The sequence below is a fragment of the Saccharopolyspora hattusasensis genome (assembly GCF_050972075.1).
Lineage (GTDB): Bacteria > Actinomycetota > Actinomycetes > Mycobacteriales > Pseudonocardiaceae > Saccharopolyspora > Saccharopolyspora hattusasensis.
The window spans coordinates 6,495,644-6,606,137 of record NZ_JBPCDC010000001.1; the positions used below are offsets into that span (position 1 = coordinate 6,495,644).

Here is a 110,494-nt window from a genome sequence, read left to right on the forward strand (position 1 = left end):
GCGGTCGCGGATCACCTCGCCCTGCGTGAGAAGAGTCTTGTAGGGAAAGAACATGTTGCCAGCCCAGCCGGGCTGGGTCAGCGCCCGTAGCGCTGCGGCCGCGTTGACGAATGCGTCCCGGGGGTCGATGAGGATGACGTCGGCCCCGGATTCCAACGCCTTGGCGACCGCGACGCCTCCGTAGCCCCCGCCGATGACCGCGACTGTACGACTCATGATTTCAGGCTCCCGCAGGCGAAAAGTTGAGTTCGTGGTACGAACTATATTAGTTCGTGTTACGAACTCAACTATGTTGTGTCGTGGGACACATGGTCGGGTCCTGGTGCTTGCGGGCGACGGGGTCCGCTGGGAAACGCCATTATAATTCGTTTAGCGAACTATGTTGCGACGGTGTCGGCCGCGAGGGGCCCTGGCTCGACTACCGGGCGCGTGCTGCCGCAAGAAGTACGAGTGCGACGTCGGCAGGAACATCAGCGCGACGGCGCCGGCGTGCGTCGTACCGTCCGCGATTCTGGCCTCGGCGCGACGCACTGGTTCGCCGACGGCGCGGCTCGATGCCTGAAGGAGCAAGGAGTCTGTCCCCGTGGGAAACCGGCCGGCTACTGGGGTGGGCGTCGGGTGGCCAGTTCCAGGATTCGGTGGGCTGCTGCGGCGTCGGTGATGAGGGTGGTGACGATGCCGGAGCGCAGGACCGCGTCGATCGCTTCGGCTTTCGGTTCCGTGTAGCCCAGTGCGATCACTTCCGGGACTCGGCGGAGTTGGTCGTGGGTGATCGCCAGCACGTGGTGGGCGAGGCCCGTTGACAGGGCGTTGCCGTCCTCGTCGAACAGGCGGGCCGCGATCTCCGCCGTTGCTCCTCGTCGGTCGATCGAGTCTCGTTCGCTCGGGGTCAGCGCGTCGTAGACCGTTGATTCGCCCGGTTGCCACGCGCCGATGCTCACCACCGCTTTGGTCAGTTGCTGGAACTGCTCGAAGGTTTCCGCGATGCCCGGCTGCTTTCGCAGGATGTCGGTGGTGCGGCGGTCCGGCAGCACCAGCGGGCCGTAGATCGGGTAGGCGTCGCCGCCGCCGACCTGCGCGACCCGGCCCACCGTCTCCACCGACCGGTCGCGCATGTCCATGCCCGCCTGCACCCCGCACAGTTGCACGATCGGGCACTTCGGGAGCGACTTGACCGCTTCGGCCATGGCGTTCACCGAACGCGCCCAGGCCAGGCCGATAACGTCGTCCGGGGTGGCCAGCTCGGTCAGCAGTTGCGCCGCCAGCGTGCCGATCCGGCGGCGCAGTTCCGGCCGGTCGCCCTTGCTATGTGCTCGATTGAGCACCAGGACGCGGCGGAGCCCGTAGGCGGCGCGGACCTCGTCCGACAGCGGCAGGTCCACCGGCGCCGGAAGGTCGAACTCGATGCGCACGAGGCCGGTTTCCTGCGCTGAGCTCAGAATCCTCGCCACCTTGAAGCGGCTGATGCCGAACTCATCCGCGATCTCCATCTTCGAGCGGCCCTGGGTGTAGAACCGGTGTGCGATTGAGGCCGCGGTGAAGGTGTCGGTCAGGCGGAATCTCTGCCCTTTGGTGCTCATGTGAGCACGATAGCGCGAAATCTGGGCGAAAGGTTGACGTAACTCGACATGAAGTCTTTGAATGCACCGCATGTTGCGGGATGACCGCAACGAGACGCGCTCATTAGAGCAGAATGAAATGGAGTGTCATGCGCGCCGCGATCATCGATCAGCCCGGTTCGATCAGGGTGGGCGACGTGCCGGATCCGAGGGCGGGAGACCGGCGGTTGGTGCTCAAGGTCGGTGCAACCGGGATCTGCGGCACCGATCTGCACATCGCCGACGGCCACTTCCCGCCCACGCCTTACCCGATCGTGCCGGGGCACGAGTTCGCCGGCGAGGTCGTCGAGATCGGCGCGGAAACACCGGGGGATTGGAAGATCGGTGACCGCGTCGCGGTGGACCCCTCGCTGTTCTGTGGCTACTGCACCCCCTGCCGGTCGGGCCACGGCAACCTCTGCGCGAACTGGAACGCCACCGGCGACACCGTGGACGGCGCCTTCGCCGAGTACGTCGCCGTCCCGGCGTCCACCTGCTACCGGATGCCCGACGAGATGACCTGGCAGCAGGGCGCGCTGGTCGAACCGGTGTCGTGCGCGGTGCACGGTGTCCGGCAGATCGGCGTCGAGGCGGGCGAACGGTTCCTCGTGGTGGGAGCGGGCACCATGGGGCTGCTGATGCAGCAGCTGCTCCAGCGCGGCGGCGCGCACGTGACGGTGGTCGACCGCAACGAGGCGCGGCTGGGCCGGGCAACCCAGCTCGGCGCGGTCCGGGTGGGCACCGACGTCGCCGCACTCGACGAGCGGTTCGACGCCGCGGTCGATTGCACCGGTGCCGCGCCCGCGATCGAGGCGGCCTTCGACTCGCTGCGACGCGGTGGCCGGCTGCTGGTGTTCGGCGTCGCCCCTGCCGAGGCCCGGGTGTCGCTGTCGCCGTTCCGCATCTACAACGACGAGATCAAGATCGTCGGCTCGATGGCCGTGCTGAACAGCTACGGCGCGGCGCTCGGCCTGGTGGCCTCGGGCGCGATCGACACCGATGCGCTGCTCACCGACACCCTGCCGTTGGAGGAGTTCCCCGCGGCGCTGGACCTGATGCGCAGCGGCGCCGGGCTGAAGGTCCAGGTGCTGCCGGGAGGCGTTGATGCATAGCCGAATAAAGAGGCTCACGCTGCTCGCGTGCGCCGCACTGCTCACCCTCACCGGCTGCGCCGGGGCCGGTGCGCTGGGGTCCGGCGGACGCACGCTGGTCATCGCGATCGTGTCGAACCCGCAGATGGAAGACGCGATCGCGCTGTCGGACCAGTTCGAGCGCGACAACCCCGGCATCAAGCTGAAGTTCGTGCAGCTGCCCGAGAACCAGGCGCGCGCCAAGATCACCGCGTCCACCGCTACCGAGGGCGGCGAGTTCGACGTGGTGATGATCAGCAACTACGAAACCCCGCAGTGGGCGGCCAACGGCTGGCTGGAGAACCTGCAGCCCTACATCGAGAAGAGCGAGGGCTACGACCCTGGCGACTTCATCCCGAGCATCCGGGACTCGCTGTCGTACCAGGGGTCGATGTACGCGGTGCCGTTCTACGGCGAGTCGTCGTTCCTGGCCTACCGCAAGGACTTGTTCGAGCAGGCCGGGCTGACCATGCCGGAACGCCCGACCTGGCAGCAGATCGCGGACTTCGCGGCGAAGCTCGACAACAAGGCCGCGGGCGTGTCCGGCATCTGCCTGCGCGGCAAGCCCGGCTGGGGCGAGAGCCTGGCGCCGTTCAGCACGGTCGCCAACACCTTCGGCGCGCGCTGGTTCGACGAGAACTGGAACGCGCAGCTGACCTCGCCGGAATTCCGGTCCGCCGCCGAGTTCTACGTGAACCTGGTGCGGCAGCACGGCGAGGTCGGCGCGTCCAGCGCGGGCTTCTCCGAGTGCGGCACGCGGTACGGCCAGGGGCAGGCGGCGATGTGGTACGACGCCACGGTCATGGCCGGTACCAACGAGGACCCGGAGAGCAGCAAGATCGTCGGCAAGTCCGGCTACGTCGCGGCCCCGGTCGAGCACACCGGCAGCAGCGGCTGGCTCTACACCTGGTCGCTGGCCATGCCGAAGGTCGCCGAGGACAAGGACGCGGCCTGGCGGTTCATGCGCTGGATGACAGACAAGGAGTTCGTGCGCAACGTCGGCAACACCTTCGGCTGGAACCGGGTTCCGCCCGGCTGCCGGCTGTCGACGTACCAGATCCCGGAGTACCAGCAGGCCGCCAAGGCCTACGCGCAGCCGACCCTGGACGGGATCGACCGCGCCCAGCAGGGCAACACCATGCTTCGGCCGGTGCCCTATCCGGGGATTCAGTTCGTCGGCATCCCGGAGTTCCAGGACCTCGGTACGCGGGTCAGCCAACAGCTTTCCGCTGCCATCGCGGGGCAGATCACGGTCGACGAGGCGCTCCAGCAGTCGCAGGAGTACGCCGAATCTGTCGGCGCGGCATACCGGGAGAACCGATGACCCAGACCGCCACGACACCCGCCACGACGCCAGCCACGGCATCCGTCCCGATCCGCAAGCCGGTCGGCAAGTGGTCCGGCGCGGCGTGGTTGCGGCGGGCGCCGCTGCTGCCCGCCCTGCTGTTCACGATCCTGGTCACGCAGATCCCGTTCCTGCTCACCGTCTTCTACTCGCTCCAGTCCTGGAACCTGGTGCGCCCCGGTTCCCGCCACTTCGTCGGCCTGCGCAACTACGTGGACGTGTTCGCCGACAGCCAGTTCCGGGGCGCGATGCTGAACACCGTGCTGCTGACCGTGGTCTGCGTGCTGGTGGCGCTGCTGCTCGGCCTCGGGCTGGCGTTGCTGCTGGACCGGAAGTTCCTCGGCCGCGGCGTGGTCCGCACGCTGCTCATCACGCCGTTCCTGATCCTCCCGGCGGCCGGGGCGCTGCTGTGGAAGACGACGATGTTCGACCCGACCTACGGCCTGCTGAACTTCGTCTTCGGCGGCGACATCGACTGGCTGTCGGAGTTCCCGCTGGCCTCGGTCATGGCGCAGATCGTCTGGCAGTGGACGCCGTTCATGATGCTGCTGATCCTCGCGGGCCTGCAGGCGCAGTCCAAGGAGGTGCTCGAAGCCGCCGCGGTCGACGGAGCGGGCCGGTGGCGCACCTTCGCGTCGATCACCCTGCCGCAGCTGAGCCGGTACCTGCAGCTGGCGGTCCTGCTGGGCGCGATCTACATCGTCAACAGCTTCGACGCGATCTTCCTGATGACGCAGGGCGGTCCGGGCACCGCCAGCACGACCCTGCCCTACTACATCTACCAGCGGGCCTTCGAGGGCTTCGACATCGGGCAGTCCTCGGCGATGGGCGTCATCGTCGTGGTGCTGACCCTGATCGTGGCGACCTTCGCGCTGCGGCTGATGTTCCGGACCTTCGGCGTGAGCGAGGTGCGATGATGCGTACCGGAAACCCCGTCGGCCGGTGGGCGCTGACCGCGTTCACCTGGCTGGTCGCGATCCTGTTCGTTCTCCCGCTGCTGTGGATGGTGCTCACGGCGTTCAAGCAGGAAGCCGACGCCTACACCGACCCGCCGCGCCTGGTGTTCACCCCGACGCTGGACCAGTTCGCGGGAATCCTGGAGCGCGGTTTCCTGCCGTACCTGGGCAATTCCGCGTTCGTCACGGTGGTGTCGACGCTGCTCGTGCTGCTGATGGCGGTCCCGGCGGCGTACGCGCTGTCGATCTCGGCGGTGCCGGGCACCCGCGACGCGCTCGGGTTCTTCCTGTCCACCAAGATGTTGCCGATCGTCGCGGCGATCATCCCGCTGTACGTGATCTCGCAGAACCTGAAGCTGCTGGACAACGTCTGGGCGCTGGTGATCCTCTACACGGCGATGAACCTGCCGCTGGCGATCTGGATGATGCGCTCGTTCTTCCTGGAAGTGCCCAGGGAGATGGTGGAAGCCGGCCGGGTCGACGGCGCGAAACTGCCGACCCTGCTGTTCAAGGTCATCCTGCCGGTGGTGGCCCCGGGAATCGCGGCCACGGCGCTGATCTGCGTCATCTTCTCCTGGACGGAGTTCTTCTACGCGGTGAACCTGACGGCGGCGCAGGCGGGCACGGTCCCGGTGTTCCTGGTCGGCTTCATCACCAGCGAGGGCCTGTACTGGGCGCAGCTCTCGGCGGCGGCCCTGCTGGCCTCGCTACCGGTGATGATCATCGGCTGGTTTGCCCAGAACCACCTGGTCCGAGGCCTGTCCATGGGCGCGGTGAAGTAGCCCGGCCGGTAGCGGCCCGGATTCATCCCGAACCGGGATGAATCCGGGCCGTTGTCCGTTCGGCGACCCGCCTTGTGGCATATTCCCAACGGTGCTGCGGGGGAAATTTCCGGTTTTCTCGAATTGGTTTCGGAATTATCGCATTTGCGATTCATTGATCGAGTGCAAAAATGCACCCGATCGTTGGATTGAACTCTTTGGATTGGTAGCGTTCGCCGGAGTCCCGCTGCCTGCATTGGCGGATCGCCAACGGTGACTGGTGCTTCGATTGGGAATGTCGAATTAATCCGACCGTGTGACGGGGTTGCACCGGGTGTGTCATCCGGCTATTCCATCGAGGGTAGTTTTCAGTTGATCGGGCTGAACTGTTCGAGTGAAATACGGACCGAGTTCTTGGGGGGTGGTCCGCCCGATGGCCAAACGTCGATAGCCTCCAGAATGAGTTCACCGCAAATCCATCGGGAATTCTGGGGGCGCTTGTGGAGACGCATCGAGTCGACTTCGAGGCACTACGCCGAGCAGCGGACGACCTGGACCGTCGGGCCAAGGAGATCCGCCGAGCGCGGGGCGAGCACGAAAGGCATAACTTCAGCGGGCGGTCCGGTTCGGGTCGGGTGGTCGCGACATGTCTGGGCAACGGGACCGTAACGGAAATCGCGATCCGGGGTGGGGTTCTCAGCAGCATCTATCCTGAGACGGTCGCTGCGGAAATCAAAGATGCCATTGGCAATGCTCGTTCGCGGGCATCCGAAGCCGCCTCGCGGGCGTTCAAGAAGGTGGCGCCCGACTTGGCGGGCGGGCAGTGATGGCTTCGATGCACGAAATCGAGAACCTGCTCGCGGAAATCCAGCAGCGGACCGCGGCCGTGCAAGCGGCAAACCGGCGCCTGGCGGCCGAGACGGTGGTGGAAGCGATTGGTGGCGACCTTGGTGAGCTAGCCCTTAACGGGTACGGAGAACTCGTCGACATCAGCTTGGAACACGACAAACTCCGCTATACCACGGAGAAAGCTCTCGGAAACCAGGTGGTCGAGGCATTGGGGCGCGCGGAGCGGCGGGCCGCGGCCGTCCGGCAGCAGGCATTGAAGGCGCGGCGGTGAGGGGTGTCCGGATTCGACGTCATCATCGAAGCGTTGCGCGCGAACGTGATTCTCCTGTCGGAGGCCGAAAGCCGTTGGCGAAACGCCCTCCACGCGGTCAACGGAAACTTGCTCGCTCCGGACGACCTCGGCCTGCTCGGCAAGCAGGACGGGATCGTGCTCAGCTGCAACGAGGCGGCGGCGGACCTGGAGCTGGGATTGCGCAAGGGAGCGGACAACCTCCACAGCGCCGCCGAGGCCCTGCGCGCGGTCGCCGACGATCAGGAACGCCGGCAACAGGAGATCGTCGCCCAGTTCGGACATCTTCGGTAGCGCCCGCGTCGGAAGGAATCCGCATGACCGCCGCCAACCCGCCCTTTCCAGAGGAACAGGCAGCCAAGATCATCGAATATGCCGAGAAGACCGGTCAGGACGTGATCGTCCGCATCGTCAACGAAGTCCGCGACTGGCTCGGACACCCCGAAGCTGTTCTGGGCATCGCCAGACTCTGGTCGCCGGCAGCCAAGGCCGAACTGCTCCAAGCCGACGAGACGGTCACCAATGCCCGCACGGCGATTGCGGCCAGCTGGACGGGCTCTGCCTCCGAGGCGTACATCGCCTACCTGGACCACGTGACGAAGGTGATGCAGGACACCGCGGACCTCTTCGACCGGTTCAGCAAGAAGCTGTTGGACATGCGGGACCACATAACGGAGGCATACAAGATAGCCATCGGCTTGATCGGGAACACGGCGGCCGAGGTCATCAGTCTGACCGGTGGGCTCATCGCCAGGATCCACGAAACCATCTTCGACGTCGCCGACGAGGTGCTCCAGGCGCTCGCGAACTTCGTCCGGCAGATGACGTCGACGGCCGAACGTGTTGTTCAGGTTATGGCCGATTTCCGGCGCTCCGGGGTGGAAATAGCGCAAGTCGCCGCGGATTTGAAGATTCCGGAGCCACTACCCGCCGCTGCCGCGGAACCCAGTGATTGGAAGGTCCGACCGAAATGAAGATCTCGACCCTGCTGCGGTCGGTTGCGGTGACGACGGTGGTGGGCCTGCTCGCGGCGGGCTGCGCCGGAAACCCGGGCTTCGATCCGGACGATGACCGGTTCAAGGTGCTACCGCAGATTTGCGATCTGGTCTCGCCGGTGACGGCAGGCCAACTGATTGGAACGCCGTACGAGACCGACACGATCGCGGTTGAAACCACCGGATACTGCTCGTGGACCTACCGGGATCTGGGTTCCGAAGGCGCTCATCCGCTCGAACGGAAGCTGTCCCTGCACGTAAGCCTGCACCGGAGCAACGACGCGAGGTCCGGAGCCAACGGGGCGCTGGAAGAACTGGACCGGCTGAGCGGGGACTCGCCGAACCACTTTGAGCGGGTGCTGGGCTTCGGCGAGTACGCGGTGCGAAGCAGCACGAGCGAGGGCATCGACTACATCATCGTCGTCGGCAACCTGAACCTCAAAATGTCCTTCGCCGGAGTAAATGTGGACGCGACAGGCAACACGACCCCGATCCCACCCGGTCAAGCCGTTGAACCGGCCGCCGTCCTCGCGCGCGAAATAGCCGCGAACGCGGCGAAACCCTGACAACCCGCAGCGGCCTGCGGAATCGGTCGCTGGTCAGCAGCCGAGATCGGCCAGCAGCTCTGCGGGGTCGGAGAGGCAGCGCCAGACCGGGACCGGGACGACCTTTCCATCGGTCGCGGCACGCATCAGCTCCTGGACGGTGCAGAGTTGGCGGAGCCGGGTCGCACTCGATCCCGGCCACGACGAGGCGTTGGTGCAACCTGGCGAGCGGCTCGTCGATGCCGGGATCGTTGGCGTTCGGGGGACCCGCGTTCTCTGCCAGCAGTGTCCTGAGCAGTCCCTTGGTGCCATGCCACGGATTCGCGTTACCGACGACGACCAGTCGTGAGGTCGCGCGGGTGAACGCCACGTTCCAGAGGTTGAGAGTTAGGTAACCTCCTCGGGCATCGCGACTTTGGTTCTGTAGCCCAGCATGCGCGTTGAGGACTTGCTGGTCGTGCTTGTCGCGGAACGGCACGCTGGGGTCGGTCGTTGTGCGGATTCAGAGGGTCACGGGCAGGGTTGTCAGGCGCCGGGTGCCTGGGTCGGGGAGGTGTCGTGCGCCCTCGGGCGTTGGCTCCAGGTTCGGGAATCGGCTCAGCAGGGCGGAAAGCGCTACCTCGGTTTGGGTTCGGGCCAGTGCGGCCCCGAGGCAGAAGTGCGCGCCGTGCGCGAAGCCCAGGTGTGGGGGCCCGGCGGAGCGGTTGACGTCGAGCCGGTCGGCTTCGGGGAACACCCGCGGGTCGTGGTTGGCCGACGCGATCACGACCGTCACCGGCTGGCCCTTGCCGATCCGTGCGCCGGAGATCTCGACGTCCTCGCGCGGGAAGCGCGGGATCGTCAGCAGTTGCGGGCCGCACCAGCGCATCAGCTCTTCCACCGCGCGCGGCATGAGGTCGGGTTTCGCGCGCAGGGCGGCGAGCTGGTCGGGGTGGGAGAGCAGGGCGTGGACGCCGTTGGCGATGAGGTTCGTCGGTGTCTGGCCCGCCAGGACGACGTTCCAGATCAGGGTGACCAGTTCTGCGTCGCTGAGCCGGTCGCCGTCTTCGTCCTGGACTCGGATCAGTTGCGAGACCAGGTCGTCGCCGGGCTCGGCCCGTCGCGCCGCGACCGCCGCCTTCGCACCCGCGATGATGCCGGGGATCGACTCGGCGAGCCCCGGACCGTAACCGGCGGCGACGTGGACGCCGTACTCCCGCCACTTCGGCCAGTCCGATTCGGGGATGCCGACCAGTTCGCAGATCACGGCCATCGGCAGCGGTCGGGCGAAGTGCCGAAGCAGGTCCACTTCGCCGTCGTCGGGCAGGTCGTCCAGCAGGGCCTTGGCGATCGTTTCGATGCGCGGCCGGAACTCGGCGGCTCGGCGGGCGGTGAACGCGGGCGCGACCAGCCTGCGCAGCCGGGTGTGCTCCGGCCCCTCCATCTCCTGCATGGTCCGCATGTAGGGCAGGCAGTCCTCGGGCACGTCGGGCCGCATGGCGAAGCTGTCGCCGGTGAGCTCCAAACGGGCATCGGTCAGCGCTGCCCTGGCGTCGTGATAGCGGAGAACGGCCCACATCGGGTTGAGACCGGGGACCAGCAGCCGTGCCAGCGGCGAACGTTCCCGGGCGCGCCCATAGGCCGCGAACGGGTCGTTTAGCACCTCGGGCGTCGTCAGGTCGATCTCGGGAACCGTCACATCTTGGCTGGTCACGTTGCCTCCGAAAGTCAGATGTTCATTTCAGATGTTCTCATCATCCGAGTGCTGACGGTATCTTGGATCGAGTTGGACGGCAACCGGCGCAGGTCCGCTTCGGGGGGAGAACGATGGCTCGGCTCAGCAGGGCGGAAACCCAGGAACGCAACCGCGGCAAGGTGCTTGCCGCGGCCCGGGACGAGTTCGCCGAGCTCGGCTTCCGCGACGCCAAGATCGACGCCATCGCCGAGCGCGCCGAGCTCACCCGCGGCGCGGTCTACTCCAACTTCCCCGGCAAGCGGGCCCTCTACTTCGCGGTCCTGGCCGACCTGGCCGAGCGTGCGCCCGCGCCGCTGCACCCGTCGTCGGGCCGCAACGCCCATGACGCGCTCGGCGGGCTCGCCCGTGCATGGGTCGCGCGCCTGCCCGACGAGCGGCCCCTCGGCGCGGAGTTGATGCCGGAGATCCTGGCCGATGAGCGGGTGCAGCGCCCCTTCGCGCAGCTGATGAAGCTGGATGCGCTCCTGCTCGCGCTCGCGTTGGAACGGTTGCAGCCCCCGGAAGTCCCGCCGGGAGCGCCACCCGCCCGCCTGGTGCGGCTAGCGGAGACCGTGCTCACGACGCTGCACGGCGCGAGCCAACTGGCAGCCGCCGCACCGGGTTTCGTCGAACCCTTCGACATCATCAGCGCCTGCGAGCGCCTGTCCGGGTTGGCGCTCAACGACTTCTGGGCGCCGCCACCGATCGTCCCGCCGACGCAACCGACCGACGAGCCGTGGTCCCCACCGGAAGCGATCGACCTCGTGCGCGGCGAATCCGCGCGGTTGACCGGTGACGGCGTGGTGGCGGTGCTCGGGCTGCACCGGCTTTCCGCCGCCGAGGAAGCGGTTCGCGCCGGGGCCGCGGCCACCATCGCCCTGGTCACCAGCGATCCCGGCGAGTTCGCGCCGCTGGCGCGGCTGGCCATCGCCGAACTGTGCGGCTGCCTGCGCCAGGCATTCCCGGCTTCGTCGTGGCCCCGCCTGCAGGTCGTGTGCGACGCGTCTGGCGCCCTCGCCGCGGCTGCAGGGGTGTCAGCGGTCAGCGACGCCACCGAAACCGCGGTGCGCATCGAGGCGAACCGGATCGTCGCCCGCGCCGACGGCCGGGGCGCCTGCCACGCCGCGGCCCACGCACTCGTGCACCACGAGTGATTCCGCCCGAGGACGCCGAAAAGTAAGGACCAAGGTCCTGGCCGTTCGCGTCCGGGTTTCGGCATTCTGGGTTACAGCCGCCGCATTTGGACAGCGCAGCCCGCAGCGGCGTTTTTGTTTGTTGGTAGGGAGAACGATGATGAACCAGACCCGGATCGACGCGTCCGCACCGAGCGGAACCCAGTGGTTGGACGAGCCGGCCCGGTCCTGGACGGTGCCCGCCGCAGCGGCGCAGCCGGTTCCGGCGCCGCGCGTGCCCGGGGAGCCGAGCGGCCGTGCGAGGCTCGTGATCAACCGCGGGCCCGACGCCGGCACCGGGTTCGCGATCAGCACCCCGCGCACCACGATCGGGCGCGGCCGCGAATGCGACATCGTCGTGGACGACATCACCGTCTCGCGCGAGCACGCCGAGCTGCGCCGCCGGGACGGCCGGTTCGTCCTCGTGGACGGGGGCTCGCTCAACGGCACCTACCTGAACCGGATGCCGGTGGAGTGCGCCGAGCTGACCGACGGCGACGAGATCTGGGTCGGCAAGGCTCGCTTCACCTTCCGCACCGACGCCTGAGCCGCCGCGCAGAGCCGGGCGATTTCGCGCGAAATCGACGCCTGCCAGGCGTGGGGAACGGCGATTTCGCGCGAAATCGACGCCTGCCAGGCGTGGCGAACGGCGATTTCGCGCGAAATCGGCTATGAAGCTTCAGGCCCTTCTCGCGGGACCTGCCACCTGATAGCCGTGATCAAAATGATCCCTAATCGGCCTGTACGCACTTTAACGGCTGATGTGAATAAGCGTCGTGATGCGGCCAAGCCGCACAATGCGGCGATGCCCGCACCTGTGGTGCGGGGCGGTGCGGGGCAGACTAAGATCGGCTTCTCGTTTGTTCCCATTGTCGGCTCATGGTCTCAGTGGCGAGATATTTTTTCATGTGTCTGGCAAGAAGATCCGCCAAAGCTTGGCGAAATCGTTCAGCGTCCGCGAACAGCGCTACACGACCTGGCGGGCCCGATCGAGGATCATCGCAGACAGAACGGCCGGACCTGATACTCTGATCGCGTCAGAGGGACGGTAAGTCAATCCGGTACATTCTAAGCCCCAGACGCGACGGCGCCCCCGGTGAAACCGCCGGGGGCGCCTTGTCATGCGGCGACGCCTACAAAATCGGAAAGCTCCCGTAGATCAGTCTTAATAGAGCTCCTCTCCCGGTGAAGCATTCCACGCAACATGTTGTGAACGCGACTGGTGAAGATCAATTGTTCGGGGGCTGCTTCTTTTGCTTCCTTGAGCAGGTCTAGCGCTTCGCGGTATTTCCTGCGGAGGTAGAAAGACCACGCCACGGTAATCAAATGCGACGTGCGTCGTTCTGCTAGTTCAGGTGGTAGGCGGTCAATTGGGGGCTCTTCGCAGTGGAGCGGATCCTGTATCCGAGTGATCACTTGTGGTGATAGCTGATTGTTGCGTTCTGTAGCCGCGCCCGCGGCTTGTGTAGGGCGGGGACGAGGTGCGCCCACCGAACCTGTGATGATCTTTGTCGACCAAGAGCAAGGATCATCGGTAGAGGCGGGTGGGCGCGTGTCACAGACTACGGTGCCGGCGCAGTTGCTGGGACTGGACGGGGTCGAGATCGATGTGATCGAGCGGGAGGCGGATGGTTCCTGGACGGTGCATGTGACGACCGCGGCCCCGCGGGCGGCGTGCTGTCCGGGCTGTGGGCACGCCGCGGAGCGGGTCAGAGAGTCCACGGTGCATACCGTCAAGCACGTGACGATGGTCGCGATGCGGGTGAGCTGGCACAAGTCTCGATTCTGGTGTGGGAACGCCGAGTGCGGTAACGCGAGCTTCGTCGAGACGGGGCCGCTGGCCGATCGGCGAGCCGGGATCTCGTCGCACGCCAGGACGGTGACGGGGCATCTGGTCGGGGACTGGCTGGTGCCGGTGTCCCGGGTGGCCGCCGGGGTCGGGATGGCCTGGCACACCGTGCATGACGCGTTCGTCGGGGTGGCCGCCCAGGCGGGGATCGTGGTCACCGACACCACCACGACCACCGACCGTGGGGCCGGTGTGGCCTGCGACGCCGGGCCCGATCGTCAGGACGGGGAGACCGCCGGCGGCGGTGACCCGAGGGTGGCCGACGCGGATCCCGGTGCTGTCGGCACCGATCTGGCCGCCCGCCCCCAGAGGTCGGTGGGCGGCGGGGTGTTGCCGCCGGTGGCGGTGCTGGGCATCGACGATCATCGCCGTGGCAAGCCCCTGTATCACCGTGACCGGTCCACCGGGGAGTGGGTGGCCGATGCCGACCGCTGGCAGACGGTGTTCGTGGACTCCGCCGGGGGACACGGGCTGCTGGGGCAGGTCGAAGGTCGGGCCGGGGTGGACGCCGCGGCGTGGCTGGCCGCCCAGGATCCGGCCTGGCGGGCGGGTATCACCCACGTCACCATCGATATGTCCACTGTGTACAAGTCGGTGGTCACCACCAGCGGGCTGCTACCACACGCGGCCTTGATCGTGGATGCCTTCCACGCGGTGCAGCTGGCCAACACGATGGTCGGTGACGTGCGGCGCCGGGTCACCTTCGAGCACTACGGGCGTCGTGGCCGCGCCACCGATCCCGAATACACGATCAAGAACCAGTTGGTGCGCGGCAAGGAGAAGCTCTCCGAGCGGGCACGGAACAAGCTGTTGTGTGTCCTGGCCGATCTGGGCGGGTACGGCCGGCAGATCGGTGCGGCGTGGCGGGCCAAGGAACTGCTCCGCGCGGTGATCGGCCTCTCGCCCAACCAGACCGGCGTGGCAACCACCGGCCACCGGCTACGCCGGGCATTCCACGCGTTTTTCACCTTCTGCGGCACGATCGGCGCCAGCGTCCCGGAGATCGTGACCCTAGCCCAGACCATCTCCACCTGGCGTACCGAGATCGCCCGGGGCGTGCTCACCGGCCACAGCAACGCCGCCGCCGAGGGCGTCAACCGTCTGGTCAAGCTCGTCTACCGGGGTGCGTTCGGGTTCACCAACGTCACCCATCAACAACGCCGCTCCCGCTACACCGCGTCCCGGTCCACCCGCCCCGAATGGCTACACACCGTCAACACCTCTGCTGCACCATGCGTAGTCACATGATTACAAGATCCCGCCAGATGCGAAGAGCCCAATTGGGACCGAATCCGATAGATTGATCGCATGGGAAGGGTCGCCCATTTCCAAGGCTAGCCATACTCGATGAATCGCGACGTTCGTCGGCCCAAATGCTAGCCAGAAATCGTTTCGATCCTGCCCAATGCGTTCTGCGGTACGTTCAATCTCGCGAAGGTAGTCCCGTGTCGCTGAATGGTCGTTTATGGTCGCTGCCCCAACCGCACCCTTTAGCATCAAAGAACCGTACACGCTGAGGTGCTCAGGGCTGGCATTTTTGTCATTTCTGCGGAGCGCGTCTGCTGCGGAAATGGGCACATCAGTGGATTCGGTGAGACGTCCAGCGTGGCGCAGAACAACGGCTAATCTCCATGCTCCGCCCGCGATCAACAGTGGATCTCCCGCTTGTTCCGCTGCTGCCATAGATCGTTCTGCGGCAACCCACGGCAAGCGTGTTTCTCCGAGTCGATCCAGCATTCCGCTCGTTACGCGATAGACGAGAGCTTCCAAAGTCTTCGCCTCGCGTTTACTCGCTTCGCTGTCGGCTTGGCGAACCGCGTGATAGCTATCTGCGATCATCTCGGGCACTAGAGGTGCCATGCGTGACCACTGCTCAGTCTGAGAACAGACAAAAGCGAAAGAGATACACCCTTTTAGCTCGTCTGTGTTTATCGGACCACGATCGGGAACCCCAATAAGTGGCGCGATTCCGTCGTACCTGAGCATCGCAGTTTCAATCGCTGGCACCACTTCGGGCGCGGTGCCCAATGTTGCGCCATTAGTACCCAGGCGCGGCGTAGAATGGAATGGTCCAGGAAGAAGTTTAGTTGGCTCTAATTTTAGTGCTTCCGCGACTCGCAGAATCGTTGATAGCTTGTCTAGATCACGAGCACCACGCTCGATCTGCGACAACCATTCTTCGGAACGCCCAAGCAAACCGGACAACCGCCTGACTGTACCCGGGTCGCCGCCGGTAGTAGGCGATGCGTTCGCCGACCGTCGCTTCATCATCCAACCGCATACCTACCAGGGTACGGTGCGTCCGATCGGGTGCCCCAACGAAACGTTGGGGTTCATCGAGCATTCGCCCCCTAACTTCGTGGCCAGGGCGGTCCCCGTCGTTGGAAGGCCCCCGACATCGGCGGGGACTGCTCCACCAAGACCAAGCTGTGCGGAAGGAAAACGGACGTGGAAGCGAGAAGTTCAGCAGGCAGTACGCAACTGTTTGCGGACCAAGCGGAACCGTCTGGTGTCGTCCGAGACGTATGGACTGATCACCTTGGGACCGTCCACGAGCGGAAGCCTGGTACGAACCAAACGGGGTGTGGGCTCGTTATGGGCGTCGTTTCCAACCGGCTGCTCTCCGCCCGTCCCTGCGAGGTATGCGTAAGCGAGGCGCTCGCGGAATATGCCCGCACGCACGACTGTCGAGCGAGCGGTTGCGGCCCCTTGTGCGCACCGGAGTTCGTCGGGGGCGTTCACCACCTGTCCGGTTGATCTCAGACGCGGCCCGGTTCGTATGTGTGCTGTGCCTCGACACGCGGCGCACTCCTCCCCTTTCGGAACCGGCCGTCGCGGCCGGTTGGCAAGTTGCTTGGTGTCCTTCCTGGCTTGCCAACCGGCCGCACCCGCCACACCGGCAGACCCCGAGACGGTCGATTGACCTTTTACGGCCTGTCCGGACGATCGATCACGTAAAGTGAGGGGAGGTGTTCAACCATCGCGCCGAGCCGAGGAGTAACCCAGTATGGCAACCGTCCGTGTGCACCCGATCCAGCTTGAGTACAGCGTTGCGAAAGACGACACACAGACATGCAACCTGTGCGGCGCTGATGAACGCTGGACGTCGAAGCAACAGCCGACGGTGTTCGGGGACGCACTGAAGCGTTCACTGCACCTGGTGCACCTGGTGAAGACGCACCTGCCTGACGTCCAAAACACCTTCACGCCCGCTGAGCGGAAGAAGGAGAAGGACATTGATGCTGGGCAGACGACAGCCACTGTCGGGCAAGCCGAAGGATGAGTTCGATCGGGACATCGATCACTGGTCGCAGGGTGACGACAAGGTAGAGGACCTGGTCAACACTGACAACGACGACTGATTAAGCCCTGACAGCAGCGATGCCCCGCACCCACGGTGCGGGGCATCGCCGCATCAGCACCCTTGTCAGCATCAGCGGTTACAGGCAGTATCGATGGTCCAGGGGCGATTTTTTGATCATGGACAATCTGCGGCAGATCTCGCGAGAAGGCCTGAAGCTTCATAGCCCACTTCCCGCGAAATCGGCGTCCAGGACGCCTGAGCCCGAACCCCATGCGCCACTCGGCGGAACAGGGGTTCAGTATCGACTCGAACCGGTGGGAAGCGGCTCGTAGCCTGGGGTTCGTGGAAGGCACTCGGTCCGAAGTGACGAAGGTGTTCCTGGTCGACGACCACGAGGTGGTGCGGGTCGGGCTGGCTGACCTGCTCGGCGCCGAGCCCGACCTCGAAGTGATCGGCCAGGCCGCCACGGCCCGCGAGGCGGAGGCCCGCATCCCCGCCCTGCGGCCGGACGTGGTCGTGCTGGACGTGCGGCTGCCCGACGGCAACGGCATCGAGCTCTGCCGCGAGCTGCGTTCCCGGCTGCCCGGGCTGAACTGCCTGATGCTCACGTCGTTCCCGGACGAGCAAGCCATGCTGGACGCGATGCTGGCCGGTGCGGCGGGATACGTGATCAAGAACATCAAAGGGATGGAGCTGGCGTCGGCGGTGCGCACCGTCGGATCGGGCAAGGCGCTGCTCGGCGAACAGGCCACCGCGGATCTGATGAACCGGCTGCGGGCGAAGCTGGACAAGTCCATGGAGCTGCCCGAGCTGACAGCCCAGGAAAGAGTCCTGCTGGACCTCATCCGCCAAGGCCTGACCAACCGGCAGATCGCCGACCGCATGTACCTGGCGGAGAAGACGGTCAAGAACTACGTGTCCCGCCTGCTGTCGAAGCTCGGGCTGCAACGCCGAACGCAGGCGGCGGTCCTGGCCACCCAGCTGAACCACCGGCCGAAGGGCACGTGACCACGCTCAGGTGCGGGGGACGGGCTCGCCGCTGACCACCTCGTGCAAGGGGCGGCGCGGCGTCGCCGGTACCGGCGATCCGTAGCCGATGCGCAACACCGCTTGCGGCCACAACCCGCCGCCGATGAGCGAGCGAAGTTCCTTGCGGGTGCCGGGAACCTCGACCACCTGGGAGAGGAACGAGCTCGACAGCCCGGCGGCGGTGGCGGCCAGCAGCACGCGTTGCATCGCCATCCCGGCGTGCAGCTGCGCCAGCACGCCGTCCTGGAACGAGCCGAGGACGCAGATCAGCGGCTCGGGCTCGAAGTCCTTACCCACGACCCGGGCCTTCGCCTGACCGCTGCTGTAGTCGCGCAGCACCCATTCGTCCTGCGGTTCCGGCCGCGGACCGCTGCTGCGCGCGGGCACCCCATCGGGTGAACTGGAGTCGCGGCCCGTCCAATGTTGCAGTTCCGCCGTGAACTTCGCGTCGGAGATCTGCGCCTCGTGCGCCTGCTGGGTGAGCGCTTGCACCTTCGGCAGCTGTTCCCGCTCGGGGATGGCGAGCCACGCCCGCTCCGCTTCCGCCGCTTGCCGCAGCTGGCCGTGCAGCGACGGCGGGACCGAGTTGGGCAGGAACGGCTTGCGGTTTGTTCGACGCCGGGGGATCGCCGCCGCCAGTTCGACATCGGTGGGCGTCGGCGGGCGCCGCCGGACGGGGCGGACGACCGCGAGCAGATCCGGCGAGGAGTGCCCGGGCAGCACGCGCACGTCCGGCTGCACGCCGAGCACCCGTATCGCCAGCCGCAGGTTCAACAGCGCCGCACCGCAGGCGAGCACGAGCTCGCGGTGCTCCGGATCCGCCACCGGCACGGCGTGAGACCGGTCCGCGTACAACGCGATGGCATCTGGTGTGCAGTGGAACCGCCAGGGCTGACTGTTGTACAGCGACGGCGCGGCGGTGGCCTTGAGTAGTGCAGCCCGGGTCTGGTCAGCCGTCAGGTACCCCACTGCGCCGATGAGCGTGTTCATCGGTATCCCCTCCGGTCGCCGTTGTTGCCAGGGTGCCGGTGAGGCGGTCCGGTGAACCAGAGCCGATCGTCACCACTGGACCACGCCGAGCCCCGGTGCGAATCGTTAGTACGTGTCACAGTGGAGGTGTGAGCAGGGCGGACGTGCCGAGTTCCGGGGAGCTGCCGCAGGTCCCGCCGCGGTCGGTCGAGGATGCGTTCTCCCGGCTGCGGCTCAGGGAGCTGCTAACCCAGGTACAGGTGCGCATCGAGGAGATCATCGGGCTGCGCGACCGGATGGACGGGCTGCTGTCAGCCGTGCTCGCGATCTCGTCGGAGCTTGAACTCGACGCGACGCTGCGGCGCATCGTGCACACCGCGATGGACCTCGTCGACGCCCGCTACTGCGCCATCGGCGTGCTGGGCTCCAACGGCGAGCTCAGCCAGTTCGTGTACGAGGGCATCGACGAGCCGACGCGCGAGCTCATCGGGGCGCTGCCCACCGGGCACGGCGTCCTCGGCGTGGTCATCGAGGAAGACAAGCCGCTGCGCCTGGACGACATCGCCTCCCACCCGGCCTCGGTGGGGTTCCCGCCCCACCACCCGCCGATGCGCGGCTTCCTCGGGGTGCCGATCCGCGCCCGGCAGGAGACCTTCGGGCGGCTGTACCTGACCGAGAAGCGCGGCGGCGGGAGGTTCACCGAGGACGACGAGGTCGTCATGCAGGCGTTGGCGGGTGCGGCGGGCATCGCGGTGGACAACGCCCGCTTGTTCGAGGAAGTCCGCCGCCGCGAGCGCTGGTTGGACGGCACCAGCGAGATCACGGCGACGCTGCTGGCGGGCACCGACCCCATCGACGCCTTGCAGCTGATCGCCGAGCGCGCCGCGGAGCTCACCGCCGCCGACTACGCGCTGATCGCCGTGCCGGTGCGTGGCGAGGACACGGCAGACGAGCGCGTCAGCGAGCTCATCATCAACGTGTCCGTCGGGGTAGACGTCGACGACCTGACGCACCGGACGATTCCGGTCAGCGACTCGACCACCGGGCAGGTGTTCCGGGAGCGGATCCCGCGCAACGTCTCGAACCTGGCCTTCGACCTGACCGAAGGTCAGGTCGTGCAGTTCGGGCCCGCGCTCGCGGTTCCGATGCGGGCCGACGAGATGACGTCCGGGGTGCTGCTCGCGGCGCGCACGGCTGGCTCGGCCGACTTCGACGAGGACCAGCAGCAGGTGGTGTCCTCGTTCGCCGACCAGGCGGCGCTGGCGTTGCAGCGGGCCGAGGCGCAGGCCGCGCGCCGGGAGCTCGACGTGCTTGCCGACCGCGACCGGATCGCCCGAGACCTGCACGACCATGTCATCCAGCGGCTGTTCGCCATCGGCATGGCCATGCAGGGCACGCAGCGCCGGGCGAAGTCGCCCATCGTGGCCGACCGGTTGACCGAGCACATCGACCAGCTGCACGAGGTGATCCAGGACCTGCGGGCCAGCATCTTCGACCTGCAGGCCACCGCCGAGACGGCGGTGCGGTTCCGGGCGCGGGTGCAGCGCGTGATCACCGACGTGGTCGGTGACAGCCCGATCCGGATCACCGTGCGGATGGCGGGCCCGCTCGACGTGCTGCCGCCGAAGCTGGCCGAGCACGCCGAGGCAGTCGTCCTGGAAGCGGTGAGCAACGTCGTCCGGCATGCGCGGGCGACGGAGCTGTCAGTCACGATCTCCCTGGACGGGAACCTGGCGATCGACGTGACGGACAACGGTGTCGGAATCCCGGAAACCGTGGCGCACAGCGGCTTGCACAACCTCGCCGAGCGCGCCACTGAGCTCGGCGGGCAGTGCATGGTGGATCAGCTGCCGTCGGGCGGAACCAGCCTGCGCTGGAGCGCGCCGGTCCGCTGACCATCCACTGTGGTCCAAGATGTAACCGCGTGCCGGAGGGTCCCGGCCGCACAGAAATCGCGGAAAGTCCTCCCGGCGCCCTGGGATTTCCGCAATTTCAATGGAAATCAGATCTTCGATTTCCATTGAAATTGGGCTCTTCTGCCTGAAATTGCGGCCGCATGGTGGAGATCGTTCTCGTCGGCGGTGGCGCCGATGGGGAGTGGTCTCTGTCGCAGCTTCGGCTCTCAGACGTCGCCTGGCCGGTCCGAAGCCGCGCGGTCGTGCACGGATCGGGGAGCCGGTGTCCAGGCGGCGTCCGAGTCCCGGTACCCGCACCGCTTCACGAGATCGCTTCGGTCAGGCGGCCACCAGGCCGCGGGCCTCGGAGAGCAGTTCGAGCGAGCGGCGCCAGGCGGCGCGGTCCGGCGCGGCGGACACGACGATCAGCTCGTCGGCCTGCGCCCGTTCGACGAACCCGTCCAGGTAGTCGTCCACTTCGCTCGGGGTGCCGACCGCGGTGTACTTGGTCATCTGCAGAACCTGTTGCCCGGCGGGGGAAGCGAGGATGGCGTCCGCCTCCTCCGGGGTGAATTCCCTTCCCTGCCCCAGCATCCGGGCCACCCGGTAGCGTTTCGCCGCCTGGAAGTGCTGCTCGGCCTCGTCGGTGGTGCCGGCCGCGATCACGTTGACCCCGGCGATCACGTACGGCTCCGCGAGCTGGGCGGACGGCTGGAACTCCCGCCGGTAGATCGAAACGGCGGCCTCCAGCGCATCCGGCGCGAAGTGTGAGGCGAACGAGTACGGCAGGCCGAGCACGGCGGCGAGCCTGGCGCCGAACAGCGACGAACCGAGGATGTACAGCGGCACGTTGGTGCCCGCGCCGGGCGTCGCGTTGACCCCGGGGATGCGGGTCTCGCCCGACAGGTAGCCCTGCAGCTCCAACACGTCCTGGGGGAAGGTGTCGGCCGCGGTCGGGTCGCGGCGCAGCGCCCGCATGGTCTTCTGGTCGCTGCCCGGGGCCCGGCCTAGACCGAGGTCGATGCGTCCTGGGAACAGCGTTTCGAGGGTGCCGAACTGCTCGGCGATGGTCAGCGGCGAGTGGTTGGGCAGCATCACGCCACCGGCGCCGAGCCGGATGGTCTTGGTGTGCGCGGCCACGTGCCCGATCAGCACGCTGGTCGCCGACGACGCGATCGACGACATGTTGTGGTGCTCGGCGTACCAGATCCGCCGGTAGCCCAGGGCTTCGGCGCGCTGTGCCAGGTCGACGCTGGCGGCGAAGCTGTCGCCGGCCGTCTCTCCCGGGCCGATGTGTGCCAGATCGAGAATGGAGAGGGCAACAGCCACGGCAGCATCAGCCTTTCATCGCGTGCGACAAGCGCGCGGCCCATGCCCCGCGCAGCAGCGATAACGGAACAACCGCCCCGCTTATTCCGCGCCCCGCGGCGCGGTGGGCCCCGTCACGCTCCACCTGCGGATGAGCGTTGCACGTGGGTGATCGCCCGTGCGTACTTCGCGGTGCCGCAGCCCCGGGAAGTGCGCACGGGCGGGAACCGGTCATTTGCGGAGTCCGGCCTTCTTCGAGCACACCGGCCAGGCCTTGGGCCCCTGGGCCTTGAGGACCTTCTCCGCGACCGCGACCTGCTGCTCGCGTGTCGCCTGGTGCGCCTTGGGGGCGTAGGCGGTGCCGCCGAACGCGGCCCAGGTGGACGGGGTGAACTGCAGGCCGCCGGAGAAACCGTTGCCGGTGTTGGCCTTCCAGTTTCCGGAACTCTCGCACTTCGCGACGGCGTCCCAAGTGGACGCCGAGGCGGCGCTGGCAGGGAGGGCGGTCGCCAGGGGAGCGGCGGCGATCAGGCCGGCGAGGATTGCTCCGGAGGCGATTCGGCTGGTGGGGAACATGCGGTTGTGCGACATGGATGATCTCCTGCTGCGCCTGCGACCCGCGCACGATCGACCGCCCGGCGTGCTGGGGTGCCGCCGGAACGTGGTTCGAGGTGGGTCGCCCCTGCCCAGTCGTTTCTTCGGGGGTGGGAGCCCGCAAGGCAGGGTCTGGCGCTACGGGCTCCCAGGCGGACGGCTCGGGGGTGGCCGACCGTCGGACACGCTACGTAGTCAACGTTGGAAGGCCAACCCTCATGGGGCAGTCAATTCTGATCTCGAAACCTCTGCAAGATCCCATGATTCAGGTGTTGTTCCTGGTAGCAGTGGCTCTGGAGGGCGAGCATTAGTCGATTACACAATGTATTGATCGAGTCAGTCTTCACTCGTGTGGGTTACATTCGAGACCGTTCTCGGCCCTGCCGAACCGTTGGTCTGGTCGCGTCGCCAAGCGGCGGCTCGCCTGCGCGTCAGCACCCCAGCCGCAGAACACACAGCCATGACCTGCAACACCGGCTTCGACCCGCGTGCGCTGGCCGCGCCGAACCGCTGGTTAGTCTGGCGTCTCGGCCAGGCGCCGGATGGCCCAGCGGCGCTGCGGGCCGAAACGGCGTGGATGCCTTGCGCCACCCCCGGCTGGTACCACCGAGCAGGTGGAAAGCGGGCCGTCGCCGCGACCGCGCCGCGGCGAAGGGGACCAGACGGCGCGGCGAAGGGGACCAGACGTACTGCCCGGAACTGCTCGGATCGAGCCAGGCGACGCCGACGGAGGCCGCGGAGGCGGGTCCGCCAACAGATGGAGACACGATGAGCATGGCCACGAGGACGGACGCGCAGCCGCCTGAGCCGCACGTCGCGGACAGCCACGATCTGATCCGCGTGCACGGCGCGCGCGTGAACAATCTCAAGGACGTCAGCATCGAGATCCCGAAGCGCCGGCTGACGGTTTTCACCGGCGTCTCCGGCTCGGGCAAGAGCTCGCTGGTGTTCGGCACCATCGCCGCGGAGTCGCAGCGGCTGCTCAACGAGACCTACAGCGCCTTCGTGCAGGGCTTCATGCCGACGCTGGCACGGCCCGAGGTCGACGTCCTGGACGGGCTGACCACCGCGATCATCGTCGACCAGGAGCGGATGGGTGCCGACCCCCGCTCGACGGTCGGCACCGCCACCGACGCCAACGCGATGCTGCGCATCCTGTTCAGCCGCCTCGGGGAGCCGCACATCGGCTCGCCGCAGGCGTTCTCCTTCAACGTCGCCTCCATCAGCGGAGCGGGCGCGGTCACGCTCGAACGCGGCGGGAAGACCGTGAAGGAGCGTCGCAGCTTCAGCATCACCGGCGGCATGTGCCCGCGCTGCGAGGGCCGGGGTTCGGTCAACGACATCGACCTGACCCAGCTGTACGACGACAGCAAGTCGCTCAACGAGGGCGCGCTCACGATCCCCGGCTACACCATGGACGGCTGGTACGGCCGCATCTTCAAGGGCTGCGGCTTCTTCGACCCGGACAAGCCGGTCCACAAGTTCACCAAGAAGCAGCTGCACGACCTGCTCCACAAGGAGCCGACCAAGATCAAGGTCGACGGCATCAACCTGACCTACGAAGGCCTGATCCCGAGGATCCAGAAGTCGATGCTGTCCAAGGACGTCGACTCGCTGCAGCCGCACATCCGGGCCTTCGTGGAGCGGGCGGTCACCTTCGCCACCTGCCCCGAGTGCGACGGCACCCGGCTCAGCGAGGAGGCCCGGTCGTCGAAGATCGACGGCATCAACATCGCCGACGCCTGCGCGATGCAGATCACCGACCTCGCCGAGTGGGCGGGGGGCCTGAACGAACCGTCCGTCGCGCCGCTGCTGACCGCGTTGCGGCACACCCTCGACTCGTTCGTCGAGATCGGGCTGGGCTACCTCTCGCTAGACCGGCCGTCGGGCACGCTGTCGGGCGGCGAGGCGCAGCGCACCAAGATGATCCGCCACCTCGGGTCGTCGCTCACGGACGTCACCTACGTCTTCGACGAGCCGACGATCGGGCTGCACCCCCACGACATCCAGCGGATGAACGGCCTGCTGCTGCAGCTGCGCAACAAGGGCAACACCGTGCTGGTCGTGGAGCACAAGCCGGAGGCGATCGCGATCGCCGACCACGTCGTAGACCTCGGCCCGGGCGCCGGCACCGAGGGCGGCGAGGTGGTGTTCGAGGGCACCATCGAGGCGCTGCGGGCCAGCGACACGCTCACCGGGCGGCACCTGGACGACCGCGCCTCCCTGAAGCCGTCGGTGCGGACGCCGTCGGGGATGTTGGAAGTGCGCGGCGCCGGCACCCACAACCTCCGGGATGTCGACGTCGACATCCCGCTCGGCGTCTTGGTCGTCGTCACCGGGGTGGCGGGCTCGGGCAAGAGCTCGCTGATCCACGGCTCGGTGTCCGGGCGGGACGGAGTGGTGGCGGTCGACCAGACCGCGATCCGCGGCTCGCGGCGGAGCAACCCGGCGACCTACACCGGACTGCTCGACCCGATCCGCAAGGCCTTCGCGAAGGCCAACGGCGTGAAGCCGGGACTGTTCAGCGCCAACTCGGAAGGCGCCTGCCCCAACTGCAACGGTGCCGGTGTCATCTACACCGACCTGGGGATGATGGCTGGCGTCGCCACCACCTGCGAGGAGTGCGAGGGGAAGCGGTTCCAGGCAGCGGTGCTGGACTACCGCTTCGGCGGTCGCGACATCAGCGAGGTGCTCGCGATGTCGGTGGCCGAGGCCGAGGAGTTCTTCGGCTCCGGGGACGCGAAGGTCCCGGCCGCGCACAAGATCCTCGAGCGCCTCGCCGACGTCGGGCTCGGCTACCTCCGCCTCGGCCAGCCGCTCACCACGCTGTCCGGCGGCGAGCGGCAGCGGCTCAAGCTGGCCACCCACATGGCCGCCAACGGCGGCGTCTACGTCCTCGATGAGCCGACCACCGGACTCCACCTCGTCGACGTCGAGCAGCTGCTCGGCCTGCTGGACCGGCTCGTCGACGCCGGCAAGTCGGTCATCGTCATCGAGCACCACCAGGCGGTCATGGCGCACGCCGACTGGATCATCGACCTCGGCCCCGGTGCCGGCCACGATGGCGGCCGGGTTGTCTTCGAGGGCACGCCCGCCGACCTAGTCGCCGCCCGCCCCACCCTCACCGGCGAGCACCTCGCGGCCTACGTCGGAGCCTGACCGGGGATCTCGCGGACACCGTTGGATTTCGTCCCGCTCGGGTTCTCTCGACCGCGGTCAGGAGAACTCGAGTTCTGGATCACGACGAGAACCGGCTCACTGCTTGCGGGGCTGGGTGAAGCGCAGAATGTTGCTCGCGGGGTCGCGGAAGGCGCAGTCGCGGACGCCGTACGGCTGATCGGCGGGCTCCTGCAGCACCGCGCCGCCGCGGCACGGATGCGCTCAGATGGGCCTTACGGCTCAGATGGCCGACCAGCCGGTCCAGAAACGGGATGACACGAACGGGATGACACGCCTGCTTCATGGACGAGTTCGGCTCGCGTTGTCCCCTGGTTCTGGATTTGACCGGGCCTTCCGGGTCTGGAAAAGATATGCGTCGTGCCCAGTGCTTATCTGTTGCCGATCAAGACGGCATTGATCGTCTTCCCGTTGCTCGCCATGCTGTTGTTCGTGCCCGCCGCGGTGGTGACCTACCGCAGGCACGGGATCATGACCAGTTGGCGGACGCTGTCCTTCTACAGCTTCCTGTTCTACTGCCTGACCGCGTTCTTCATGACGGTCGTGCCGCTGCCCGGCCCGTCGGTCGATGTTTGCGCGAAATACCCCCGGGTCGCGCATCCGCAACTGGTGCCCGGCAACACCTTCGCCGACATCTGGAAGGAAGCGGAGGGGCAGATCAGCCTGGGCGCGCTGATGATCCACAACCCGGCGGTGCTGGAAACCCTGCTGAACCTGGCTTTGCTGCTGCCGCTTGGCGTCTACCTGCGCTTCCATTTCCGGCTGAACTTCCTCGCGGCCTCGGCGATCGGGCTGGGCGCATCGCTGTTCTTCGAGTTCACGCAGCTGACCGGGCTGTGGGGCGTCTACGAGTGCCCGTACCGGCTGTTCGATGTGGACGATCTCATCGTCAACACCGGCGGCGCCATGGTGGGCTGGGCCATCGCCGGGCCGCTGACCCGCTGGCTGCCCACTTTGGACACCCTGGACGACGCGGCGCTGGAGCGGCGCCCGGTGCCGCTGGGCAGGCGGCTGCTGGCGCTGCTGATCGACCTTTGCGCGCTGCCGTTCGTGATGCTGTTCACGACGCTGCTCTGCGTGCTGGTCTTCGGCTCATCCCGCTGGCTGCTCGGCCTGGTGCTCGCCGTGTTCCTCTGGTTCGTGCTGCTGCCCTGGTGGCTCGGGGCCACCCCGGGCAAGAAGATCTTGCTGCTGAAGCTCGTCGGCTCGGACGGGAAACGTCCCGAGCTGTGGCGGCTGATGCTGCGGGCAACGGTGCTCGCCGTGCCGCTAATGCCGATCGCCTTGGGCATGATGGCGCTCGTTGCCGCGGGGATGTCGAGCGTGCTCCGGGCCGGTCTGGCTGGCGTGTCCGAGGTGCTCTCGTTGGTGCTGAGCGTGCTCAACGGCGAATACCTGCCGGAACTGCTGTTGGGCCTCGGGCTGTTGGGGGTGGTCTGCCTGCTGCCCGTCGCGTTCTTCGTGGCCCTGTGGCGGAATCCCAAGCACCACGGCGTGCACGAGTTGCTCTCCGGGGTCGGCAACGTCGCGCTGCCGCACAAACGCGCACGTCGACAGCAACCCGCCGAGCCCGATGCCGAGCCCGAGGCCGAGGACGCCACGATGATCCATCGCTGACCGCACGGGTTGGTTTCCCCCGCGGAAAGTCGGTGGGGGAGCCGCTTTCAGACTCTCTCGCAACGCCACGCGCAAGCGGCGGAAATCCGCCGAGGCGGTTTGGTGCGGCTGCGGCAACGGGTACGTACCGAGTCGGAACGCCTGTGTTGTGGGGAGGGATCAGGATGGCTGAGCGGATGCCCGCCCGACGCGGCGAACGTCGGGAGTGGGCGGGGCGCCCGGATATGTGGCAGGAGCCGTTCCGCGAGTTGGAGGAGATCTGGGATCGCATGGGGCAGCTTTTCGACCCTGGGTGGGCCACGACGCGGACCGGCGTCGCGTGGCAGCCGATGGTCGACGTGGAGGAGACCGAGAACACCTACCTGTTCGAGGTCGACCTGCCCGGTGTGCGCAGGGACGACATCACCGTCGAAGTCCGCGGCCAGGAACTGTGGATCATGGGTGAGGTGAAGGAGAAGGAGCGAACCGGTGTGCTGCGGCGCAAGATGCGACGCACCGGCAGCTTCTCCTTCCGCGGAGCCCTGCCGGGAGAGGTCGACGCGGACAAGATCGAGGCGAACCTCGCGGACGGCGTGCTCTCGGTGAAGGTGCCCAAGGCCGAAGTGAGCAAGTCGCGCCGTATCGAGATCAAGTGACGAGGAGCGGGGGCCGGCTGGCCCGGCTCCTCGTTCCTCCGCGCGGTGGGGATCGGCAGCGGCGAGCAAACGTTTTACTGGTCGCGCAGATCGGACACATGGCGCGGGACGGCGATTTCGCGCAGTGAGCCCCACAGGGATACAGCCAGTCCGTGCGGCTGCTTGGTCGTCTCCAACCTCAGGCGGGGCGATTCACATTGCCGAGAGCCCTTTTTCGGGCAGTCGGGCGTGCTGAGATCTGGGACTCGTCGATCGCCAGGCAGGTCAGTCGGCTTTGCCGTGCACCGCTGTGCCGCTGATGTAGAAGGACAGCGGGGTGCGGACTTCCGGGAACAGGAAGCGGTCCAGGCGGTCGAGCGTGAAGCCGGTGCGCTCGATTGCCGCTGCGGTGTCGCGGCCGGCGTGGCAGCCCCCGGACAGGTGGGGCCAGACGGTCGCGTCGAGAGCGCGTTGGACGCGCGCCAAGCCGGGGGAGTCGGCTCGGACGTGTTCGAGGAAGCGCAGTTGTCCGCCCGGTTTGAGCACCCGCTGGATCTCCCGCAGGACCGCCGCCTGATCCCGCACCGAGCAGAGCACGAGCGACGCGACCGCCGCATCGGCGCTGCTGTCCTCGGTCGGCAGCCGTTCGGCGAGGCCGTCGACGACTTCGACCGGTACCGGGGCCGACGCGGCAGCGCGCTGAGCGACCTGGCGCAGGTGCGGTTCGGGCTCCACGGCCAGGACGCGGGTCACGGTCGATGGGTAATGCGCGAAGTTGAGCCCGTTGCCCGCGCCGATGTCGATCACGGTCCCGGTGAGGCCGGCGAGCAGCGTCTTGCGGTGCGCGGCCATGCCGCGGCGCTCCATGGCCTGGCTCAGCCGGCCGTACAAGCGTGCGAAGACGGGGTGGTGGACGGGCATGCGATCACCATGCCACCTGCCGCCCTGCCGGTCCACCAGAGTCACACGGTCCCCCTATCGGCTGTTCAAGCCGCTTGGGCGGCCGTCCTCCCGCATCGGGGCGCGGCGGATGGGTGGGTGGATACCCTGCAGCCATGTTTCGGCTGTTGGTGGTGGAGGACGATCACACGATCGGCCAGGCCCTGGAGTCGAGTTCGGTTCGACCCGTCAAAGTGCAACAACGCACCTCCGGCGGCGCCTGGCGCACTCTGCGAGGACTCACCGACTTCGCCGTCGTGCACTCCTACCTCGACACCGCCACCAAATGGGGCCACGACAAACTCACCGTCCTGCAACAACTCTTCACCACCGGCGCCTGGCTCCCACCAGCACTCACCCCGGCCCTCGAAGCGCAGCTCGCTGGTAACCCTCAACCACCACGTCCAGCATGATCAACTACAGCTGAATAGGTACCGGAAGACGGCGAACTGCGCAGAGAGCGCAAACCCTAGGCCACGGCTCAACCGACCGCACACGGTCCGACACGCCTCTCCTATAGCCTGGGAGTCATCCTCTTCGCCGAGAGGAAGGCCCCGGTCGACGGGCCGGGGGCCGGGCGGAGGGGGCAGCAGCACCCCACTCGGCGAACTGAGGACGACATGCACGCTGACGACGTTGGCCGCCGCATCCGCGAGATTCGATCGTGGCGCCGACTCAACCTGCGAGCTGCCGCCGAGCTGTCCGGCCTCTCGCACGGGTATCTCGGGCAGATCGAGCGCGGCGAGAAACCGATCAAGAACCGGCACGTACTCGAAGCCATCGCCAACACCTTGCGCGTGTCACCTGGCGAGCTGATCGGTAAGCCCTACGCCCCGATCGACCCGGTATCGGAGGAGATCCGGGCGGGCGTTCCCGCCATCGAGGACGCGTTGACCGGCTGGTGGCTCGGCGACGCGCCGGGTACGCCGCTTCGGCCGTGGCAGCAGGTCCGCGCCGACGCCCACCACCTCAACACCGTGCTGCGGCCAAACGCCGATTTCGCCCGGCAGGTTGAGGTGCTGCCGGACTTGATTCGTGACCTGCTCGCGGAGGCCACGCGGGGCGGCGAGAATCGTGCCGCCGCGCTGCGCGGGCTGATCGGCGCTTACAAGTCGGCGGCCTACCTCGCTCACGATTTGGGCCTCATGGGGCTCCCGGCGCTGGCCGCGGAGCGGATGCGGCAGTCAGCGGCCGAGCTGGACGACCCGACGTGGACAACCTACGCGGAGTACCAGCGGGCGCAGCTCATCTCCGGGCGGAACCGACCCCGGCAGTACCAGCTAGCGGTTGAGGTGGCGGACATGCCCGGTGGGCGCGTCGAGACGCGGGGAATGGCGCACCTGACGGCCGCTCTCGCCAAGGCTGCGCAGGGCGACGCGGACACAGCGCAGATGCACCTCACGGAAGCACGCGAGCTGGCCGAGCTGATCGAGGCGGATGTGAGCCCGTGGATGCAGACGAACTTTGGCCGCACGAACGTCGGTATCTGGCGCGTGTCGATCGGGCTGGAACTCGGCGACGGCGGCAAGGCGATGGAGATCGCGCAGACGGTGCACCCAGAGGGGGTGTCTCAGTCGCGCCGGGCGGCCTACTGGATCGACTACGGACGTGCACTCCTGGCCGAGCGCAACACACGTCACCAGGGCGTTGCGGCGCTGCTCCGCGCGGAAACGTTGGCTCCACAGAAAGTGCGCACCAATGTGTTCGTACGCGAGGCAGTGTCCGGGCCGCTGGCGAGCGCTCCCCGCGACGCGTGGGGACGGGATTTGCGTGGCCTGGCCTGGCGTCTCGGCCTTGCCCCAACCGGGTGAAAGACGCCTCTGTGTACTGTTAGTACACAAGCGCGCGCCCGTGGTGCATAGCTTCTCCTCCACGAACAGGAACAAGCGGTGGAGGACAGCAACATGGGCATTGGCAGCGTGCTCGTCGCTCCGTCCGGCGCGATCCTCGGGACAGCACCCGACAGGGATACGCTGGCCGACGCGGTGGAGCTGGTCGACCTCTCGCGGCTGGGATTCCGCTACGTCGGTCAGGCGCGCGACAAGCGCGAGCTGTACTTGCAACGGAACTGCGGCGACTGCATTCGATGTGGTCGTGTTCAACACGATCCACGGCGCCTCGGCCGGCCTGCGCTACGACCGGCGCGACTTTCCGCCGACCGAGCACTCCAACCCGCAGCTCTGGACCACGCTCGGCGAGATCGCCGACATAGTGAGACAGGTACGCGAATGGCCGTCCGCTTGAACCTGTTCCCCCCAACGCCCAGCCGGGGAGCGGGATGCACGCAGATCCCCCCGACAGCCCCGTCCCTCGGCTGGGTTCCCAGATTCCGCGCTCACCGCAGCGCGGGAGCACGAGGAAACCCGCACCAGGAAAGGAAACCGACACGCATGGGTGGCAACAAGCACGACGGCGAAGACGACTCGCAGACCGATCACCTCGGCGACGGCTCGGACGGCCATACCGTTGAAAGTGGCGACGACAAGTGACATCCCCACGACTCGTTGAGGAGCTGGACTCGGCCGGATTGCTTCCGGCCGGGCTCGGCCCCGTTTTCCGCTCAGTGGAGCGGGAAATGTTCATCCCAGACCGCATATGGGTCAAGATCAACGGCGAGTACGCGCCCATCGACCGGGCCGCGCAGCCAGAGCCGTGGCTGTCCTATGTGTACTCGAACAGGTCGATCGTGACGCAGTTCGACGACGGACACACCAAGTGGCCGCAGGTGGGCACGCTGCCGACCAGCTCAGCGTCAATGCCGTCCGTGGTCGCCGCGATGCTGTCCTACTCCGGCCTCGACACCGGACAGGATGTCTGCGAGGTCGGCACCGGCACCGGTTACAACGCCGCATTGACGGCCAGCCTGGTCGGCAACCTGGGTCACGTGAGCACGATCGAGGTCGATCCCGAACTCGCCGAGGCAGCCCGCGAGCGGCTGGACAACCTCGCCTACGACAACGTGCGGACAGTCCTGGGGGACGGCGCACACGGCGATCCCGACGCCGCGCCATTCGACAGGATCATTGTCACTGCCGGAGTGCAGCTCGGCCGCGTGCCCTACGCGTGGATCGAGCAGACCCGGCGGGGAGGCAAGATCCTGGCGCCTGTCCGCACAGACCTGACTTCGGGGCCGCTCGTGCTCTGGACCGTCGACGAAGACGGGCGGGCCGTCGGCAAGGCGATGCCGATGGGCGTCGGCTTCATGGAACTGCGGGCACAGCGGACACCGACCACGACCGACACGGACCTTGCGGCGTGGCTGGACAACCCCGGCGACGAGAGCACCACCGACCTCGACGCCAAGGACATGCTGTCCAACCCGCACTCGCGGTGGGCGCTGGCGGTCGCGATGCCGTCCTGCCGGTACGACCTCGACCACGACGACGACGGCGAGAACGTGTGGTGGCTGCGCGACCCGATGAGCGGGTCGTGGGCGCGGATCGCCTCCGGGGCAGTCCACCAGTCCGGGCCGCGTCGACTATGGGATGAGGCCGAGGCCGCGTACGCGTGGTGGCTGGGTGCGGGCGAACCGTCCGTTGTGGACTGGACCTGGACCATTACGCCCACCCGGCAGTCGGTCACGCTCAACTCGTGAAAGGTCCGAGCCCGCACGCTCGGTTGATTCGGCAGGCTCGCCGTGAGCGTGGCCTGTGCCAATACAAGCTTGCCGACGCGCTGTCGTCGGTGGCGGGCCAGGACATCAGCCGAGAGGACGTTTCCCGCTGGGAACGCGGCAAGCGGCTGCCCGGGCCGTACTGGCGCGGCTGGCTGTCGATGGTGCTAAAGATCCCGCTTGACCAATTGACGGCGGCGACGCGGACGGCTCGGCGGGAGAGGCCTGGGAAAGCGTGAGAGAGGAGCCGGCCGGTGACGCCGCTCGACCACTACGGGCAACCCCCGGTCGAGTTCGCCTTTCCGCGGCCCCGCCTGCTGCATCAGTGGATCATGTCGCAGAGACGGGTTCACGGTGGCCCGGGATTGCCGGTCCGCGCTCGTGGATGCAGGGCTCGTGCTCTGCGCGACCGGCCGGTTGTCGCTGCGCGGCGAAGACTTCCCGCAGCTCAGGAACGGTGCGTACGTCGCCACCGTCACGAGCAGCGAGGACGAACTGGAACTGGACGGGCTCACGGAGGTGTATGACCGGACCCCGATCACGGATGACATCACCCGGTACATGACGACCGGCCACTACTTCTATCTCCTGAACAGGGGAAACGCGGTGAACTTCCTCCACGGTGCGAGCGTGGGGCCGTTCGTCTTCCTGGTCCAGGCCGAGATCCTTGCCGCCGTTGCCAGGCTCTCACAGCGCACCCTGGAGCCCGGTATGCACGAGGTGGCCGACTACCGACCCTTGATCGCCGCAACGTGGCTCAACTACTTCAACAGGTGAACAGATGCCGATCACAAGCAAACACATCTCCCAAACGGTCAAGACCTACCTGACGGTCCGACCCGAGTACGTTGACGAACTCAAGTTGGTCACGGACCTGCTCGACGCAGGCGTGGACATCACGCCTCGCACGGAATTCCGTGGGCACGCCACGGCTGGGGCTGTCCTGGTCAACGATGACAGTCTGGTCCTGCACATCCGTCACAAGGGGCTCGGCCGCTGGCTCTTGCCTGGTGGCCACCTCGAATCCGGTGACGAGTCGCTGCGCGGCGCGGCCCTGCGAGAACTGAGCGAGGAGACCGGCTTCAACCTGGAGCTGGTGTCGGAGCATGCAGAAGATCCGATCCACGTCGACGTTCATCCGATCCCCGCCAACCCGGGGAAGGGCGAACCCGACCACCACCACTTCGACTTCCGGTTCCTGTTCCGCACCAGCGGCGACGTGGGTGCGTTGCAGGCCGAGGAAGTGACCGCAGCCGACTGGCTCAGCGTCGATGCCCTGCCGAGCCCGCTTCGCGCCCACGTGCGTGCGGCCATCGCCTAGGGCAAGACACGAAGAGAGCCCCCGCACCGACCGGGAGTACCCGTATCGGTGCGGGGGCTCTTCATGTCCGGCTGGCAGCCCTTCCCGCCGGGAATCCCCTTGCGGGGTCTAGGAAGTCCGGTCGCCCAGGTTTGCTTCTGCCCGGGCAGCGAAGACTACGGTGCAAGCCACGAAGTGCAAGGCGCGCGTCGAGTGTCGGCGCACCGGTGGTGTCCCACAATCCCCACGCGGGGAATGACGCCGCAACTGCCATCGTCCACGGTGGACGTTGTTCGACATGAACGAGCGCTACCGGCCGCAGTGGGCCGGTAGCGCTGGCGGCAGGTCACGCCTCCAAGCGATCCGGTGTGGACGGCGAGCCGGAAGAAGCCGGAACCGTGCGGCGGGGCATCAGCGCCAGGGCGATCAGCGAGATCACCGAGCACAGCACGATGTACCAGCTGATTCCCGCACTGGAGCCGGTGGATTGCAGCAGGGCTGCGGCGATCAGCGGTGCGGGGCCGCCGGCGATGACCGAGGCGAGCTGGTAGCCGAGTCCGGCGCCGCTGTAGCGGATGTTGGTGCCGAAGCTCTCCGCGATCAGCGCCGCCTGCGGGCCGTACATGATGTCGTGCACGATCAGCGACACGACGATGGCCAGCAGCACCAGGCCCGAAGACCGGGTTTCCAGCAGGGCGAAGTACGGGAAGGCGTACATGCCGGTGCAGACGATGCCGATGCCGTAGATGAGCCGCCGGCCGAAGCGGTCCGACAGGTGTCCGAACAGCGGCACGCTGATCAGGCCGACCGCGGCGGCGACCAGCGTGGCGTTGAGTAGTTCGCTGCGTGGCATCTCCAGGTGCTTCGTGCCATAGGTCAGCACGAACGTGATGAAGAGGTAGAACGGCGCCTGCTCGGCCAGCCGCACGAAGGCGGAGGTGAGGATTTCCTTCGGGTGGTTGCGGATGGCCGCCCACACCGGCTGCTTCTCGACGGCCTGCTGCTTCTTGACCTCGGCGAAGTCGGGGCTCTCCAGCACCCGCATCCGCACCCACAGCCCGACCCCGATCAAGACCACGCTGAGCAGGAACGGCACCCGCCATCCCCATGACTCGAACGCGTCGCCGCTGGCCGCGCTGGACACCCCCACCGCGGCGGTGGACAGCAGCAGGCCGAGCGGTACGCCGAGTTGCGGCATGCTCGCCATCAGGCCGCGGCGGGACGCTGATCCCCATTCCATGGCCATCAGCACCGAGCCGCCCCACTCGCCGCCGACGCCGATGCCCTGCATGATCCGCAGCACGACCAGCAGCAACGGCGCGGCCACGCCCAGCGTGGCGTACCCGGGCAGCAGGCCGATCAGCACCGTGGCGATGCCCATCAGCAGCAGCGTGGTGACCAGGGTGGCCTTGCGCCCGATCCGGTCGCCGTAGTGGCCGAAGATCGCGGCACCGACCGGCCGCGCGGCGAAACCGACGAACAGGGTGCTGAAGGATTCCAGCACGCCGGCGCTCGCCGAGGAGCCGGGGAAGAAGATCTTCGGGAACACCAGCGCGGCCACGGTCCCGTAGAGGAAGAAGTCGTACCACTCGATGGTCGTGCCGACCGTGCTGGCGATCACGGCGCGGCGGCGGTGGGTCCGATGGGAATCGGTGCCGTTCGGCATGGCAGCCTCCATTGGCTAAGCCACTGAACCAACTGGTCCGACAGCCTGCAATCCCGCGCGCAGGCTGTCAAGGGGACCGAGCGCCCGTGTCCGACTCGTTGCCTTCCGCCCCATCGGTCACTCGAATTCCCGAGGACCCGCCCATGCGCCGCTGATGGACACTGTGGACAGTCAATGCCTCATTCGCGGTCATCGGCGGCGGCCAGGCGCTTGCGCAGCACGTCGAGCTGGTTGCGGAGTTCGGCGGGCAGCTTTTCCCCGATGCCGGCGAACCATTCCTCGATCATCGGGATCTCGGCACGCCATTCGTCGGTGTCGACCGCGAGTGCCGCGTCGACGTCGGCGGGGTCGCAGTCGAGACCCGCCAGGTCGAGGTCGGCCGCGGTGGGGACGAGCCCGATGGGCGTGTCGGCGGCGTCGGCGGTGCCCTCGATGCGGTCGACGATCCACTTGAGCACGCGGGAGTTTTCGCGGAACCCGGGCCACAGGAATCGCCGGTCCTTGCCGCGGCGGAACCAGTTGACGTGGAAGATCTTCGGCAGCTTGGCGGCGTCGGTGTGCGCGGCGATGTGCAGCCAGTGCCCGAAGTAGTCGCCGGCGTGGTAGCCGATGAACGGCAGCATGGCCATCGGGTCGCGGCGGACGACGCCGACCTTGCCGGTGGCCGCGGCGGTGGTCTCCGAGGACAGCGTGGCGCCCATGAACACGCCGTGGGCCCAGTCGCGGGACTCGGTGACCAGCGGGACGGTGGTGGCTCGCCGGCCGCCGAAGAGGATCGCCGAGATCGGCACTCCCCTCGGATCGTCCCACTCCGGTGCGACGATCGGGCACTGCTCGATGGGAGTGCAGAACCGGGAGTTCGGGTGGGCGGCAGGTTCGCCGGTTCCGGGCGTCCAGTCGCGGCCCTTCCAGTCGGTCAGGTGCTCCGGCGGTTGCTCGGTCATGCCTTCCCACCAGACGTCGCCGCCGTCGGCGAGGGCCACGTTGGTGAAGATGGTGTTGCCCTGCTCGATGGTGCGTATGGCAACGGGATTGGTGTGGTAGCCGGTGCCCGGCGCGACGCCGAAGAACCCGAACTCGGGGTTGACGGCGTGTAGGCGCCCGTCGTCGCCGAAGCGCATCCAGGCGATGTCGTCGCCGAGCGTCTCGGTCTTCCAACCGGGCACCGTAGGCTGCAGCATCGCCAGGTTCGTCTTGCCGCAGGCGCTGGGGAAAGCGGCGGCGATGTAGTGGACGGTGCCGTGTGGCGAGGTGAGCTTGAGGATCAGCATGTGCTCGGCGAGCCAGCCCTCATCGCGGGCCATGGCCGAGGCGATCCGCAGCGAGTAGCACTTCTTGCCCAGCAGTGAGTTGCCGCCGTAGCCGGAGCCGAAGCTCCAGATCGCGCGTTCTTCGGGGAAGTGGCTGATGTACTTCGTCGGGTTGCACGGCCACGGCACGTCGGCCCGGCCAGGTTCCAGCGGCGATCCGACGGAGTGCAGGGCCTTGACGAACTTGCGCTCGCGGCCGTCGGCGCCGATGAACTTCCCCAGCGCCCCGGCGCCCATCCGGGTCATCACGCGCATGGAGAGCACCACGTAGGCGGAATCGGTGATCTCCACGCCCAGTTTCGGGTTGTCGTCGTCCAGGGGGCCCATGCAGAACGGGATGACGTACATGGTCCGGCCGGCCATGCTGCCCCGGTAGAGCCCGGTCATGACGGCCTTCATGTCCACCGGGTCCATCCAGTTGTTCGTGGGCCCGGCGTCCTCCTCGCGGCGGGAGCAGATGAAGGTGCGGTCCTCGACGCGCGCGACGTCGGAGGGATCGGACGCGGCCCAGAACGAGTTCGGCTTCGCCGACAGCCGGACGAGAGTGCCCGCGGCGACGAGCTCGGTGGTCAGCCGCCGCCACTCCTCGTCGGAGCCATCGCACCACACCACCCGCTGCGGGGTGGTCAGCTCGGCGACTTCCCGAACCCACTCCAGCAGCGGCCCGTGGGTGGTCGGCGCCTGGTCCAGGCCTGGGATCGCGGTGGTGGTCATCGTGGTTCTCCTCGCGGCGGTGCGTCGAACGGGAGTGAGCGGCGCGTGCATGCGGCCCCTGCAGGAGCCTCAACGCGTCGTGCACGACGACCACCGGTGCGCACTTCAGGAACGCGGGACGGCTCGACCTTCGTCCGGTTCAGAGGCGACCTCATGTTCGATCCTCGTGCGTCGGGCCCACCCTGCGGGTGGCGTCGATGTGCTGCGCGGTCAGATCCAGGAGATTGCGCAACCGCCCGTCGTGCAACCGGACCGCACGGCCGTGCCCGGACCATCTTCCCCGCAACAGCTGCGGCGTTCACCGGCCTAAGGTCCCCTAAAAGGCGAATCCGCTATCGCGTTCGAACCCCGTCGACCTCGATTCGCAGGTCCAGCACTTGGGCCAGTGGGCTTGAGTCACCTCGACGACTCGGCCGGAGATGCGGGTGCTTCCGCGAGCCGTGCGCGGCGTTGCCGCAGCCGCACCAGACGGCGATGAGGCAATCGACCTAGGAGGCCGCTGAATTAGGCGGTTCTGGGGACAGTCGCCGCAGGGACGGAGGCGAGAAAATTGACGAGCAGTCCCGCAGAAAGCCCCTATCCGCGCGTGGCAGTGCGGTCGGGGCGGGCGAGAGAGCACATAGACGGGCCGGTGAGGGCCCGGTCCGGCCGGTCGGCCGCTGGTCAGGCGGCCGAGCCCGCCAGAACCCAGACTCCTGCCGTGCGAGATAGCCCGCGGCCCACGAGATTGCGCAGGTTGAGCCCGGCGGTGCGACGAGTGAGCCAGGCATGGTTCTTGGTGGCGCCGCGATAACGGAGTTTGAGACGACGGCCGCCGATGCTGGCGATCTGGGAGATGACCCGTTCCACGTTGGGCCGGAACTTCCGGTACTTCTCTCGCAGTTCGGGCTTGTCTGCCCAGTCACGGCGGGCTTGGCGCAGCAGATCATCTCGTTGGTGCAGAACGATTTTACGGCCGGTCTTGGACTTGGTGCAGCGCGCACGCAGCGGGCAGTCGCGGCACAGCGCGCCGAAGGTCGCCACCCGGTTTTTCTGACTGATCGGGCGGGTGTTACCGGCCGGGCAGCTCACCGTGCCCGCGTGCTCGTCGACGGTGAAGTCGTCGACGGTGAACCCGCCCTCCACCGGCGCTTGCACCGGTTTCGGCTTGATCACAGCCTCGTCGGCGTCGGTGTCGTCGATCGCGCCACGCAGATCCCCTGTGCCGTAGGCGGAATCTCCGTACCACTCGCAGGGATCGTCCTCGGCGTCGAGGAACTCCTCGGCCACCGCCGGATCGGAGTTCTTGGTCCCAGCGGCCTTGGTCAGCTTCTCGTCGGTGATGATCCCGGTCTCGGGCTCGGCCGCCACGTGCGCCCGATACCCGTCGCGGCGGTTCTCCGGCGACTTGCGGGTATGCCGCGCATCCGGGTCCACAGTGGATATCACTCGATCCGGGGCGACCCGCCGCGCAATCCGCCACCGCCCATCAGTGCCATCCGATCCTTCCGCCGGTTCGACATCCTGACCGGCGACCAGCGCCAGCAACGCCACCGCGACCTCCGCATCGCCCTCCAACTCGGCCTCCGTCAACACCGCCACCAGCGCGCCTGCGTCGTTGACCAAGGCCGACACCAGTGCGTCCTTGGCCTGCGGGTCATCCCAGTCAATCCTCGGTTTGCCCGGCTGGCTGTAGTCATGGCCGGTGCACACCTGTGCGATCCGCTCGGCTGCGCCAGGAACCTGCCGGGCCACCCGCCGGATCGCCGCAATCAGCTGGGTGACGGTGTCCTGAGTGGCCACCGCATCAGCCAGGATCGTGGAATCCACCGCCCGTTTACGCCGGCCGCGCAGGATCCCGGTCTGCTCGATGACGTCCTTGACCGCGTCATTGATCCGGTGGGGCCGATCCGACGCCGCCAGCCGTTTGCGCCAGTACACCAGGGTCGAGGCATCAAATCCCTTGTGGTCCAACGACATTCCGGTCGCGACCTTCCACCGCAGATCACACCGCGCGGCGTCGGCGGTCTCCCGATCCGAGTAGTCATGCAGCGTCTGCAACACCAGGACCGAGGCCATCACCGACGCCGGGATCGACGGACGTCCCCTCCCCGAGGGGAACAGGTCCTCGAACTCCCCATCGGGGAACACATCCTGACGATGCTCGGCCAGGAACGCGAACACACTGCCCGCCGGCACCAGATGACCGACCAGCGCGTGAGCGTCCAGCAGTTCCCGGTCGGCACGTTCCACACCCTGCATAAACCGATTCTCCCAGCTCAAGCCCAGATTCCTGGGAGACACGCCGATTATTCAGCGGCCTCCTAGCACCCGTGTCCATCGTGGGCTGTCCACCGTGGGCTGTCGACCGGTTGCGCCGCCGCATGGGCCTCAAGTTGGAAGATGGCGTTGTTCCGCTTGATGAAGATGGGGCAGTAGTGGCGAAGCGGCCGCAGCGGCGGAGAGGCGATAAGACGCGGGAATGCGGGTACGCCCGAAGCGATGGGTTGTCGAGCGCAGGGAGCACCCGATGGGCACCACAGGCAGCATCCCCGGTTACACCTACGGCGAGCCGCAGGTCCAGCACTCGCCCGTCACGGCGGCCGAGCTGGACGCGCTGAAGGAAACGCTGTTGTGGACGGACGGTGACGACCAGGCGCTGCTCCTGGCCGGAGACGTTCTGGAGGACCAGGTCGGCGACGTCGTAGCCACTTGGTACGACTACGTCGCCGCGCACCCGCACCTGGTCGCGTACTTCGCCCCTGCCGGTGGCGCGCCGGACCCGGAGTACCTGGAGCGGGTACGGGCACGGTTCGAGCAGTGGATCCTCGATACGTGCAGGCGTCCGTACGACGACGTCTGGCTCGACTACCAGCACGAAATCGCGCTGCGCCACACGCAGGCGAAGAAGGACCAGACCGACCACGTCAACGCGGTCGATCGCGTACCGCTGCGCCACATCATCGCGTTCATCTACCCGATCACGGTGACGATCCGCCCGTTCCTGAGCGCGAAAGGACACGACCGGGACGATGTCGACCGCATGTACCAGGCCTGGTTCAAGGCGGTAACGCTACAGGTTGCGCTCTGGAGCCGCCCGTACGCACGCGAAGGCGACTGGTAGAGGCCCGGCGCATGGTCGATACACGATCCAGAGTTGTGGCTCCGGAAGGCAGAAGGCACCAGACGAAGATCGGAAAGGTACTGCTCTCGAAGATCCGGAGACCTGTGCTCCTGCGCATCCTCGGCAAGATCGCATTCACCACCGTGCCCGCTGCGGCGTGCTGCCCGCGCGCCGCGGCCTGCCGAGGCCGCCCCGTGTTGAGGTGAGCGAAATCGATGGCAGGTGACATCGCGGGACCTGGCCCGTGATCTCGCCCGGGACCTGGCGAGGGACCTGGCCGTGATCTCGCCCGGACCTGGCCGCGATCATCAATTGGCACACGACCTCGCCCGGCGAGTGGCCGGAAGGGTGTCGGGAGCCGTCTCGTGACCGCGCCCGCCGCCATCGGCTCGTGGTTCGGCGTCCATCTGCTGTCGAACATGCTCGTGCCGCCCGGCTGCTCGCTCGCCTTGAGCGCGAGGCGGCCGTAGGCTGGCGGTTGGAGTTTTGGCGTTGTTTTCTCGTTCTGGGGCCGTGGTGGCCGGTCGTACACATAAGCGGGTGGGCAACCTTCCCGCTGAGCGGACGAGTTTCGTTGGGCGTCGGCAGGAAATTGCCGATGTCCGGGAAATGCTGTCCCGTTCCCGGATGGTGACCTTGCACGGGGTCGGGGGTGTCGGCAAGACCCGGCTGGCGCTGCGCGCGGCGGCCCAACTGGGCCGGGCCTACCGGGACGGCGTTTGGCTGGTCGAGTTGGCCGAGGTGCACGAGGACGAACTGGTCGTGCACACGGTCGCCCAGGCGTTGGGCATCCAGGACTGGTCCTCCCGCGGCGTGGAGGCCGTGCTCGCAGATTACGTCCGGGACAAGGACATCCTGATCGTGCTGGACAATTGCGAGCAGGTGCTGGGCGGGTGCGTAAAGGCGTGCACCGTGCTGCTCGACGTCGCCCCTGGGTTGAGCGTGCTGGCCACCAGCCGGCAGCCCCTCGGCGTGTACGGCGAGCACGTGCTCGTGGTGTCCACCCTGCCGGTGCCCGAACCATCCGAGGTGGACCGGCTCGCGGGCGCGGAGATGCCCAACTCGGTTCGGCTGTTCGTCGAGCGCGCCTCGGCTGTGGGCTTCCAGTGCGCGCGGGGCCATGCGGTCGCCGTCGCGAAGTTGTGCCGGGAGCTGGACGGGATCCCCTTGGCGATCGAGCTGGCGGCTGCCCGCACGCGGTTCTTCTCGGTGGAAGAGATCCTGGCCCGAATCGGGGACCGCTTCCGGTTGCTCGCCGGCGGCTCCCGCACGTCGGCGCGGCATCAAACGCTGAAGGCGACGATGGACTGGAGCTACGAGCTGTGCTCGGAAGAGGAGCGCATGCTCTGGGCCCGGATGTCGGTCTTCGCCGGTGGGATGGATCTCAAGGCCGCGGAGGACATCTGCAGTAGTGCCGATCTCACACCGGAGCGGGTTCTGGATCTGACGGCGTCGCTGGTCGACAAGTCGATCCTGATCCGCACGGAGGTGCCTGCCGGCAACGGCACCGCTACCCGCACGCGCTACCAAATGCTGGCGACTGTCCGCGAGTACGGACTGAGCTTGCTGGGCGAGAACGAGAAGCAGCAACTCCGCCAACGGCATCGGGACTGGTACCTGAGCCTGGCGGAACGATGCGCTCGCGAATGGTTCGGTCCGGATCAGCTCGAGTGGCGTGCGCGCATCACTGCCGAGCACGACAACGTGAGGGCAGCACTGGAGTTCTGCGCAACGCAGCCCGGGCAGGTGCAGGCGGGGCTGCGCCTGGCGGGAGCGCTGTGGTTCTACTGGACGGCTTGCGGGTTCATCGCGGAGGGGCGGAAGTGGCTCGACCGCCTGCTGGCGCTGGATTCGCGGCCGACCGAAGCCCGGGCGACGGACCTGTGGGTCTGCAGCTGGCTGGCCTCCCACCAGGGCGACCTGGCGTGGGGGCGGGCTACGGCTGAACGGTGCAGTGCCCTTGCCGAAGAACTGCGGGATCAGGGCCTGGCCGCCTTCGGCATGCACCTGAGGGGCGTCGCCGCGATGGCCGAGGGGGACCTGGCGGAGGCACGCGAGCTGTGCCTGCAGGCGTGGTCGCGGCACCGCACGCACGACACGATGACCAGCCCGATGATGATGTCGCTGTTCCAAGCGGGGCTGGTGGCGTGCTTGCAGGGCGAGCCGGACCAGGCGACGGCGGATGTCGGGGAAGTCCTGCGGATCACGGCCGAGGTCGGCGAATCGTGGACCCGTTCGTGGGCGCTCGTGGTTCGAGGCTTCGCGTGCTGGATGCGGGGAGATCCCAACGCCGCCGTCGCGGATCTGCGGGAGAGCATCGGCTTCAAAGCAGGCCTCAACGATCTCTTCGGCCTCGGGGTTGCGGTGGAGGTCCTGGCGTGGTCGTACGTTTCCCTGGGCGAACACGCTCAGGCCGCGAGGCTGTTCGGCGTCCTGGAACGCATCTGGCCGCTCGTCGGGATTCCGCTGCTGGGTTCGCAGCAGCTGCTCGACTACCGGAAGAAGGCCGAACGCGAGGCCCGTGCGGCGCTGGGAGAGAGCGCGTTCGGCGAGATCTTCGCGGAAACCGCGAAGCTGCCGCTGGAGCAGGGACTCGCGATGACCATGCGGGGCAAGACCCGATCGGCTCCCGCGGCGAGCCCGGAAGCCCGCGGGCAACGGTCGGGCTGGCCGCTGACGCGCCGGGAGCTCCAGGTCGCCGAAGCCGTCGCCGAGGGGATGTCGAACAAGGAGATCGCGGCGCAACTGGTGATCAGCCAACGCACCGCGGAGACGCACGTCGAGCACATCCTCACCAAGCTCGACTTCGGCTCGCGCACCCAGATCGCGACCTGGGTGGCGGCGCAACGAAACTCGGAGGGCACGACCTAGACGAGTAAGTCTGAATGATCGTAGGCGGTGAGCGAGCGAGTGACTGGATGGCCGGTGCGACGGCCGCAGCAACGTGCTGCACAGCGCGGGTGCGGTCTGGGACCCGTGAGCGTTTTTGGGTGCCATAGCACCCAGAAACACTCACGGGTGTTCTCTGCTTACCGAAACGCTCGTCGCGATCCGCATAGCCGCGAACACGCGCTCGGTCAGGCGGACGCCAGTCCGATCCCGGTGGGCGCGTTCTCCTCGCCACGCATCTGGCGCAGCACGGTCTCATTGTCGAAGTAGATGCGCTCCGCGAACAGCTTCTCCGGGGCGTCCGCGTGGAAGAGGTAGAACGCGGCCAGCTCGAACAAGACCGGCCGCCCCGCTGGTGGGATACCGCAGTAGTCACCTTGGTGCGTCCCGCTGATCGTCACCTCGCGGACCGAGGAGCCGGGCGTGTCGTACTCGGCGTTCACGGTGATCCGGAAATCCGGAACGGCTGTTTCCAGCACCTGGTAGAAGTCCTGAACGCCCTGAAACCCTTCGTACCTCGTGCTCAGCGGCACGACGTCGTAGAAGGCGTGTTCGTCCTGGACGAAAGTGCCGTACACGCGCGGCCAGTCGTGGGAGTTCTCCGCATCGATGTGCTCGGCGATCGTGCGGCGCTGCAATTCGATCCGCTGTCCATCGCTAATCGTCATGTCGGCCCCCCGGGTTGCTCGGCCACGGCTCGACCTCTGCAGCCGAGGCTACCTGCCGGGCACCCGTTTCCGCAGGTGACCGGCCACGCTATGGTGGCTGCGCCCGGCACCACGAGGCGCGCCCGGTGCAGAGGAAAAGTCCCGAAATAGGTAGGCGCTACGTAGTCCTCCCGTGGTTGCCAGGGCCTCGCCGGGCGAAGCTGGTGCAGTACCGACCGAACTGCAACCCAGGAACCGCCCCGATGTACGCAACCCGAACCACCGCCGCGAAGCCCACCGGGGCTCCGGCGATGCTCGCCTTCCGACCGCCCGAGCCACGCTCCTCCTCCCACGAACCCCAACGGCCACACGTGTACCGCAACCTGTTCATGGGCACTTGGATCTGCGACCAGGAAGGCACCCGAGCCAACCCTGGTCCGGACAAGGCCCGGACGGTGCACCGGACGCACCACGAAGCGCTTCGCGCCGCGATCGGCGTGGAAGTCCCGCAACATCGACTGAGTGCGTGACCCCGAAAACGGCCGCACGCAGACCCCGACAACAGGTAGCCCCAGCCATGTTCTTGAACCAGTGCACCGAAGAAGACCTCGACAACCGCGCCCGACGCGCCGAGCACCACATGAACCTCGCCCTCGAAGCACGGCGGTGGAACCTAGCCCAGCGCTACCGCTTCGAGATGCTGGCAGTGGCGGCGGAATGCGACCGCCGGGTCCCGAAACCCGACTGGCAGTCCTGAGATCAGGGCGCGAGCCGGGGCCGTTCCATCTCGAACAGCCCCTGCGTCCGCGTCGTGCAGGCCGGTCGAAGCCCAGGCCACGACGAGCGGTCGTGCAGAACGGACCTTGGCCCCTGTGAGGGCGCGGCAGTCCGCCGGATGGTTGTGGCGTTCGCGCCCGGCGGAAACGGGCAGTGCGTCCGCGCCCGAGGATCGAGGACCAGCCATGGCAAGCTCACCGACCGCCCAGCCGAAAGCGTCGACACCGGCGTCGAAGAGAGCCAGCGAAACCGGTGCTGCCCCGCACGATGACGCACGTAGCGCGGGTGAAGGCCCGCTCGCCGTGGAGAGGCACGTCGTGCGGGTGGAAGTACCGGGAATGGGGACGATCCCGCTTCCCCCGTTGAACGAGCTCGCCTACCTGACCGGGGTAGTCGTCCTGGCCAGTACCGGGCTGATGTCGTGGCCGGTGGCGTTGACCATCGGAGCGGGCCATCTGCTGGCGCACAACCGGCACATCCAGCTGCTTCGGGCCTTCGGCGAGGCCCTGGAGGAGGCTTGACCGCATCCCCAGCCATCGGCAGGCGCTGCGCTTCGGTGGGGGCCACCGAGCAATCGCGCGAGCGCGGGTGTCAGGAGTTGCGCGGGTTACCAGGCCTGATTCGTAGGCGAGGACTACGAGTTGGGCGCGGTCGTGGGCGTGGAGCTTGACCATGGCCCGGTTGATGTGGGTTTTCGCGGTCAGCGGGCTGATTACCATGCGGTCGGCGATCTGGTCGTTGGACAGGCCCTGCGCGACCAGGGCGACGGCCTCGCGTTCGCGGTTGGTCAGTTCTTCCAACCCCGTGCCGGTGACGGTGGTGAGCGGCTGGGTGACGTACCGGTTGATCAGCCGGCGGGTGATCGACGGTGCGAGCAGGGCGTCGCCGCGTGCGGCGACGCGCACGGCATGGAGGAAGTCTTCCGGCTTGATGTCCTTGACGAGGAATCCGGCCGCGCCGGCGCGCAGCGCGTCGAAGACGTATTCGTCCAAGCCGTAGTTGGTCAGGATGACGACGTGCACCCCGGCCAGGGCCGGGTCCGCGGCGATGCGCCGGGTCGCCTCGATGCCGGTGACGACCGGCATCTGGATGTCGATGAGCGCGATGTCGGGCAGGTGTTCCCGGGCCAGCGCCAGGCCTTCGCTGCCGTCGGCGGCCTCGGCCACCACCTCGATGTCGTCCTCGATGTCGAGGAGCGCGCGGAATCCGCTGAGGATGAGCGGCTGGTCGTCGACCAGCAGGACGCGGATCATGACGTTCGGTCCACGGGAAGTTCGGCCTGCACGGAGAAGCCGCCCTCGTCGCGAGGTGCCGCTCGCAGGCGGCCTCCGAGGGCGGTGACTCGTTCGCGCATGCCGAGCAGTGTGACGCCGGGCACCGGCGTGGCCCTGCCGTCGTCGTCGACCCGTATGACCAGGGCGTCGGGTCGGTAGTCGTGATTCAGGCCGCAGCGGGAGTGTGACCGTGGTGCGGAAATCGGGCCCGCACCACGGTCGGTCGTCACCACGGTCGGTCGTCACCGCGGTCGGTCGTCATCGCGGTAGGTCGTCGCCCTTGTAGGTGGCTGCCTTGAAGGCCACCTTCAGTGGGGACCAGCCGTTCTCGGTGGTGTGGGGGCCGCCGTCCGCCCCGTGGTGCCAGTAGCGGAGGCAGTAACCGCCCGCACCGGTCAGCTGCCGGAGGTTGGCGTGGCTGACGTTCGGGTCCGAGCATTCGTCGACGCCGTTGTCGTTCAGATCCTCGTCGTAACCGTACTTCTGGTGCGCGAAGTAGCCCTTGTCGATGCCGGAGTAGTACGACACGGTTTCGTCTTCCAGAGAGCTGACGAGGCTCCAGTCGATCCCGGCGGCCCACGGATCGTCCAAGCCGCGGTCGTTGCGGCCGGGCGCGGACTCGTGCAGCTTGTCGATGAAACCCGACCCGCCTTCGCCCGCCGGGGTCATTTGGTTCCACTGCCGGGTGCACTTGTCGTCGGGATCCGCATCGGGATTGCGGCACCCGTTGATCAGCCCCTGGTGCGGGGTGCCGAGCGTGACTATGTCCTCCACCGCCACTCTGGGTGGGAAGCCGCTCCAGCCCTCGCGGGTGCCGAGCACCGCGACGCGGGTGATCAGGCCGCCCATCGAGTGCGCGACGATGTCGACCTCCTCACCCTTGCTGGTGTACTCCGCGTAGATGTAGTTGGCGAAGTCCTTGGCGATTTCCTGGATGGGCCGCTCGCGGTCGGCCTGACCGTCGCCGATCACGTCATCGCAGAATGCCCGGTCGCCCTCGTAGTAGCCGATCGTCCGCATCGAGGAACGATCCCGGCCGCCCGCTTCCTGGTAGTACTCGAGGGCTGCGTCCCAGGTCGACCCGTTGCAGTTGGTGGGGGGATCCGGGTTGTAGCCGTGTACCAGCAGCATCGTCTTCTGCTCCGCGGCCGGCCCGATCTCACGACCGTCCAGTCCGGACGCCTGCACCGTCGCCGGTGCGCTGAGGGCGAGCCCCGCGGCAGCGATCGTGGCGACCGCCCCGCGCCATCGTCGGTTGATCATCAAGCACACTCCCGTCGGTCGGGTTTCGACGCGGGTCCCCTGGCAGCACCCCGCGTCCGGCCGACATCGCGAGCCGCTCGCACCGCACAGCGCCAGAGGGCTGGACACCCTCGGCATCGACACCCCCGGCCAGCGGACGCCCGATGTCGGTCCCGCCGACACTAGGCAAACCGCCTCGACATTCGTGGGAGAACGCGAAGGGTTAGCTCCCCTGGAGCAGCCGGTTGGCCCGCTCGGCGGACATGACGCTGGAGCAGCAACCCGCACCCTGCTGCGGCTGGCAATGCACGCCGCGGACACCGGCTTGGCCACCATCGCCGAGCGCGGCAGCGCGATCTGGTCGACCGGATGCAGCACCTTCCCACTCCAGCACCCTTTTCCCGGATAAAGCCCGAATTATTCGGCCATTCCGAATTCCGCAGCGGGGACAATCATGCCCACCAGCAGCAAGAAGGTCCACAAGGGACTGTCCGGGGTCGTCGCCGACATTACATCTCCATGGTCAACCCGGACAGCAACTGGCTGACCTACGGCGGCTACCCGGTCGATGACCTGGCCACCCGATGCTCGTTCGAGGAGATCGCCCAGCTGCTCTGGCGCGGGGAACTGCCCACCGTCGCGGAACTCGCCGGGCAGAACGCGCTCGCGGGCGGCGCCACCATGTGGATGGAGATACATCCGATCGCCCGGGAAACACGCCCGACGCTCCGCACCACGGCAGCCGCACGCGGCGCGACCGTGCGAGATCTCTCACATCGGTCGCGCAACGCCGGGCGGTTAGGGTGTGAGCGAATCAGTCGTACCCGGTGTACGGGTCAGGGAATCCGGTCGGAATCCGGAGCTGACGCGCAGCGGTAGGGGTGATGGACGGGGCGGCCCACGAGCGGGCCGGACCACTGGGCACGCGCCTGGGAAGGTTCTCCGTCCAGCAGAACCCGAGCCCGAAGACCTGCTGGTTCCCGGTCGGTGCAGGTCCAGTGCGCCAACCGGTCGGCGAATTGGCGGCTCCGCGTACGAGCCCGAGCTAAGGATGCGGACGATGCTATTCCCCGCGCGGTTTCGCGCGTCTCGGCCAGGGCACCAGACCCTGTTCGCAGGCGTGCTGGCCATTGCCCTCTGCGGCTGTTCGGCGCCCCCGGCCGACGAGCACGCTGGTGGCGAACCCGTCTCGATGCGCAACTGCGGTCAGGACGTCGTCGTCGAAGCGCCGCCGCAACGCGCTGTCAGCCTCAACCAGAGCACGACCGAGATCATGCTCTCCCTGGGGTTGCAGGACCGGATGGTCGGCACCGCGACCTGGACCGACCCAGTCGCACCGCGCCTCGCCGCCGCGAACGAGCAGGTGCCCCGGCTGGCGGAGAACGCCCCCTCGTTCGAGAGCGTACTCGCGACTGAGCCGGACATCGTCCTCGGCGCCTACCAAGCGGTCTTCACCGACTCGATGGTCGCCTCCCGCGAACGCTTCGAAGAGCTGGGCGTACCAACCTACCTCTCGCCCAGCAACTGCCTCCCGGAGGAAGCGCCGCTGGGCGAGCCGACCGAACTGGCGGACATCTACCGCGAGGTCCAGGAGATCGCCACGATCTTCGGGGTGCAGGACCGCGGTGCGGCGCTGGTCGCCGACATGTGCGCACGGGTCGCTGCTGCGCAGGCGCGTGTCGCGGATCTGCCCTCCCGGCAAAAGCAGTCGGTGCTGTTCTGGTTCGCGCGAACCGAAGCGCCTTACGTGGCAGGTAGAACCGGATCCCCGGGGATCATGACGCGCGCGCTGGGAGTGCGCAATGCCTACGACGACGTCGCGTCGATGTGGCCGCAGGTCGGTTGGGAGGACGTACTCAGCCGCGACCCGACGCTGCTCGTGCTGGGCGACCTCACCCGGGATCAGGAAGGCGACAGCCTCCAGTACAAGATCGACTTTCTGCGCACCGATCCCGCAGTGTCCCAATTGGACGCCGTGCGCGGCGAGAACTGGATCCCCATGTCCGGCACCGCGTTGAACACCAGCATGCGAACCGTGGACGGGATCGAGGCGCTCGCCGACAAGCTCGTCGCCGTGGAGCGGTAGTGGTGCGTCAGGTCCGCGCCGCCTGGCTGGTCGGCGGCGCCCTGCCGGTGCTCGTGGTGTCGATCGCCTTCGTGATCACCATCGGGCCGGCCGACATCTCGGTCGCAGAGGTCGCCGAAGTGGTCCGCGCCAAGCTGGGACTGGGCACCACCGGCGTTTCCCGGATCACGCAGGGAATCGTGTGGGAGTTGCGCCTGCCGCGGGCGCTGCTGGCCGCGATCTGTGGCGCGGGGCTGGGCGTGTGCGGGGCGGTCCTGCAGTCGATGTTGCGGAATCCGCTGGCGGATCCCTTCCTGCTGGGGATTTCGGCGGGGGCGTCCACCGGCGCGGTGGCGATCGCGGTGCTCGGGGTCGGTGCCGGGACGATCGGGCTGGCTGCCGGGGCGTTCGGCGGTGCCATGGTCGCGTTCGCGCTCGTGATGGGGCTGTCGGCGTTGGCAGGCGGCGGGACCAGCCGGGTGATCCTCGCCGGTGTCGCCGGCAGCCAGCTGTTCTCGGCGCTGACCTCCTACATCGTGATGACCTCCGCCGACGCCCAGCAGACCCAGGGTGTGCTGTTCTGGCTCCTCGGTTCGCTCGCCGGAGCGCGGTGGGACGACGTCGCGCTGGCCGGCATCGTTTGCGCGGTGGGGCTGTTGCTCTGCCAGTCGCAGGCCGGCTCGCTCGACGCGTTCGCCTTCGGTCGCGATTCCGCCGCTTCCCTGGGCATCTCGGTGGCGCGAGTTCGCGGGCTGCTGCTGGTGGGAACCGCGCTGCTGACCGCGACGCTGGTGGCCACCTCGGGTGCTATCGGTTTCGTCGGGCTCGTGCTCCCGCAAGCCGCCCGGTTCCTGGTGGGTACCCGACACCGCGCCCTGCTGCCGACCACCGCAATGCTCGGCGCGGTCCTGCTGGTCTGGGTCGATGCACTGGCCGGAACCGTGGCCGCGCCGCAGGAAGTGCCCGTCGGTGTCGTCACGGCGCTGGTCGGAGTGCCCGCCTTCGCGTTCCTGTTGATCCGGAGGAGAGGCATGCCATGAGCCTGCGCGCCCTGGACGTGTCGTGGTCACGCGGTGGCGCGGCAATCGTGAACGGGATACGCATTGAGGTCGAACCCGGCTCGACCCTTGGATTGCTGGGCCCCAACGGATCTGGGAAGTCCTCGCTGCTGCGGTTGCTCGCCGGTCTGCGCCAACCGTCCTCGGGGAGGGTCCTCGTCGACGACGTGGACATCACGGGCATCGGCCGCCGCGCCCTCGCCCGCCGGATCGCCCTGGTCGAGCAGGAATCCACCACCGAGCTCGACATCACCGTCACCGAAGTGGTTTCCCTCGGTCGCACGCCGCACCGCAGTTCGTGGGGCACCGCACAAGACACCGACGCGGAGGCAGTGCGTCGGGCACTCATGCACGCTGACCTCGAAGCGCTGGCCGACCGGCGTTGGCACACCCTTTCCGGCGGCGAACGCCAACGCGTCCAGATCGCCCGCGCGCTCGCGCAGCAGCCAACGGAACTGCTGTTGGACGAGCCGACCAACCATCTCGACATCGCCCACCAGTTCGCGCTCCTGGAATTGGTCCGCCGACTGCCGGTGACAGCGGTAGTGGCGCTGCACGACCTGAACCTGGCCGCAACCTTCTGCGACGGGCTGGTCGTCCTCCAGCGCGGTGCGGTCGTAGCGGCGGGCAGCCCCGCCGAAGTCCTCACCGAGGACCTGGTCCGAACGGTCTACGGCGTGGAATGCGCCATCACCAAGCCGAATCCGGAAGGCCCACCGCACATCCGATTCACCGGCACGGCCACACACGCGTGATCCCGCTGGCCCCGGAAGCCGTCGCCACGGACGAGAGCGACAGCTATCGCCGAACTTTGCGGTGCACGCAGGCCGCACGTCCTGCAGGGCCGCGATGATGACCGCAATGTGTGCTGGACCGGGTCGCTACGACCGGTGGCCTGCCAGGGAAGCCATTTCTGTCGCCATTTCAGGCGCCGTGATTCATCAGCCATGTGGCTTCTCGCGTGGGGCACCGTGGTGGAAAGCGGTAAGCTTCCATCGCCGCCAGTTCTGCGTCCGATCCTGTACCGCGCCCCGTATTCCCGCTGACTCGGCAATCGAGGTTCCCGGCCAGCCGGTGCTGCCGACCGGGAGCACCGCATGCCCGACGAACCTGCCGCCGATGCCAGGTCGGTGTCGGCGTTGGAGCGCCGCCGCCTGGAATCGGTGGCGCACCAGCAGCGGGCGGAGTCACTCATACCGAACCGGACCCGGCCAGCTGAGGCGTTGGGCTCACCCCAGGTGCTACGGGCGGGTGAAGGCCTTGCGGATGGGGCCGCCGCGAACGTGCTGTTGAGCACCTGCTGCTGTTGGCTTGCTGGTTCGCCTGCGCTGGTCGTGGGCCCGGATGGCTTTGCGCAGCACCCGCCACAGGTCTGAGACTTCTTGGCTGGCTTCGAGGTCGGCGCCGCTGGCCACGTACTGCGCCATGGCCAATGTGGTGCCGCTGAACTCGTGTCCGCCGACGCCGCCGTAGTGCTTCAGGGCGGCCAGCGCTGCCATCGTCCGCGAGTCCCGCAGCCGGGCCCGGGTCACCTGCGCCGCTTCGGGCCCGATGTCCTCGGGCTCCATCTCCACCAGCGACCGCAGCCACTGGATCAACCCGGCGTCGGTGGCGGTCAGGAACTCGACACCCTCGATCAACCGCTCGTGCAGAGTGGCCTTTTGGGCGGCGCGCACGGGGCCGTCCTCGCCGCGGAGCCGTGGTGCCGCCGGCCCGATCTCGTACAGCGCGTCCAAGGACTGCTCGGCTTTGGACTCGGCCCGGATCTCGTTCAACCGTTCCAGCGCTCGATGAGCGCGCCGTCGCGCGTCGGCGGCACGGGCCTGCTGCAGGGCTTCCAGCTGCACCTGTGATGCCGACTTGCGTTTTTCCCGCACGTCGTAGGCACCGAGCGCGGCTTGCCGTGCGTCCCATTCCTCATAGGACAGAACCGGGATGGGTGGGCGTTTCGGCAGGTGGTTGCTGGTGTAGGTCCAGGTCGCCAGCCGGGCCTGCAGTGCCTCGCCGAGAGCTTTCCGGGGATCCAGCTCGAATGGGGCCGCCCGGTGCGTTCTGCCCGAGACTTTCAGCGCGTGCAGCAGACAGTTCACGCTCCAGCCGGCCCGGAAGAACGGTGCGGTCAGCTCCCGCAGTTCGGTGTCGCTGATCTGCTCGTCGAGCCACCGCATCGCCGCGCGGAGCCGTTTGACCGCTGCGGCCACCTGGTCCCAGGTCTCCGGCGGGACCGTTCGCGGCCACTGGTGGTGTACCCGGGACCGGGTTTCGTCCCGCTGCTGTTCGCTCGAGGTCGTCGCTACCGCGCTGGTGCCTTCGCCGGCCTCCACCGGCGGCGCCACCGGTATGCCCTGGCTGTCGCGCCACTGGTTGAGCAGGTACCGCACCAGGTCGGTGCGCTTGGCGGTGCTGATCTGCTTCTGTGGTGACCCGTCGGGGCGATCGTGCAGTGCCTGGACCAGCGCATCGACACACCAGCCCGCTGAGAAGAAGACTTCAAGCTCGGGGACCAGGCGCTCGGGTGCGACGTTGCGCCACCGTTCCATGCTGATGAGCGTCTGCGTGGCTTGCAGCTGGGCGTGCGGGCTTTGCGGGACGATCCGCGTGTGCCAGGCCTCCTGCTCGGACATGCAGCCAACGTACCGAATAGGAACGGGTGAGCACCCAACGACGGCAGAGCCAGACAGCTCCGATCGCCGTTCAGTGAGCCGTCGGCCAACGCTGGCAACGCCATCATCAGCAACCAACGGACTCGTCTACGCCCGAGTCCTCACCGCACTGCGCCTGACACCACTGCATACCGGCGTCGCGTCCTGCACAGCACCCTCGAACGCCACCGTCACTCACTCGCCGTCAACCTCGCCGAACTGTTCAAACCCTCTTCGCCGAACGCATCCTCCTGCGCCTGGCCGGGCGTAACCAACTCAAACCCACCACTTTGACACCGACACCGAACACGCCATGCTCAGCGACGCCGGTCGCAAACTCCTCATCACCACCATCCGAGACGACCTCGCCACCACCGTGAAACACCGCGAACTCGGCCGGAACGTCACCTACGACGAACTCATCTACCTCGACGCACTCGCCCTCACCCGACACTGCCTGGAAGATCAGCCCTACAAGCCCTTCCGCGTCTGGTGGTGACAGAGATATACACGATCCTCGTCTACGACAACACCGCAGAATGCAACGCCACGGAGAATTCCGCCTCGATCAGGCGCTGCTTGCGTTCGTCGGCGCGCTCGGCTTGGAGCTGTTCGTCCGGGTCGGGACGGTTGGTGCGAATCGGGTTCTCTCGGCGGTACGGGTTGTCCGGAGGAAGCCCACCCGACACACGACCGTAGAGGCCGAGTAGGAGCAGCAGCATTCCGGCGATGATGCAGAACAAGGCGGTCGAGAGCGCGAAGTCGAAGACATTCCACGATGTGTCCAGCAAAGCCAGGTGAACCAGACCGGCGAGGAGGTAGAGGGCGCCGAGCGCGGTGCCGACCGATGAGGCGGTCCTGCTGCCCCACGGGGCCGAACAAATCAGCAGCAGGCCGGTGACACCCATGGCCGCAGCGACGGCGACGCTCATCGCCAACCATGGGATCAGCTGGTGGGACGTCCACGGCAGCTCCACAACGGCAAGGGCCACCAGTACCGTACCCAGCATCGCCGTGCCGAGTCGGTGCGTCACCTGAACCCGGTTCGAAACAGTTGTCACAACCCGTCTCCTCGAGAGTGGGAGAGATGTGCTCTTGGCTTTCCCTGCTGAGTACGGCCGAAACACTCCCGCACGAGTACGTAGCGACGTCCACTGCCAGCTGCTTCGCCGCGTGAGGTAGCGGGTTAGCCCAGGGTTAGCCCCAGCCGACCCGTCGTGATCCGTCGGTGGTTTCTTGTTGCTCGGCTTCGATCAGCCATGCAGTACGTCGGGCTACGACGACGATGCCGACTGCGGTGGCCACCGCGCCCAGCGACTCCAGCGCGAGGGCTACGGGGGTGGTCGCCATCTGTTCCCCGAGCAGTGCCAAGCCAGCGGCCCGCGGCGATGGCATGCCGATGCCCGAGCTTGCCCCGGTTACCACGATTCGCTTCCGCATGGATCTTGCAGTCATGGGCCGCCTCCGCTGCGTATTTCGCGCATCACAGTGACATTATTAATGCGTGAAACGCGCAGGTGCTTCGCGCGGAACACGTATGTGCGCGATGCGGGGTTGCGCCCGGATTCTCCCCGGCGATGCCCTGCCCCTTGACCGCGCTGCCAGCGGTAGCTCCGTCCGATGCGGTGGCCAAGCCGACCGGGGCGAGGCTGCGGGCTTGTCGGTGGCCTTCTCGCCGACAAGCCCGCAGCCGACGTTGCTCAGGAGAACTGGATGCCGCCGTCGATCATCACCGACTGCCCGGTCATGTAGTCGGAATCCGGCGAAGCCAGGTAGGACACGAAGCCCGCCACGTCCTCCGGTACCGACACCCGACCGAGGTGGATCAGCTCCGAGTACTTCTCGATGGCCGCGCCCTTGCGCAAGCCCTCGTTCTCGGCGAGCTTCTCGTCGATGTAGTCCCACATCGCGGTGCCGACGATGCCAGGGCAGTAGGCGTTCACGGTGATGCCGTGCTGCGCCCATTCCATCGCGGCGGCCTGGGTCAGCCCGCGAACCGCCCACTTGGAGGCCGAGTACGGGCCGAGCAGCGGGAACGGCCGGTACGCCACGATCGAGGCAGCTCCGATGATCTTTCCGCCACCACCTTGCTTGATCATCTGCTTGGCCGCCGCCGTGTAGCAGAGGTACACGCCGCGGAGGTTGATCGACATCAGGTGGTCGAACTCCTCGGGCGTGCTTTCCAGCAGCGGCTTCACGTTCGCGATCCCGGCGTTGGCGACCATGACGTTGAGCTGCCCGAGCTCAGCCGCCACCGTCTCCACCATGGACCGCACCGCGTCCGGGTCGGACACGTCGGCCACGACCGTCGTCGCCCGCCGGCCCATCGCCGCGATCTCGTCGGCGACGCCTTTGAGTTGATCGGTGTTGGCTTCGATGTCGTTGACCGCTACGTCCAGGCCGTCAGCGGCCAGCCGCAACGCGATGCCCTTGCCGATGCCTCGCGCGGCACCCGTGACCAGTGCGACGCGCGGCGATTCACCTTGTGCGGACATTGTTTTCTCCTACCGGTTGTGGATTGCGGGATTCAGGACTCCTTGGGCACGGCCATCTCGCCGAGCCAGGACCAGTCGTGCTGCGGCAACGTCGTCTTGACGACCGGCGGGCCCGCCTTTTCGGGCCTCTGGTGGTGACCAGTGGACTCGGCCGAGGGGAGGAGGATCGCGCGACCGCAGTTCCGGCTCGCATCCGAGATCACTCAGCGAACGGGTCAGGTGAGCGGCAGCATCCGGGCGAAACCACCCGCGAGGACGGCCCCGAAGATGGGACCGGCTACCGGAATCCAAGAGTAGCTCCAATCCGCCGAGCCCTTTATGGGCAACAGAGCGTAGGCGATGCGTGGGCCGAAGTCGCGGGCCGGGTTGATCGCGTATCCGGTTGGACCACCGAGGGAGTTGCCGATACCGATGACAACGAACATCACGGCCGCGTAGCCGAGAGCGGAGTTGCCGAACTGCGGTATCCCCTCGGTCCCGGCGTGCGCCGACGGGCTGAGGATGATCCACAGTACGAGCACGAAAGTGCCAATGATCTCAGTGACAAGGTTCCACGGCGTGTTGCGTACGGTCGGTGCGGTGCAGAAGATGCCGCGGGTGTTCTCGGGGTTGTCGTGCGTGTCGAACTGCGCCTTGTACGTGGCCCAGCACGCGAAGGCGCCCAGCGTGGCACCGATCATCTGACCGGCGAGGTAAGCCGGCACCTGGCTCCACGGGACCTGGCCGTTTATCGCCAGGCCGATGGTGACGGCCGGGTTGATGTGCGCGCCGGAGGGGGCCGCGACGCTGGCCGCGATGAAAACCGCGGCACCCCAGCCGAAGTTGATCAATAACCAGCCACCGTTGTGGCCGAGGGAGTGGCGCAGAGTCACGTTCGCTACGACCCCGCACCCTAGAAGGGTCAGCATCCCTGTGCCCAGCAACTCCCAAACGAAGATCTGACCGGCACTCATCTCGATGTCACCTCAGTGGCGTGCCGCGTAGGGCACTGGGCTTGGCAGCTTCGCTGCTTCACGGACCCGCACGGAGAACCGGTCGAGGGACGCCAGCGCACTGGCGACATCGTCGCTGGTGACGTCGAAGGGCATCGAGTGGATGGTCTCGCCGTCCGCCGTCGACGCGTCTGCGACGGTGCGTAGCGACTCCGTGTCATCGGAGCTGAGGCCGACCTCGATGAGTGTCGTCGGAAGCCCGACTTGCGTTGTGAACTCGATGAATTCACGGATGTCACTGGTCTGAGCGCCCTCAAGAACCAGCTGCGTCAACGACCCGATGTTCACTTTCTGGCCATGGGCGAGTCCGTGCGTCGCACCGACCGCCGTGAGGCCATTGTGGATCGCGTGGGCCGCGGCAAGACCTCCCGACTCGAAGCCGAGCCCGGAAAGCAGCGTGTTGGCCTCGATTACCTTTTCGACCGCCGGCGTCACTTGGTTGTCCATGACAGCGTCGATCGCGGGAAGCGCGTTCTCCCAGAGAACATCCCAGCTCAATTTCGCCAATGCGGTGCCGGTGACGGTGGGCAGACCGCCGGCCATCGTCTTCGAGTTGGATTGCGCGGTCGCCCGGGCTTCGAGCCAGGTGGCCAATGCATCGCCCACCCCGGCGACGAGGAAGGACGCGGGTGCGTTCGCGACCACTTGCGAGTCGATCAACACGAGGTCCGGGTTGCGGGGGAAGAACCGGTATTCCTCGAATTCACCGTTCTCGGTGTAAATGACGGACAGCGCGCTGCAGGGTGCATCCGTCGACGCGACCGTCGGACAGTTGGCCCAGCGAATACCGGCCAGGAAGCCCGCGGCCTTGACCGCGTCAATGGTGCTCCCGCCGCCCACCGCCACGACGATGTCAGCGCCGGCCCGCTTGATTAAATCGACGAGGCGGTCCGTCTCACGAGCGCTGGGAATGCCGTTGAACTTCTCGCGCACCAGCGGCAGGTTCGCTTTCCGAAGCGATGATTCGATGTCGTGTCCGACGAATCCCCAAACCAGGTCATCGGCCACGAAAAGTGGTGACGAGCCAAGCTGCTTGAGGTATTCCCCGACTTGATGGAGTGCGCCTTTGCCCTGCACATAACGGCCTGGGCTGATCATTGTTCGCATCGTGCGTTCCATTGCGGTTCCTTATGCGTGTGGTTTTCCTGTCGTTTCTGCCGGGTCAGGGGGTGAGGATGGCGCGGCCGCGGATGCGTCCGGCGTCGAGATCGTCCAGGGCGTCCTGGAAGCGGTCGAGCGGGTATTTGCTGGTGTGCAGCCGGACACGGCCTTGTGCGGCGAGGACCATCAGCTCGCACAGGTCGTTGTAGGAGCCGACGAGGTTGCCGATGAAGTTGATCTCGGTGGAGATGATGTCGATGGTGGGGACGTCGATGTTCTCGCCGTAGCCGACCACGTGGTAGTCGCCGGCGCGGCGGAGCATGCGGACGCCGTCGCGGGTGGCGCCGCCTTCGCCGACGAAGTCGATGACGGCTTCCGCACCGTGCCCGCCGGTCAGGTCGAGCACGTCCTGGACGTGGTCGCCGTCGGCGACGACGCCGTGGTCGGCACCGATGGACACGGCGAGCTGCACCGCGTCCGGGTTGCGGTCGACGACGACGAGTTCGGCCGGGGTTAGGGCTTTCAGCACCTGGATCCCGATGTGCCCGAGCCCGCCGGCGCCGATCACCACGCACCGGTCGCCGGGCCGCAGGGTGCGGGCGGCTTTGGCCGCGGCGTGGTAGGCGGTCAGGCCCGCGTCGGCCAGCGCCGCGACGTCGGCGGGTTCGAGGGAGTCGTCGATGCGGACGACGCTGCGCGCCGAGGTCCTGAGGTACTCGGCGTATCCGCCGGCGGTGTCGATGCCGGGGAACAGCGACTGCTCGCAGTGCACGTCGTCGCCGAACCGGCACGGGCGGCAGAGACCGCAGGTGATCAGCGGGTGCACGATGACCTTGTCGCCCTCGGCGACGTTGGTGACGGCGCTGCCGACCGCGTGCACCCAGCCCGCGTTCTCGTGCCCGATCGTGTAGGGGAGCTCCACGCCGGTCTTCTCGGCCCACTGGCCTTCGAGGATGTGGATGTCGGTCCGGCACACACCGGCGCCACCGATCTTGACGACCACGTCGTGGGGGCCGGTGACCTCCGGGGTGGGAACTTCGGTCAGGCGGAGCGGCTGATCGTAGCCGACGACCTGGACTGCCTTCATGATGCGTTCTCCTTCAGCTGGTCGGCGGCCGATTCCGGGTAGCGGGTGCGCAGCAGGCCGCGGCAGAAGTGCGCGTTGCCCTCCATCGAGATCCGGATCGCGCGGGCGAAGCGCAGGCGCAGCGGCACTTCCTCGCGCGAGCACGGGTGCCCGTGGTCGTTGACGAGCACGGGAGCCGACGGGGCGATGGTGAGGCCGAGGGCGCGCCGCCGCAGCAGCAGGGAACTCGTCGTGGGTGCGTCGGGCAGATCAGCGATCGCGACCTCGTGCAGGTCTTCCTCGGTGAGCTCGGGATTCTCCTTGAGCAGAAGGCCCAGCGAGCGTTCCATCGCCGCGGCGTGCGCCTTGCGGCGGAACGTCAGGCGCAGCTGTTCAAGGTCTTCCTCGGCCTCGTGCGGGAACGTGCCGCGGTAGCCCGCGTCCGCGGCGAGACCGTGGTTGATCAGCTCCGAGTCGTGGTGGTCGTCGAGCACCACCACGACGTCGGTGACATCCGGCAGCCCCCGGAGCACGTCCTTGGCGTCGGATGCCATCAGGTAGGCGAAGTTCGGTGCGCAGAACGACGTCGGCAGCCGCAGGTGCGCGGTGACCACCCCGCCGTCCGTCGCCTCCAGCGACCGCACGAAACCGAGATCGGTGATCGGTTCGTCCAGCTCGGGATCGAGAACCGTGTCCAGCGCCGCCCGCGCCGCCCGCTCCAGCAGTTCCGGGCCCATCTCAGGCCACCGCCTTCTCGGCGAGGCCGAGCCCTTCCGGAACCTCGATGCCGTACATCGCCGCGGCGTTGTGCCCGAGGATCTTCTTCTTCTGCGCCACAGTGATCGGCGCGTACTCGGTCATGTCCTCGGGGATCTGGAAGTCCACGAACCGCTCGACCAGCCAGCGCGGCGTCCACAGGGCGTAGTCGCTGGAGAACTGGATCCGGTCCTCGTCGAGCCAGTAGAGGAGTTCGCCGATGATCTGCGCGAAGTACCGCGGCCGGGTGTGGATGAACGGCATCGCCACGGCCAGGCCGGCGTGCACGTTCGGCTCCTGGGTCGCGATCCAGCAGAAGTCCTCCAGGCGGGGCAGCCCGCAGTGCTCGACGACGAAGTTCAACTCCGGGAAGTCCGTGGCCGCCTTGTCGACGTCGGCGACGTCGAAGGCATCGCGGTCCAACGGCCGGATCGTCGGTCCCTTGTGGATGTGGATGTTGGTGATCCCGAGTTCCTGGCAGGCTTCCAGGTAGCGGTAGCTCCAGGACTCATCCAATTTGTAGCCGCGCGAATCCCCCTGCCACTCGGCCGTGTAGAGCTTCACGCCCTTGAGCTGGAACCGCTCCGCGTCGCGCCGGAGCTGGTCCAGACCCGCTTGTTCGAACCGGGGATCCCAGCAGTGGTTGTAGGTCAGCTTGTCCGGATGCTGCTGGGCGAGCGCGAAGGCTTCCTCGGTCTGGCCGAAGCCGTTGCGGTAGAAGGCCCCGAGGTGGGCGGGCTGGAAGATGGCGTGGTCGACGTACCCGTCGGTGAACAGATCTTTCATCAGGCGCGCACCGCCGTAGTAGAGGTATTCCTCGTACGACCACAGCTCCGCCTCCGGACTGAGGTTGCGGTGGTAGTCGTAGAAGCAGTCGATGAACTGCTTGCCGTGGATGTTGAGCTGGTTTTCGGGACGTGCGTCCCAAAGCGCGATGTGGGCGTCGACGATGAAGTAGTTCTCGCCGTCCTTGCGATACATGTGCACCCTCCCCGTACGTGGCGGCTGTGGTACGTCGGGTGGGAACGCTAGGCACGTCGGCAGGCGCCGGGGAGCCCTCCGGTGTCTCAGTTTGAGACACCGGACTTAGGAGGATCGGCGTATCCGGCGTTACTGTTGCCGAGGTCGGCGCAACGATGCGTCACGTGGAGGTCGGAAATGGACGAGCCCCAGCGCGCACCCCACACGGACCTGGCAGAGTGTCTCTCCCGGCCCGGCCGGGCGGCCGGAATCTCCCCGCGGCTGCGCGCGTCCTGGCGGCGCAGCGAGCGCTACGGGTTGTCGGTGGACGAGATGCGCCCGGCGTTCACGGGATCGGTGGACACCGACTCGTTGCTGTACGAATGCGGCCAGGAAGTGCTTCGCGGCCTGCAGACGACGCTGGCCAACGAGCCGGTGAGCATGATGGTCACCGACAGCGACGGCCTCGTGCTGAGCAGGATGTGCGAGGACACTTCGATCAACCGTTCACTCGACCGTGTGTACCTCGCCCCGGGGTTCTACTTCGCCGAACGAAACGCCGGCACGAACGGGCTGGGTCTCGCCCTGGCCGATCGCACTCCCTCGCTGGTGCGGGCGAACGAGCACTACTGCACCGGCCTGCGCGGCTACACCTGCGCCGCCGCGCCCGTCCTGGACCCGATCAACGGTGGGATCGTCGGAAGCATCAACCTCACCACCTGGTCGGACTCGTCGTCCGAACTCCTGCTGGCGCTCGCCCAGGCCGCGGCCGGTAACACCACCGCGCTGATGTTGGCACGCGGCGCGGGGCGCAAGATCCGGCCGATGCCGCGCGGCGAGGTGTTCCGGGTCTACGCCGACCGCTTCCAGCAGGCGAGCCCCGCCTGCTCCGCGCTGTCGCCCGCGTGGACCAATGCCGTCGCGCAGGCACGCACGGCGTTCCAGCAGGGACTGCGCGTAGCGGTCGTGGGCGAACCGGGCGCGGGCAAGACGGCTCTGGTGTCCCTGGCCCGCCGGGAGCTGGCGCGGGAACGCGTGCTCCGCGCCCGGCCGCCGGCACCGGAGGACATCGACGCGTGGCTGACGCTGTGGACTCCCGAACTGGGCAAGGACAACACCTGCATCATCGTCTCCAGCGTGGACGCTCTCCCGGCCTGGGCCACGACAGAACTGGCCCGGCTGTTCGGCGCGGTGCGCCACCGGGCCGGCGGGCTGCAGCCGTTCGTCATCACCGCCCGGACGGACCTCGCGATGCCGGAGGAGCTGCGCCCGCTGGTCGACACCGTGGTGGCGGCACCCGCCCTGCGCTCCCGCCCGGACGACATCCTGCCCCTGGCCCGCCACTTCGTCCGCCAGGACCGGGGCCGCGCCGCGACCTTCACCTCGGCCGCGGAGCGCGCGCTGAACTCCTACGACTGGCCGGGAAACGTCCGCCAGCTGCGGAAGGCGATGCGCGACGCGGGGGCGAGCGCCACGACGATCGACCTGCACCACCTCCCGGCCGAGGTCTTCACCAGCCCGGGCCGTCCGCTCACCCGGCTCCAGACGGTCGAACGCGACGAGATCATCCGATGCCTGACCGAGCCGGGGACGACCGTGGCGCAGGCGGCGACCGAACTCGGCGTCGGCCGGGCGACGATCTACCGCAAGATGGCGCAGTACCGCATCCGGATCCCCGAGCAGGCCGCGAACCGTTGAGGCGCGGCCTGGCGCGAACCGGGGCTGCAACTCCTTGCAACGCCCTGGGAGATCGAAGCGCGGCTGCTTGCGATATCCGCGATGCGACGTGGGTTCCACGTTGAGACTGTCACCGTCAAAGCTGCTTCTTGCAACGGTGCTACTGGAAGTTCGGCCCATGCCCGCATGAGCTCGCCGTAGTGCGGCGACCGGACGAGCAGATCGTCGTGGTTCCCGAGCAGGGCCTGTCTGCCGTCCATGACCAGCACCTGGCCCGCGCGCCGCGGAGGCGAGCCGATGGTTGATGATCACGAGGATTCCGCCGCGGTCGGCGAAAGCCCGCTCGGCGCGTGCCTCCGCAGCGCCGTCGAGATGTGTGGTGGCTTCGTCCAGGATGACGATCTGGGCCGGGCTCGCGTAAACCCTTGCGAGAGCCAGCAATTGGCGTTCCCCTGAGGACAGTCCGGCGCCCGCATTCGAGAGCGTGCCGGACAGTCCCCCGAGCTTCTCGACGAGTCCGGCCGCGCCGATGGCGTTGGCCGCGGCCAGCAGGTGGTCGTCGTCGGCGCCGGGTGCCAGCAACGCGAGATTCTCCCGGACGCTGCCGGCGAATACGTAGGTCTCCTGGGGAGTGAACGCGATGATCCGGGCGCGGTGCACGGGATCGACCGCGTTGATCGGCACCCCGCCGAGCAGGACCTCGCCCCTGGACGGTGTGACAGTGCCGGTGAGCAGCCCGGCGAGGCTCGATTTGCCGATCCCGCTGGGCCCGACCACGGCTAGGTGGTCGCCCGGCCGCAGCTGGAGTTCGAAGTCACGCAGCACGGGTTCGGCGTGGTCGCCCCAGCGATGCGTCAACCAGCGGACCGTGATCGTGCTATCGCGCGGTTCGGCCCCATCGCTTCGCCGCGCAGGCGGCTGAACCTCCCCGAGCCGGTTGAGCGTGACAAGCATCCGCAGCACCACAGTGCTGGTGGCGCGGCGAATCCGTGCAGGGCGGGCTGCAGCGTGCTGGTCAAATACACCAACACTCCGACTGTTGCCCCGGCGCTGAGCCGCCCGTCCGCGTTCAACCCGGGGGCCGCTGCGAGTACGAGGACAATCGGCAGAAAACCGCCCACCGCGACTACGGCAGTGCGCAGGGCGGCCGCGTTGGACATGCGCACGGTGGCGTCGGCTTGGGCGTTGATCTCCGCTGCGACCGCCGCTTCGGCGATGTCCTGGGCCCCGCAGGCGACCACGTCTCGCGTGCCGGCGAGCACCGCGCCTGCGGTCGTGGCAGTGCGCTCGTCGGCCACGGCCAGCCGTCGTTGTCTGCGGGCGAGGGCGGGCAGCAGGCAGCCGAACGCCGCCAATGCGGCCGCGACCGGCGGGCCGATGAGCCAGATCAAGGGTCCCGACACGGCCGCTACTCCGGCGAGGGCACCGATCACCATCACCACGAGTCCCCTGGCTTGCACAAGCAATCCGGCCGTCGCATCCCGGACGATCTCCACGTGTTGGGTGATGCGCGCGATGCCTGGCGGCATCCGGTCCGCCACGCGGCGGCGCGGTCTCGTGCAGGACGTCTCGCACCACCGCGCGCACCAGGGTGTCGCGAAGCGGCTCGACGATCGTGCCGAGCCGTTGCCAGACCAGCCGCACCCCGACCGCGCCGGCCACCGCGGCAGCGGCGAACGCGGCCAGCCAGGCAAGTCCTACCGCGAGTCGACCGGCTGCGAACCCCTCATCGACAGCTCGTTGCACGAGCCCACCCCATAGAAAGGCCGGAAGTGCCTCCAGGGCCGAACAAGCCAGCAGCACCGACCAGTTCCGCCAGTGCCCGGCAAGAGCGCGCCAGTATCCAGTCGTGATCTTCACGGCCGGCCCTCCTCCGTGAACACCGCGCGGTAGGCACGAGGTTTTTCGTCGGCAAAGAGCTGGTTTGCGGATAGCACCGGTGCGACGGCCGCCGAACCTAGTAAGTGGTCTGGCAAGACGTTGTCGATCGCCGCACGGCCGAACATGCCGAGTGATCTCCCGTGCTCGCGCGGCCCACGGTGCCTACGTTGGCCTGCTCGGCCGCGCCCATCCCCGAGCGCGATCCCGGCACGCGGCTCGAAGACCAGGCCACCGCCGCCGCGCAGCGAAGCTTCGGCGGCGCGCTGTGCAACGCGGATCGAGGAATCCCCGGCTGAGGCGGGGATTCCTCGTTGAGCACGGCGGTGGCGTGCTCGCGTGGGAGCGGTACCCGGCGCGCTGGCGGTGTCGGTGACGATCATTTGTGGTTTCTGGCCGCCGTCGCGGTCGTAGAGCACGTCCAGGACGTGCAGGGAGTCGCGCGGAGTGCCGGCCACGACCTTCCCCGCGAGCCCGGAGGCCTGGTCATTGATCATGTTCAGCCACGTCGCACCGCGCCGTTGGCCCCAGTAGTGCGGGTTGTGGCGGGCGTTGATGGTCTGCACCGGCACGACGAACCGCATCCCGTCGACGCTGGCCACGTGCCCGCCACTCCAGACCTGGGCGAGGCCGATGCGGGCCTGGTGCTCGATCAGGGCGGCGTTGGCGGCCTTGAGGGTGTCCATCCGCAGGTAGGTGGCGTCGACGTGCGCGAGCCGGTCGCGGGTCAGCGCCGGGACGCTGTGCTTGATGACCGGGGTCCAGCCGATGTTGCACGACTCGCTCACCAGCAGCCCGGCGATCGAGATGTGCAGGTCGCACGATCCGACACGATGTTCCTCAAGCCCCGGAACACTCTTCCGGAACAGTCCCACCAGGGCGCGTGATCATCCACGCCAGTGTTCCGTTAGACGATCGGCTTGCGGAACAGCGCTGGCCGCGCGGATTGGTCTGCTCGCCGGTTGCCGATGCGCTGCTTGGCTACCTTCAACAACCGCTCGAACATGACCACCGGTTTCCGGGTCCGAACGCCCCCGACCGACCAATCGCCGATGTGCCGCGGGCGACTGGCGCCGAGCCGCCCATGGCACATCACACGTCGCCCCTGGTCAGGCGCAGCACCCGTCTGGTTGGTTCGCCGGGTCGGCCTCGCCGGTGGTGGTGTCGGGCTGGCAGCAGGTGGCCGGCGTGGCCAGGGCGGCGCTGTCGGTCCCGAAGGTGGCCGAGTCGCCGATGACGGTGTAGACCTCCCATGGTTCCTTGCCCGGACCGTGCACCCACACCTTGTCCTGCTGGGCGTAGCAGCAGGTGGTGCCGTTTTCGGTCAGTGTTTCCAGGCCCTCGCCGGTCAGGCGCTTGGTGGCCTGGTCGACCTGCTCGGTGGAGTCCACCTCCACGCCCAGGTGGTCCATCACCGTTTTCTGGCCCGGCTCGCCTTCGAGCAAAACCAGTTTCAGCGGCGGCTCGGCGATCGCGAAGTTGGCGTAGCCCGTCCTCAGCTTCGCCGGCTCGGTGTTGAACAGCTTCGAGTAGAACTTGATCGACTCCGCCAGGTCCGCCACACGCAGCGCGAGCTGAACTCGGGACACCCCATCCTCCTTGAATAGACATTCATCAAAATAGGGCATAACCTAGATTGCTCTCTAGATAGAAGCCTGTCAAGATAGAGGCATGTCGAAACAACTGCCGCTGGCGGCGATGGACGCCTGCTGTTCACCCCTGGCTCGCGACCCCTTGACCGCCGAGCAGGCGGTCGAACTGTCCCGGCTGTTCAAGGCGATGGCCGACCCGGTGCGGCTGCGGCTGCTGTCGCTGATCGCCTCCCACGCCGGGGGCGAAGCGTGCGTGTGCGACCTGACCGACACGTTCGACCTGACGGGCCCGACGATCTCCCACCACCTGAAGGTGCTCCGCGAATCCGGGCTGATCACCGGGGAACGGCGGGGTACCTGGGTCTATTACCGCGTGCATCCCGAGGTGCTTGCCCGCCTGTCAGCGGTGCTGGTGCCCGGCGAGTCGGCGGTGGTGACCGCGTGACCACCACTGACACCCCGCCCGCCAGCGGAGTGGTCGCGAAGCTGTCCACGCTGGACCGTTTCCTGCCGGTGTGGATCGGCGCCGCGATGGTGGCCGGCCTGCTCGCCGGACGCTGGATCCCCGGCCTCGAGGGCGTGCTCAATGCCGTGGCGGTCGACGGGATCTCGCTGCCGATCGCGCTCGGGCTGCTGGTGATGATGTACCCGGTGCTCGCGAAGGTCCGCTACGACCGGTTCGACACCGTCACCCGCGACCGTAAACTCCTGATCCCCTCGCTGATCCTCAACTGGCTCATCGGGCCCGCGCTGATGTTCGCCCTCGCGTGGCTGCTGCTGCCCGACCTGCCCGAATACCGCACCGGGCTGATCATCGTCGGGCTCGCCCGCTGCATCGCCATGGTCATCATCTGGAACGATCTCGCCTGCGGCGACCGGGAAGCCGCCGCCGTGCTGGTGGCACTCAACTCCGTGTTCCAAGTGTGCGCCTTCGGGGTGCTCGGCTGGTTCTACCTGTCCGTGTTGCCGGGCTGGCTCGGCCTGGACACCACCACCCTGGCTGTGTCCGGGTGGCAGATCGCCAAGAGCGTGCTGATCTTCCTGGGCATCCCGCTGGTCGCCGGCTACCTTTCCCGTCGCCTCGGCGAACGTGGCAAGAGCCGTGCCTGGTACGAAACGAAGTTCCTGCCCCGGGTCGGTCCGGTCGCGCTGTATGGGCTGCTGTTCACCATCGTCATCCTCTTCGCCCTGCAAGGTCACCAGGTCACCAGCCGCCCGCTGGACGTGGCCCGCATCGCGCTGCCCCTGCTGGTCTACTTCGCCCTGATGTGGGCCGGGTCCTACGCCTTCGGCAAGGCCATCGGGCTGACTTACGAGCGCACCACCACGCTGGCTTTTACCGCCGCGGGCAACAACTTCGAACTCGCCATCGCCGTCGCGATCGCGACCTTCGGCGCCACCAGCGGCCAGGCCCTCGCCGGTGTCGTCGGCCCGCTCATCGAGGTGCCCGTGCTGGTTGCCCTCGTCTATGTCTCCCTGGCCCTGCGCCGCCGATCCACACCCTCCACCGTGGAGTCGCCATGACCGAGTCCGAAGGCCCCGCCTGCCACGACCTCGAAGACTGCCGCCTGTCCAGCACCCGCGTGCACACCCTGCTCGGACGCGAAGCCGACCACATCACCCGGCACTACCACGGCGTGTTCTCCGCCGAGACCATCGAGGCATGCGTGGAGGACTCCTACCAGCAGCTCGCCGCCCACGCCCGCATCCACACCCACCTACCCGTCCTGGCCGCGCGCTTCGCCCGCCAACGCCTCGACGCCATCGCCAAAACCCAAGGAGCCCCCGTGTCCAGCAAGCCCGAAGTCCTGTTCGTCTGCGTGCACAACGCCGGCCGTTCCCAGATGGCCGCCGCCTTGCTCGACCACCACGCGAAGGGCCGGGTCGTAGTCCGCTCCGCAGGGTCCGCCCCCGCCGACACCATCAACCCCGCCGTCGCCCAGGCCATGGACGAGATCGGGCTGGACCTATCCAAGGAATTCCCCAAGCCCCTGACCACCGAAGCCGTCCAGGCCGCCGACGTCGTCATCACCATGGGCTGCGGCGACGCCTGCCCGGTCTTCCCCGGCAAGCGCTACCTCGACTGGCAACTCGACGACCCCGCCGGCAAACCCGTCGACGACGTCCGCCCCATCCGCGACGACATCGACCGCCGAGTCCAGGCCCTCCTCACCGAACTCGTCCCGGCCTCCGCCTGACAGCACGCCGGTCGCGGCATCGGCCGTTCGTCCCCGTACTCGTCGCCGGTCTCCACCATCCACCCGCAGCGGCATGGTGGAGACCGCTCACCACGTTCGTTTCGCCACGAACCGGGAAGCCACCCGCGTGCGCCCGGCGAGTCAGAACAGGGTGTCGCGCACGCGCAGCGGCCGGTAGCCAGTCGGGCCGAGCTGGGCCAACTCGCCTTCGATGTCCACCTCGATGGCGCCGAAGACGTTGTTATCTGGACGTTTTGATCTTGACCTGGTCATTCACACCCTTCCTCCGTCCCACCGCAGGGCTCGCCGAGTTCGGCGAGGAGTTCCTGGATCCGGCGGGTGATGGCCTCGTGGCGTTCGATCTCGCGGGGCCAGGCCATCTCGCCCTCGACCATCCCGACCTCATCGACGCCGCAACATATCCCGAAACAATCACCAACGCAGCCAACGTTCTGCGTCGCTTCGATGAAGCCACCGCTGGGCCGGATTAGCTGGTACGATCCTGTTTGGACAGACTCACGGGCCACCTTCGATGACAACCAACAGCTCGATCATCTGCCAACCATTCAGGCCCACCCAGGTCAGTACTCAACGTCGGGCCGATCTATCTGTCACCGGACAGCGACGAGTGCGGGGGGACGCGCCATGTCCTTCGCGTAATGAGTCGAATCCTTCCTCGGGTCAGCTTGCGAGTTCGGCGAGAATCTCCATCAGTTCGGGCCGGTGGAACGGGCCGACGTGGGGCGCGGAGTCGATCGGTGAAGTGGGTTCTACGCCGATTCTGGCCGACAGAATTCGATAAATAAGAGCGTTATTCAGGCAGCGGGTGATCACCTCAAAATAGAGCAACGACCCCACCCGGGTAAGATCGTTTTCTCCCAAAGAAGACGACTTAAAGGTAGGGCCGTTGCATTATCAGTGGCGGAATCAAGTGATCACGGCGACACATGGCTCGCCACCAGATCGTTGAAAACTTCGATCGGCTTACGCCAGTTCAACGTCTTGCGCGGCCTGCCATTCAACTGTGCCGCTACTTTATCAAGCTCCTCCTGGGTGTGCAAGGACAGGTCCGTGCCTTTCGGGAAGTACTGGCGGAGCAGTCCGTTCGTGTTCTCGTTGCTGCCGCGTTGCCACGGCGAGTGGGGGTCACAGAAATAGATCGGTATCCCGGTCCGGATTGTGAACTCCGCGTGGCGAGCCATTTCTTTCCCTTGGTCCCAGGTCACGCTCTTCCGCATAAATTCCGGCAGCGTCTCCATTTTCTTGGCCAACAGGTAGGCGACCCGTTCCGCGGTGCGGTCGTAGGGAATCCGCACCAGCATCACGAACCTCGTGGTACGCTCGACGAGCGTGGCGATCTGAGACTTGTTGCCCTTGCCGATAATGAGGTCGCCCTCCCAGAATCCAGGCACCGCACGGTCGTCCGCCTCTTTCGGGCGTTCGCTGATGTTCACCATGTCCAGGATCTTCCCCTGGTCGAGGTTGCGCGGGAGCGGTTGACCCGGCGGGCCCGGCCCTGACGCAGGGCTATCTTGAGGCAGCCGCCGCTTGTCTGGTGACCCACTCTTCGTAGGTGGCCACGTTTGGCTCCGCATGTTCCCGGTTCCCGGCCGTCGTTGGTCAACCCGGTTGAGCATGACGGGCGTCCGGATGTGCGGTTACCGATGGGGGTGAGCGAGCTGGATGCGCGCCGTCTGGTCAATGCCGGGTTGCATCGGCTGCATCTCGGGTGCGGCACGGTCTGTGTTCATGCCGTCGGCGCCGAGATGGAGGGTGCCGGGGTAGTCCTGCTGGGAGGGCATGGCGCGGGTAAGAGCCTGGTCGGTCTGGCGCTGCAAGAACGGGCCTGGCGGATCACGGCCGGTGATGTCGCCCTGGTTCAAGTGCCTTCGGTGGATCACGGCCCGCGGCTGCTGGGCGGCACAGCCGCCTACGTGGTCCGGGTGAGGCCGGTTGCCCGGTGGTTTCCCGCACTGGCGGGGGAAACCGGATCTGGCGCGGACAAGATCGATCTCGGGCTGGCGCCGTCCGCAACACCGGTTCCTCTGCGTCTGGCGGTCGCGGTGGATGTGGACGGAGATCCGCGCCGGGCCCAGGGAGAAGTCGATTCGGTGGCAAGGCACACTGCGGTGACGGTGTGGCTGCGGGCGTCGGCCCATCTACTCGATCGTGTTCTCGACGACGACCGCATGGTGTTGCGGGAGTTCGAAAACCCTCGGGCGCTACGGCGCCGGGTGAGTATGGTGCGCGATCTGGCGTGGCAGGTTCCGATGGTGTCGGTGTGCGGGCCGCCGCAGGTCATCGCGGCACACGTGCACGCGTTGATGTCGCGAGTGCCTTCGATGACGGGAACCGGAGGTGGCGGATGAGCCGACTGCGTTGTCTGGCGGTGGATTTCGGTGGGACGCTGGCGCGTCCCGGCCCGGACCCCGACGGGGCGGCGGTGGCCGCAGTGCTCGCCGCCGGTGCTCACATCGCTGATGCCGGGAGTTTCGCGGCGGCATTCGCCTCCGGCCGCTGGGTGTTGCAGGCCAGCACGCATCGCCACCCGTCGCGGTGCAGCCGCCGAAGCGTCTGAGCGCGCAGGGCCGGTCGTGCCGCTGGTTTCCTCCGCGATGGTGGTGTGCTGGGACTGCTGGGCACGCCGGACGAACAGGACACCGTTGCGGCGGCGACCGTGCACCGTCGTGGCTGGACAGTCGTGGGCATGCACGAACTCACCGGCCATACCCCGTCGCGGTACCGCGAGGCGTACGAGCGCGTGGCCGGATGGCTGATCACGGACCTGGGCCAGGATCAGGTCGCCGCGTGGTGCCGCAGAGTCCCCAGAGAACAGGCACCCCGGCTGTTCACGCTGATCGATCAGGGCGACCGGCCACCGGAGCCGGTCTTGATGCTGGAGTGGTCATGACGATCCAGCCGATACCGTCGGTGCCCCGGGTCGGGCTCTACAGCATCGGGGTTCGGGGCCTGAGCGTGCCGGAGCTGCTGAGGTGGGCTCAGGCGGAAGGAATCCCGTTTGTCCACCTGCGCGCGGGGCCACGGGGTTACGACGCGGCCCGCCAGGACGACGCCACGCTGAGCCGGTGGGCGCGGACAGCAGAGCAGACGATTCCGATCAGCGGGCTGACCGCCGATGTCGACCTCGCCGACGTGCTGCACGCGGCACCCGCCGCGATGGACGAAATCGCCGCGCTGGCACGCGTGGCGCGGTTCCTCCGCGCACGGTGGGTGCGGGTGCTCGCCCGTACCCCGCTGGTGGACTGGCCGGATCGATCGCCCGCCCTTGCGGAACCAGACGGCGAGGTCGTGCCCTTGCTGATCGAGTTGCACCATCCCGGCTGGCTGCACGGGGAGCCACTGGCGGCGCTGGAAAGCCTTCTGGCCCGATCACCGCATGTCCGGTTGCTGGTCGATACGGCACAGGTCCACCAGGCGCTGACCGAACAGGACACCGGCCTCGTCGGGCCAGTGCTAGCGAGGATCATGCACCACGCCGCGGTCCTGCATCTGTCCGACGATGGCCACGGCCTCGACGGCATCGGGCACCGGCTGGCCGCCGGCCATGCCGCCAAGCACATCACCAGCGGCCATCCGCTCGAAGTGGCGTTCGAATGGACCGGCGCCTGTCGTACTCCCACGACCTGCCTGTCCCGCTTCCGGTCCGCCGTGACCTGGTGGACCCGCACACTCGTCTCCCCGGAGGAATCACTATGAGCAGCAGCACCGCACCGCCCTGGGTGGTGATCTCCCGTTACCCGGCCAGTTCAAGCCCCTATTTCTCCCAGCTGGACGAGCACGCACCCGCCTCACTGAATCTCCGGTTCGCCACGAATCTCCACGATCTCCACGAGGAGCCGGTACCGGGCGTGATCAATCTGCACCGGCTCAAACGTCTCTACCGGGACACCGCCGGACGGCGCACCGCCGCGAAGGCACGGGAGTTTCTGGCCGAGCTGACCACACTGCGCGATCAGGGCTGGCGTGTGGTGTGGACGGTGCAGGATCGCCGGGTCGTCGATGTGGGCAGCCACGGAAGTTGCTTCGCGGTAGCACTCCACGGAGCGGTCCCTGTCACCTCGGACGGCCGCTGCGTATCCGGCCACGCACCACAGTTCGACCGCGTGCCGTCCCGTAGCCGGACAAGCCTGCCGGGCAAGTGGGAGGTCCTCGATCGCGCGGATACCGACCCGTTCGGCCTGCTCGTAGTCACCGATCCGGCGGGCTGCGGTGGAGAGCACTCGCCGGGCCTGCGCTAGCACCAGGGGATCGCCGGCCTGCTGTGCGCGGGTAACGGCGCGGTCGGCTGCCATCGGCTGCACCCCGGAGACCAGGAGTTTCGCCAGCGCGTGCGCGGTGAGCTGGTAGCTGGCTGAGGCCAGCGCCGCAGCTTCGGTTGTCGGTGCCTCAGTCATGGTCGCTTCAGCGGCGGAGATCAGCCGCGGGAGTTCGTCGGCCAGCCACACGTAGCGGCACGCGTCGTATCCGGCCCGCGCGCGGTCCAGGCGCGCTCGCAACTCGTCCACCTGCATTGGCGCGGCACTGGCGCCGGTGGTGGTGAACAGGCAGGTCGAGATCCGTTTTTCCAGCAGTACCGCCAGATCCGGCTCGGCAGCCGAAGCAGGTCGGGTGAACGCGGCCGAGACGCCGAACGCGCTGGCCCCGCCGAGGAATGCACGACGGTCCACTGGGCCCTCCGAGGTGCGTATGTCCAGGTTGGACGTCAGGGTCGGAAACTGTTGGATTGGATCTCTGTAATTATCAGTGATCATCATGGTGTATGGTGATCTTGTGAGGCTATCGGAGTGGGCTGAACGGGAAGGTGTGCACTACCAAACCGCGTGGGCTTGGGCGAAGTCCGGTCGCATGCCGGTTCCGGTGGTGCAAACACCATCTGGGACGTGGCTCGTGCGCGAACATGACCGGCCCACCGGGTTCACCGTCGCGTACTGCCGGGTGTCTAGCGCTGACCAGAAAGACGACCTCGAACGTCAAGCGGGTCGGGTCGTCGCCGCGTGTGGTGAACAGGGCATCTCAATCGATGAAACCGTGACCGAGGTCGGTTCTGGTCTGAACGGGAACCGGCCGAAGTTGCGGAAACTCCTCGTTGACCCACGGGTGTCCACGATCGTGGTGGAGCACCGCGACAGGTTGGCTCGTTTTGGTGTCGAACACCTGGAATCCGCCTTGGCCGCTACCGGACGTCGGATCGTCGTGCTCAACCCAGAAGAAGTGAAAGACGACCTCGTGCGGGACATGGTGGACGTGCTCACCTCGATGTGTGCACGCCTGTACGGGCGCAGGTCGGCACGCAAACGCGCGGAAGCGGGTGTCGCGTGCGCGACCGCTGAGGTCACTGGTCTGTGAGCATGGTGCATCAGGCGTACCGGTACGCGCTCGACCTCACGCCCACGCAGGAGCGTGCGGTGTTGTCGCACTGCGGAGCGGCGCGGGTGGCCTACAACTGGGCGTTGGCTGGGGTGAAGGCGAACCTGGACCAGCGCACCGCCGAACGCACCTACGGCATCGGCGAAGATCAGCTCACGCCGTCGTTGAACTGGTCCCTGGCTGGTCTTCGGCGCGCCTGGAACGCCACCAAGGACGAGGTGGCTGCGTGGTGGCCGGAAAACTCCACAGAGTCCTACAACACCGGACTGGACAACCTGGCTCGTGCGTTGAAGAACTGGAACGACTCCCGCAGCGGCAAGCGCGTGGGCCGAAAGGTCGGGTTTCCGCGGTTCAAGTCCAAGCACCGGTCAGCATTGTCAGTGCGGTTCACCACCGGAACCATCCGCATCGAACCGGACCGGCACCACGTCACACTTCCCAGGCTGGGGACGCTCAAGACGCACGAGTCCACCCGCAAGCTCGCCCGGCGTATCGAAACGGGAACCGCACGCATCTTGTCGGCCACTGTGCGGTTCGAGGGTGGACGCTGGTTCGTCGCTTTCACCTGCGAAGTCCAACGCAGCGAGACGAAACCCGCTGATCCTGCCGCGACCGTGGGAGTGGATCTCGGGATCTCGCACCTCGCGGTGTGCTCGCGACCAGTTCCGGGTGTCACCGACGAGCAGGGGGCCGTGGGCAACCCGGAACACCTGCGCAAGGCTCAGAAAAAGCTGCGCAGGTGGTCTGGCACGGTGTCGCGTCGGCAAGGACCGGGCAAACGTACGGGACAGAAGGCGTCGAATCGGTGGAAACGTGCCAACCGGCGTCGCAACCGAATCCACCACCGCGTGACCAACCTGCGGCGCGACGGGATCCACAAGCTCACTGCCGGACTCGCCGCCCACATCGGCACCGTGGTGGTCGAAGACCTGGGCGTGTCAGGGATGTTGGCCAACCGGAAGTGAGCGCGCGCCATCAGCGATGCCGGGTTCGCCGAGATCAGGAGGCAACTCGACTACAAAACCAGCTGGCACGGCGGCCGGCTGGTTGTCGCTGACCGGTGGTTTCCGTCCAGCAAAACATGTTCGGCCTGTGGTGTGGTGAAAGCCAAGCTACGCCTCTCGGACCGGGTGTTTCGCTGCGACAACACCGCGTGCGGCCTGGTCATCGACCGTGACCTGAATGCCGCACACAACCTCGCCACACTGGCCGAGGACATCATGATGGGTGCCGGAGTGGCCGGAAACCCAGACCCGAATGGGTCGAAAGGACGTGGAGCGGACCGGAAGACCCGCGCAGGCGGGCAGGTGGCTGGGAAGCGTCCACCCCGCACTGCGTCCACGCGGGCAAGACGGGGACCGTCCGCCGGTAACGGTGGACTCCTAGAGATTCACTGAAACTTTAGGAACGGTAGGTGACTGATCGGCGAGTCCGAACATCGACGGCGGCACGCCGAGAACGTCCGCGAGCTGGCGCAGAACAGCGACGTCCCGGATCGGTTGTGCTCCTGTCTCTGCCCTGGAGACCCGCGTCTTGGTGTAGCCGATGCGGCGCCCCAGCTCGTCCTGGGTCCAGCCCTTGGCCTGCCGGGCCTGCCTGGTGCCCCATGCCCGCCTGCCGCATGCGTGCCTCCAGTGATCGCGTCATGGCTCACCGTAGCCGTGCAGGGAGCGGGTCACCCCGAAATGCCTGATCGGCAACCGATGTGCGTAACCGGCACAACGAACTCCAAGTGCTGTCACCTTGCGGTTACGTGGACATCGCCGCCACGACCACACGACCGCAGAGGGAGGTGACTAGGGATGGACGACGAGCTGCTGTTGAGCGTGGAGCGGCTCAGAACCGCGACCGCATGGCGATGACCTCGGACGGCAACGATTCCGGCGAGACCAAGGACCCGCCTCCGGGAGCCTAGGAACCCGCCACACCGAGGGTGCGGGGCCTGGCACGGCCGCGCTCTGAGCCCCGCTGGGCCCGCACCCCTCTCTCCAATCACCCGCCTGTGTCTTTCGCATGGAGGTCTTCATGACGCTTCGATTCGTCCGCGATCTTGAGCAGACATTGGCCTGGGAGGGCGCCGGGGACCTGGGGCGGGACTTCGCCCGGGGCACCCTGCCAGACCCCGCGGTGGTCACGCGGCTGCTCACCCCACACCGGCTGCTGGACCTGCTGTCCTGGCGATCGCTGGACTTCCCGCAGATCCGCGTGTTGCAGCACGGCGCCGACGTCCACACCCGCGCCTACCTGACCACCCGCACCAGCCGCCGGGGCCAGTCGGTGCCCATTGTGGACACCGAGAAACTCGGGGTGCTACTGACAGACGGGACGCAGGTCATCGTCGACGCCCTCAACCACCTCGACCCGACGCTGGAGGCAGCCTGCCGGGCGTTGCAGTGGTGGTGCGGCATGACCACCCAGGTCAACGCCTATCTGACCACCGGAGACGCCGCCGGGTTCGATCTGCACTGGGACGACCACCCCACGATCATCGTGCAACTGGCCGGGTCCAAACGATGGGAGGTGCGCGGCCCGTCCCGCGTGGCCCCGTTGTACCGGGACACCGACCCCAACACCGAACCACCAGCCGAGATCGTGTGGTCTGGGGTGCTGCGCGCCGGTGAGGTCATCAGCATCCCGCGTTGTCTGGGGACTCGACCATGATTGCGGCGATCCGGGACGGGTTGCGCGCGCTCATGTCAGTCCGCCTTGTTCTTGGTGGCTGTCACGGTGCGGCTGGCGATGTCGCGGAAGGAAGGCAGGCCGAGGTTGACGGTGGCGGCCCGGCGGGACCGCTCGTCGAGCTCGAAGGAAACGCCATACCCAGGCCGCAATCGCATTGGCTTTCGCCCACGACTCCACGTCCTACGGGCTAGGTTGCGCGACAACACTGAATGCCAAGCTGAAGCCGTCGTGATCGTCGCTTGACAACATCATTGGGAATCACGCACAGCCCGATCCTGCCGGACTCCGGCTCGGCGCGTGAGGCCGGAAGCACCGCTCACGAGACCGTCCCGCTCAAGCACCGGGCGGGGTGTGGCACGTCGTGCGGCCAATTCGATGGCCGCGAGGATCACGACGCTCAGGCACAGCACGGCAAGTGCGACTGCTGCGGCGCCGACAGCGAGTCCGAGTGTGCCGGTGGTGGCCAGCGCTCCGACGCCGATGGCGGTGGCCGCTTGGAACGTGTAGGCGATGAGGTAGAGCAGGGAGAGTGTGGCGCCGCGGTGGTCTGGGTGGGCGATTTGGTTGATGAGGCCGAGGCCGCCGGAGAACGCGAGCGAGTAAGCGATGCCGCCGATGACGCACCAGATCAGGAACAGAGTGAGGGACTGGGACGCGCTGGCCGCGGCCATGAGGGCCAGGCTGACCAGAGTGAGCCCGGTGCCGGCCCAGACGAGGGCGCGCGCGGGGACGCGTCCAGTGCAGAGCCCGGTGAGACAGATGAAGGCGGAGGAGGTGGCCAGGAGGGTGCCGACGACGGCGGTGTTGTCGGTGTGGGTGAACTGGTCGATCATGTGAGCGCCGAGGGAGAGGAAGATCGCTCCCACGCAGTATGCAAGGGCCACCGACAAGGTCGCGATGACGAATCCGGTGCGGATCCCGGCCGGCACGAACGGGACCTGGGGCCGCCACGGTGTCTTGGTGAGGGGGCGGTCGTCGGGTGAGAGAAGGAGCGCGGTGATCGATGCGGCGGTGAGGGCGAGCAGGACGATGTAGCTCCAGACCAGCGGCAGCGGCAGGTACTCGGCGAAGACACCGCTGATCAGCAGGGCGAGGGTGAGGCCGGTGGAGGTCGCGACCGTGGCCATGGTGCTGGCGAAGCGGGGACCGCTGGTGATGTTGTTCTCGATCAGCGACGCGGTGGCCGCGCCCATCGCGAGCCCGGTCCCGGTGCCTTGCAGCACGCGCCCGGCGTAGAGGTAGGCGACGTGGGGTGCGAAGGCGAACACGAGCGCGGACGCGCCGATGAGGGCGATGCCGGCGATCATGATCCGGCGTCTGCCGAACAGGTCGGACAGGTTCCCGAACAGCGGCAGCACGACCACCAGGGCGAGCTGATAGGTCGCGAACACCGTCGTCACCACGACCGGGGCGAGATCCCACTTCTCGGCGTAGATCGGGTACAGCACACTCGGCGCCCCGGACGACCACAGGGCCAGGGCGAGAACGGAGGCCGCCGCCCAGAATGCTCCCCGCCGACCCCGCCGGAAGTGAGCATCCTGCGCGGCATCGCCATTGCTGGTGTGATCGGGTCGGTTCACGGCGCGGGGTCCGGATGGATGATCAGGCAGGTGCTGGACGCGGTGGCCAGGACGCGTCCCTCGCGGTCTCGGATGTCGGCGTCGGCGAACGCGGCGCTCCGGCCGCGGCGGACGACCCATCCGTGGGCGGTCACCTGACCGGTGTCGGCAGTGATGGGGCGCAGAAACGACACCTTGATCTCCAGGCTGGTGTACCCGGCCCCGGCGGGGAGGGTCGAGTGGACCGCGCATCCGCACACCGAGTCCAGGACGGTGGCGAAAAACCCGCCGTGCACGGACCCGATGGGGTTGTAGTGCGATTCGTCCGGCACTGCTGTCATCACGACGTCGCCATCGGCGATCTTGACGAACTTGAGTCCGATGTGGCTGCTGATCGGTGGGTCGGGGGAGAGTCCGTCGGCGATCGCACGAAGTTGTTCGATCCCGGTTCGATCGAACAGAGCGGACTTGTCGCGTTCGGGTACCTGGTACCGGATCGTGCGCGAACGTTCCCCTGAGGGATCAGCTCCGGGGTTGGTCATGGTGGAAAGCTCCTGAGTGGCGGAATCTGGGGTTCAGAACACGGGTACGGCCGGTCCATCAACCGACTTGGCGAGGCCACCCTGCAGGCGGTTGAGGGCTTTCGTGTTCGCCTGGTGCGGGATGCCGAGGTCGATGGTGCTGATCTCGTCGAGCCGGTCGTACTGCTCGTCGGTGAGAGCGAGGGTGAGCGCGCCGAGGTAGTCATCGAGCTGGGCGACGTGACGCGGGCCGATGATCGGCACGCCCGTGGTCGCGAGGCGGCGGGTTCGTTCGCTCACCCAGGCGGTGGCGACCTGTGCCGGGGTGCGGCCTACCTGTTCGGCGATCTCGATGACTGCGTCCATGATCGCGGTCTTCTGCTCGGAGGACTCGGTGTGGACGAGGTTGTTCCAGTCGCTCAGCCGCCCATCCTGGCTCTGGCGATACTTTCCGGTGAGCAGTCCGCCGCCCAGCGGGGACCAGAGGGCGACGCCGAGGCCGAGAGCTTCGGCCATGGGCAGCAGCTCGCGTTCTGCGGTGCGCTCGACGAGGCTGTACTCCACCTGGATGCCTGCCACCGGAGCCCACCCCGACACGTCCGCGAGGAGGGAGGCGCGGGAGACGCGCCAAGCGGGGAAGTTCGAGAACGCGGCGTAGAGGATCTTCCCCTGCGTGACGAGGTCGTCCAAGCCCCGCAGGAGCTCGTCGATCGGGGTGAGGGCATCGGGGTAGTGCACCCAGAGTACGTCGATGTAGTCCGTGTCGAGCCGGGTCAAACTCTCCTCGACTGAGACGCGCAGGTTTTTGCGGGCGTTGCCGGTGCGGGAGAGTTTTGGGTCGGGGTTGGCGCCGACGGTGAACTTCGTCGCCAGCACCAGGTCGTCGCGGTCGGCGTGGATGAACTCGCCCACGAGTTGTTCGGACTGGCCGGCCTGGTAGGTGTCGGCGGTGTCGATGAAGTTCCCGCCTGCCTCCACGAAGCGGTCGAAGATCGTCTTCGCCTCCCCGCGCTCCGTGCCGGCACCCCACCCGGTGCCGAAGTTCCCGGTGCCGAGGGCGTACTGCGAGATCCGCAGGCCGGTGCGGCGTCCGAAAGTCGTGTAGCGCATGCGTCGTTCCTGTCCGTCGTGAGCGGGTCCCATCCGGAAGTCCCTCGTCGGATCGACCCTACCGATGCTAGATTGGTTATAACAACTCAGCTTGTAGCATGCGCGTCACTGGGAGGCGCAGGGGGGAGTCCGGATGCCGGTGTTCCAGGTGCATGTCCCTGCGGGCAGGTTCTCGCCGGAGCAGAAGCGCGGCCTCGGGCGGGCCCTGCCACTGGCGTTGCACGAGGCGCTCGGGATCCCGGTAGAGGATCAGTTCGTGTCGATCACCGGTCACGGGCCGGACGAGCTGTTCCTGGATCCGGGTTACATGGGCATGGAGCGCAGCGGCGACGCGGTGATCATCACGGTCCTGTTCACCGCCGAGCGCCCCCTGCCGGACAAGCGCGCCCTGGCCCGCGCTATCTGTCAGAAGACCACCGAGGTGCTCGGGATCGCCGGGGACGACGTATTCATCGCGCTGATACCGGTCCCGAAGGAGAACTTCTCCTTCGGACGCGGCGAACTGCAACTCGCACCCACACCCACACCCGAGCCCGACGCTGATCACGGACACGACAAGAATCCCGCCTGAACCGCAGGCACGGCGAGAGGGTGGAGGCTGTCGCGAGGCGCCACATCAGGAATGGCCAGCACGGCACCGCAGACCCGCAAACTCCGCGACGGGCGACTCGGCGAGATCCGCGCCTACGACAAGACCCACGAAGCACAGCTGCTATGACCGGACAGGAGTAGCAAGATCGCGCAGCCGCCATGTCCGGATGAGTTGTAAGGGAGGATGGCAGGTATGCCTCGACAGTCGCCGACCCTGACGCGTGCGCTGGAGAATCCGTGCGCCATCATCCGGAGCCTGGGAGTGCTCAGCGACTCCTGGAGCTTCCTGATCGTCCGGGAGGTGTTCCTCGGCGCACGGACGTTTGCGCAGTTCCGCGACGGCCTCGGGATCGCCTCGGACGTCCTCAGCGCCCGGCTGACCGCACTGGTCGCACGCGGAGTGCTGCAGAAGACCCCTTACCAGGAGCCCGGCCAGCGCACCCGCGACGCTTACGACCTGACCCCGGCGGGCGAGGAGCTGAAGGTCGTCATGGTCGCCATGCAGCAGTGGGGCGAAGCACACGTCCCCCAGGCGCAGAGGTCGCGCGTGCTTCCCGTCGCCACCGATACGCACGAACACGTCCACGCTGCCCTGCTCGACCCGCACGGCAGAATAGTCCCCGACACGGAAGTAGCCTTCGTTCGCAAGAGCGCGGCCAAGGCCTCACCCGTGTGAAACCACCGGCCCAGATCATCCTCGCGACGGACCAAGACCTTGGACACCTCGGTCTGATAGATCTCGCCAGATGCGCCTGGGTCTCACCAGTGGTCAATGCCTTGGCATACAACGAGATCACGGCCTCATCGAACCCCGCGACGCGGCGAGCATGCTTGGGCACGATCTGCGGCTTGAACTCGCCCCGCCGGTCTCGGGGCACCTCCATAGGCACTGGGCCGACCTCGGTCTGCACCGTTTTCGCCGAGCTGCCATTGCGGTGGTTAACCGGTGCCGCGGCCGGCGGGATCGCCCTTGTCGTAGCCGAGGTGTTCGCTCATCTCGGCTACCAGCGCAACTCGACGACCGGCAGCCGCCGTCGACGCCGGCCAGTCGCCCGACGAAGTCGCCGCCGCGTTCGGGGTCTCCCGAACCACCCTCTACCGCCACCTGGGCAGTAACGCTGCGGGCTGATTCCGCTAACGGAGGATCCTGTTCGACTGCTACTCAGGCCCCGATTTGCTCGGTGGAGAAGCCCATGCCGGGCAACGTAGCGGGTCAGACCGGCTTCTCCTGACTGGGTGAGGCGTACCGGTAGAAGCGGGTGTTGGCGGCGCAGTCCCGCTAGAGTCCGCCCTGTGACCAGGGACGTTCCCAACCCGTTTGGTGACTATCGCTGGCCGGTCGTGGATCCGGGCCGGGAGTTGCTGAGCCAGCTGCCGGCGGCTCGCGACGCGGCGACCTTGACGCTGGCGCTGCTGTCCTACCGATCAGCGGCGGAACTGTCGCTGATCTCCTCCGAGCTGGAGCCGGAAACAGCGCTTGATGCCGCACGGGTTCTGCTCACCCGGATCGACGAGGCGCTGCGCGGCCTCACGGCCTGACGATGGCCGCCGGGGTGATCGTGTAGAAACCCTCGGCGTTGCTGGCCAGAGGACCGCTTCACTGCCCCGAAATGCCTGGCACGACTTCGTGGTGCTGCCCGGTGCCAGCCGGGCAGCACCACGAGCCGCTACACGTCGTCGTCTTCGTCCGGAGTCGCCGGGTCGCGCAGCGGGCGCAGCCCGCCGGCCAGCTCCGGGGTCAGGAACGAGTAGCGGCCGAGCTTCTCTACCCGTTCGGGTTGTTGTGCCGTGTCGTGTTGCCGGGTGAGCACGGTGCTGGGGCTAGCTTGCGGCGGTGATCGCGAGCGCTGGTGTTCTGAAATGGCGGGTGTTCTTCGTTGCCCCGGCGCGGCATTGGTCGTCGTTCGAGGATCCGGTGGCGCGGCGGTTTGGTGACCGGTTGCCTGCGTTGCTGAGGGCGCATGGCCGGGTGCCCGGGCAGCCGTTCCTGCTGGGCCCGGACGGGTTGCCGGACCGGCGGGTGAACGGGTTCTTCGCGTCGGCGCGGATGCTTGCCCGGGATGAGGACACCTGGCGCAAGTAAGAGATAACCCTCGTGTTCCGGGGTTCCTCGGTGGGGACGCGAGGGTCCGATCTGCCCAGGACCAGGGCGTGCGCGCCCGTCCGAGAGGGCAGGCCCCGATGTGATCGTTCTTCAGTAACTCTGAAATGATCTCGCCTCGATCGAGCAAAGAGCGACGTTGGTGAAGGCGGGGTCTGGGGTGGGTCTGGCGGTCGTACGGGATCTGCGGGAGCGGCGGGCGCCGGCTAGCGCGGAGGAGATCGCGGCGTTCGAGACCGATGTGCTGGCTGGTTTCGTGCTCGCTCGCGCGTCGGCCGGGCTGGCTGACGGCACGATCGCCTCCGACATCGGACACCTGGAGCAGGTGCGCACCTGGTTCGGAAAACCGTTGTGGGACATGGATCCCACCGACGCGGACACCTACTTCGGCAAGGTGCTGCGCACCGCCGCGAAGGGCACCAGGCTCGCGCGGGCGCAGGCGTTGACCACGTTCTTCGCGTTTTTGGAGCTGCGACACCAGGTCGAGATTCACGCCCTCACCGGCCGGGTTGTGCAGTGTCCGATCGACGAGATGAACAAGCCCCGCGGCCGCAAGCAGGCCGCGCTGCGCATCCCGCCGACCGAGGCCGAGGTCAAGACCCTGTTCACCGGGTGGCGGGGCGAGCTGGTGACCTGCCGGAAGTTCGCCCCGACCGCCCGCAACTACGTCGCCGCGAAGCTGATGTCCGAGGTCGGCTTGCGGGTGAACGAGGCCCGCAACCTCGACCTGGCCGACGTGAAGTGGAACCTGGGCCGGTTCGGCAAGCTGCATGTGCGCGTCGGCAAGGGCGCCCGCGGCAGCGGCCCGCGCGAGCGAATGGTGCCGCTGATCAACGGAGCGGACCGGACGCTGCGCTGGTTCGTCGAGGACGTGTGGGGCCACTTCGACGACGCTGACCACACCCGCCCCGGCGCGCCACTGTTCCCGTCCGAACGCAAAAACGCCGACGGCACCTGCAAACGCATCGGCGACGACGCCCTCCGTGGCGGCCTGGCCGACGCCACCGCCGCACACCTGCCGAGCTGGGCGGACACGCTGACGCCGCATGTCATGCGGCATTACTGCGCCAGTCAGCTCTATCTGTCCGGTTTGGACTTGATCTCCGTTCAGGAACTGCTCGGACATGCCTGGATCGCGTCAACTCTGAATTATGTTCACGTTCATCGGACCCGGATCGAGGACGCCTGGATCGCTGGCCAGCAGCGCGCCGCCGGGCGCCTGGGAGGACTGCTGTCATGAAGTGGAATCTGCGGCTGGCCGCCGCGAACCGAGGCATCTGGAAGGCCAGCGAGCTGCAAAGCATGCTCGCCGAGCGCGGCCTGGTGATCTCGGCCGGGAAGATGTCCGGCCTGTGGTCCGGGCAGCCGGCCAGCATCAAGCTCGACGACCTCGACGTCATCTGCGCCGTGCTGGGCTGCCCGATCGGCGAGGTGCTCATTCCCGAGCCGGAGAAGGTGACCCAGCCCAGCTCCGATCAGGCGCCGACCGCGGCTGCGGCCGGGGTGGCCGGGGTGGCGCCGAAACGACGCGACGGCAGGTCGCTGCCACCGGAGTAGCCGATGCCTCGCCCTCACCGCACTGTGATGACGTCGTGCACCGACTGCCTGGCCTGGGGCCTGGTCGTCAACCGCCGGTGCAGCGCGTGCTCCCGGTTCGCGCAGCAGCATGCGATCGGCCGCTGCGCTGGTTGTTCTCGTCGGCTACCGGTGCGCAAGCAGTACTGCCGGTTGTGCTGGTCGCAGGCCCGCATCGAGGCCGCGGCCGCGCCATTGTCCGTCACAGCGGAGTCCTGCCTGCCGAATCTGCCTTGCCACCAGCTCTTTTTCGCGCACATGAATCCGCGCTGCGGTCGAGACAAGAAACTGCGCCGGGTTCGGGCGCATGGGCGGATCGGGCGGCCGCGCAAGCCCGCCCCGCCGCCCGCCGGCCGGCCCCGTCTCGTCGGAGCGCAGCTGCCGTTGTTCGCCCTGGCGCGGGACTTCACGAGTTTCACCCGTGAACACACCAACCTGGCCAACCCGTGGCTGGCCTGGGCACGCCATGTCGCCCACCGCCACGGCGAGGCCCGCGGTTGGGTTGCGCGAGTGCGCGGTGACGTCGATGACGCGCTGATCATCCTGCTCTCCGACCATGCCGAGGGGCAGAAAGTCAGCTACAGCGAGATGTTTCCGGCGCTGAGGGCGCGCGGCCTCAGCACCGAGCGCACCGTCGAGATACTCCAGATGCTGGAGCTATTCGTCGATGACCGACCCGCACCGTTCGAGGACTGGCTGGGCCGCAAGCTCGACGGCCTCGCGCCGGGCATCCGCCGTGAGGCCGAGCGCTGGGCGCGGACGCTGCACAACGGCGGCCCGCGCAGCAGCGCTCGCGCCGCAAGCACCGTGTGGAACTACGTCAACCGCATCCGAACGATCCTGGTGGACTGGTCAAGGCGCTACGACCACTTGCGCGAGGTTACCCGCGACGACATCTTGGTCGCGCTCAAGGGCTTGCACGGCGAACAGCGCAGGACCACGCTCATCGCGCTGAGGTCGCTGTTCGCCCATGCCAAGAAGACCAAGGCCATATTCCGAAACCCCACCAGCCGGATCAAGGTTGGACAGCAGGAAGCTGGTGTCCTGCAACCACTTCGTCCCGAACATCTCAAACAGACCACCCGTGCCGCCGTCACTCCGGCCACCCGCGTTCTCGTCGCGCTGGCCGGCGTGCACGCCGCACGAGTGGGCGCCATCCTCGTCATCCAGCTCGATGACCTCGACCTCGGCAACCGGCGCCTGACCATCGCCGGCCGGTCCCGGCCGCTGGACGACCTGACCTACCAAGTGCTGCTTGACTGGCTGCGCTACCGGCGCGAGCGGTGGCCCAACACCGCGAACCCGCACCTGATCATCAACAAGCACACCGCGCTGGAGACCAAGCCGGCGACCGGCGCGTGGGCGTCCGAACTGCTGAACAAGCAGACCGCGACCCTGGAACGACTTCGCATCGACCGCCAGCTTGAGGAAGCTCTCACTCACGGCCCGGACCCGCTGCACCTGGCTGTCGTCTTCGGACTCGACTCGAAAACCGCCATCCGGTACGCCAACTCGGCTCGCCAGCTGCTGACCGCCGAGATCGAGTGCGATACTTCGGGTTGAGGCGAACCCACGGGTCGAGCCCTGGTCCTGGGCAGATCGGACCCTCGGGTTCCCGGCGAGGAACCCTCAATTTCGCTGAACTCACGGGGGCCTAGGGGTGGGAACCGAATACGCCAGAAAGGGGCCGCGGCCGGGCGTGACCGCTGGTCGGGGCGTTTGACGCGCGGGCGTTAGCGCCGAGTGTCACGGCGGCGACGGGCGGTGCGGATCTCGTCGTCGGCGATTTTGTCGGCGAGCAAGGTGTAGATCTGGGTGGTCTCGATGGAGGCGTGGCCGAGCCGACGGCGGACGGCTTCGATGGAGACTCCGTTGTTGATCAGTTCGGTGGCGTGGGCATGCCGGAGCTGGTGGATGTCGATGTCGACGTCGGCCTTCTCGCAGTAGCGGCACCATCGGTGATGGGCGGCGTCGTAGGACAGCGGGCCGCCGCTTCCGTTGATGCTGGCCCGGAACAGCGGCCCCGAGGTGTAGCCGGTGCGGGCGAGATAGAGCTTGAGCAAGGCGACGTAGCCGCGGTCGTCGAGCAGCACGGTGCGCACCGAGCCTCCTTTGCCGTGGACGCGGGCGTGTTCGTCGTCCAGGCGCAGGTCGAGGTCGTCGACGTACATCCCGCAGACCTCGGAGGCGCGGGCGCCGCAAACGTAGGCGGTCTCGAACAGCTGTGAATGTCCGAAGTCGCGTGCACGGCTGAGCTGGCCGTTTGCCGTGGCGTGTAGAGGAGTTCGGGTCTCCGCGATGTGCTGAAGTCGCCTGCACTACGGTCACTCCGACCATGATCGTGTGCGTGACGGGGGTTGCCGGTTGGTCGAGAGTCCAGCGGTCGAACGCGGCGTGCTGACCGCTCCCGGCCCGGTGTGGGATGCCGCAGTGCGGCGGGCCGAGGTGATCGGCCGGCTGGCGGAGAAATCCACGGTGGGCCTGGCGGCCGCCGACGAGGCCGCGGCCGAACTGGGGGTGTCCCGACGTCAGGTGTATGTGCTGGTCGGGCGGTGGCGTGCGGGTGAAGGCGTGGTGTCTGATCTCCTGCTGGGCCGGTCCAGCGGCGGCCGGGGCAACGGCCGGTTGCCGGACGAGGTCGAGGCGATCGTGCGTGAGATCCTGCGGACTCGATACCTGACCCGGCAGCGCCGCTCGGTGGCGGCCGTGTGCAGGGAGATCGCACGCAGGTGCCGGGTTCGTGGCCTGCGGGTGCCCTCACGAGGAACGGTGTTGCGCCGGATCGCGCAGCTGGACCCAGTGAAGTCAGTGTCAGCGCGAGAAGGCGCCGATGCGGCACGGTCGCGGCGGTCGGCCGGTGGTGTCCCGCCGGAGATTTCCGGGCTGTTGGAGCAGGTCCAGGTTGATCACACCCCGGTGGACGTGATTGTGGTCGACGAGCGGCATCGGCTGCCGATCGGCCGTCCGTACTTTACGGCGGCGATCGACGTGGCCAGCCGGTCTACGGAGGTTTGAAACTCTGCCGCCGCAGCGCGTTTCGGGCCTTGCCGCTGGCTGGGGGCGCCGCCGACGTGCTGGCCGATCTGCCCGGCGCCCCGGAGTTCAGTAGGGAGATCGCGGGCGACACCGCGTTTGACGCCAGTCCCCGGCATGCTTGGCGGGCGGGATTCCGCGAATGCGCGATGCTCACCCACGGCTGCGACTACGGCCGCATCACCACCGACCAGGCGGCCGAGTGGCTACAGGCATGGACCGAGATCGGCCGCGGCCCCTACGGTCGATGGGCTCGGCAGGGCGCCGCCGACGGGATCGCGTTCGCCCGTGAGACCGGTGACGATGCGGCGGAATGGGCACAGATCAACGATCCGCATTGGAGCACCCTGGCCACGGACACGAAGAAGAACAACCAACGGGAAACCGGGTGGTGCCAACGGCTTCGTGACCTACTGCCAGGATCTGCCACCGCGCCAGCCCTCGACCCTACATGTGGGTCGGTTGTGTTGCGGTGTGCCTGAACACAGAAAGTGCTCCTGACCTATCCGCGCGAACCCCATGATCTTGTCGAAGTGTCGGGCCGAGTTCCCGTACTTGAAATAGGCGGCCCATCCACGGAGGAAACGGTTGACGTCCTCCACGATCACCTCAACACGCAGCAGTGTCCTGCGCCGCTCCGTGAGCTCACGAATGCGGTCACGGGCGTGCTGCATAGCCTTGCTCGTGGGCCAACGGGCGAGGAACACAATGCCCTTGCCGGTCCCGCGACGACCCTGACTGCGCACCAATCGGTGATGAAACCCGAGGAAATCAAACCCCGGCTCCCCCACCTGGAGCTGCACTATGCGGGTCTTGGCTTCCTTCGGCTCAGCCGAGGACCACATCGCCATCACCGATAGTGCGATTGCCGCGCTGCCACAACAGTTTCGGAGGCGGTTGATGGTCACTGTGGACGGTGCCGGCGCCAGTCACGAGCTCATCGCACATCTGGACAAGCTCGCGTCCCGGCGCGGATACCAGCTCATCTACTCGGTGGGGTGGGCGCTGACCGAGCGGGAGAAGACCGCGATCCGGCTGGTGCCCGAGCGGGCGTGGGTGCAGGCGATCGGGCCGCGCGGGCAACTGCGTGAGCGACGCGCCGAGGACGCCTGCGACAACCCCCGGTGCACACACGCCCGCTGCTGGGTCGAGCAGGCCCACGTGGCCGAGCTGACCGGGCTGCTGCGGCAGGGACCAGGCGGCGACCAACTCTCCGCCTGGCCGGAGAAGATGCGGGTGTTCGCGCGTCGCGAACGTCCCCATCCTGGGGCGCAGCTGACCCTGTTCGAAACCCAAGACGGGTGGCGCTACACGCTGTGGGTCACCAACCGTCCCGAGACCACGAAGGGGTGGCTGGGGCAGTCGCAGTACATCGACGCCGCGCACCGGGTGCACGCCCGGGTGGAGGACTGCATCCGCACCGGCAAGGACACCGGCCTGGGCCGATTCCCCTCCCACGACTTCGCGATCAACACCGCCTGGCTGACCACCTCCATGACCGCCGCCATCCTGCTCTCCTGGCTCAAACTCCTCGCCCTCGACGGCGCTCTGGCCAAAGCCGAGCCGAAAACGTTGCGCTACCGCATCCTGCACACCGCGGCCCGCCTCGTCCGCGGCGGCCGCCGACGACGACTCAAAATTCCCCGCACCTGGCCCTGCGCCACCCAGATCGAGAGCGCCTGGCAGCGCATCACCGCCCTGCCACAAGCACCCTAACCAGCGCCAACCCGCCCCTACGACCCAAGAAAGACCCCGGGGCCCGTGGAACCCCCGGCCACCCGGCCCGACAGCCGGGCAACCATCACGCCCAGGCCGCGAAAACCAGCCCCACCACAGCAAAACCCAACCCCCTCACCCGCTCACCGACCGCCATGAAAAGTCAGGGCTAGTCTTCCCTTGTAACGGTCGTATGTGGTGCCTCGCCGGCGAGTCTGGATCTGGTCGAGGTAAAGCGCTGCGGCATCCTTGAAGCGCGTGCCGGAGTCGAGTGCGGTCTGCTGGCTGACTAGCTTGCCGAGCGCTTCGCGCAGACTCCGCCGTGCCTTCGTTTCGCTGCTGCTTCGGCGCTCCATTTGTCGGGTGACGCCGTCATGCGCCCGGTACTTGGCCATGGCGCGCCAACTGGTGATCTTCGTCCCGGCGGGGATCTCCGCCTTGGGGACCCACTCGCCGTCGACTCTGCCGTGGATCCGGATCGAGCCCCAGGTGCCTAGCGGAAGTGGAGGGCGAGCCATGATCATCTCCCAAAAAGATGGGTTTAGGATGGGTGACCCATGGTACGCCAGATGACAGGCTCAGCCGCATGTAGGCTGACCTGCACTGATCGGTGCCCCCGGTGCGACTCGAACGCACACTGGACGGATTTTGAGTCCGCTGCCTCTGCCGATTGGGCTACGGGGGCTTGCCCGATCAGCATACGCGACTCGTGATCAACCGCTTCCGTCAGGGTGTGCCTCGCGTCATCGCGTGGTTTATCCCGGTTCGGGACCTTGGTGGTGGCGATCTTCGCGAGTTAGGTTCACAGCGTCTACTCCGGGTGCCTGGTCGAACACGGGGGGTCGCGATGGTCGACGAAACCAAGGTCGAGTCCGCTGCAGGCGGTGCCGAGGACGCCGGGCTGCGGCGGAGCCTGAAGAACCGCCACCTCCAGATGATCGCGCTCGGCGGCATCATCGGCGCCAGCCTGTTCATCGGTAGCGGGGCGGTGATCTCCACCGTCGGGCCCGCGGCCGTGCTGTCGTACGCCGTCGGCGGATTGATCGTCGTGCTCGTGATGCGGATGCTCGGCGAGATGGCGACCGCGGCACCGACGCTCGGGTCGTTCATGGAGTACGCGCGGAGCTCGTTGGGCAACTGGGCGGGGTTCACCATCGGCTGGTTGTACTGGTACTACTGGGTCGGCGTGGTCGCCTTCGAGGCCGTCGTCGGCGCCGAGTTGCTCAACCCGTTGGTGCCCGTCGTGCCGCAGTGGGTCATCTCGCTGTTGCTTATGCTGTTGCTCACCGCCACGAACCTCGTTTCGGTGCGGTCGTTCGGCGAGACCGAGTTCTGGCTGGCGTCCATCAAGGTCATCACGATCGTGATCTTCCTGGTGTGCGGGACGGTCTTCGTGCTCGGACTCTGGCCGGGCGCCGAGTTCTCGGTCGGCAACATCGCGCTCGACGGGTTCGTCGCCAACGGCGGCTTCGCCGTGCTGCACGGCGTGGTCATCGTGGTCTTCTCCTACTTTGGCACGGAGATCGTGACCATCGTGTCCGCGGAGTCGAATGAGCCGGAGCGGGCGGTGGCCAAGGCGACCAAGGCGGTCGTGTGGCGGGTGCTGCTGTTCTATGTCGGTTCGGTGACCCTGCTGGTCATGATCACGCCGTGGCAGGAGATCCCCACCGAAGGCAGCCCGTACGCCGCGGCCTTCACCCGGTTCGGGTTGCCCGCTGCTGAGGTCGTGGTGAACGTGGTCGTGTTCACCGCTGTGATCTCGGTGCTCAACTCCGGGCTTTACACGGCCTCCCGGATGCTCTTCGCCTTGCAGCGGCGGGGTTTCGCGCCGAGCTGGGTGCGCGACATCAATCGCCGCGGCGTGCCGTGGAAGGCGATCCTGCTGTCCACACTGGTCGGTTACGTTGCTGTTGCGGCAAGTTACGTCTCGCCGGACACGATCTTCTACTTCATTATCAACTCCGCCGGGGCGGTCGCGCTGTTCATCTACGGGATGATCGCGCTCTCGCAGCTCCGGATGCGCCGGCGGTTGGAGCAGGAGGCGCCGGAGCGGCTGAAGTTGAAGATGTGGCTTTTCCCCTACTTGACCTGGGCCACGTTGGTCGTGATCGTCGTGGTGGTGGTCGCCATGGGTGCCATCGAGGAGGTCCGTTCGCAGCTCACGCTGAGTTTGGTCAGCCTCGCCGGGATCCTGCTGATCTACGTGCTGTTCGTGCGGCGGGTGGCGAAGGCTTGATCGACCTGATGTCGCAATGGTCACGTCCCGTGTTTACCTCGGTGTGAAGTTGTAGCCGGTAAGCTGCGGTTTCCGATGCAGACCGCATCGGCGGACCCGAGTTTTGGAGGATCCCGGTGACGACGCCGGCTGCCGAGGACACACGGGAGGCTAAGCCCGTCGAACGTCGCGTACTCGTGGCCGAGGACGAGGCGCTGATCAGGCTTGACCTGGTGGAGATGCTCCGCGAGGAGGGTTACCAGGTCGTCGGCGAGGCCGAGGACGGGCAGGAGGCCGTCCGGCTCGCCGAGGAGCTGCGTCCGGACCTGGTGATCCTGGACGTCAAGATGCCGAAGATGGACGGCATCGAGGCCGCCTCCAACATCGCCGGCGAGCGGATCGCGCCGGTGGTGATCCTGACGGCTTTCAGCCAGCGCGACCTCGTCGAGCGGGCGCGGGACGCGGGCGCGATGGCCTACCTGGTGAAGCCGTTCGCCAAGCGCGACCTGGTGCCGGCCATCGAATTGGCGGTGTCCCGGTTCACCGAGGTGCAGGCGCTGGAGGCGGAGGTCGCCGACCTGACCGAGCGTCTGGAGGCGCGCAAGACCATCGAGCGGGCCAAGGGCCTGCTGATGAACAAGCACAACCTCTCCGAGCCCGAGTCGTTCCGCTGGCTGCAGCGGACCGCGATGGACCGCCGCACCACGATGAAGGCAGTCGCCCAGGCGGTGCTGGAGAACCTCTCGTAGTTCGCCCCCGGCGTGGGCCGCCCGTCAGCGGCCCACGCTCGGAAGCTCAACGATGACCGGCGGCGTCCCACGCCGGTGAAGTGCACGTCGTACCGGTCCTGGATCTCCTCCGGCGCCGACTCCGGTTCCGCCCCGCGAGTCGCTGGTGGTGCCGCCGTGCCCGGCGGGGCCCGCGTTAAGGCTGTTGCTGGACAGTTTCCGCGGGTGACGGCGTCACTGTCCCGGGGGTTGGTCGCGCAGGACGCAGGTCAGCCGCGCCGAGCAGGTGCGCCGATCCTTATCGTCCGTGATCACGATGTCGAAGGTGGCCGTCGAGCGGCCCCGGTGCACGGGCGTCGCGACGCCGGTGACCACGCCCTCGGTGGCCGCGCGGTGGTGGGTGCAGGACAGCTCCAGCCCGACCGCGATCCGGTCCGCGCCCGCGTGCAGGGCGGCGGCGATGGAGCCGAGGGTCTCGGCCAGCACCGCGTTCGCGCCGCCGTGCAGCAGACCGTAGGGCTGGCGGTTGCCCGCGACCGGCATCGTGGCGACCACCCGATCGGGGTCCCATTCGACGATTTCGATGCCCATCCGCTCGGTGAGCTGCTCGCCGGCGTCGTTCATCACCGCGCCAAACCGGTCGTTGTCGCTGGTCATCGCCTCACCGTCGTTAAGCGAAGTCACGCCTGGGCCCTCCCGTCGCCTCGGGTACAAGCTGTCGGAGCTTCAGCCTAGACTCGCCGCCGTGATGCATTCCGAGGACCGACGTCTGCTGCTCATCGACGGCCACTCGATGGCCTACCGCGCCTTCTACGCCCTCCCGAAGGAGAACTTCCAGACCGGCACGGGCCAGCACACCAACGCGGTCTACGGCTTCACCTCGATGCTGATCAACCTGCTCCGTGACGAGCAGCCCACGCACCTCGCGGTCGCCTTCGACGTCTCCCGCAAGACCTTCCGCAGCGAGACCTTCACCGAGTACAAGGCCAACCGCAGCGCCACGCCGGACGAGTTCCGCGGCCAGGTCAGCCTGATCCAGGACGTCCTCGGCGCGCTGAACATCCCGGTGCTGAGCAAGGAGAACTACGAGGCCGACGACGTCATCGCGACGCTGACCACGCAGGCCACCGCGGCGGACTTCAAGGTCTCGATCTGTACCGGTGACCGGGACGCGCTGCAGTTGGTCACCGACGACGTCACCGTGCTGTACCCGACGAAGGGCGTTTCGGAGCTCACCCGCTTCACGCCGCAGGCCGTCGAGGACAAGTACGGCCTGACTCCGGAGCAGTACCCGGACTTCGCGGCGCTACGCGGCGACCCGTCGGACAACCTGCCGAAGATCCCGGGGGTTGGGGAGAAGACCGTCACCAAGTGGATCCAGCAGTTCGGGTCGCTGGCCGAACTGGTGGACCGGGTCGACGAGGTCAGGGGCAAGGTCGGCGATGCGCTGCGCGAGCACCTGGCGTCGGTGCTGCTCAACCGGCAGCTGACCGAGCTGGTCCGCGACGTCCCGTTGGAGTCGACGCCGGCCGAGCTGGCGGTGCGGGCCTGGGACCGCGACGCGGTGCACCGGCTGTTCGACGACCTGGAGTTCCGGGTGCTGCGCGACCGGCTGTTCGCGACGCTGTCCAGCGCCGAGCCGGAGGTCGAGGAGGGCTTCGAGATCTCCGGCGGCGTCGTGCAGCCCGGCCAGCTGGCGGGGTGGCTGGACAAGCACGCCCGCAACGGCAACCGGGTGGGGCTGGCCTTCACCGGGCAGTGGGCCCGGGGGCACGGCGACCTGACCGGTATCGCACTGGCCACCGCCGACGGCAACGGGGCGTTCGTCGACGTCACGGCCCTGACCCCGGAAGACGAGCAGGCGCTGGCGGCCTGGCTGGCGGACCCGGCGACGACGAAGACGGCGCACGACGTCAAGGGGCCGCTGCACGCCATCCGCGACCGAGGCTGGACGATGGCGGGCCTGACCAGCGACACCGCACTGGCGGCCTACCTGGTGCGGCCCGGGCAGCGGTCCTTCGAGCTGCCGGACCTCGTGGTCCGCTACCTGCAGCGCGAGCTGCGCGAGGAGCAAGGCGACGACGACGGGCAACTGTCGCTGTTGGAGGACGAGGCGGAGACCAAGGAGAAGGCCGCCTCGAACGAGCTGGTGAAGGCGCGCGCGGTGGCCGAGCTGGCCGACGCGCTGGACGCGGAGCTGGACCGCATCGACAGCCGCGGGCTGCTCACCGACCTGGAGCTGCCGCTGCTGGTGGTGCTCAGCAAGCTGGAGGGTGCGGGCATCGCGGTCGACTCGGAGCAGCTGGCCGAGCTGGGTGCGCGCTTCGCGGCCCGGGTCAAGCAGGCCGCGCAGGACGCCTACGGCGTGATCGGCAAGGAGATCAACCTCGGCTCGCCGAAGCAGCTGCAGGTGGTGCTCTTCGACGAGCTGGACATGCCGAAGACCAAGCGCACCAAGACCGGTTACACCACCGACGCCGAGGCGCTGCAGACGCTGTACGAGAAGACCGAGCACCCGTTCCTGCGGCACCTGCTGGAGCACCGCGACGCCACCCGGCTGAAGACCACTGTGGACGGTCTGGTGAAGTCCATTTCGGACGACGGGCGGATCCATACCACGCTGAACCAGACCATCGCGGCGACCGGCAGGCTGTCCTCGACGGACCCGAACCTGCAGAACATCCCGATCCGCACCGAGGAGGGCCGCCGGATCCGGGAGGTCTTCGTCGTCGGCGACGGTTACGCCGAGCTGATGACCGCCGACTACAGCCAGATCGAGATGCGCATCATGGCGCACCTCTCCGGCGACGAGGGGCTCATCGAGGCCTTCCGCACCGGCGAGGACCTGCACAACTACGTCGCCTCCCGGGCCTTCGGGGTGCCGATCGGCGAGGTCGGCCAGGAGCTGCGTCGCCGGGTCAAGGCGATGTCCTACGGGCTGGCCTACGGCCTGTCGGCCTACGGGTTGGCGCAGCAGCTGCGAATCTCCGCCGAGGATGCGAAGGCACAGATGGACGCCTACTTCGCTCGCTTCGGCCGCGTCCGCGACTACCTGCGGGAGGTCGTGGACCAGGCGCGCAAGGACGGCTACACCTCGACGATCCTGGGACGCCGCCGCTACCTGCCGGACCTGACCAGCGACAACCGGCAGCGGCGGGAGATGGCGGAGCGGATGGCGCTCAATGCGCCGATCCAGGGCAGCGCGGCCGACATCATCAAGGTCGCGATGCTGGGCGTGCACCGGGCGTTGCGGGACAACGACATGTGTTCGCGGATGCTGCTGCAGGTGCACGACGAACTGATCATCGAGGTCGCCGCCGACGAGCGGGCCGAGGTGGAGCGCCTGGTGCGCGAGCAGATGGGTTCGGCCTACCAGCTGGACGTGCCGCTGGAGGTATCCGTCGGCGTCGGCCGCTCCTGGGACGCCGCCGCGCACTGAGGTCCGCCGAATTCGGCGGGAACCGTTGAAATTGCGTTGCGGGGCAGTCACGAAGTGGTCACTCATCGGAGTCGGGTCGGTGCAACCCTTTTGAATGGCGGACATCACCGTCGGGTGGCCCCGCCCGAACGCGCTTTGGATCGGTGCCTATAGCCTGCCGTACGCGTTGCCAGGCCCGGACGCTTGCGTGCGGGCCCGGCAACGGTGAGGCGCGGACACCCCCGAATCCGCTTCCGCGTCAACCCCGAGGAGGAGCATGATCAGCATCGACAGAGTGGACCACCTGGTCCTCACCGTCGCCGATGTCGATCGGGCAGTGGAGTTCTACGAGCAGATCCTCGGCATGACGCCGGTGGCTTTCCCAGGTGAGCGCCGAGCGGTGAGCTTCGGCCGGCAGACGATCAAGTTGCACGCGGCCAGCGAACTGGTGGAGCCGACCGCGACACACCCGGTGCCCGGTTCGGCCAACCTGTGCTTCGTCACGGCCAACGCGCTCTCCGAGGTCCAGGAGCACCTGCGCGCCAACGAGGTGCGCATCGAGGAAGGCCCGGTCAGCCGGATCGGCGCGGAGGGCTCGATCACCTCGCTGTACCTGCGTGACCCGGACGGCAACCTGATCGAGATCGCCCGTTACGACGAGCCCGCCGAGGTGTCTCCCGCCGATTAGCGGATTGGACTCTGCCGCTGGGGCCAAGTCCAGACTGGATCCATGCTCGGCATTGGGGATTTCGCGCAGCTGACCGGCCTGAGCGCGAAGGCGCTGCGGGGTCTGCGACAAGCAGGGTCTGCTGAAGCCGGCCGCGGTGGACCCGTGGTCGAACTACCGGTGTGACACGGCGAGCCAGCCGGAGCTGGCGGTCCGGCTGAAGGCGTTGCGCGCGGCCGGCATCGGGCTGGCGGAGGTCGATCGGGCGTTGCTCGGCCGCGGCCCCGAAAGCTGCGCTGGGAGTGCCCCGAAAACGCGAGGGGACGTCAGGTTCTTGTCGCTCTGCGCCACGGGAGCTTCGTATGCGTATTCGCTCATTCGTGTTTTGCACCTGAGTACTACGGTTCCGCTCATTGGGGACAATTCCGTGCTGCTGGCATGGGGTGGGGGAACTGTGAAGGTGGATTTGGCCGCCTCGGAGTTCACGAAGGACACGGTTGAGCTCCTCCAGGGGCAGATAGTTGATGTGCTCAGGTGCCCGGTGGACCTGGGCGATGAGCGGCAGTGGTTGGCGTGGCTGACCGACGAGACGGGCCGGGCGGGGCTGGGCCGGGACAAGTTGGCCACCGCGCTGATCGCGCACTGCCGCGCGAAGGAGGTTGAGCCGCCGGAGCCGAACCTGGCCCGGCAGGTGGCGAGTCGCGCGCTGCAGGACTTCGAAATGCTGCTGTGCCACAGCATCGCGGATCGAATGGGCGATTCGGCGGACCAGTTGGAAACCTTGCTCGCGGGTTCGGAGGAGCGCCAGGAATGGTCGCTCGCCGAACTGCGATCCGAGGTGGGGTCGATGAACCTGAAGAAATTGCTCCTGGAGATCGAAAGCCTCATGTCGCTGCAGGCGTTGGGGTTGCCGACCGACCTGCTGGTCAAGTTGGAGGAGAGCAACGCCGACCACGTCTGGCTGGGCGCGCTCCTCAAGGAGATCGGCAAGCAGACTGCGGTGCAGGCCTTGCGCCTGCCGTCCGATCTCTTCGACGACGTTCCGGCGGAACTCGTGGAGGCGTGGTGCGCGCGGGCGGCCAGCGCGGGTTCCGCGGAGCTCAGGGCGCATCCACGAGCGGTCCGCGTGACCCTGTTGAGCGCGCTGTGCTCGGTGCGGCGCAAGGAGATCACCGATTTACTCGGCCGGGTGCTGGTCGGCCTGCTGCACCAGATCCGGGTACGGGCGGAGCACCGGCTCGGCCAGGAGGCCGCCGACGCCGCGTGGCCGAGACAGGCGCGGGACGTGCTCCTGCTCGAACTGGCCCGGGCCGCCCTGGATCGTCCCGACGACACAGTGCGGACAGTGCTGTACCCGATCGCCAGCGAGCAGGAGCTCAGGAAGCTGACGCGCGACAGCGAAGCCCGCGACGCCGTGCGAGCCCGGCGCAAGCGAAAGGTGCTCCGCGGCACGTACTCCGCTTACTACCAGCAGATCATCAAGCTCCTGCTGGCGGGCCTGGAGTTCCGCTGCCGGGACCTGGGCTGCTGGCCGGTCATGGCAGCGCTCGGCGAGCTGGTCAGCGACTACACCACGTGCTGGGGGCGTGGCCGGTTCTACGACTTCGACCAGAACATCCCGCTGGACGATGTGGTGCCGCCGGAGTGGCAGGACGCAGTCGTGGACAAGGAGGGGCGCATCGAACGCGTCGTCTACGAGCTGTGCGTGCTGCTGTCGCTGCGGGATCTGCTCTGCTCCCGGCGGATCTTCCTCGCCGGGGCCGGCCAGTGGGGAAAGCCCGGAGTGGATCGCCCGACGGGCGGTGCGACCGCGCGTGTCGAGTCCGGGGGACCCCACGCGGTGTCGCACCGCCGCACCGGCGAAATCCTCACCTGGCCCAGCTAGGCCAGGCCGCCTGCAGCACTCGGTTCTGGGCCTTCGTTCTCGCAGCAGGGCCACCCGCACCGCCACGCGGAGTCTGGGGACAAGAGCCCAGAGGGACAGCAGTGGCGACGATTTCCACGCCGAACTCCTCGACTCGCACGGCCGTGCGCCAGCCGCGGCGAGTGTCAGCGCAGCGCGGTGGCCGGGCGCACCTCCCACATCGTCCACAGCGGCCGGTAGCCCTGACGGGGCCAGAACACCGAGGACAACGGGTTGGGCGGGTTGTAGTACAGGAAGCTGCCGACGGCTCCGGCGCGAGCGAACTCGTTGTGCGCCGTTGCCATCAGTTGTTGGCCGACGCCGGTTCCGCGGAGCTTCTCCTGCACCGACACGCAGTTGACGTACGCCCACGTGCCGGACCGGAGCCGGTAGCTGCCGGGGGACTTAGCGGTGTCCACCCAGCCGCACTCCGCTACCGCGACCGGAGTTCCGTCCTGCTCCGCCAGCCACACGGGATCGCTGGAGTGCAGGCGCACGTGCGCAGCGGTCCGCTTCAGCTGCGGAGCATCGGGTCGGTACGCCGATGTGCCGACCAGGGCGGCGTATTCGAGCTCGGAAAGCGTGAGCTCGACGACGGCGTCCACGTCGGCTGGTCCGGCGCGCCGTATTTTTACGGTACCAGGTAGTTTCGTATATGCGACCGGCGAAGTCGGGCGCACGGCCAAGCAGGACAACGGAACGAAGCCGTGATCCAGGAACGCCCTGGTCGCGGCGGCGTCCCGGCTCGGCCACACGACCATGCAGGACGAGTTCGGGCCAGGCGAGGCGTGCGCCGCCAGCCACTCGCGCCAGGCCCCCAGCAGCGCGTCCATGCCCGCCTGCGGCTGCTCGCCGACGATCGGGAAGAGTTCGAACACCTCACCGGCCTGCCAGAGGCTCTGCGCCGACCCCGGCGGATTGGTGTTGCGCGCTACGAGCGCGACCGCCGTCCCGCCGCCGCCGGTGCGGGCCACGATCGCCTCGCCGTCGGACGGCAGGTGGTGGGTGGCTGGCAGTTGCGGATCCAGCGCGGCGAACCGCGCGAACTGGGCCCGCATCAATTCCTGTGCACTCGCCACGACATCTCCTCAACGCTCGCGCGGACTGTGGTGGTCGGCGATTTCGCGCGAAATCGGCACTTGGTAGGCGTGGGCGGCGGCGATTTCGCGCGAAATCGCCGCTCGCTCCGTTCCCGGCGACGTGCTCGCCCTGCGCGCCCACTCAGCGGTGGCAGACGAAGATCGCGGTGCCAGGGAAGAGGCGTCCGCGCAGCGGGCTCCACTGCCCCCACGTCTGAGTGTGCCCCTCCGGCCACTCAGGTTCGACGAGATCGACCAGATGCAACCCGGCGGCGGCCAACTGGCGGACGTAGTCGCCGAGCGTGCGGTGGTGCTCCACGTAGGTGGCCCGGCCGTCGGCGTCGATCTCCACGTACGGGGTGTGGTCGAAGTAGGAGTGGGTCGCGGTCAGCCCGGTCGGCCCCGGATCGTCGGGGAAGACCCACCGCATCGGGTGCGTCACCGCGAAAACCCACCGGCCGCCCGGCCGCAGCACCCGCGCGACCTCCCGGAACACCGCTCCGGCATCGGCCACGAACGGCACGCCGCCGAACGCCGAGCAGGCCAGGTCGAAGGAATCGTCGGCGAACGGCAGGCAGTCCGCGCTGGCCTGCACCAGCGGCACGGCGGTCCCGCTGCGCTCACCGCCCGCGACGGCGTGGCGCAACATCCCGGCCGAGATGTCCAGTCCGACGGGATGTGCGCCCTGGTCGGCCAGCCACCGCGAGCACGAGGCCGCGCCGCAGCCGACCTCCAGCACCCGCTTGCCCCGGACGTCGCCGAGCAGCCCGGCGTCCTGCTCGCGCAGCCGCTCCGGGCACCACATGAAATCGCTGTCGCCGAGGAATGCGCCGTGTTCGGCTTGGTAGTCGTCGGCGTCGGCGTCCCACCACAACCGGCTCGCGCCCCGGGATTCCGCCGCATCGACAGTGCGTTTGCTCACACCGACCGTGCCCAACAAGTGCTCCGCCGAGATACGCTGGAGCCCGTCGTTCTCCGGCTCGTCGGCTCGTGTCAAGGATTCCCCCTGCCGATAGTGGGTATTGCTCGGACGTGTGCATTGTCGTCGCCCGGAGCCGACCGGTCGTCAAGGCGTACCGCGGTTTGCCCGGCGATCGAGAAAGCGCGTACGATACCGCCCGCGCCGTGGGTCTTCTGTCGGCGGCTCTTCCCTGCCGGGTCGCACCGGCCGAGGAGGTCTGCCGGAGAAGTCGAACTTCCTGGTCCAGCAAGTCAGCTGGCCCTGGCCGGACACCTGGGGCGCGGCAACAATGTAGATCCAGCGACCAAACTATCCGCACCGGAGCAACCCACCTGATGTCCACCGACACCACCACCGTCCCGACTGCAGCCGCCACCAAGCCGCAGGTCGCAGTGAACGACGTCGGGACGGAGGAGGACTTCCTCGCCGCCGTCGACCAGACCATCAAGTACTTCAACGATGGGGACATTGTTGAGGGCACCATCGTCAAGGTCGATCGCGACGAGGTGCTGCTTGACATCGGCTACAAGACCGAGGGCGTCATCCCCTCCCGCGAGCTGTCGATCAAGCACGACGTCGACCCCGCCGAGGTCGTCACCGTCGGCGACTTCGTCGAGGCGCTTGTTCTCCAGAAGGAGGACAAGGAAGGCCGGCTGATCCTCTCCAAGAAGCGCGCCCAGTACGAGCGCGCCTGGGGCACCATCGAGGAGCTCAAGGAGAAGGACGAGCCCGTGCGCGGCACCGTCATCGAGGTCGTCAAGGGCGGCCTCATCCTCGACATCGGGCTGCGCGGCTTCCTGCCGGCCTCCCTGGTCGAGATGCGCCGCGTCCGCGACCTGCAGCCCTACGTGGGCCGCGAACTCGAGGCCAAGATCATCGAGCTGGACAAGAACCGCAATAACGTGGTCCTGTCCCGCCGCGCCTGGCTGGAGCAGACCCAGTCCGAGGTCCGCAGCGAGTTCCTCAACCAGCTGCAGAAGGGCCAGGTCCGCAAGGGCGTCGTGTCCTCCATCGTCAACTTCGGTGCGTTCGTCGACCTCGGTGGTGTTGACGGTCTGGTGCACGTCTCGGAGCTGTCCTGGAAGCACATCGACCACCCGAGCGAGGTCGTCGAGGTCGGCCAGGAAGTCACCGTCGAGGTCCTCGACGTGGACATGGACCGCGAGCGCGTGTCGCTGTCGCTGAAGGCCACCCAGGAAGACCCGTGGCGCCAGTTCGCCCGCACCCACGCGATCGGCCAGATCGTGCCGGGCAAGGTCACCAAGCTCGTGCCCTTCGGTGCGTTCGTCCGCGTCGACGAGGGCATCGAGGGCCTGGTGCACATCTCCGAGCTGGCAGAGCGCCACGTGGAGATCCCGGAGCAGGTCGTCCAGGTCGGCGACGAGGTGATGATCAAGGTCATCGACATCGACCTGGAGCGTCGCCGGATCTCGCTGTCGCTGAAGCAGGCCAACGAGGGCTTCAGCCCCGACTCGGAGTTCGACCCCACCCAGTACGGGATGGCCGCCGAGTACGACAACGAGGGCAACTACATCTACCCCGAGGGCTTCGACGTGGAGACCCAGGAGTGGACCGAGGGCTACGAGAAGCAGCGTGAGGAATGGGAGCGGCAGTACGCCGAGGCCCACACGCGCTTCGAGAAGCACATCGCCCAGATCACCAAGGCCCGCCAGGCCGACGCGGAGGCCGCTGCGGCCGCCGCGGCCGGTGGCGGCGAGGAGTCGACCAGCGGCGGCGGCAACTACTCGTCGGGTTCGGCCGACGAGCAGGACAGCGGCTCGCTGGCCAGCGACGCGCAGCTGGCGGCGCTGCGGGAGAAGCTCTCCGGCGGTGCGTGAGTCTGACGCCTAACGGCTGAGGCACCACGGCCCCGCACCTTCCGAGGTGCGGGGCCGTTCTCCGTTTTCGGGGAGCTCCAGGCTCGTTCGATGTGGCGGCGCTGGATAACCCGTGATGGGTGTGAGGCGAACGGCCGTTTGTGCCGTCTATTGGCGGGAAGGGGCCGTTCCCTTCGCGCCAGCGATGCCAGGTGCACCACCCGTCGCACAGCGAGTTCCCGAGCAGCCTCTATCGCGCCGAAAAGTGCGCGCGGGGATTTTGCTCCCAGGGGTGCATCGGGTTGTCCTGTCTCGCTGGCAGGATGGGCTCTGTGTTGTTGATGGGACTCAGCGGTGGGATCGGTTCGGGGAAGTCGACGGTGGCTCGGCGGTTGGTGGCGCGCGGCGCGGTGCTCGTCGACTCCGACGTGCTGGCCAGGGAGGTCGTGCGGCCGGGCACTCCAGGGCTGACCGAGCTCGTCGAGCGGTTCGGGGACGACATCCTGGACTCCGACGGCGCGCTGAACCGGCCGGCGTTGGCGGCGAAGGTCTTCAGCGACAGCGACGCCCGCGCCGACCTCAACGCGATCACGCACCCCAAGATCCGCGAACTGACGGCCGCGCGGATCGCGCAGGCACCCACGGACGCGGTCGTCGTGCACGACGTTCCGCTGCTGGTCGAGGCCGGTTACGCGGCGAACTACCACCTGGTGGTCATCGTCGGTGCGCCGGAACCGGTCCGGATGCGGCGGCTGATCGACCGCGGTCTGGCGGAGGACGACGCGCGCGCCCGCATCGCCGCGCAGGCCACCGACGAGCAGCGGCGCGAGGTCGCGGACGTCTGGCTGGACAACAGCGGTTCGGTCGAGGAGATCAATGCCCAGGTCGATGCGCTGTGGCAGGACCGGCTGGTGCCGTTCGAGGAGAACGTCCGGCTGCGGCGGCGACCGCCGAAGCGCGCGCCGCTTCTGGTCGAGCCGGACCCGGAGTGGCCGCGGCAGGCCCGACGGCTGATCGCCCGGATCGAGCGGGCGGCGGGCGACAAGGCGGTGCGGATCGACCACATCGGCTCGACCTCGGTGCCCGGCCTGCCCGCGAAGGACGTCATCGACCTGCAGCTGACGGTGCGGTCGCTGGACGACGCGGATGCGCTCGCCGAACCGCTGGGCGAGGCCGGTTTCCCACTGTTGCCGGAGATCCGCGGCGACACCCCGCACTCCTTCGCCCCGGATCCAATGCAGTGGAAGAAGCGGATACATCTCTCGGCCGATCCAGGCCGCTACGCGAATCTGCACGTCCGAGTCGACGGTTCCGCGAGCCAACGCGTCGCGCTGGTGTTCCCGGCCTGGCTCCGCGCCGACGAAACGGCCCGCGCGGAATACCTCGCCCTCAAGCGCAAGGTCTCGGCCGAGCACGCGAACGACCCGAACCACGACGCCTACGCCGCCGCGAAGGAACCGTGGTTCGAAACCGGGCTCCGCAAGGCTTGGCACTGGGCCGACCGGACCGGCTGGTCGCCGAGCGACTGATCTTCCGAGATGACGAGCACCTCCCGCCAGTCGGCTGGCAGCAGGTGCGGCTCGCTCCCGTCGCCCAGCACCGGGTTGGGCGCCCGCTGACCGGCCCCCTGCGGCAGCCGCCTCGGTCCGTGAGTACTTTTGGGGGCTATAGCACCCGAAAGTACTCACGGGCCCTCACCAGAGCTGGAAGATGCCCCGGTGGGCGAGCCATTGGTTGATGTCTCGGTGGCGGGTGACTTCGTCCAGCGTGCGGTGCACCGTGCGCAGCGCGTAGTCGGCCTCGCTGAGCCGGATCAGGCCGTTTCCCACCGCTGCGGCGAACTCGGTGGCGTGGGTGATCCGCGCGCGGCCGCGGTCCCCGACCTCCAGGCCGAGCAGCAGGTCGGTCATCGTCCACGACCGGGTCTCGCGCTCGATGTGGACCGCGGTGAGCATGCTCGGCCCCGGGCGGGAGTGCCTGCGGCGCGGGCGGTAGCGGGTCAGCCGCAGCCCGAGGTCGGGCAGCAGCCAGGTGATCTCGGCGTCGTGGTCCGGGGCCTCCGGCGTCGGACACTCCACTGCGAGTCCCCAGCGTTCGACGTGGCAGACCTCCAACTGCGCGACGCTGCCGGAAGGTTGCCTGCGCTGCGAGCTGAAGACGTCGATAACTTCAACCAATTGGGGAGAAAACGCAGCGGTCACGGCTTCAGACAGTAATGGCAAAACCGGCTCCGAAGATCGACAGCACCGTTATTTAACGTAACTTTTCGGAGCCCGTCGAGTATCGATTCGGTGCGTGCGCGGACTGTCACCGGGATGGCGGTAGGCTCCGCTGGCCGGGTGCGGGATCTTCGACGGGTTGCCCGCGCCACGACAGCTCGATCCCGTTGTCGCGCAACCACTTCGGCAGGTCGTACCGGTGCCGGGCGAGCCCGTCGACGGCGTTGCATGCGCGCCGCATCGCGCGCTCCGCGGTTTCCGCGTCCAGCAGGTCCGCCTGCACGGCGACCACGAATTCGTCGACGTCCAACAGCTCCGCCGCGCGCCGGTCCCGCACCGCGATGTCGAGGTAGAGGTCGACCGTCCGCCACTGTTGTTCGCCCGGCTCGATGTCCGCCACGTCGAGGTAGAAGTCCGTGTCGCCCTCGTGCCCGGGGTGCCAGTACCAGCGGGTCACGCGCAACCCGAGTTCTGGCAGCAGCCAGGATTCGAGGGCGGCGATGCGGGGGTGCCCCGGGGTCGGGCGGGCCAGGTACAGGCCGAAGGACGGGCGCTCATAGCGCGTCACGGTGCGTACGTGACCCTTGGGGTCGGTGTTGGTGTTGGCGACCAGATCGAAGAGCTCGACCTTGGGCGGGTGGACGGGCAGGCCGAGCTGTTCGGCGATCTCGCGCTGCGTGGTCACCCTGCCACTGTATTCGGGCGGGCGCGACGTCCGAAGGTCGTCGCGCCCGCTATTCCTTCACCACTTGTGATCCTTCACCTCCGATCGGTCGGGGTCAGGTCATTGCGCGGGTGGCGTAGGCCGGAGCCATCGTGCCGAGACCCGCGAGGATCAGGACCGCGCCGCCGATCACGTTGCACAGCACGCTGCTGGTCATGACGGCGGTTCCGCTCATCACGAACACGGCCACGATCGTCCACACACCCAGCACCGGTACGGTCCAGGCGATGCCGTGCGTGCGGTGGTAGGCGGCCGCGAACGAGAGCCCGAGAAGGGTCGCGGTCAGACCGGTCACCAGGTTGTTCACCATCAACGACGTCGTCATTGCGTGAAAGCCGGTGATCCACGGCGACAATGCGACGAACAGGCCACCGAGTACGGTGAAGCCGTCCGCCACCTGAGCGGTGGGAGTTTCCGCGGCCCGCTCGTAGCGCAGGCGCATCTCGGTGAGATCCGGATGCCCAGCGATAGGTGCGCTGCCCGACATCACACCACCTCCTGCACTGGGGTGACGTAATCCATTATCGGCCCTGGTGGCCGTTTGGGCACCCCGTGACGCAGCACTATGTCGGGGCGGACTCGTACATTGGTTGTCGTGGCATTCGCGACTGAGCACCCCGTCCTGGCCCAATCCGAGTTCCGGCCGGTCAGCGACATCCCGCGGATCGACGGCCGGTTCCGCATGGTCAGCGACTACGAGCCGGCTGGCGACCAGCCGCAGGCGATCGAAGACCTGGAGCGACGGATCAACTCCGGCGAGAAGGATGTGGTGCTGCTCGGCGCCACCGGCACCGGCAAGTCGGCGACCACCGCCTGGCTGATCGAGCGCGTCCAGCGGCCCACCCTGGTGCTGGAGCCGAACAAGACGCTGGCCGCCCAGATGGCCAACGAACTGCGTGGCTTCTTCCCGGACAACGCCGTCGAGTACTTCGTCAGCTACTACGACTACTACCAACCCGAGGCGTACGTCCCCCAGACCGACACCTACATCGAGAAGGACTCGTCGATCAATGAGGACGTCGAGCGGTTGCGTCACTCCGCCACGTCGAACCTGCTCAGCCGCCGCGACTGCGTGGTCGTCTCGTCGGTGTCCTGCATCTACGGCCTGGGCACCCCGCAGTCGTACCTGGACCGGTCCATCCCACTGGAGATCGGTGGCGAGATCGACCGGGACGTATTCCTGCGCGCGCTGGTGGATGTGCAGTACACCCGCAACGACATCGCCTTCGCCCGCGGCACCTTCCGGGTGCGCGGCGACACCGTAGAGATCATCCCGGCTTACGAGGAGCTCGCGGTGCGCGTGGAGTTCTTCGGCGATGAGATCGACCGGCTGCACTATCTGCACCCGCTGACCGGCGAGATCGTGCGCGAGGTGCGCGACCTGCGGATCTTCCCGGCGACGCACTACGTGGCCGGCCCGGACCGGATGGAGAAGGCCATCCGCGGCATCGAGGCCGAGCTGGAGGAGCAGCTGGGCAAGCTGGAGAAGCAGAACAAACTGCTCGAGGCGCAGCGGCTGCGGATGCGCACCCAGTACGACATCGAGATGATGCGCCAGGTCGGGTTCTGCTCCGGCATCGAGAACTACTCCCGGCACATCGACGACCGCCCGGCCGGTTCGGCGCCGGCGACGCTGATCGACTACTTCCCGGACGACTTCCTGCTGGTCATCGACGAGTCGCACTACACGGTGCCGCAGATCGGCGGCATGTACGAGGGCGACGCGTCCCGCAAGCGGACCCTGGTCGAGCACGGCTTCCGGCTGCCCAGCGCGCTGGACAACCGGCCGCTGACCTTCGAGGAATTCAGCGACCGGATCGGCCAGACGGTGTACCTGTCGGCGACGCCGGGACCGTACGAGATGGCGCAGGCCGGCGGCGAGTTCGTCGAGCAGGTGATCCGCCCGACCGGGCTGATCGACCCCGAGGTGATCGTCAAGCCCACCGAGGGCCAGATCGACGACCTGGTGCACGAGATCCGGGAGCGCGCCGACCGCGACGAGCGGGTGCTGGTCACCACGTTGACCAAGAAGATGGCCGAGGACCTCACCGACTACCTGCTCGAACTGGGCATCCGGGTGCGGTACCTGCATTCCGAGGTCGACACCCTGCGGCGGGTCGAGCTGCTGCGGCAGCTACGCCTGGGGGAGTACGACGTGCTGATCGGCATCAACCTGCTGCGCGAGGGCCTGGACCTGCCGGAGGTCTCCCTGGTGTCGATCCTGGACGCCGACAAGGAGGGCTTCCTGCGCTCCGGCACCAGCCTGGTGCAGACGATCGGCCGCGCGGCCCGGAACGTGTCCGGCCAGGTGCACATGTACGCGGACCGGATCACCGACTCGATGCAGCACGCCATCGACGAGACCAACCGGCGCCGCGCCAAGCAGACGGCCTACAACGAAGAACACGGCATCGATCCGCAGCCGCTGCGCAAGAAGATCGCCGACATCCTGGACCGGGTGTACTCCGAGTCGGAGGACACCGAGGAGTCGGTCGCCGTCGGCGGTTCTGGCCGCAACGTCTCGCGCGGCAAGAAGCCGACCGGGGAGGCCGTGGCCAGCGCCGGGCTGCTGGCGGACCGCGACATCAAGTCGATGCCGCGCGCCGAGCTGGCGGACCTGGTCCAGCAGCTCAACGACCAGATGATGAACGCGGCCCGCGAGTTGCAGTTCGAGCTGGCCGCGCGGCTGCGCGACGAGATCCACGACCTCAAGAAGGAAATCCGGGGCATGGACGCCGCAGGCATCAAGTGACGGTCATGCCTGCGTGAGCGCCGCGAGCTCGCGCCACTCCGGTAGTGGCGGTGCACCGGGGGTGGCGGTCGGCACCTGCATGCAGACGTGGCCGGCACCGGCCTGGAGGTGCTCCTGCACCCGCTCGGCGATGGATTCGATGTCGCCGCCGGCGACGATAGCGTTAACTTCGCGACCTCGTAGTCGAGGACGATCCCGTTGCCCCGAACAGTTCCCGGGCCCAGGCCATGCGTTGACGGGGGTGCATCGGTGGTGACGGATCAGGCGTTTTCGCCGAGGGTGGTGCTGATCCGGCGGGCGAGGTCGACGTCTTTGTCGGTCACTCCGCCTGCGTCGTGGGTTGTGGTCGTGACGGTTACCTGGTTGTAGTCGTGGATCGAGACGTCGGGGTGGTGCTTGGCTTGATTCGCTATCCACGCAACGACGTTCGCCAGTTGGACGGCACCGTTGAAGCCCTTCAGGGTCCAGGTACGGGATAGTGACGTGCCATTGAGAGTCCAGCCGGGCAAGGAATCCAGTTCGCCGATCACAGCGCTGTCGCTTAGCAGCTCAGGCATGGAAGCTCCGTTCGCTACAGGTGGGCGGGCAGTTCGTAGGTCATGACGTGCCGGTCGCCGGTCATGATGGTCTCGGTGACCTCAACTGGTTGGTTGCCTTCCGCGTACGTCACACGAATGTGGCGCAGCACGGGCGTTCCCGGCGACATTTCGAGCAGCCGGTATTCCTCCGCGGTAGGCATCCGGGCTTCCAGGTGCTCGGTGAAGCGCAGCAGCACGTATCCGAGCCGTTCGAGGGCGGTGACGGTCGTGCCGCGCATCTTGGTTGACGGATCGGCGAGTTCGGTTCCTTCCGCGATGATGACGGGGTAGTAGCTGTCCGCGAGTTGGTCCGGGGCGCCGTCAACTCGCAGCAACCGCCGTCGCACGATCACTGCGGAATCGTCGTCCAGCTCCAGGTATCCCGCGATTTCGGTGGGCGGGCTGATCGTCTCGACAGCGCGGATTTCCTGCGATGCCGTAAAACCTTGCTGCTTCGTCGCGGTGGTCCAATGTCCTCGCTTGCCGTCGCCCTGCCGAGTCACGTAGCGCTGCGTCAGCTGGGTGACGGTACGCCGCTCTCGCACTGTCGTGCCACGCCCATGTTCGACCGTGACAAGTCCTTGGGTGGCAAGTAGACGAATGGCCTTGTTGATCGTCGGATAGCTCAGGCCGTACTGCTCGGCCAACACCGCTGTGCCGGGCAGTCGTTGTCCCGGCACGTAGTCCCCGCGCGTGATGGCTTCCCGAAGTTGCTCGGCGACCTGTTGGTATCGCGATACAGGAGGTGTCGTCATAGGAGCTCCCAGCTCGGTGTACGCCTGCATCAAGGTAGCCCGAGAGGTGGAACATCAGCCAAATACTTGACCTTCCGTTGCCACGTCGAACATCATCGATCATAACACTTAGTATGTGTTAAGTATTGCGATGGGTGGGACCAAAGAAGAGAGGCCAGCATGTTCACTCAGCATGGAATTGCTGTTGACGCGTGGGTTCGGATTGAGCCGGACTGCCCGATGCGGCACCAGGTGGTCGCCGACGAGCTGCAAATCGAGTTCGGCACACGAATGGGTGCACTCAGTCTGGTCGTCACGGACGAGGCAGTGGAGAAGTTGGTGGCCGTGCTTTCCAAAGCTCAGGCGCAATTCGGCTCGGAGGAGGCAGGCGGGAGCTGAGCTAGCGGCCGCACGGCCTGGCGTCCGGATTGCCCCGGACGCCAGGTGCTGAACTGCTCGCGGCTCAGGCGAAGGCTCTGAGGCCGGTGATGGACTTGCCGACGATCAGGGTGTTCATCTGATGCAGGCCGGGCGGGATGCCGATGTAGACGTCGGCGCGCTGCGGGCTGGCCGCCTCGCGCTGCTGTTGCGGCTGTCGTCGAAGCGGCCGAGCACGTCCTTGGCGATCGGCAGCAGCGCCGTACCGGCGTTGGTCAGCTGCACATGGTGCGAGTCCTGCTCGAGTAGCACGGCACCGAGGTTGCGTTCCAGGTCCCGAACCCGCTGGCTCAGCACCGAGGTCGCCATGTGCAGTTGCCGGGCGGCCGTGGAGAAGGACAGATTCTCCGCAACCGCCACGAAATACCGCAGATGGAACATTTCGACCGATCGGCAGGTTACTACGCCGATCGTGTGGTCGAACGCGGCCGGGTTGGGTGGCGGATCTTCGAGGTGATAATCACCAAGACTTGATTGTTCGCTTGCCTGCGCGGCAGGATGTTGCGCTGTGTAACGGAATTCCCCGAGAGCGCTCGTCCGATCACCGCAAAGGAGGTACCCATAAGAAGTAAGAAGAGCTAGTCTTGTCCCTACTTTTCGTAGTCGAACGTAAGTAACGGGCCGCCGCGGATCGGAGATGCGCATGACCGCCGCCTTGCCGCTTCGGGTTCCCGTTCTCGAAGGTCGTCGGCCTGACCGCGTCAAGGCCGAAGGATCTCCGGTGTCCGATTTGGCGCCACCGGCGCTTCCGTCAGCTGGCTGGGCATCGTCGCCCCCGTCGTACCGGCTCGGCCGGCGGCAGGAGTTCACGGGCCGAGCTGTCATCGGCCGTGGAGTCGCCTTTACGCCGTAGAACATTTCACAACTCACCTGCGTGGAATCCGTCCTGCAGGGAATTTTTCGCGCCCCGACCTCCGGAATCCGGCGAGCACCGAACCCCAGCCTGGCCGGCTTCCCTCGTCGTGGTGCCTCGAAGATCGTGTGCTGAGCGGTCCTCATAGGAGGGATCTATGGACTCGGCGGACAAGGACGCACCGCCCCGTGGTGCAGTGTCGGACATGCTGGAGTTCCTGCGGTGGTACAGCAGGGAAAGAGTCGATTCGCGGAGGATGGACGAACGCCGGTCGTACTCGACCTCGCTGGTGTCGGACTTCGCTTCTGTCGGGCTGTTCGGCCTGCAGATCCCCAAGGCGTACCAGGGGCTGGAGCTCTCGCACACCGACATGTTCCGGGTGATTAGGCAGCTCGGTGCGATCGACGCGAATCTAGTGGTCCTGACCATTGTGCACAACACCCTCGGAGTTCCACCGGTTCGGTACTTCGCCCGCGAAGAGGTGAAGGCGGCGGTCCTGCCCGAGCTGGCGCAGGGCAAGCGGTTGATCACCAGCGCGATCAGCGAACCCGGCCTGGGTTCCCACGTGCGAGCCATCACGACGCGCGCGGTGAAGCAGTCGGACGGGTCCTATGTGATCAACGGCAACAAGCAGTGGATCAGCCTGGGCGCGGACGCCGCCTACGTCAACGTGTTCGCCCGGCTGGCCGATGAACACGGCCGGGACCTCGGGATCACTGGCTTCTTGATCGACACCAAGACCCCGGGATTCGTGGGTGGGCCGGAGGTGATCACCCTCGGGCTGAAGGCGCTGCCGCAGAACAGCCTGGAATTCCGGAACCTGAGGGTGCCTGCCCAGTCCCTGCTGGGTGTCGAGGGCGGAGGGCTTCTCGCGGCGAAGGACGCGTTCATGCGTGGCCGCGTCACTCTCCCCGCAGCCACTCTGGGTGCGGCGATGCGGTCGCTGGAGCTCGCACACCGCTTCGCCCGGCGACGCGAGGTCGCCACCGGGAACCTGGCGGAGAACGGCCGGATCCAGCAGATCTTCTCCGAATGCGTGGCCGCCACGGAGGCCGTCGAAACACTCCTCCAGCACATCGTCGGCCGGTTGGATGCGGCCGAGAACGTCCCCGAGGAACTGTACTTCGCCGCGAAGATCCTCGGCTGCGAGCTCATGTGGCACGTGGTCGACCGGTGCGTGCAGCTGCTCGGCGCGCGTGGCTTCGTCGACACCAACGTCGTCGGCCAGCTCTACCGCGACTACCGGTTGTTCCGGATCTTCGAGGGCACGACCGAGGCGATCACCGTCTACTTGGGAACCAGGTTCCTCGCCGCGCCGGAGCGGCTCGGCGTGCTGTTCGACGAGGTCAACGCGACACCACAGTTGCAGGAACTCGCCGCCAGGGTCACCAAGCTGACGACCGCGCCGATCATGGACGCGAAGCACCGGCACGTTCTCGCCAACGCCGTGGGCGAACTGGCGTGCTGG

The 110,494-nt window shown here is 67.4% G+C and carries 114 protein-coding genes, 1 tRNA gene, 9 pseudogenes and 1 riboswitch (2 of these 125 cut by a window edge); of the genes and pseudogenes, 69 read left to right on the forward strand and 55 right to left on the reverse strand.

Annotated features, from left to right (window positions below; genetic code table 11):
- Together ACRXBZ_RS31185 and ACRXBZ_RS31190 are read right to left on the reverse strand one after the other, a co-directional pair.
- Positions 1-216, reverse strand: partial view of an NAD(P)/FAD-dependent oxidoreductase gene (locus tag ACRXBZ_RS31185; protein ID WP_433882081.1) — the start only. 879 nt of this gene lie to the left of the window's left edge; only the first 216 of its 1,095 coding nucleotides appear in the window; it begins with the start codon at positions 214-216; its stop codon lies off the left edge, out of view.
- Positions 217-599: 383 nt separating this feature from the next.
- A complete protein-coding gene (locus tag ACRXBZ_RS31190; protein WP_433882082.1) occupies positions 600-1,580 on the reverse strand; it encodes a sugar-binding transcriptional regulator in 981 nt (326 codons plus the stop codon).
- Between the two features lie 128 nt (positions 1,581-1,708).
- Between ACRXBZ_RS31190 and ACRXBZ_RS31195 the strand changes: the two genes are divergently transcribed.
- From ACRXBZ_RS31195 to ACRXBZ_RS31235, 9 genes are all read left to right on the forward strand, one after another.
- Positions 1,709-2,710: a zinc-dependent alcohol dehydrogenase family protein gene (locus tag ACRXBZ_RS31195; protein WP_433882083.1), complete on the forward strand. Its 1,002-nt coding sequence runs from the start codon at positions 1,709-1,711 to the stop codon at positions 2,708-2,710.
- The gene (locus tag ACRXBZ_RS31200; protein ID WP_433882084.1) at positions 2,703-4,052 is read left to right on the forward strand and encodes an ABC transporter substrate-binding protein; all 1,350 of its coding nucleotides are present in this window, start codon (positions 2,703-2,705) and stop codon (positions 4,050-4,052) included. Before ACRXBZ_RS31195 ends, ACRXBZ_RS31200 begins: the two co-directional genes overlap by 8 nt.
- Complete coding sequence (locus ACRXBZ_RS31205) at positions 4,049-4,990, forward strand: carbohydrate ABC transporter permease (RefSeq protein WP_433882085.1); 942 nt, start codon at positions 4,049-4,051, stop codon at positions 4,988-4,990. Before ACRXBZ_RS31200 ends, ACRXBZ_RS31205 begins: the two co-directional genes overlap by 4 nt.
- Positions 4,987-5,811: a carbohydrate ABC transporter permease gene (locus tag ACRXBZ_RS31210; protein ID WP_168587433.1), complete on the forward strand. Its 825-nt coding sequence runs from the start codon at positions 4,987-4,989 to the stop codon at positions 5,809-5,811. The genes ACRXBZ_RS31205 and ACRXBZ_RS31210 overlap by 4 nt, the downstream gene beginning before the upstream one ends.
- Before the next feature lie 479 nt (positions 5,812-6,290).
- Positions 6,291-6,617 carry a YbaB/EbfC family nucleoid-associated protein gene (locus ACRXBZ_RS31215; protein ID WP_433882086.1) on the forward strand — a complete coding sequence of 109 codons (327 nt, stop codon included), beginning with the start codon at positions 6,291-6,293 and terminating at the stop codon, positions 6,615-6,617.
- A gap of 8 nt (positions 6,618-6,625) precedes the next feature.
- On the forward strand, positions 6,626-6,910 hold the full coding sequence (locus ACRXBZ_RS31220) for a YbaB/EbfC family nucleoid-associated protein (RefSeq protein ID WP_433882087.1): 285 nt from the start codon (positions 6,626-6,628) through the stop codon (positions 6,908-6,910).
- Positions 6,911-6,913: 3 nt separating this feature from the next.
- Complete coding sequence (locus tag ACRXBZ_RS31225; protein WP_168587436.1) at positions 6,914-7,222, forward strand: hypothetical protein; 309 nt, start codon at positions 6,914-6,916, stop codon at positions 7,220-7,222.
- 23 nt (positions 7,223-7,245) lie between these two features.
- Positions 7,246-7,902 (forward strand): hypothetical protein, encoded by a 657-nt coding sequence (locus ACRXBZ_RS31230; protein ID WP_433882088.1) that lies wholly within the window; start codon positions 7,246-7,248, stop codon positions 7,900-7,902.
- Positions 7,899-8,489, forward strand: coding sequence for a hypothetical protein (locus ACRXBZ_RS31235; RefSeq protein WP_433882089.1), 591 nt, complete (start codon positions 7,899-7,901; stop codon positions 8,487-8,489). Before ACRXBZ_RS31230 ends, ACRXBZ_RS31235 begins: the two co-directional genes overlap by 4 nt.
- Before the next feature lie 481 nt (positions 8,490-8,970).
- Here ACRXBZ_RS31235 and ACRXBZ_RS31240 read toward each other — a convergent pair whose 3' ends face one another.
- Positions 8,971-10,161 (reverse strand): cytochrome P450 family protein, encoded by a 1,191-nt coding sequence (locus ACRXBZ_RS31240; RefSeq protein WP_433882090.1) that lies wholly within the window; start codon positions 10,159-10,161, stop codon positions 8,971-8,973.
- Positions 10,162-10,274: 113 nt separating this feature from the next.
- Between ACRXBZ_RS31240 and ACRXBZ_RS31245 the strand changes: the two genes are divergently transcribed.
- From ACRXBZ_RS31245 to ACRXBZ_RS31260, 4 genes are all read left to right on the forward strand, one after another.
- Entirely contained in the window at positions 10,275-11,336 is a 1,062-nt protein-coding gene (locus ACRXBZ_RS31245; protein ID WP_433882091.1) for a TetR/AcrR family transcriptional regulator, read from the forward strand.
- Positions 11,337-11,475: 139 nt separating this feature from the next.
- Positions 11,476-11,901, forward strand: coding sequence for an FHA domain-containing protein (locus tag ACRXBZ_RS31250; RefSeq protein WP_433882092.1), 426 nt, complete (start codon positions 11,476-11,478; stop codon positions 11,899-11,901).
- A gap of 168 nt (positions 11,902-12,069) precedes the next feature.
- Complete coding sequence (locus tag ACRXBZ_RS31255; protein ID WP_433882093.1) at positions 12,070-12,378, forward strand: hypothetical protein; 309 nt, start codon at positions 12,070-12,072, stop codon at positions 12,376-12,378.
- A gap of 528 nt (positions 12,379-12,906) precedes the next feature.
- Positions 12,907-14,451: a transposase gene (locus ACRXBZ_RS31260; RefSeq protein WP_433879170.1), complete on the forward strand. Its 1,545-nt coding sequence runs from the start codon at positions 12,907-12,909 to the stop codon at positions 14,449-14,451.
- On the opposite strand, the gene ACRXBZ_RS31265 is transcribed toward ACRXBZ_RS31260, so the two are convergent.
- Positions 14,452-15,375, reverse strand: a complete 924-nt coding sequence (locus ACRXBZ_RS31265) for a hypothetical protein (protein ID WP_433882094.1) — start codon at positions 15,373-15,375, stop codon at positions 14,452-14,454.
- Between the two features lie 1,067 nt (positions 15,376-16,442).
- On the opposite strand from ACRXBZ_RS31265, the gene ACRXBZ_RS31270 reads away from it, so the two are divergent.
- The gene (locus ACRXBZ_RS31270; RefSeq protein WP_433882095.1) at positions 16,443-16,565 is read left to right on the forward strand and encodes a hypothetical protein; all 123 of its coding nucleotides are present in this window, start codon (positions 16,443-16,445) and stop codon (positions 16,563-16,565) included.
- A 305-nt stretch (positions 16,566-16,870) separates the two neighbouring features.
- Complete coding sequence (locus ACRXBZ_RS31275; protein WP_433882096.1) at positions 16,871-17,515, forward strand: response regulator; 645 nt, start codon at positions 16,871-16,873, stop codon at positions 17,513-17,515.
- 6 nt (positions 17,516-17,521) lie between these two features.
- Here ACRXBZ_RS31275 and ACRXBZ_RS31280 read toward each other — a convergent pair whose 3' ends face one another.
- Entirely contained in the window at positions 17,522-18,526 is a 1,005-nt protein-coding gene (locus tag ACRXBZ_RS31280; RefSeq protein WP_168587444.1) for an Acg family FMN-binding oxidoreductase, read from the reverse strand.
- Between the two features lie 128 nt (positions 18,527-18,654).
- Between ACRXBZ_RS31280 and ACRXBZ_RS31285 the strand changes: the two genes are divergently transcribed.
- Complete coding sequence (locus ACRXBZ_RS31285; protein ID WP_433882097.1) at positions 18,655-20,400, forward strand: GAF domain-containing sensor histidine kinase; 1,746 nt, start codon at positions 18,655-18,657, stop codon at positions 20,398-20,400.
- Between the two features lie 339 nt (positions 20,401-20,739).
- Here the strand turns inward: ACRXBZ_RS31285 and ACRXBZ_RS31290 are convergent, their stop codons facing one another.
- Both ACRXBZ_RS31290 and ACRXBZ_RS31295 read right to left on the reverse strand, forming a co-directional pair.
- Complete coding sequence (locus ACRXBZ_RS31290; protein WP_433882098.1) at positions 20,740-21,729, reverse strand: LLM class flavin-dependent oxidoreductase; 990 nt, start codon at positions 21,727-21,729, stop codon at positions 20,740-20,742.
- 210 nt (positions 21,730-21,939) lie between these two features.
- A complete protein-coding gene (locus tag ACRXBZ_RS31295; protein ID WP_433882099.1) occupies positions 21,940-22,299 on the reverse strand; it encodes a transglycosylase family protein in 360 nt (119 codons plus the stop codon).
- Positions 22,300-23,070: 771 nt separating this feature from the next.
- Between ACRXBZ_RS31295 and ACRXBZ_RS31300 the strand changes: the two genes are divergently transcribed.
- The gene (locus ACRXBZ_RS31300) at positions 23,071-25,461 is read left to right on the forward strand and encodes an ATP-binding cassette domain-containing protein (RefSeq protein WP_433882100.1); all 2,391 of its coding nucleotides are present in this window, start codon (positions 23,071-23,073) and stop codon (positions 25,459-25,461) included.
- 96 nt (positions 25,462-25,557) lie between these two features.
- Here ACRXBZ_RS31300 and ACRXBZ_RS31305 read toward each other — a convergent pair.
- A pseudogene (locus ACRXBZ_RS31305) lies at positions 25,558-25,668 on the reverse strand (VOC family protein); the annotation flags it as partial.
- Between the two features lie 171 nt (positions 25,669-25,839).
- Between ACRXBZ_RS31305 and ACRXBZ_RS31310 the strand changes: the two are divergent.
- On the forward strand, positions 25,840-27,096 hold the full coding sequence (locus ACRXBZ_RS31310; RefSeq protein ID WP_433882101.1) for a VanZ family protein: 1,257 nt from the start codon (positions 25,840-25,842) through the stop codon (positions 27,094-27,096).
- Positions 27,097-27,260: 164 nt separating this feature from the next.
- Positions 27,261-27,731: an Hsp20/alpha crystallin family protein gene (locus tag ACRXBZ_RS31315; protein WP_433882102.1), complete on the forward strand. Its 471-nt coding sequence runs from the start codon at positions 27,261-27,263 to the stop codon at positions 27,729-27,731.
- 264 nt (positions 27,732-27,995) lie between these two features.
- On the opposite strand, the gene ACRXBZ_RS31320 is transcribed toward ACRXBZ_RS31315, so the two are convergent.
- A complete protein-coding gene (locus ACRXBZ_RS31320; protein WP_433882103.1) occupies positions 27,996-28,631 on the reverse strand; it encodes a class I SAM-dependent methyltransferase in 636 nt (211 codons plus the stop codon).
- Positions 28,632-28,828: 197 nt separating this feature from the next.
- On the opposite strand from ACRXBZ_RS31320, the pseudogene ACRXBZ_RS31325 reads away from it, so the two are divergent.
- The 7 genes and pseudogenes from ACRXBZ_RS31325 to ACRXBZ_RS31355 form a co-directional block, all read left to right on the forward strand.
- Positions 28,829-29,062: pseudogene (locus tag ACRXBZ_RS31325) on the forward strand (hypothetical protein); the annotation flags it as partial.
- A gap of 207 nt (positions 29,063-29,269) precedes the next feature.
- On the forward strand, positions 29,270-30,460 hold the full coding sequence (locus ACRXBZ_RS31330; RefSeq protein WP_433882104.1) for a helix-turn-helix domain-containing protein: 1,191 nt from the start codon (positions 29,270-29,272) through the stop codon (positions 30,458-30,460).
- 283 nt (positions 30,461-30,743) lie between these two features.
- Positions 30,744-30,893: a hypothetical protein gene (locus ACRXBZ_RS31335; protein ID WP_433882105.1), complete on the forward strand. Its 150-nt coding sequence runs from the start codon at positions 30,744-30,746 to the stop codon at positions 30,891-30,893.
- A gap of 331 nt (positions 30,894-31,224) precedes the next feature.
- The gene (locus tag ACRXBZ_RS31340) at positions 31,225-32,244 is read left to right on the forward strand and encodes a methyltransferase domain-containing protein (RefSeq protein ID WP_433882106.1); all 1,020 of its coding nucleotides are present in this window, start codon (positions 31,225-31,227) and stop codon (positions 32,242-32,244) included.
- Positions 32,241-32,501, forward strand: a complete 261-nt coding sequence (locus ACRXBZ_RS31345) for a helix-turn-helix domain-containing protein (protein ID WP_433882107.1) — start codon at positions 32,241-32,243, stop codon at positions 32,499-32,501. The genes ACRXBZ_RS31340 and ACRXBZ_RS31345 overlap by 4 nt, the downstream gene beginning before the upstream one ends.
- A 157-nt stretch (positions 32,502-32,658) precedes the next feature.
- The gene (locus tag ACRXBZ_RS31350; RefSeq protein WP_433882108.1) at positions 32,659-33,039 is read left to right on the forward strand and encodes a Rossmann-fold NAD(P)-binding domain-containing protein; all 381 of its coding nucleotides are present in this window, start codon (positions 32,659-32,661) and stop codon (positions 33,037-33,039) included.
- 4 nt (positions 33,040-33,043) lie between these two features.
- Complete coding sequence (locus tag ACRXBZ_RS31355) at positions 33,044-33,583, forward strand: NUDIX hydrolase (protein WP_433882109.1); 540 nt, start codon at positions 33,044-33,046, stop codon at positions 33,581-33,583.
- A gap of 325 nt (positions 33,584-33,908) precedes the next feature.
- Here the strand turns inward: ACRXBZ_RS31355 and ACRXBZ_RS31360 are convergent, their stop codons facing one another.
- The 3 genes from ACRXBZ_RS31360 to ACRXBZ_RS31370 all read right to left on the reverse strand — a co-directional run bounded on the left by ACRXBZ_RS31360 (position 33,909) and on the right by ACRXBZ_RS31370 (position 39,493).
- Positions 33,909-35,228 carry an MFS transporter gene (locus ACRXBZ_RS31360; RefSeq protein ID WP_433882110.1) on the reverse strand — a complete coding sequence of 440 codons (1,320 nt, stop codon included), beginning with the start codon at positions 35,226-35,228 and terminating at the stop codon, positions 33,909-33,911.
- A 179-nt stretch (positions 35,229-35,407) separates the two neighbouring features.
- Positions 35,408-37,252, reverse strand: coding sequence for a phosphoenolpyruvate carboxykinase (GTP) (locus ACRXBZ_RS31365; RefSeq protein ID WP_433882111.1), 1,845 nt, complete (start codon positions 37,250-37,252; stop codon positions 35,408-35,410).
- A gap of 663 nt (positions 37,253-37,915) precedes the next feature.
- On the reverse strand, positions 37,916-39,493 hold the full coding sequence (locus ACRXBZ_RS31370; protein WP_433883811.1) for an IS1182 family transposase: 1,578 nt from the start codon (positions 39,491-39,493) through the stop codon (positions 37,916-37,918).
- Positions 39,494-39,761: 268 nt separating this feature from the next.
- Between ACRXBZ_RS31370 and ACRXBZ_RS31375 the strand changes: the two genes are divergently transcribed.
- Positions 39,762-40,355, forward strand: a complete 594-nt coding sequence (locus ACRXBZ_RS31375) for a protoglobin domain-containing protein (protein ID WP_433882112.1) — start codon at positions 39,762-39,764, stop codon at positions 40,353-40,355.
- Between the two features lie 492 nt (positions 40,356-40,847).
- Entirely contained in the window at positions 40,848-43,226 is a 2,379-nt protein-coding gene (locus ACRXBZ_RS31380; protein ID WP_433882113.1) for an ATP-binding protein, read from the forward strand.
- 206 nt (positions 43,227-43,432) lie between these two features.
- Here the strand turns inward: ACRXBZ_RS31380 and ACRXBZ_RS31385 are convergent, their stop codons facing one another.
- A complete protein-coding gene (locus ACRXBZ_RS31385; protein ID WP_433882114.1) occupies positions 43,433-43,912 on the reverse strand; it encodes an ester cyclase in 480 nt (159 codons plus the stop codon).
- A gap of 242 nt (positions 43,913-44,154) precedes the next feature.
- Here ACRXBZ_RS31385 and ACRXBZ_RS31390 point away from each other — a divergent pair, with 242 nt between their 5' ends.
- Together ACRXBZ_RS31390 and ACRXBZ_RS31395 are read left to right on the forward strand one after the other, a co-directional pair.
- Positions 44,155-44,421, forward strand: coding sequence for a hypothetical protein (locus ACRXBZ_RS31390; protein ID WP_433882115.1), 267 nt, complete (start codon positions 44,155-44,157; stop codon positions 44,419-44,421).
- Positions 44,422-44,468: 47 nt separating this feature from the next.
- Complete coding sequence (locus ACRXBZ_RS31395; protein ID WP_433882116.1) at positions 44,469-44,648, forward strand: hypothetical protein; 180 nt, start codon at positions 44,469-44,471, stop codon at positions 44,646-44,648.
- 628 nt (positions 44,649-45,276) lie between these two features.
- Here ACRXBZ_RS31395 and ACRXBZ_RS31400 read toward each other — a convergent pair.
- The 3 genes and pseudogenes from ACRXBZ_RS31400 to ACRXBZ_RS31410 form a co-directional block, all read right to left on the reverse strand.
- A pseudogene (locus ACRXBZ_RS31400) lies at positions 45,277-45,921 on the reverse strand (response regulator); the annotation flags it as partial.
- Positions 45,918-46,103: pseudogene (locus ACRXBZ_RS31405) on the reverse strand (ATP-binding protein); the annotation flags it as partial. The pseudogenes ACRXBZ_RS31400 and ACRXBZ_RS31405, both read right to left, overlap by 4 nt.
- A 97-nt stretch (positions 46,104-46,200) precedes the next feature.
- A complete protein-coding gene (locus ACRXBZ_RS31410; protein WP_433882117.1) occupies positions 46,201-47,205 on the reverse strand; it encodes an esterase/lipase family protein in 1,005 nt (334 codons plus the stop codon).
- Positions 47,206-47,703: 498 nt separating this feature from the next.
- Here ACRXBZ_RS31410 and ACRXBZ_RS31415 point away from each other — a divergent pair.
- The 4 genes and pseudogenes from ACRXBZ_RS31415 to ACRXBZ_RS31430 all read left to right on the forward strand — a co-directional run.
- Positions 47,704-47,787 (forward strand): annotated as a pseudogene (locus ACRXBZ_RS31415) (hypothetical protein); the annotation flags it as partial.
- Positions 47,788-47,982: 195 nt separating this feature from the next.
- A riboswitch (cobalamin riboswitch) is annotated at positions 47,983-48,176 on the forward strand.
- A 68-nt stretch (positions 48,177-48,244) separates the two neighbouring features.
- Positions 48,245-49,270: an ABC transporter substrate-binding protein gene (locus ACRXBZ_RS31420; protein ID WP_433882118.1), complete on the forward strand. Its 1,026-nt coding sequence runs from the start codon at positions 48,245-48,247 to the stop codon at positions 49,268-49,270.
- Positions 49,270-50,289 carry a FecCD family ABC transporter permease gene (locus ACRXBZ_RS31425; protein WP_433882119.1) on the forward strand — a complete coding sequence of 340 codons (1,020 nt, stop codon included), beginning with the start codon at positions 49,270-49,272 and terminating at the stop codon, positions 50,287-50,289. Before ACRXBZ_RS31420 ends, ACRXBZ_RS31425 begins: the two co-directional genes overlap by 1 nt.
- Positions 50,286-51,062, forward strand: a complete 777-nt coding sequence (locus ACRXBZ_RS31430) for an ABC transporter ATP-binding protein (RefSeq protein WP_433882120.1) — start codon at positions 50,286-50,288, stop codon at positions 51,060-51,062. Before ACRXBZ_RS31425 ends, ACRXBZ_RS31430 begins: the two co-directional genes overlap by 4 nt.
- 486 nt (positions 51,063-51,548) lie before the next feature.
- Here ACRXBZ_RS31430 and ACRXBZ_RS31435 read toward each other — a convergent pair whose 3' ends face one another.
- On the reverse strand, positions 51,549-52,931 hold the full coding sequence (locus tag ACRXBZ_RS31435; RefSeq protein WP_433882121.1) for a hypothetical protein: 1,383 nt from the start codon (positions 52,929-52,931) through the stop codon (positions 51,549-51,551).
- 331 nt (positions 52,932-53,262) lie between these two features.
- Between ACRXBZ_RS31435 and ACRXBZ_RS31440 the strand changes: the two genes are divergently transcribed.
- On the forward strand, positions 53,263-53,448 hold the full coding sequence (locus tag ACRXBZ_RS31440; protein WP_433882122.1) for a hypothetical protein: 186 nt from the start codon (positions 53,263-53,265) through the stop codon (positions 53,446-53,448).
- 22 nt (positions 53,449-53,470) lie between these two features.
- Here the strand turns inward: ACRXBZ_RS31440 and ACRXBZ_RS31445 are convergent, their stop codons facing one another.
- The 9 genes from ACRXBZ_RS31445 to ACRXBZ_RS31485 form a co-directional block, all read right to left on the reverse strand.
- The gene (locus tag ACRXBZ_RS31445; RefSeq protein ID WP_433882123.1) at positions 53,471-54,010 is read right to left on the reverse strand and encodes a hypothetical protein; all 540 of its coding nucleotides are present in this window, start codon (positions 54,008-54,010) and stop codon (positions 53,471-53,473) included.
- Between the two features lie 136 nt (positions 54,011-54,146).
- A complete protein-coding gene (locus ACRXBZ_RS31450; RefSeq protein WP_433882124.1) occupies positions 54,147-54,404 on the reverse strand; it encodes a Rossmann-fold NAD(P)-binding domain-containing protein in 258 nt (85 codons plus the stop codon).
- Positions 54,405-54,649: 245 nt separating this feature from the next.
- The gene (locus ACRXBZ_RS31455; RefSeq protein ID WP_433882125.1) at positions 54,650-55,444 is read right to left on the reverse strand and encodes an acetoin reductase; all 795 of its coding nucleotides are present in this window, start codon (positions 55,442-55,444) and stop codon (positions 54,650-54,652) included.
- 32 nt (positions 55,445-55,476) lie between these two features.
- Positions 55,477-55,647 (reverse strand): hypothetical protein, encoded by a 171-nt coding sequence (locus ACRXBZ_RS31460; RefSeq protein WP_433882126.1) that lies wholly within the window; start codon positions 55,645-55,647, stop codon positions 55,477-55,479.
- A gap of 12 nt (positions 55,648-55,659) precedes the next feature.
- Entirely contained in the window at positions 55,660-56,397 is a 738-nt protein-coding gene (locus tag ACRXBZ_RS31465; RefSeq protein ID WP_433882127.1) for an MIP/aquaporin family protein, read from the reverse strand.
- 12 nt (positions 56,398-56,409) lie between these two features.
- Positions 56,410-57,555, reverse strand: coding sequence for a glycerol dehydrogenase (locus ACRXBZ_RS31470; protein ID WP_433882128.1), 1,146 nt, complete (start codon positions 57,553-57,555; stop codon positions 56,410-56,412).
- A gap of 43 nt (positions 57,556-57,598) precedes the next feature.
- Entirely contained in the window at positions 57,599-58,624 is a 1,026-nt protein-coding gene (locus ACRXBZ_RS31475; RefSeq protein WP_433882129.1) for an NAD(P)-dependent alcohol dehydrogenase, read from the reverse strand.
- The gene (locus ACRXBZ_RS31480; RefSeq protein WP_433882130.1) at positions 58,621-59,340 is read right to left on the reverse strand and encodes an iron-sulfur cluster assembly protein; all 720 of its coding nucleotides are present in this window, start codon (positions 59,338-59,340) and stop codon (positions 58,621-58,623) included. Before ACRXBZ_RS31480 ends, ACRXBZ_RS31475 begins: the two co-directional genes overlap by 4 nt.
- Position 59,341: 1 nt before the next feature.
- Positions 59,342-60,340 carry an amidohydrolase family protein gene (locus ACRXBZ_RS31485; RefSeq protein WP_433882131.1) on the reverse strand — a complete coding sequence of 333 codons (999 nt, stop codon included), beginning with the start codon at positions 60,338-60,340 and terminating at the stop codon, positions 59,342-59,344.
- 177 nt (positions 60,341-60,517) lie between these two features.
- On the opposite strand from ACRXBZ_RS31485, the gene ACRXBZ_RS31490 reads away from it, so the two are divergent.
- Entirely contained in the window at positions 60,518-62,017 is a 1,500-nt protein-coding gene (locus tag ACRXBZ_RS31490) for an AAA-type ATPase lid domain-containing protein (RefSeq protein WP_433882132.1), read from the forward strand.
- Positions 62,018-62,434: 417 nt separating this feature from the next.
- Here the strand turns inward: ACRXBZ_RS31490 and ACRXBZ_RS31495 are convergent.
- A pseudogene (locus tag ACRXBZ_RS31495) lies at positions 62,435-62,950 on the reverse strand (ATP-binding cassette domain-containing protein); the annotation flags it as partial.
- Positions 62,851-63,525: an ABC transporter ATP-binding protein gene (locus tag ACRXBZ_RS31500; protein WP_433882133.1), complete on the reverse strand. Its 675-nt coding sequence runs from the start codon at positions 63,523-63,525 to the stop codon at positions 62,851-62,853. The gene ACRXBZ_RS31500 and the pseudogene ACRXBZ_RS31495, both read right to left, overlap by 100 nt.
- On the opposite strand from ACRXBZ_RS31500, the gene ACRXBZ_RS31505 reads away from it, so the two are divergent.
- Positions 63,512-63,757 carry a hypothetical protein gene (locus tag ACRXBZ_RS31505; protein ID WP_433882134.1) on the forward strand — a complete coding sequence of 82 codons (246 nt, stop codon included), beginning with the start codon at positions 63,512-63,514 and terminating at the stop codon, positions 63,755-63,757. The genes ACRXBZ_RS31500 and ACRXBZ_RS31505 overlap by 14 nt on opposite strands.
- 95 nt (positions 63,758-63,852) lie before the next feature.
- On the opposite strand, the gene ACRXBZ_RS31510 is transcribed toward ACRXBZ_RS31505, so the two are convergent.
- Positions 63,853-64,749, reverse strand: coding sequence for a Tn3 family transposase (locus tag ACRXBZ_RS31510; protein ID WP_433882135.1), 897 nt, complete (start codon positions 64,747-64,749; stop codon positions 63,853-63,855).
- A gap of 234 nt (positions 64,750-64,983) precedes the next feature.
- Positions 64,984-65,463, reverse strand: coding sequence for an ArsI/CadI family heavy metal resistance metalloenzyme (locus tag ACRXBZ_RS31515; RefSeq protein WP_433882136.1), 480 nt, complete (start codon positions 65,461-65,463; stop codon positions 64,984-64,986).
- A gap of 82 nt (positions 65,464-65,545) precedes the next feature.
- Here ACRXBZ_RS31515 and ACRXBZ_RS31520 point away from each other — a divergent pair, with 82 nt between their 5' ends.
- The 4 genes and pseudogenes from ACRXBZ_RS31520 (at position 65,546) to ACRXBZ_RS31535 (ending at position 67,664) form a co-directional block, all read left to right on the forward strand.
- Positions 65,546-65,911, forward strand: a complete 366-nt coding sequence (locus tag ACRXBZ_RS31520) for a metalloregulator ArsR/SmtB family transcription factor (RefSeq protein WP_433882137.1) — start codon at positions 65,546-65,548, stop codon at positions 65,909-65,911.
- Positions 65,908-66,990, forward strand: coding sequence for an ACR3 family arsenite efflux transporter (arsB, locus tag ACRXBZ_RS31525; protein WP_433882138.1), 1,083 nt, complete (start codon positions 65,908-65,910; stop codon positions 66,988-66,990). Before ACRXBZ_RS31520 ends, arsB begins: the two co-directional genes overlap by 4 nt.
- A pseudogene (locus ACRXBZ_RS31530) lies at positions 66,987-67,223 on the forward strand (three-helix bundle dimerization domain-containing protein); the annotation flags it as partial. The gene arsB and the pseudogene ACRXBZ_RS31530, both read left to right, overlap by 4 nt.
- 30 nt (positions 67,224-67,253) lie before the next feature.
- Positions 67,254-67,664: an arsenate reductase ArsC gene (locus tag ACRXBZ_RS31535; protein WP_433884030.1), complete on the forward strand. Its 411-nt coding sequence runs from the start codon at positions 67,254-67,256 to the stop codon at positions 67,662-67,664.
- 141 nt (positions 67,665-67,805) lie between these two features.
- Here ACRXBZ_RS31535 and ACRXBZ_RS31540 read toward each other — a convergent pair whose 3' ends face one another.
- The 4 genes and pseudogenes from ACRXBZ_RS31540 to ACRXBZ_RS31555 form a co-directional block, all read right to left on the reverse strand.
- Positions 67,806-67,937: a hypothetical protein gene (locus tag ACRXBZ_RS31540; RefSeq protein WP_433884166.1), complete on the reverse strand. Its 132-nt coding sequence runs from the start codon at positions 67,935-67,937 to the stop codon at positions 67,806-67,808.
- Complete coding sequence (locus tag ACRXBZ_RS31545) at positions 67,934-68,059, reverse strand: hypothetical protein (RefSeq protein WP_433882139.1); 126 nt, start codon at positions 68,057-68,059, stop codon at positions 67,934-67,936. Before ACRXBZ_RS31545 ends, ACRXBZ_RS31540 begins: the two co-directional genes overlap by 4 nt.
- 286 nt (positions 68,060-68,345) lie before the next feature.
- Positions 68,346-68,513: a hypothetical protein gene (locus ACRXBZ_RS31550; RefSeq protein WP_433882140.1), complete on the reverse strand. Its 168-nt coding sequence runs from the start codon at positions 68,511-68,513 to the stop codon at positions 68,346-68,348.
- 86 nt (positions 68,514-68,599) lie between these two features.
- Positions 68,600-69,246 (reverse strand): annotated as a pseudogene (locus ACRXBZ_RS31555) (IS30 family transposase); the annotation flags it as partial.
- A gap of 88 nt (positions 69,247-69,334) precedes the next feature.
- Between ACRXBZ_RS31555 and ACRXBZ_RS31560 the strand changes: the two are divergent.
- The 4 genes from ACRXBZ_RS31560 to ACRXBZ_RS31575 are packed head-to-tail and all read left to right on the forward strand — an operon-like array spanning position 69,335 to position 71,381.
- The gene (locus ACRXBZ_RS31560) at positions 69,335-70,033 is read left to right on the forward strand and encodes a hypothetical protein (protein WP_433882141.1); all 699 of its coding nucleotides are present in this window, start codon (positions 69,335-69,337) and stop codon (positions 70,031-70,033) included.
- Positions 70,030-70,242, forward strand: coding sequence for a hypothetical protein (locus ACRXBZ_RS31565; RefSeq protein WP_433882142.1), 213 nt, complete (start codon positions 70,030-70,032; stop codon positions 70,240-70,242). Before ACRXBZ_RS31560 ends, ACRXBZ_RS31565 begins: the two co-directional genes overlap by 4 nt.
- A gap of 45 nt (positions 70,243-70,287) precedes the next feature.
- A complete protein-coding gene (locus ACRXBZ_RS31570; protein WP_433882143.1) occupies positions 70,288-70,575 on the forward strand; it encodes a hypothetical protein in 288 nt (95 codons plus the stop codon).
- Entirely contained in the window at positions 70,572-71,381 is an 810-nt protein-coding gene (locus ACRXBZ_RS31575; RefSeq protein ID WP_433882144.1) for a hypothetical protein, read from the forward strand. Before ACRXBZ_RS31570 ends, ACRXBZ_RS31575 begins: the two co-directional genes overlap by 4 nt.
- 92 nt (positions 71,382-71,473) lie before the next feature.
- Here the strand turns inward: ACRXBZ_RS31575 and ACRXBZ_RS31580 are convergent, their stop codons facing one another.
- Entirely contained in the window at positions 71,474-72,352 is an 879-nt protein-coding gene (locus tag ACRXBZ_RS31580) for a hypothetical protein (RefSeq protein WP_433882145.1), read from the reverse strand.
- A gap of 103 nt (positions 72,353-72,455) precedes the next feature.
- On the opposite strand from ACRXBZ_RS31580, the gene ACRXBZ_RS31585 reads away from it, so the two are divergent.
- From ACRXBZ_RS31585 to ACRXBZ_RS31595, 3 genes are read left to right on the forward strand one after another with little or no spacing between them, the layout of a single operon-like run.
- Complete coding sequence (locus ACRXBZ_RS31585; protein WP_433882146.1) at positions 72,456-73,031, forward strand: IS607 family transposase; 576 nt, start codon at positions 72,456-72,458, stop codon at positions 73,029-73,031.
- A gap of 2 nt (positions 73,032-73,033) precedes the next feature.
- Positions 73,034-74,017, forward strand: coding sequence for an IS607 family element RNA-guided endonuclease TnpB (gene tnpB, locus ACRXBZ_RS31590; RefSeq protein WP_433884031.1), 984 nt, complete (start codon positions 73,034-73,036; stop codon positions 74,015-74,017).
- Positions 74,018-74,050: 33 nt separating this feature from the next.
- Positions 74,051-74,449, forward strand: a complete 399-nt coding sequence (locus tag ACRXBZ_RS31595) for a zinc ribbon domain-containing protein (protein ID WP_433884032.1) — start codon at positions 74,051-74,053, stop codon at positions 74,447-74,449.
- On the opposite strand, the gene ACRXBZ_RS31600 is transcribed toward ACRXBZ_RS31595, so the two are convergent.
- Entirely contained in the window at positions 74,435-74,611 is a 177-nt protein-coding gene (locus ACRXBZ_RS31600; RefSeq protein WP_433884033.1) for a helix-turn-helix domain-containing protein, read from the reverse strand. The genes ACRXBZ_RS31595 and ACRXBZ_RS31600 overlap by 15 nt on opposite strands.
- A 466-nt stretch (positions 74,612-75,077) precedes the next feature.
- Here ACRXBZ_RS31600 and ACRXBZ_RS31605 point away from each other — a divergent pair, with 466 nt between their 5' ends.
- Positions 75,078-75,713: a JmjC domain-containing protein gene (locus ACRXBZ_RS31605; protein WP_433882147.1), complete on the forward strand. Its 636-nt coding sequence runs from the start codon at positions 75,078-75,080 to the stop codon at positions 75,711-75,713.
- A gap of 35 nt (positions 75,714-75,748) precedes the next feature.
- Here ACRXBZ_RS31605 and ACRXBZ_RS31610 read toward each other — a convergent pair whose 3' ends face one another.
- The 4 genes from ACRXBZ_RS31610 to ACRXBZ_RS31625 form a co-directional block, all read right to left on the reverse strand.
- A complete protein-coding gene (locus ACRXBZ_RS31610) occupies positions 75,749-75,889 on the reverse strand; it encodes a hypothetical protein (protein WP_433882148.1) in 141 nt (46 codons plus the stop codon).
- A 93-nt stretch (positions 75,890-75,982) separates the two neighbouring features.
- Positions 75,983-77,314, reverse strand: coding sequence for an MFS transporter (locus ACRXBZ_RS31615; RefSeq protein ID WP_433882149.1), 1,332 nt, complete (start codon positions 77,312-77,314; stop codon positions 75,983-75,985).
- Positions 77,311-77,835: a PaaI family thioesterase gene (locus ACRXBZ_RS31620; protein WP_433882150.1), complete on the reverse strand. Its 525-nt coding sequence runs from the start codon at positions 77,833-77,835 to the stop codon at positions 77,311-77,313. Before ACRXBZ_RS31620 ends, ACRXBZ_RS31615 begins: the two co-directional genes overlap by 4 nt.
- 33 nt (positions 77,836-77,868) lie before the next feature.
- A complete protein-coding gene (locus tag ACRXBZ_RS31625; protein ID WP_433882151.1) occupies positions 77,869-78,924 on the reverse strand; it encodes an aldo/keto reductase in 1,056 nt (351 codons plus the stop codon).
- A gap of 133 nt (positions 78,925-79,057) precedes the next feature.
- On the opposite strand from ACRXBZ_RS31625, the gene ACRXBZ_RS31630 reads away from it, so the two are divergent.
- On the forward strand, positions 79,058-79,495 hold the full coding sequence (locus ACRXBZ_RS31630; RefSeq protein WP_433882152.1) for a tautomerase family protein: 438 nt from the start codon (positions 79,058-79,060) through the stop codon (positions 79,493-79,495).
- Positions 79,496-79,708: 213 nt separating this feature from the next.
- The gene (locus tag ACRXBZ_RS31635) at positions 79,709-80,191 is read left to right on the forward strand and encodes a winged helix-turn-helix transcriptional regulator (protein ID WP_433882153.1); all 483 of its coding nucleotides are present in this window, start codon (positions 79,709-79,711) and stop codon (positions 80,189-80,191) included.
- Between the two features lie 55 nt (positions 80,192-80,246).
- On the opposite strand, the pseudogene ACRXBZ_RS31640 reads toward ACRXBZ_RS31635, so the two are convergent.
- Positions 80,247-80,523, reverse strand: a pseudogene (locus tag ACRXBZ_RS31640) (transposase); the annotation flags it as partial.
- Positions 80,524-80,808: 285 nt separating this feature from the next.
- Between ACRXBZ_RS31640 and ACRXBZ_RS31645 the strand changes: the two are divergent.
- Complete coding sequence (locus ACRXBZ_RS31645) at positions 80,809-81,054, forward strand: hypothetical protein (RefSeq protein WP_433882154.1); 246 nt, start codon at positions 80,809-80,811, stop codon at positions 81,052-81,054.
- A 128-nt stretch (positions 81,055-81,182) separates the two neighbouring features.
- Here ACRXBZ_RS31645 and ACRXBZ_RS31650 read toward each other — a convergent pair whose 3' ends face one another.
- Positions 81,183-81,326 carry a hypothetical protein gene (locus tag ACRXBZ_RS31650; RefSeq protein WP_433882155.1) on the reverse strand — a complete coding sequence of 48 codons (144 nt, stop codon included), beginning with the start codon at positions 81,324-81,326 and terminating at the stop codon, positions 81,183-81,185.
- Positions 81,327-81,349: 23 nt separating this feature from the next.
- On the opposite strand from ACRXBZ_RS31650, the gene ACRXBZ_RS31655 reads away from it, so the two are divergent.
- The 4 genes from ACRXBZ_RS31655 (at position 81,350) to ACRXBZ_RS31670 (ending at position 84,754) form a co-directional block, all read left to right on the forward strand.
- A complete protein-coding gene (locus tag ACRXBZ_RS31655) occupies positions 81,350-81,598 on the forward strand; it encodes a hypothetical protein (protein ID WP_433882156.1) in 249 nt (82 codons plus the stop codon).
- Positions 81,599-81,776: 178 nt separating this feature from the next.
- Positions 81,777-82,856, forward strand: coding sequence for a tyrosine-type recombinase/integrase (locus ACRXBZ_RS31660; RefSeq protein WP_433882157.1), 1,080 nt, complete (start codon positions 81,777-81,779; stop codon positions 82,854-82,856).
- Entirely contained in the window at positions 82,853-83,173 is a 321-nt protein-coding gene (locus ACRXBZ_RS31665) for a helix-turn-helix domain-containing protein (protein ID WP_433882158.1), read from the forward strand. Before ACRXBZ_RS31660 ends, ACRXBZ_RS31665 begins: the two co-directional genes overlap by 4 nt.
- 3 nt (positions 83,174-83,176) lie before the next feature.
- Positions 83,177-84,754 carry an integrase gene (locus tag ACRXBZ_RS31670; protein ID WP_433882159.1) on the forward strand — a complete coding sequence of 526 codons (1,578 nt, stop codon included), beginning with the start codon at positions 83,177-83,179 and terminating at the stop codon, positions 84,752-84,754.
- Positions 84,755-84,924: 170 nt separating this feature from the next.
- On the opposite strand, the gene ACRXBZ_RS31675 is transcribed toward ACRXBZ_RS31670, so the two are convergent.
- On the reverse strand, positions 84,925-85,491 hold the full coding sequence (locus ACRXBZ_RS31675; RefSeq protein ID WP_433884034.1) for a tyrosine-type recombinase/integrase: 567 nt from the start codon (positions 85,489-85,491) through the stop codon (positions 84,925-84,927).
- A gap of 64 nt (positions 85,492-85,555) precedes the next feature.
- Between ACRXBZ_RS31675 and ACRXBZ_RS31680 the strand changes: the two genes are divergently transcribed.
- Entirely contained in the window at positions 85,556-86,206 is a 651-nt protein-coding gene (locus tag ACRXBZ_RS31680) for a DNA-binding domain-containing protein (RefSeq protein ID WP_433882160.1), read from the forward strand.
- A 29-nt stretch (positions 86,207-86,235) separates the two neighbouring features.
- Positions 86,236-86,706, forward strand: a complete 471-nt coding sequence (locus tag ACRXBZ_RS31685; RefSeq protein ID WP_433882161.1) for a hypothetical protein — start codon at positions 86,236-86,238, stop codon at positions 86,704-86,706.
- Here the strand turns inward: ACRXBZ_RS31685 and ACRXBZ_RS31690 are convergent.
- Positions 86,635-87,075, reverse strand: a complete 441-nt coding sequence (locus ACRXBZ_RS31690) for a group II intron maturase-specific domain-containing protein (protein WP_433882162.1) — start codon at positions 87,073-87,075, stop codon at positions 86,635-86,637. The two genes, ACRXBZ_RS31685 and ACRXBZ_RS31690, sit on opposite strands and share 72 nt — an antisense overlap.
- On the opposite strand from ACRXBZ_RS31690, the gene ACRXBZ_RS31695 reads away from it, so the two are divergent.
- A complete protein-coding gene (locus tag ACRXBZ_RS31695; protein ID WP_433882163.1) occupies positions 87,029-87,940 on the forward strand; it encodes a transposase in 912 nt (303 codons plus the stop codon). The two genes, ACRXBZ_RS31690 and ACRXBZ_RS31695, sit on opposite strands and share 47 nt — an antisense overlap.
- 143 nt (positions 87,941-88,083) lie before the next feature.
- Here the strand turns inward: ACRXBZ_RS31695 and ACRXBZ_RS31700 are convergent, their stop codons facing one another.
- Together ACRXBZ_RS31700 and ACRXBZ_RS31705 are read right to left on the reverse strand one after the other, a co-directional pair.
- Positions 88,084-88,458: a hypothetical protein gene (locus ACRXBZ_RS31700; protein ID WP_433882164.1), complete on the reverse strand. Its 375-nt coding sequence runs from the start codon at positions 88,456-88,458 to the stop codon at positions 88,084-88,086.
- 93 nt (positions 88,459-88,551) lie between these two features.
- A tRNA-Leu gene (locus ACRXBZ_RS31705) sits at positions 88,552-88,625 on the reverse strand.
- A 162-nt stretch (positions 88,626-88,787) separates the two neighbouring features.
- On the opposite strand from ACRXBZ_RS31705, the gene ACRXBZ_RS31710 reads away from it, so the two are divergent.
- Positions 88,788-90,176, forward strand: a complete 1,389-nt coding sequence (locus tag ACRXBZ_RS31710) for an amino acid permease (protein WP_433882165.1) — start codon at positions 88,788-88,790, stop codon at positions 90,174-90,176.
- 116 nt (positions 90,177-90,292) lie between these two features.
- Entirely contained in the window at positions 90,293-90,904 is a 612-nt protein-coding gene (locus tag ACRXBZ_RS31715) for an ANTAR domain-containing response regulator (RefSeq protein ID WP_433882166.1), read from the forward strand.
- A gap of 213 nt (positions 90,905-91,117) precedes the next feature.
- On the opposite strand, the gene ACRXBZ_RS31720 is transcribed toward ACRXBZ_RS31715, so the two are convergent.
- Entirely contained in the window at positions 91,118-91,540 is a 423-nt protein-coding gene (locus tag ACRXBZ_RS31720; RefSeq protein ID WP_433884035.1) for a PaaI family thioesterase, read from the reverse strand.
- A gap of 91 nt (positions 91,541-91,631) precedes the next feature.
- Between ACRXBZ_RS31720 and polA the strand changes: the two genes are divergently transcribed.
- From polA to ACRXBZ_RS31735, 3 genes are all read left to right on the forward strand, one after another.
- Positions 91,632-94,322: a DNA polymerase I gene (gene polA / locus ACRXBZ_RS31725; protein WP_433882167.1), complete on the forward strand. Its 2,691-nt coding sequence runs from the start codon at positions 91,632-91,634 to the stop codon at positions 94,320-94,322.
- A 256-nt stretch (positions 94,323-94,578) separates the two neighbouring features.
- Positions 94,579-94,989, forward strand: coding sequence for a VOC family protein (locus tag ACRXBZ_RS31730; RefSeq protein ID WP_433882168.1), 411 nt, complete (start codon positions 94,579-94,581; stop codon positions 94,987-94,989).
- A gap of 406 nt (positions 94,990-95,395) precedes the next feature.
- Positions 95,396-96,853, forward strand: coding sequence for a hypothetical protein (locus ACRXBZ_RS31735; protein ID WP_433882169.1), 1,458 nt, complete (start codon positions 95,396-95,398; stop codon positions 96,851-96,853).
- A gap of 164 nt (positions 96,854-97,017) precedes the next feature.
- On the opposite strand, the gene ACRXBZ_RS31740 is transcribed toward ACRXBZ_RS31735, so the two are convergent.
- On the reverse strand, positions 97,018-97,950 hold the full coding sequence (locus ACRXBZ_RS31740; RefSeq protein ID WP_433882170.1) for a GNAT family N-acetyltransferase: 933 nt from the start codon (positions 97,948-97,950) through the stop codon (positions 97,018-97,020).
- 142 nt (positions 97,951-98,092) lie between these two features.
- Entirely contained in the window at positions 98,093-98,947 is an 855-nt protein-coding gene (locus tag ACRXBZ_RS31745) for a class I SAM-dependent methyltransferase (RefSeq protein ID WP_433882171.1), read from the reverse strand.
- Between the two features lie 299 nt (positions 98,948-99,246).
- Between ACRXBZ_RS31745 and rpsA the strand changes: the two genes are divergently transcribed.
- Both rpsA and coaE read left to right on the forward strand, forming a co-directional pair.
- Positions 99,247-100,749 (forward strand): 30S ribosomal protein S1, encoded by a 1,503-nt coding sequence (gene rpsA / locus ACRXBZ_RS31750; RefSeq protein WP_433882172.1) that lies wholly within the window; start codon positions 99,247-99,249, stop codon positions 100,747-100,749.
- A gap of 311 nt (positions 100,750-101,060) precedes the next feature.
- Positions 101,061-102,257, forward strand: a complete 1,197-nt coding sequence (coaE, locus tag ACRXBZ_RS31755; protein ID WP_433882173.1) for a dephospho-CoA kinase — start codon at positions 101,061-101,063, stop codon at positions 102,255-102,257.
- Positions 102,258-102,422: 165 nt separating this feature from the next.
- On the opposite strand, the gene ACRXBZ_RS31760 is transcribed toward coaE, so the two are convergent.
- The 3 genes from ACRXBZ_RS31760 to ACRXBZ_RS31770 form a co-directional block, all read right to left on the reverse strand.
- Complete coding sequence (locus ACRXBZ_RS31760) at positions 102,423-102,950, reverse strand: DUF402 domain-containing protein (protein WP_433882174.1); 528 nt, start codon at positions 102,948-102,950, stop codon at positions 102,423-102,425.
- Between the two features lie 85 nt (positions 102,951-103,035).
- Complete coding sequence (locus ACRXBZ_RS31765) at positions 103,036-103,632, reverse strand: ribonuclease FAU-1 family protein (RefSeq protein ID WP_433882175.1); 597 nt, start codon at positions 103,630-103,632, stop codon at positions 103,036-103,038.
- Positions 103,633-103,726: 94 nt separating this feature from the next.
- On the reverse strand, positions 103,727-104,158 hold the full coding sequence (locus ACRXBZ_RS31770; protein ID WP_433882176.1) for an SPW repeat protein: 432 nt from the start codon (positions 104,156-104,158) through the stop codon (positions 103,727-103,729).
- Positions 104,159-104,266: 108 nt separating this feature from the next.
- Between ACRXBZ_RS31770 and uvrB the strand changes: the two genes are divergently transcribed.
- Positions 104,267-106,423, forward strand: coding sequence for an excinuclease ABC subunit UvrB (gene uvrB / locus ACRXBZ_RS31775; RefSeq protein ID WP_433882177.1), 2,157 nt, complete (start codon positions 104,267-104,269; stop codon positions 106,421-106,423).
- A 260-nt stretch (positions 106,424-106,683) separates the two neighbouring features.
- On the opposite strand, the gene ACRXBZ_RS31780 is transcribed toward uvrB, so the two are convergent.
- On the reverse strand, positions 106,684-106,980 hold the full coding sequence (locus ACRXBZ_RS31780) for a 4a-hydroxytetrahydrobiopterin dehydratase (RefSeq protein ID WP_433882178.1): 297 nt from the start codon (positions 106,978-106,980) through the stop codon (positions 106,684-106,686).
- A 14-nt stretch (positions 106,981-106,994) separates the two neighbouring features.
- A complete protein-coding gene (locus ACRXBZ_RS31785) occupies positions 106,995-107,756 on the reverse strand; it encodes a GntR family transcriptional regulator (protein WP_433882179.1) in 762 nt (253 codons plus the stop codon).
- Positions 107,757-107,915: 159 nt separating this feature from the next.
- Here ACRXBZ_RS31785 and ACRXBZ_RS31790 point away from each other — a divergent pair, with 159 nt between their 5' ends.
- Positions 107,916-108,134, forward strand: coding sequence for a hypothetical protein (locus ACRXBZ_RS31790; RefSeq protein WP_433882180.1), 219 nt, complete (start codon positions 107,916-107,918; stop codon positions 108,132-108,134).
- A 114-nt stretch (positions 108,135-108,248) separates the two neighbouring features.
- On the opposite strand, the gene ACRXBZ_RS31795 is transcribed toward ACRXBZ_RS31790, so the two are convergent.
- Entirely contained in the window at positions 108,249-108,554 is a 306-nt protein-coding gene (locus ACRXBZ_RS31795) for a LysR family transcriptional regulator (protein ID WP_433882181.1), read from the reverse strand.
- Positions 108,555-109,183: 629 nt separating this feature from the next.
- Here ACRXBZ_RS31795 and ACRXBZ_RS31800 point away from each other — a divergent pair.
- Positions 109,184-110,494: the 5' portion of an acyl-CoA dehydrogenase family protein gene (locus ACRXBZ_RS31800; RefSeq protein ID WP_433882182.1), read on the forward strand. The gene runs 249 nt beyond the window's last position; the window shows 1,311 of its 1,560 coding nt (coding positions 1-1,311); it begins with the start codon at positions 109,184-109,186; its stop codon lies beyond the right edge, outside the window.

Bases quoted from the DNA above. Each gene is read 5' to 3' on its own strand.
- ACRXBZ_RS31695 (WP_433882163.1), top strand. From the start codon at position 87,029: ATGCGGGTCTTGGCTTCCTTCGGCTCAGCCGAGGACCACATCGCCATC.
- ACRXBZ_RS31630 (WP_433882152.1), top strand. From the start codon at position 79,058: ATGCCGGTGTTCCAGGTGCATGTCCCTGCGGGCAGGTTCTCGCCGGAG.
- ACRXBZ_RS31480 (WP_433882130.1), bottom strand. From the start codon at position 59,340: ATGGGCCCGGAACTGCTGGAGCGGGCGGCGCGGGCGGCGCTGGACACG.
- ACRXBZ_RS31700 (WP_433882164.1), bottom strand. From the start codon at position 88,458: ATGGCTCGCCCTCCACTTCCGCTAGGCACCTGGGGCTCGATCCGGATC.
- ACRXBZ_RS31355 (WP_433882109.1), top strand. From the start codon at position 33,044: ATGCCGATCACAAGCAAACACATCTCCCAAACGGTCAAGACCTACCTG.
- ACRXBZ_RS31690 (WP_433882162.1), bottom strand. From the start codon at position 87,075: ATGGCGATGTGGTCCTCGGCTGAGCCGAAGGAAGCCAAGACCCGCATA.
- ACRXBZ_RS31320 (WP_433882103.1), bottom strand. From the start codon at position 28,631: ATGCCCGTCCACCACCCCGTCTTCGCACGCTTGTACGGCCGGCTGAGC.
- ACRXBZ_RS31410 (WP_433882117.1), bottom strand. From the start codon at position 47,205: ATGATCAACCGACGATGGCGCGGGGCGGTCGCCACGATCGCTGCCGCG.
- ACRXBZ_RS31340 (WP_433882106.1), top strand. From the start codon at position 31,225: ATGTTCATCCCAGACCGCATATGGGTCAAGATCAACGGCGAGTACGCG.
- ACRXBZ_RS31665 (WP_433882158.1), top strand. From the start codon at position 82,853: ATGAAGTGGAATCTGCGGCTGGCCGCCGCGAACCGAGGCATCTGGAAG.
- rpsA (WP_433882172.1), top strand. From the start codon at position 99,247: ATGTCCACCGACACCACCACCGTCCCGACTGCAGCCGCCACCAAGCCG.
- ACRXBZ_RS31605 (WP_433882147.1), top strand. From the start codon at position 75,078: ATGACGCTTCGATTCGTCCGCGATCTTGAGCAGACATTGGCCTGGGAG.
- ACRXBZ_RS31390 (WP_433882115.1), top strand. From the start codon at position 44,155: ATGTACGCAACCCGAACCACCGCCGCGAAGCCCACCGGGGCTCCGGCG.
- ACRXBZ_RS31280 (WP_168587444.1), bottom strand. From the start codon at position 18,526: ATGAACACGCTCATCGGCGCAGTGGGGTACCTGACGGCTGACCAGACC.
- ACRXBZ_RS31295 (WP_433882099.1), bottom strand. From the start codon at position 22,299: ATGTCGCACAACCGCATGTTCCCCACCAGCCGAATCGCCTCCGGAGCA.
- ACRXBZ_RS31780 (WP_433882178.1), bottom strand. From the start codon at position 106,980: ATGCCTGAGCTGCTAAGCGACAGCGCTGTGATCGGCGAACTGGATTCC.
- ACRXBZ_RS31770 (WP_433882176.1), bottom strand. From the start codon at position 104,158: ATGTCGGGCAGCGCACCTATCGCTGGGCATCCGGATCTCACCGAGATG.
- ACRXBZ_RS31505 (WP_433882134.1), top strand. From the start codon at position 63,512: ATGCCTGGCGGCATCCGGTCCGCCACGCGGCGGCGCGGTCTCGTGCAG.
- ACRXBZ_RS31485 (WP_433882131.1), bottom strand. From the start codon at position 60,340: ATGTATCGCAAGGACGGCGAGAACTACTTCATCGTCGACGCCCACATC.
- ACRXBZ_RS31500 (WP_433882133.1), bottom strand. From the start codon at position 63,525: ATGCCGCCAGGCATCGCGCGCATCACCCAACACGTGGAGATCGTCCGG.
- ACRXBZ_RS31205 (WP_433882085.1), top strand. From the start codon at position 4,049: ATGACCCAGACCGCCACGACACCCGCCACGACGCCAGCCACGGCATCC.
- ACRXBZ_RS31545 (WP_433882139.1), bottom strand. From the start codon at position 68,059: ATGGTCGAGGGCGAGATGGCCTGGCCCCGCGAGATCGAACGCCACGAG.
- ACRXBZ_RS31315 (WP_433882102.1), top strand. From the start codon at position 27,261: ATGGCTGAGCGGATGCCCGCCCGACGCGGCGAACGTCGGGAGTGGGCG.
- ACRXBZ_RS31610 (WP_433882148.1), bottom strand. From the start codon at position 75,889: ATGCGATTGCGGCCTGGGTATGGCGTTTCCTTCGAGCTCGACGAGCGG.
- ACRXBZ_RS31190 (WP_433882082.1), bottom strand. From the start codon at position 1,580: ATGAGCACCAAAGGGCAGAGATTCCGCCTGACCGACACCTTCACCGCG.
- ACRXBZ_RS31625 (WP_433882151.1), bottom strand. From the start codon at position 78,924: ATGCGCTACACGACTTTCGGACGCCGCACCGGCCTGCGGATCTCGCAG.
- ACRXBZ_RS31620 (WP_433882150.1), bottom strand. From the start codon at position 77,835: ATGACCAACCCCGGAGCTGATCCCTCAGGGGAACGTTCGCGCACGATC.
- ACRXBZ_RS31370 (WP_433883811.1), bottom strand. From the start codon at position 39,493: ATGCAGGGTGTGGAACGTGCCGACCGGGAACTGCTGGACGCTCACGCG.
- ACRXBZ_RS31200 (WP_433882084.1), top strand. From the start codon at position 2,703: ATGCATAGCCGAATAAAGAGGCTCACGCTGCTCGCGTGCGCCGCACTG.
- ACRXBZ_RS31440 (WP_433882122.1), top strand. From the start codon at position 53,263: ATGCTCAGCGACGCCGGTCGCAAACTCCTCATCACCACCATCCGAGAC.
- ACRXBZ_RS31790 (WP_433882180.1), top strand. From the start codon at position 107,916: ATGTTCACTCAGCATGGAATTGCTGTTGACGCGTGGGTTCGGATTGAG.
- ACRXBZ_RS31300 (WP_433882100.1), top strand. From the start codon at position 23,071: ATGAGCATGGCCACGAGGACGGACGCGCAGCCGCCTGAGCCGCACGTC.
- ACRXBZ_RS31730 (WP_433882168.1), top strand. From the start codon at position 94,579: ATGATCAGCATCGACAGAGTGGACCACCTGGTCCTCACCGTCGCCGAT.
- ACRXBZ_RS31430 (WP_433882120.1), top strand. From the start codon at position 50,286: ATGAGCCTGCGCGCCCTGGACGTGTCGTGGTCACGCGGTGGCGCGGCA.
- ACRXBZ_RS31785 (WP_433882179.1), bottom strand. From the start codon at position 107,756: ATGACGACACCTCCTGTATCGCGATACCAACAGGTCGCCGAGCAACTT.
- ACRXBZ_RS31465 (WP_433882127.1), bottom strand. From the start codon at position 56,397: ATGAGTGCCGGTCAGATCTTCGTTTGGGAGTTGCTGGGCACAGGGATG.
- ACRXBZ_RS31210 (WP_168587433.1), top strand. From the start codon at position 4,987: ATGATGCGTACCGGAAACCCCGTCGGCCGGTGGGCGCTGACCGCGTTC.
- ACRXBZ_RS31235 (WP_433882089.1), top strand. From the start codon at position 7,899: ATGAAGATCTCGACCCTGCTGCGGTCGGTTGCGGTGACGACGGTGGTG.
- ACRXBZ_RS31250 (WP_433882092.1), top strand. From the start codon at position 11,476: ATGAACCAGACCCGGATCGACGCGTCCGCACCGAGCGGAACCCAGTGG.
- ACRXBZ_RS31270 (WP_433882095.1), top strand. From the start codon at position 16,443: ATGCTGGGCAGACGACAGCCACTGTCGGGCAAGCCGAAGGATGAGTTC.
- ACRXBZ_RS31575 (WP_433882144.1), top strand. From the start codon at position 70,572: ATGACGATCCAGCCGATACCGTCGGTGCCCCGGGTCGGGCTCTACAGC.
- ACRXBZ_RS31365 (WP_433882111.1), bottom strand. From the start codon at position 37,252: ATGACCACCACCGCGATCCCAGGCCTGGACCAGGCGCCGACCACCCAC.
- ACRXBZ_RS31795 (WP_433882181.1), bottom strand. From the start codon at position 108,554: ATGTTCCATCTGCGGTATTTCGTGGCGGTTGCGGAGAATCTGTCCTTC.
- ACRXBZ_RS31420 (WP_433882118.1), top strand. From the start codon at position 48,245: ATGCTATTCCCCGCGCGGTTTCGCGCGTCTCGGCCAGGGCACCAGACC.
- ACRXBZ_RS31490 (WP_433882132.1), top strand. From the start codon at position 60,518: ATGGACGAGCCCCAGCGCGCACCCCACACGGACCTGGCAGAGTGTCTC.
- tnpB (WP_433884031.1), top strand. From the start codon at position 73,034: ATGGTGCATCAGGCGTACCGGTACGCGCTCGACCTCACGCCCACGCAG.
- ACRXBZ_RS31710 (WP_433882165.1), top strand. From the start codon at position 88,788: ATGGTCGACGAAACCAAGGTCGAGTCCGCTGCAGGCGGTGCCGAGGAC.
- ACRXBZ_RS31720 (WP_433884035.1), bottom strand. From the start codon at position 91,540: ATGACCAGCGACAACGACCGGTTTGGCGCGGTGATGAACGACGCCGGC.
- ACRXBZ_RS31455 (WP_433882125.1), bottom strand. From the start codon at position 55,444: ATGTCCGCACAAGGTGAATCGCCGCGCGTCGCACTGGTCACGGGTGCC.
- ACRXBZ_RS31540 (WP_433884166.1), bottom strand. From the start codon at position 67,937: ATGACCAGGTCAAGATCAAAACGTCCAGATAACAACGTCTTCGGCGCC.
- ACRXBZ_RS31195 (WP_433882083.1), top strand. From the start codon at position 1,709: ATGCGCGCCGCGATCATCGATCAGCCCGGTTCGATCAGGGTGGGCGAC.
- ACRXBZ_RS31470 (WP_433882128.1), bottom strand. From the start codon at position 57,555: ATGGAACGCACGATGCGAACAATGATCAGCCCAGGCCGTTATGTGCAG.
- ACRXBZ_RS31395 (WP_433882116.1), top strand. From the start codon at position 44,469: ATGTTCTTGAACCAGTGCACCGAAGAAGACCTCGACAACCGCGCCCGA.
- ACRXBZ_RS31635 (WP_433882153.1), top strand. From the start codon at position 79,709: ATGCCTCGACAGTCGCCGACCCTGACGCGTGCGCTGGAGAATCCGTGC.
- ACRXBZ_RS31435 (WP_433882121.1), bottom strand. From the start codon at position 52,931: ATGTCCGAGCAGGAGGCCTGGCACACGCGGATCGTCCCGCAAAGCCCG.
- ACRXBZ_RS31450 (WP_433882124.1), bottom strand. From the start codon at position 54,404: ATGACTGCAAGATCCATGCGGAAGCGAATCGTGGTAACCGGGGCAAGC.
- ACRXBZ_RS31670 (WP_433882159.1), top strand. From the start codon at position 83,177: ATGCCTCGCCCTCACCGCACTGTGATGACGTCGTGCACCGACTGCCTG.
- ACRXBZ_RS31475 (WP_433882129.1), bottom strand. From the start codon at position 58,624: ATGAAGGCAGTCCAGGTCGTCGGCTACGATCAGCCGCTCCGCCTGACC.
- ACRXBZ_RS31375 (WP_433882112.1), top strand. From the start codon at position 39,762: ATGGGCACCACAGGCAGCATCCCCGGTTACACCTACGGCGAGCCGCAG.
- ACRXBZ_RS31245 (WP_433882091.1), top strand. From the start codon at position 10,275: ATGGCTCGGCTCAGCAGGGCGGAAACCCAGGAACGCAACCGCGGCAAG.
- ACRXBZ_RS31520 (WP_433882137.1), top strand. From the start codon at position 65,546: ATGTCGAAACAACTGCCGCTGGCGGCGATGGACGCCTGCTGTTCACCC.
- ACRXBZ_RS31330 (WP_433882104.1), top strand. From the start codon at position 29,270: ATGCACGCTGACGACGTTGGCCGCCGCATCCGCGAGATTCGATCGTGG.
- ACRXBZ_RS31220 (WP_433882087.1), top strand. From the start codon at position 6,626: ATGCACGAAATCGAGAACCTGCTCGCGGAAATCCAGCAGCGGACCGCG.
- ACRXBZ_RS31565 (WP_433882142.1), top strand. From the start codon at position 70,030: ATGAGCCGACTGCGTTGTCTGGCGGTGGATTTCGGTGGGACGCTGGCG.
- ACRXBZ_RS31230 (WP_433882088.1), top strand. From the start codon at position 7,246: ATGACCGCCGCCAACCCGCCCTTTCCAGAGGAACAGGCAGCCAAGATC.
- ACRXBZ_RS31360 (WP_433882110.1), bottom strand. From the start codon at position 35,228: ATGCCGAACGGCACCGATTCCCATCGGACCCACCGCCGCCGCGCCGTG.
- ACRXBZ_RS31385 (WP_433882114.1), bottom strand. From the start codon at position 43,912: ATGACGATTAGCGATGGACAGCGGATCGAATTGCAGCGCCGCACGATC.
- polA (WP_433882167.1), top strand. From the start codon at position 91,632: ATGCATTCCGAGGACCGACGTCTGCTGCTCATCGACGGCCACTCGATG.